We start from the raw sequence: 86498 nt of genomic DNA on the forward strand, positions 1-86498 counted from the left end.
CGATGCCGACGTAGAAGGAGGTCCGGGAGGAGCGGGGGCGCTGCCCGTCGGGCCCGCCGATGCCCATCGGCTCGGTGCGGGGTGTGCGGGGAGATGACTGGTCCATGGTGTGCCGGGCGTGCGCCGGGGTCCCCCTCCTCAGCGTGGCGTGCGGGGCGCGGCGATCCGCGCGTCCCGGGCAACGCTAGCGCACCGAGGTCACTGCGGGCCGAAGTAGAGGATCTCGCCGTTGTAGGTCTCCACGCCGAGCCGGAGGCCGTCCAGCTCTCCGTCGGGGACCAGGAGCAGGCTGCGGAACTCGGCGCTCTGCCCGTCGCCGAGCGGCCGCACCTCCTCCATCGGATCGGGGAGCAGACCCTGCGCGATGTCCTGGTAGTAAGCGCGGTGGGACTCGCCGGAGATCCACAGCTCCTCGACGGGGGCGAGCTGCCCCGGCCCCTCGTAGAGGACCTGATAGGTCACCTCGATCAGCCGGTAGCCGTCCTCGACCGCGTCCGCGCCCTGAGCGCCCGGAAGGCTTGCGTCCAGATCCACATCGAGGGCGCTCACGCTGATCGTGCCGGCGGTCCACGTGGTCCAGCTGAGGGTGTGCTCGCCGATGACGGCCGGGTCGTCGAAGCCGCCGGTGCCGTCCGCGAGCTCTTCGCCCTGGGCATCGGTGACGACCCCGGGGCTCTTGTCCGGCACGGCCTCCTCGGGAGGCCCGGAACGCGTGGCCGGAGCGGCGGCGGGCTCCGCATCCTGGTCGAGCAGCCGCAGCGCTCCGCCGACGATCAGGCCGACGGAGCCGACCAGGGCCACCACCTGCAGCGCGACGATCGCGACGATCGCCCACGGCGGGATCCCGCGAGAGGGGCGCTCGTCCTGCGGATCCAAGCCTCCAGCCCCCGTCGGCCCCGAGCTCCCCCGCAGGTCAGGGATGCCGTACGGACCGGCGGCGCCCGGGAGCGGACGCTCGGCAGTGCCTGGATGGCCGGCAGTGCCCGGATGGTCGGCCATGCGGGGATGATCGACAGCACCTGCAGGCCCTGACGGACCAGCATTCGACGGGAGGGCCCCGCGCTCCCAGTCGTAGCCGGGCGAGTCCCCCTTCTGCTGTGCCATGGGTCGAGCATAGGCGCGGACCCACCCCGGCACGCCGGGGCGGCCAGGACGGATCCACCGCAGGATCGCCGGTGCGCACAGCACGATGCGCCGCGCCTCCCCCTCCCCGGGAAGCGCGGCGCATCGGCGTCGCAGAGCAGGGCCCCCACCCTGCCCTGCCCCGGTCAGGCCGGGAGCTGGGAGAACAGGTACGAGACCCCGGGGCGGTACCCCGGCTGCGCCGTGGCGTACCAGGTGCCGTCGCCTCCGCCGTCGGACGTGCCGGCCACCTCGCAGGTGGCATGGGTGCCGCCGTCGAGCACGGTGCAGTCGATGGTGATCTCCGGCGGAACGTCGCCGTCAGGCCGATCGGCCATCAGCACCGCGTTGAAGGCGGCACTCTCGACGTCCTCTGCGGTGACGTCCCCGAGCTCCGCCACCTCCGCACCCCAGAACGCGACCGGTGTGCCGTGCGGGATCGAGAGATCGGTGAGCCCGTCCTCGTCGGCGCTGAGCAGGAGCGCCGAGTGCCCGAAGGCGGTCGGCACCAGTCGCGCCTCGAGCGGGATCTCCTGCGATCCGTCGGCGAGCAGGCAGCTCGCTGATGCCCCTGCCAGCGAGGCGACCCCCTCGCACTCGACCTGCTTGCCGGCGAAGAACTCCTGGCCCGCGACCTCGTCACCGGTCAGCGATGTGCTCGTCTGCTGGTCCCCGTAGAGGTAGTTCATCAGGAGGTACTGCGTCCCGCCGGAGGCCGGGAGCGTCTGCGCCGAGATGGTCCCTGCCCAATCGGCAGGACGATCGACGGGGGCAGGATCACCCGAGCCGTCGGCTCGCTGACCGCCGTTCCCCCGGTCCGCGTCGTGGCGATGCTCGGCGCTCTCCCCCTGAGACCCCTGATCACCGGCCTGCCCCGTCTCCTCCGCGGCGGCGTCGGCCCCCGCGCCCGCTGCCGCACCGGCATCCGCCGCCACCGCACCCTGCCCCTGAGCTCCTCTGTCCTGCGCCCCCTCAGCGCCGTCGGGAGCCGGAGCTCCCCCGCAGGCGCTCAGGAGTGCTCCTGTCGCCATCACGGCCATCATCATCGATCCTCTGCGCACTCGGCGCCCACCATCCGTCCGTGCAGACATCTCGTCCACTCCCCCGTGAACTCGGCCCGGCCCGAGGCGGATCGCCTCGTCGGCTCCGGCAGGGAACGACGTCGCCCCCGGAAGCGACTTTACGATTTCTTTGCCTTACTGCCAAGAACCCTTTAATGAAGATCGTGTGAAGGATGCTTTGCAATCCACAACCACAAGGTTGTAGGTTCGTGGCGTGCATCAGATCGACGACGACCGGGCCGACGCCTGGTTCCACGCCCTCTCGGACAGGACCCGACGCGACATCCTGCGGCGCGTCCTGGTCACCGAACAATCGGTATCGTCCCTGGCCAGGAACTACTCGATGAGTCTCACCGCCGTGCAGAAGCACGTCGGCGTGCTCGAACGAGCAGGCCTGCTCACCCGCCGGCGCACCGGCCGGGAGACCCTGACCCGGGGCGATGCCAGCACCGTGCGCTCCGCCGCGCAGCTGCTCACCGAGCTGGAGGCCGTCTGGCGCGAGCGCATCGCCCGCATCGACGACCTCCTCGACGCCGAGGCCGGTCCGGCCCCGGCCCCGCCCTCCCCTCCGAAGGACTGACCATGCCTGTCACCGACATCAGCCACGACCTCGACGCCCTCACCCTGACCATCACCGCGCAGTTCGCGGCGCCCCTGCAGCGCATCTGGGACATCTACGCGGACCCGCGGCAGCTGGAGAGGGTATGGGGCCCGCCGGAGTACCCGGCGACGGTGGTCGACCACGACCTCGCACCGGGCGGTCGCGTCACCTACTACATGACCGGGCCGGAGGGAGAACGCTTCTACGGGTACTGGAACGTGCTCACGACGGAGGAGCCCTCCTCGTTCAGCTACGAGGACGGCTTCGCGGACGAGAGCTTCACCCCGAACCCGGATCTGCCCGTCTCGACCTGCGTGAGCACCTTCACCGAGCAGGACGGGGCGACCCAGGCGATCTACGTGACCAGCTTCGCGTCACGCGAGGGACTCCAGACCGTGCTCGCCATGGGCGTCGAGGAAGGTTCGCGCACCTCGATCAACCAGATCGATGACCTCGTCGCCTGATCGCCTGATCGCCTCATCTCCCGGGGCGGCCGCCTCGCGGCGCAGGCCGGCTCGGGACGCGAACGTCTGCTCTGCGACACATTTCTGGGCACCACGGGCCATCGGGAGTAGCGTCGCTGCGTCGGCTCCACCAGCCGACGGAGCGACACTCCTCTCCGATCCCAGCCGCCCCTCGAGGAGCCCCATGACCCTGCAGGACCAGAGCGCCCGCGATCCCCGTTTAGACGGCTCCGACCGTCCGGACGACTCCGCGCTGGACCACACCGCGCCGGACGACACCGTGCTGGATGACACCGTGCTGGACAACCCCGTCTGGTCCTCGCTGACCGGCCACCATGCGCAGCTGGCGATCGGGAACGACCTCGTCAAGCACTTCCCGGACGACGTCTCCCCCTTCGTCGGTGTGAGGGACTGGGAGCATCCCGAGGTGTGGGAGGCGGTCCTGGATGTGTTCGGTCACGGCGCCACCGTCGGCGTCTCGCATGCTGACCCGGTGCTGCCCGAGGGCTGGGTGCAGGTGTTCTCGATCCCCTGCGTCCAGCTGACACAGACGGATCGTCTGCGCGCCCGCCCCGACGCCGAGGTCCTCGAGCTCGGCGCCGCGGACTCGGCCGACATGCTCGCCCTCGTCGAACGCACCAAGCCGGGCCCGTTCCTGCCCCGCACCCATGAGCTGGGGCGGTACATCGGGATCCGCCGCGAGGGGCGCCTGATCGCGATGGCCGGCGAACGCCTCCACCCCGACGGCTGGACCGAGATCAGCGCGGTCGCGGTCGACCCCGACCACCGCCGCCAGGGTCTCGCTTCCCGCCTCGTGCTCGACGTCGCCTTCCACATCCAGCAGCGCGGCGATCGCGCCCTGCTGCACGCGTCGGCCGCCAACACGGGCGCGATCAGCGGCTACGAGAAGCTCGGCTTCGCACTGCGGCGCCGGGTGACGTTCGGCGCCGTCCGCACGCCCTGAGCAGTCTCAGCTTCGACCCCTGCCGGAGGGGCATGCCCTAACGTGGAACTTGCAAGGAGGCCTGAGATGACGACGTCGACCGCCGCCCCCACCACACCCCGCCGAGTCCCTCGAACGGTGCACGCGGCGGAAGCGATCCTCTATGCGGCCATGGCGGCGCTCCTCTTCGAGGTGCTCCCCGTACCGATCGTCGCCCGACTTCTGCTCCTCTTCGTCCTCCTGGGACTGTTCGCCACGCTCGGGATCACGGCACAGATCCGGTGCTGGGGAACTTTCATCGCTCCCGCGATCACGCCGGCCCGGGTAACGAGTTCGCTGTTCATAGCCGCGAGCGTCCTGCTGGCCACCTGGCTCCCGAAGGATGCGCCGCTCGTGTGGCGCGCAGCGGTCACGATTGCGCTGCCGCTCGCCTTCTACCTGCTCTCGCGCTGGGATGACGCCCGCACGGTGGAGCTCCTGCGCAACCGCGCCGCGGCCCACCGCGCTCGTGACGCAGGCCTCGCTACCTGCCCACAATCCCCGCCTGAACAGCAGATCGTCGACAGCGGCAACAAACCCCGCCACGCCAGGTAGAGCCCGGCACCCGGTACGGTCGTTCCATGCATGAGGAGACGCACCGCGCCGCACAGGACCCGTCCGCCCTCGGGCCATTGGCACAGCTCGAGGACGTGGACCGCAGCGACGAGTCCCTGCGGGCCTGGGTGGCGGAGCGGGTCCGTCGGCTGGAGGCCGACGGGCGCCGCAGCGCCGACACCCATCTGGTGAGCGTGGACCTGCCCGCGAGCTGGGACATCCAGCTCTATCTCAAGGACGAGTCGACGCATGCCTCGGGCAGTCTGAAGCATCGGCTGGCCCGCTCGCTGTTCCTGTTCGCCCTGGTCAACGGCCAGCTGCGGCCGGGGATGCCGGTGATCGAGGCGTCCTCGGGGTCCACCGCCGTGAGCGAGGCGCACGTCGCCAAGATGCTGGAGATCCCCTTCGTGGCGGTGGTGCCGCGGTCCACCAGCACCAGCAAGATCGCGCTCATCGAATCGGCCGGCGGCCGCTGCCACTACGTGGACCACGCCGAGCAGATGGCCGCCGAGTCGCAGCGGCTGGCCGACGAGCAGGGCGGACTGTTCATGGACCAGTTCACGCATGCCGAACGGGCCACCGACTGGCGCGGGAACAACTCGATCGCCGTCAGCGCGTTCGAGCAGCTGGAGCTCGAACCGCATCCGGTGCCGCGCTGGATCGTCGTCGGCGCCGGCACGGGCGGCACCAGCGCGACCTTCGGCCGTCTGCTGAGGTATCGCAGCCTGCCCACCGCGCTGTGCGTCGCCGATGTCGAGAACTCCGCCTTCTTCGAGGGCTGGGTGCGGCAGGACCCCACGGTCACCACGGAGCACAGCTCCCGGATCGAGGGGATCGGCCGCCCACAGGTCGAGCCGAGCTTCATGCCCGGAGTGGTGGATCGGATGATCCGGGTGCCCGATGCCGCGTCGGTCGCCGCCGCCCGCTACCTGTCGGAGCACCTGGGGCGGCGTGTCGGCGCCTCGACCGGCACCAACCTGGTGGCGGCCGCGCAGCTGATCACCCAGATGCGCGACCGTGGACAGAGCGGCTCGGTGCTCACGCTGCTGTGCGACAGCGGCGACCGCTACGGGGACACCTACTTCGACGACGACTGGGTCGCGGCGCAGGGCTGGGACCTGGGCCCCTGGCGGGCCGAGCTCGAGCGCAAGCTGCCGCTCGGGGGCGCCTGAGTCGAGTACCGAGCGTGGGGATTCCTCCCCATCGTCGTGGCGCGGCACCCCCCAGTACGCTGACCGCACACGGCTCGGGGGAGCCCGGACGAGGGGGAACCATGACGACTGCACGACGACCCGGCGCGCTGGCCCTGCTCGGCGCACTCACGCTCGCGCTGAGCTCCTGCTCGCTGCTGCCCGCCGGGGACGGTCCTGAGCTCGCCGACGACGACGTCATCACCATCGGCAACTCCGCCGCGGGGATGTTCGGGTACTTCGGGCACGGCTCCACGACCGTCGCGGCCGACACGATCAGCCAGCGCTATGAGCTCCCGAACGGGGCGGAGATCTACGAGACCACGGACGAGCTCGACCCCGAGGCACGCGACCTCATCGAGGTGCGGGCCGGGAAGTACGTGGCCTGGGAGGGGAAGCTCTCGGAGAAGCGGCGCGCTCCCTGCACCGACATCGCGGCCACGAGCGTCTCGATCTCCGGATCGATCACCCATGACTCCGACGTGCAGGACTGCGCGGACGACACACCCCTGCACACGCTGAAGCAGTCCGTCCGCGATGCGGAGCCCGAGCTGTTCGGGCAGCTCGCCCACCCGATCGACGACTGGACGATCGAGATCCGTCCCTGGACCGAGGAGGGCCCCGCCGGGGGCGGCCCGGACGAGTCCGCCCCGATCGAGCGCTACGAGCTCTCTGCAGCACAGCACGAGATCGGCATGGGGATCACCGCGCAGAACGCTCCGGCCGACTGGGGCGCCGATCTGGCTCCCGAGGAGGGGAACGGGGCACCTCTGGGCTGGGACAACACCGGACTCGTGCTCACCGACCTCAACGCCTTCCTGCTGAACCAGAAGACGCTCGGCTGCGGCGACCAGACCGGGGAGATCCGGATGACCAAGCACGGGAAGCCCGCCCAGACCTGGACGTACCGGCTCTGCCCCGGTCAGCACAGCGAGGCCCTCGCGCAGACCCTGCGCGGGCTGTGAGGCCGGGCGCGATGAGCTGCATCCCCTGGGGCCCGATGATCACGACACGAGCCGTCCGGGCCATCGCGCTGCTCGCCGGGAGCACGTTGATGCTGGGCGCCTGCGCGATGCCAAGTCTGTCGGGGCTGGGCGGCGGACCCGATCTCGCCGCGACCGACGTCATCACCCTCACCCACCCGCAGACCATGCCCGACGGATACTACGGCGAGACGACGATCGAGATCGGGGAGCACACCCTCACCGAGCGGTACGTGCTGCCAGACGGCACGGAGATCTATTCCGTCGAGCAGGAGCTGAGCGCGGAGGATCGCGACCACCTCGAGCAGGCCACCGAGACCTACCTGGACTGGGAGCCGTCGGTCCCTGCCGACGAGAGGATCGACTGCATGGACGCCGGCCTGCAGACCGTCGAGGTCTCCGGATCGATCACCCATGCATCGTCCATGCAGGACTGCGACCCGGAATCCCCCTTGCGCGAGCTCAACGTCCTGGTCCGCGACTCCCAGGGAGAGAGAGTCGAACAGCTCGCTCGGCCCGCCGCCGACTGGACGGTCGAGTTCCGCCCCTGGGCCGGGGACGGTCCGGACGAATCCGCCCCGGTCGAGACCTACGCGCTGGACGGCGACGGCTTCGCCGAGGGCACGTACATCACCGCCGGCAACGTCCCGGACGGCTGGGGCGGATCCCTCACCGAGCAGGAGGACCCCTACGCGACCACCGGCACCGCACGCTTCCTGGCACCCTGGTCGCTCATCGGTCCCGTCCTGGCCGATCTCAACACGCTCCTCCTCGAGCACGACCCCTCGACCTGCGAGGACCCGAGCGGCGAGGTGCGCGTTCGCTACGAGGGCACCCAGGAGCGGACCTGGACCTCTCAGCTGTGCCCCGGCGAGCCGTCCGAGGCCCTCGTCGAGGAGCTGCGCGGGCTGTGACCCGGTGAGGACCCTCGGTGCGGGCGCTGCCGCCCGCACCTGAGCCGGCATCGCCCGGCGCCGGACCGGGCCGGCGCGGGGCTCACACGAAGGCGCTGGTCCCCGTGATCGAGCGACCCACGATGAGCGACTGCATGGTGTCGGTGCCCTCGTAGGTGTGCAGGGCCTCGATGTCGCTGCGGTGGCGCACCACCCGGTTCTCCAGCAGGATGCCGGAGCCGCCGAGCAGATCCCGGGCGTCGGAGGCGATCTCGCGGGCCGCGCGGGTGTTGTGCACCTTGGCCAGCGAGGCCTGCTCAGGGCGGATCGTGCCGGCGGCCTCGAGCTCGGCGAGGCGCACGCAGTAGAGCTGCATCGAGGTGAGGGTCTGCAGCATGGAAGCCAGACGCACCTGGACGCTCTGCGCCTTCGCGAGCGGGCGCCCGAACTGGATGCGTGTGGTGGCGTGCTCGAGTGCGGCCTCGTAGCAGGCGGTCGCATGCCCGAGGGCGCCCCAGGCCACGCCCGCACGCGTCGCGAACAGGACCGTCGAGGTGTCCTTGAAGGAGCGGGCGCCGGGCAGGCGGGCGTCCAGCGGGACCGTGACGTCGGTCAGCGTGATGTGCGCCTGGTGGATGGCGCGCAGGGCGACCTTGCCGCGGATCACCTCGGCCTCGTAGCCGGGCAGCGACTGGTCGACGAGGAAGCCGCTGACCTGGCCGTTCAGAGCCTCATCGCTCGGATCCTCGACCCGGGCCCACACCACGGAGACGTGGCAGCCGGCGCCGTTGCCGATCCAGCGCTTCTCGCCGCTGAGCACCCAGCTGTCCCCGTCCCGGCGGGCGACGGTCTCCAGGGAGACGGAGTCGGAGCCGTGATCGGGCTCGGTGAGGGCGAAGGCGGCGTACTCGGTGCCGGTCGCGAGCGGCTCGGCCCAGCGCTGCTTCTGCTCCTCCGAGCCCAGCAGCATGATCGAGCGCAGCGCGAGGCCGCCCTGCACGCCGACCATGGTGCCGACGGATCCGTCGATCCGCGAGAGCTCCATGTTCACCAGGCCCGTCGCGAGCGGGGTGAGCGAGCGATGTCCGGGGACGTCGAGCCCGTCGGTGAGCAGGTCGAGGTCGCCGAGACGACCGATCAGCTCGATCGGGTACTCGCCGCGGTCCCACCAGTCGTTGATCTGCGGGAGCACCTCGGCGGCCAGCGAGCGCGCGTCGCGCCAGGCCGCGAGGTCCTCGCCGGCCACGTCCTGGAACAGAGAGAAGTGGTCTGCGGTGACAGGGAGCAGCTCGGCAGGCGTCGCGGCGGACGCATCGGGCGCGGAGACCACGGCGCGGTCGGTCACCACGGAGTCCCGCACGGCGTCATCGGCACTGCCGGGATTGCCGCCGAGGGAGATGTGCCCGGGGGCGGGGGCGTTCCAGGGGGTGCTGGTCATGTCACGCGTGCTGTTCGTACTGGTCATCAGGAGATCCTCTCGATGATGAGGGCCATGCCCTGCCCGCCGCCGACGCACAGGGTGGCCAGGCCGAAGCGGCCGTCGCGCTCGCGCAGGCCGTTCAGCAGGGTGGTGGTCATCCGGGCACCGGTGGAGCCCCAGGGGTGGCCGAGCGCGATCGCGCCGCCGTGGACGTTGAGCTTGTCGTGGTCGATGCCGAGGTCCTCGGCCGACGGGAGGACCTGCGCGGCGAAGGCCTCGTTGAACTCGACCAGGTCGATGTCCTCGATGCTCATCCCGGCGAGCGCGAGGGCCCGTCGGGTGGCCTCGACGGGACCGAGGCCCATGATCTCGGGGCTCAGGCCGGTCACTCCGGTGGAGATCACGCGGGCCAGCGGGGTGATGCCGAGCTCCTCGGCGTACTCGGCCTCCATGATCACGAGCGCGGCGGCGCCGTCGTTGAGCGGGCAGCAGTTGCCGGCGGTGACGGTGCCGTCGGGGCGGAAGACGGGATCCAGGCCGCCGACGGACTCGAGGGTGACGCCGGCACGCGGGGAGTCGTCGGACGCGACGACAGTGCCGTCGGGCAGGGTGACGGGGGTGATGTCGCGCTCGAAGAACCCGGAGGCCTTCGCGGCCTCGGCGCGGTTCTGCGAGCGCACCGCGTACTCGTCCTGGGCTGCGCGGGAGATGCCGCGCAGCTCCGCGACGTTCTCGGCGGTCTGACCCATCTGGATGTAGGCGTCGGGCAGCTCGCCGTCCTCGCGCGGATCGTGCCAGGGGGCGGGGATCTCCCGGCTGGCGCGCTTCTCGGTGCGCTCCCAGGCCTCGCGGAACTGCGGGTCGCGGGCGTCCTCCTCCATGAGCTTGCCGGTGCTGGAGGAGATCGACTCGACGCCCGCGGAGATCACGGCCTTCGCCTCGCCCGAGACGATGGCGTGGAAGGCGGCGCGCGTGGTCTGGATCGAGGAGGCGCAGAAGCGGGTGACGGTCGCGCCGGGCACGGCGTCCAGGCCGAGACGGATCGCGACGGTGCGGGCGAGGTTGCCGCCCTGCTGCCCTTCGGGGATCGCGCAGCCCAGCTGCAGGTCGTCGATGGTGCTGGGGTCCAGCTGCGGCACCTGGTCGAGGGCCGCACGGATCATCTGGGCGGCGAGGTCGTCCGGGCGGACGTCCTTGAGCGAGCCCTTGCGGGCGCGGCCGATGGGTGAGCGGGCTGTGGCGACGATGACGGCCTCGGGCACGAGGGATCTCCTTCGACGGCGGTGTCTGGGGGCAGGCGAGCGTGCCGCAGCACCCTCACGTTAGTGATACTACGGGTTGCAGGTACCTGATGTGAAGTCCGGCGGGCTCAGCCTCCCGATCAACCACCGGATCAACCGTGCGGTTCAGCCGCCCGGATCAGCCGCGTCGAGGGGTCAGGAGCAGGCGGGCCAGGGCATCGATCGCGGCACCGAGAGCACCGATCACGAGGATCACCACGAGCATCTCGTCGTAGGCGAGACGATCACGGGCGTTGAGGATCTCGTAGCCGAGCCCGCTGGTGACCCCGAGCATCTCCGCAGGGACCAGCACCACCCAGGCGATGCCGAGCGCCAGGCGCACCGATTGGAGCACCGCCGGCCGCACCGAGGGCACGACCACGGTGCGCAGGATCTCCCGACGTCGGGCTCCCAGGGTGTGGGCGACGGCGACATAGCGCTGGTCGATCGAGCCCACCGCGGACGCGGTCCCCAGCAGGATCGGCCAGATCGCGGCGGCCGCAACCAGGAACACGACGGGGGCGGAGCCCACGCCCAGCAGGGCGACGGCCACCGGAGCCCAGGACAGCGGCGAGATCATCCGCACGAACTGCACCGGTCCGGCAGCGGCCCAGCGGGTGGGGCGATGCAGGCCGATCAGCGCCCCGGCGGGGATCCCCAGCAGCGCCGCGATCGCGAGCCCCGCCAGCAGCCTCACCGTGCTGGTCACAAGATCTTGCAGCAGGACGCCCGTGGACAGCAGCGAGGCCAGGGCGCCGGGGACGCGCCACGGGGAGAGGGCGGCGAGCATCGGGCTGCCGGGTCCTCCGACAGCGGTGAACGCCCACCAGGCGAGCACGGTCGCGACCGCGCCGCACGCTCCCCAGGCCAGCGCAGCGCGAGGGGATCGCGGGGCACGCTGCCGAGCGGTGCGGGATCGCCCGGAATCCGGCGTCCGGGCGGGACCGTCGGCGGAGTCCAGATCGGTGGGGGCGATGCTCACGGCTTGATCTCCTCGGTGTCGTCCAGTCCTGCCAGCGCCGACGGATCGAGACGGCGGGCGGCGTTTCGCAGTGCGGCATCGTCGACGACGAGGCCGTGCGCCGCGGCGGGGTCGATCCGGTCGAGCTCACCCAGGGGCGCGTCCAGGAGCGTGCCGCGCATCTCCTCGACGAGGCGGGCGGTGAACCCGGGGCGCAGGACAGGGGTGAAGTCGATGGTCTCGCCGTGCCAGTCGGGATGCTCGACCTGGGCATGACCGGCATCGGGACGGTGCAGTGCGGCGCGGATCGCCGGCAGGGGCTGCGGCAGGTAGGTGCCGGCGAGCTCCGCGGCGACCCCCTCGCGATCCTCGCGGCAGGTGCGCTGCGCCCGCACCAGGGCCTCGGCGACGGCGTCTATCTGTGCCGCAGGTCGTCGCAGCAGGCCCCCGGAGGCGACGGTCACGCAGCAGGGATGGGAGCGCCAGACGTCCCCCAGGAACCGGCCGATGGTACCCACGCCCTTCGCCTCCCCCATCGCATTGAAGGGGTCGGCGACGGTGTAGCCGCCGATGGAGCCGGCGTCGAGGGCGGGGATCATGTCCGCCGGGGCCATGGGGACCAGCGCGACCTCTCCGCGCGTCGCCGAGGGGGTGCGGCGCACGACGGGGGTGAGCCCTTCGGCACGGAGCATCTGCTGGACGATGACGTTGTGGATCGAGTACCAGGCGGGGATCGCGAGGGTGCGTCCGGCGAGCGCGGCGGTCTCCGGGACGTCCCGGCCGAGCGTGAGGGCCGAGCCGTCGACGTGGTTCGCCCCCAGCACACGGATGTCCGCCCCGAGGTCGACCCGCATCTGCAGCGCCATCGGGAACAGCAGATGGACGAGGTCGACGCTGCCCGCGAGCAGCGCCTCACCCATCGAGGCCCAGGAGCGCAGACGCACCGGCTCGGCGACCTCGATCCCGGCCTCCTCGAAATAGCCGCGGGCGTGCGCGATGAGCAGCGGGGCGGCATCGGTGATCGGGAGGTAGGCGATCCGCAACGGGCCGGACGGGTCCGGTGGTGCGGCGCGACCACGGCGCACCCCGAGACCGAGACCTGCGCCCGTGGCCCCGGCCAGCAGGGTCGCCGAGCCACCTCCCAGCAGTGCCCGACGGGTCGGGCGGGCGATCATGCGATGGCCCCGAGCGATCCCGCCCGGTAGTGGGCGAGCACCTCGTCGCGGCCGGTGCCGTCCTCGCGAGGCCGCCACTGGGCGGTGAGGCCGCGCGGCCCGTCGAGGTAGACGATGCGGTCGGCGACCGTGAGCGCCTCGTCGACGTCGTGGGTGACCAGCACCGCGGAGATCCGCACCCGGGTGAGAACCTCCCGCAGCCACACCTGGAGGTCGGCGCGGATCGCCGGATCGAGCGCCGAGAACGGCTCGTCCAGGAGCACCACCGACGGATCCACGGCGAGCGCCCGACCGAGGGCGACGCGCTGGGCCTGCCCGCCGGAGAGCTCGGCGGGCAGCGCCTCGGCCAGGTCCGCGATGCCGAGCTCGGCGAGGAGCTCCGGGACCCGCTCGGGGCGGAAGTGCCCGTCGTTCGCGGTGTAGCGACCACCGATGCCCACGTTCTCGGCGACCGTGAGCCAGGGGAACAGGTCCGGGGACTGCGGCACCAGCGCGGGCCGTCGGGGGTCGTCCCCGCGGTCGATGGTGCCGCCCTGCGGCTCGTCGAGACCGGCGAGCAGCCGCACCAGGGTGGACTTGCCGGCGCCGGAGCTGCCGAGCACGCACAGGGTCTCGAGCTCCTCGACCTCCAGGTCCAGCCCCTGCAGCACCGGGTGCGCCGTGCCGGGGAACCAGCGGGTCACGCCCCGCAGGGCGAGGGTCGTCATGCCGGGTCCCCGGTACCGCTCGCGCCCGGCTCCGCCGCGCGGAGATCCGGTGCCGCCGCCGAGAGATCCGGTGGCGCCGTCGGGAGCTCCGGCTCTGCCGCGAGGAGATGACGCAGGTGCGTCTCCGTCGGCGACTGCACGGGGAGGAAGGCCGCCTCCCGGGCCCGACGCGAGGTGTCCGAGCCGAGGGCATAGCCCCGGCCGCCGACGACCTTCTGCTCGAGACGGGTGGCGCGGCCGGCGAGCAGGGCGGATTCCAGCCGTACCGAGACCAGGTCACGGGGAGGGACTCGCTCTGCTTCGCCGACGGAGGCGGCCGTCGCCTGCTCCACGGTGCGCACCAGCTCCGCGCGGAGAGTCGCCCACCCCGCGGTCGCCTGACGGAACTCCTCGGCGAGGACGTGCCAGGAGGCCTCGTCGGCGGCGGATTCCGCGGCGTCGAGCGCCGCGCCCGCCAGACCCAGGCACATCCCGGTCTGGATCAGCAGGAACGGGGCCCGGACCCGGTCGCGGAACGCGGGGAGGTCTTCGGTCAGGACATCACCGGCCGGGATCCTCACGTCGTCCAGGAGAACCACACCCGAGGACGTGCCGTCGAGTGCCGTGAGGCCGGTCAGCGGCTTCACGGTCACCCCGTCGGCGTCCCGGGCGAACCGGATGATGGCGCGCCGGTCGCCCGCCCCACGGACCGGGGCCACGATCCAGGCCCCGGGTCGGAGGTTCGAGCACCACGGCAGCACGCCCGTCACGGACAGCGACCCGTCCGCCCCGTCAGTGAGCTCGAGCGGGATCTCGCCGAGTCCGGCCTCCTCCTTGAAGGCGGGGGCCATGCCGGAGGCGAGGGCGACGGTCCCGACGTCGGCCCCGGCAGGGAGCGGAACGCCCGTGGCCTCGTGGTACTCCACAGCAGACCGGTGGCCCCACAGCGAGAAGGAGGTGGCGGTGCAGCGGCGGGCGAGGGAATGCGCCAGCTCGACCACGAGGGGCAGCGGCGCGGTGAGCAGACCCTGCTCGCCGAGGTCCCGCAGACCGTCCCAGAGGTCGGCGTCGCCCCGGTCGACGGCGCCGGCCTGCGCACCCACGTCGTCGACCACGGCCCCGACCGAGGGCGGGAGCGCGGCCAGCCCGAGACCGCTGCGCTCCTCGGTGACGACGGCGGAGGTCACGAGCTCTTCGCGCCCAGGTCGATCGCGCCGAGCGCCCAGATCCGATCGATCGGCGTCTCGACGGCCTCGCGGGCCCGCACGACGGCGTCCTCATCGGGTGCGTCGTAGAAGCACAGGCACTTGGCGGTGTCCTCGCGCACGTAGGTGCGCAGGAAGGAGGTCTCGGGGACCTGCGCGTACTTGGGGGCGTTGGCCTTCTTGCGCGCCAGGTACTTCTCCATGGTGATCTCGGCGGGGATGTCCCATTCGACGAGATACCCGGCGCCGCGACGCAGCGCCTTGATGTCGTCGAGCTCCGCGCCGACCAGGCGGACCTCGTCGGGACCCTGCACCGTGCCGGCGGCGTCGCCGAGGGAGGAGACGAGCCGCCCGGCCTCCTCGGCGGAGCCGGCTTCGACGATCGTGAACAGGCGCGAATGGTCGGCCGTCACCTGCGACTCGATGAGCTCGGCGACGGACCCCTCGCCGGTCGGAGCCAGCAGTGCGTCGATCACGGCCTGGCCGCCCTCGCGGGTGGCTGCGACAGGTTCGATCTCGAGGAGGTACAGCGACATGTCAGTCCTTTCGTCCGCGGTGCCCGCTGGACATTATGCCGAAGCGGAGCTTATGCACGGCATTAGCGTGGCACACCTAGCATGCCATGGCGAACTGCCCGAGGTGCCCGTCGATGAACGGAGGTGACCGGAGATGTGCCCGAGAGGCGCCGGGCGGGGCGAGACCCGGGACAAGCACGTGACGGAGAGCCCCGCTCCGGTCGGCCCGAGCGCATATCCTCTCGGGCGTGACCTCCACCGGCTCGGCCTTCACGATCGACACCCCCACGCTCGAGGACGTCCCGGCGCTGGCCCGGATCCATGTGCGCGGCTGGGAGCTCGCCTATGCGCATCTGCTCAGCGGCGACGAGTGGTTCGGGCAGGCGGCGATCGAGCGCCGGCTCGAGCACTGGACCCGCTGGCTCACGCCCGGGACCCGAGCGGCCGACGAGGGCACGTACCGGGTGGGACGCGACGCGGAGGGCGAGGTGATCGGCCTGGCCGCGTCCTGGCCACCGCGCGACACCGTGCCGGTGCGACCCCGCGAGCTGTCCGTGCTCTACCTCGACGAGGCCTGGCTCGGCACCGGCGTCGCCCGCGAGCTCACCGAGGCGATCCTCGAGGGCGGACCGGCGAGCGTCTGGGTCGCCGAGGACAACCCGCGCGCCCGACGCTTCTACGAGAAGCTCGGCTTCGCGCCCGACGGGGCGACTCAGGTCGAGGAGCAGCTCGGCGGCATCCGCGACCTCCGCATGGTGCGGTGAGGACTCTGCACAGTGCGGTGAGGGTTCAGAGCTCCAAGGTCACGACGACCATGTCCCCGGACGCTCCGTCGGGCGAGGTCCTGGCGGTCTCCTCGAACCCCAGCTTCTCCAGCACTCGCAGCGAGGGCGAGTTCCAGGACCAGACCGTCGCATGGAGCCGCTCGAGACCTTCCCGCCGCGACCACTCCACCACGGCTCGCGCGGCCTCGGTCGCATATCCCTGACCCTGAGCCCGAGACAGCAGCTCGAACGCGATCTCCGGCCCGGGCGGCTGCCCGTCGAGGGCGGCGGAGCCCGGACCGCCCTCGACCAGTCCGCAGTACCCGACCGTCCGCCCGTCGTCCCGCAGTTCCACGGCGAGCAGCCCGAGGCCCGATGCCTGCGGACCCGACCGCAGCGAGTCCTCGAGATCACGGAGGGTCGGGCGTCCGTCGGCATCGATCCGCCGATGCGGGGGCACTCGGGGATCCCGCTCGGCCCACAGCTCGCGGTGCACCACCGCATCGCCGACGCGCCCCGGCCGCAGACGGAGCCGATCAGTCGCCAGGCGGACGCCGGCAGACTCGGAGCGCGAATTCACGCGACCCCCTGACCCCGGACCCTTGCTTCCTCGTTCCATCAGCCCAGTGAAACCGATGACCACGCCGCTGGCCAGCACGTCGACGAGCGGAGGAAAAGGACATCACCGGGACACCCTGGCGGCGGCGAGGATCGAGCTCCACGCAGGCACCCGTCCCCTGTGGGTGGAGCGGCGTCAGCCCCAGGATCCACCTGCAGGATGACGGCCTCGCGCTCCCCGTCGGACGCGCAGACCCCCAGCTCGCACGGATAGTCGAGGCATGAGAAACGCAACCATCGCCACCAGCCGCACCCGAGCCGCCGCCGACCACCTCATCGACTACCGCCCGCTCCCCGCCGCCTGGGGCGACGTCGAGGCCCTCCACGAGCTGCGAGCCGCCAAGGCACAGGCCGCCGAGCACGGCCTCGACCCCAGCACCCTCGAGATCGCGGCGAGCGACGGCGGCCCGCGCCGCAGCCGTCGGCCGCTCGCACTGCTCCGCCGCGAGCGGGGTGCCCGCGCCGATCGGAGCCACGCCGCCGGACAGCTCGCCTCCGCCTGAGCACCCAGGCCAGGCGCGTGCTGTCGGCGAGCGGCGCGACGAGCTGACGGACGGCGCGACATGCCGTCGGGGATACGCCGTCGGACGATGCGACGCGCTGCGGCTCGACACTCACGACTTTCCTTCTTGGAAAATGATATGTAGACTTGCCGACATGGAAAGCAACGTTGATCCCGACGAGGCCCGGGCAGCTCTGGCCTTCCTCGACGACGACGGCGCACGGCTGGCAGAGCGGGTCGTCACGCCCTGGTGGTACCACCCGATCGTCGCAGCCATCGTCATCAGCCAGGCATTGCCGGGGACCTGGGGTGTCGCACTCCTCCCCCTGGCCATCGTCGCGATCCCGCTCCTCATGCTGGCCTACAAGAAGCACTCCGGAGTGGCCACCACCCAGCCTGCCGGACCGCGCAGCCGGCGGCTCATGCTCATGCTGCTGGTCATCGTGGTCCTGGCTCTGGTCAGCACTCTCGTCGTCAAGCTCACCGACAGCTCCCCGTGGTGGGCGCTGATCCCCGCGGCGATCGCCGCCGTAGCGACCGTGCTGCTGGGGCGCCGCTATGACGCCGTTCTGCGCCAGGAGCTCGCGCTGCCCGTGAGCGCACGGCGATGAGCCGGTCCGACGACGCGTCCGCGCGCACTCGCCCACAGCCCGCACCTCCCGCCGAGTTCCACGAGGTCATCCATGCTCCGGTGCGGCTGCGGATCTGCGGCCTGCTGCGACAGGTCGACGCCCTCGAGTTCTCGGTGATCCGTGATGCGCTCGAGCTGAAGGACGCGAACCTGTCGAAGAACCTCAAGGTGCTCGGCGACGCCGAGCTGGTGACGGTGACCAAGGAGTCCTCGCCCGACCGCGGCGACTCCCGCCGCCTCACCTGGGTCGCGCTGACCGCCGACGGGCACTCAGCCCTGGAGTCGCACCTGGCCGCCCTGCGCGCCATCGCCGAGGGCGGCGCCGCGCTCTCCCGCTGACCGCGGCCGCGGTCCCGCCGGCCACCCGCGCTTGTCGGCCGCCGCGCCCCCATCGGACGCCCGCGTCTGTCGACTGCTCCGCCCTCGTCAGCGCTCCCGGGCCACCGCGCCGCGACCTGCGCCGAGCTCTAGAATCACCGGTATGACCGACAGTCCCGCCGACCACCGCCTCGCCGAGGAGCGCCTCGACTACCTCTCCGGGTCGCTTGCCGACGACGCCCCGGCGGACCCGCTGGCCCTGTTCGACGTGTGGATGGGCGAGGCCTTCGCCCGGCGCGAGGAGCACGGCGACCTCTCGGATCCGTCGGCCGTGGTCCTGTCCACCGTGGCGATCGATCCTGACGGGAGCCCGCGGCCGCGCTCGCGCACCGTGCTGCTGAAAGGGCACGACGAGGGCGGATTCGTCGTCTACACGAACCTCGCTTCGTCGAAAGCCGCCGAGCTCGACGCCACCCCGCGCGCGGCGCTCCTGCTGCCCTGGTATCCGCTGCAGCGGCAGGTGCGGGTCGAGGGCCGCGTCGAGCATCTGCCCGGGTCCGAGTCCGACGCCTACTGGGCGCAGCGGCCGCGCGGCTCGCAGCTGGGCGCCTGGGCCTCCCACCAGTCCCGCGAGATCGGATCGCGGGCCGAGCTCGATGCGCAGTACGCGGAGGTGGAGGCCCGGTTCGACGGGCAGGAGATCCCGCGTCCGGACTTCTGGGGCGGCCTGCGGATCCACCCCGAACGGATCGAGTTCTGGCAGGGCCGACAGAACCGCTTCCACGACCGCATCGCCTATTCGCTCGGGGCCGACGGCGCCTGGGAGCGGCACCGGCTGCAGCCGTGATCGCTCCGCTCTGACGGTTTACTCGGGCCGTTCAGCCCAGACCACTCGGTGCGGATAGCTCAGACCGGATGACTCAGCCCGGACCACTCAGCCCAGATGGCGGAGGAACCGCTGTGGGGCGTCGAGGAAGCTCCGCCAGGTGCGCACCAGGTCGAGGTCGTCGTAGGCGACGCTGCGCAGACCCCATGGGCCCACCTCGAGGAGATCAGCGCCGGGCAGCGCGGCGAGCACCGGGGAATGCGTGGACAGGATGATCTGCGAGCCGTTCGCCACCAGCTCGCGCAGCAGGCCGAGCAGGGCGAGGCATCCGCTGATCGACAGCGCGGACTCGGGCTCGTCCAGGAGCCACAGCCCACGGATCCGTGAGCGCTCGGCGACCAGCTCGAGGAACGATTCGCCGTGGCTGCGCTCATGCATCATGCCGCCCACGCCGATCTCCTCGTAGTACGTGAACAGCGAGTGCATGGTCTCGGCGCGCAGGAAGAAGCCGGACTTCGCGGCGCCGGCGCCACGCACCAGCTGGAGGTGGTCGACGAGCGGCGACTCCGTGGTGCGGGTGGAGTGCATGGCGCCGGTCCCCCCACCCTCGGGGTTGAGGCCGTAGGCGCCCGCGATCGCCTCGACGAGAGTCGACTTCCCGGCACCGTTGTCCCCGGTCAGCACGGTGATCTGGCCGAGCTCGAGACCCTCCTCGAGCAGCTGGCGCACCGGCGGCAGGGTCGCGGGCCAGGTGGACCTGTCCGCCGGGGCCAGCGGGTGGTCGCGCACGGCGCGCAGCGGGAGCAGGGACAGGGGCTCGTGCGGGGGTCGGGGCTCGTGCTGGGGTCGGGATGCGGGCGGGAGCAGCGGCTCGCTCATATCCCGAAGGCGCGTGCGTAGAGGACCTCGCCGCGCGGGACCGGCCGGCCCGGGTCGAGGGCGAGCACCAGGAAGGCGTCGTCGGGCGCCTCGAAGGGCGCCGTGATCCCGAACCGGGAGGCGGGCTCGAACCCGAAGCGTGGGTAGTACGCGGGATGGCCGAGCACGACGACGACGTTCTCGCCGCGATCGCGGGCGGCCGCGAGCCCCGCCCGGATCGCCGCCGATCCGGCACCGCCGCGCTGCACCTCGGGACGCGTCGCGCACGGCGCGAGCGCGAGGACCTCCTCGCCGCCGACGTGCGCTCGGGTGAGCAGGGCATGCGCGGCCGGGTGGCCCTCGTCGTCGAGGGCCACGACGGAGAGTCCCTCGACCCAGGCCGACGGGTCCGCGCGCAGGGCATCGACCAGATCCGCCTCCTCCGTGGTGGGGAAGGCCGCGGTCAGGATCTCGCGCACGGCCGCCTCATCGCCGGGCCGCTCCGGGCAGGTGCTCCACGTCGTCATCGCCCCAGGATGCCCCATGCCCCCGACACCCCTCCTCCCCGACGCAACGGGCAAGGGCGACGGGCGACGGGCGACGGGCGACGGGATGCCTCGGGCACCCTGGGTAGGATTCGCGGCATGACCGGTTCTTCGACCCAGCCCCGCTCCCGCACTCCGCTCGTCGTCGGGATCATCGCCGCGATCGCGTGCCTGGGCCTCGCGCTGCTCGTCGTGGTCGGACTGGTCGTCGGCGGGGTGCTGTACACCAGCGGCCACACGGATCAGGAGGTCCCCGCGGGTTCGGGCACGAGCACCGGCGATCTGGTCCTGCCCCCAGAGGTCGGGCAGGACGAGCCGTACCTCGAGCTGAGCACGGCCGCGGACGGCCCCGTCGTCGACGTCTATATCGACTTCCTATGCCCCCATTGCGCCACCTTCCACGACGCCCAGGGAGCGGACCTCCAGCAGCTGGCCGAGGACGGCGAGATCACGCTGCGCGTGCACCCCCGCCCCATGCTCGATCCGAACTCCTCCCCGGCCGGCTACTCGAGTCGCGCCGCGAACGCCGCGATCTGCGCCTATGCCGGGAATGCGGACCCGGCGGCGTGGTTCGCGGCGGAGACGGCGCTGTTCGACTCCCAGCCCGGGGAGTCCGGCCTCACCGATGAGGAGCTGACCGACCTGGTGGGCGAGGCGACCGGAGCCGACGTCAGCTCCTGCGTCACCGAGGGCATCTACATCCCCTGGGTCCAGGATGTCGTCGAGCCCGAGGCCCGCCAGAGCACCGAGGGCACGCCGACTGTGCTGATCGACGGCGAGACGTTCACCGGCGACGTCTCCGAGGCCGGGTCGCTGAAGACTGCTGTGGAAGCGGGGTGAACCGGCCCGGTTGACCGCCCGGCCGGGGAGTTGGGCCCGAACCCTGGCGGCAGACCGGATGAGCCCCCTGGCTGCGCGCCGGATGACGTCGCGGCGACCGGGTGGCGAACACCTGAGGACGCCTCGGGAACGTCGCACGAACGTCTCGGGAACCCGGGGTCAGGGACCCGATCGGGCGCTCTACGGTGGCTCCATGCACCCTCCTCGGACCAGGCATGATCCCGTCGGACTCACCCGTGACGCCGGGTGGGCACTCACCGTCGAACGCACCGTGGCCGCCTCCGTCCCGGAGGTGTGGCACCGACTGCTGACCGAGTGGCTCCCGCCGTGGCTGGGCGTCGACTCCATCCCGCAGATGGTGGGTGCCCCGCTGCGCCATCACGGCAGGACCCGCGGCCGGGTCATCGGCTGCCATGTGGGCCGACGGGTGCGGATGCGGTGGACCCCGGAGTCCCTCGACCATGAGACGGAGTTCGAGGTGACGCTGCAGGCGTCCGCACTCGGGACGCCTGCCGGCACCACGATCACGATCCACCAGGAGCGGCTGCTGGGCGTGGCCGAACGGCAGGGCCAGCTCGAGCACTGGGTCGCGGTCCTGGATGACGCGGCGGAGGTCCTCGCGCAGGAGAGCGTGGTCACGCACGACCTGCCCAGCTGAGGCTGGTGTCTCCCTGCCGGGAGCTGACGCCGCCCGTCAGGTGCTGCTCCTGCCAGGTGCTGGTTCTGCCCGGTGCTGGTCCTGCCTGGTGCTACCTCCCCTCGGCGTGCGAGATCGCGCCGTCGCCCTCGGCGATCTCGGCATCGCGGCGCACCTGCTCGGCGCGCACGACGTCGATGTCCACCCCACCGGAGATGCCGGAGACCGCGCCGTCGAAGCGGACCTGCCACACGGCCCAGTCGGCCTGCACGGGCCGGGCGCGCTCGGAGTACAGCCAGTCGGGGCGGGGGCCGGTGACCGGAAGTCCGTAGTGCTGGCGCCAGTCCGAGGACGAGTAGATGACCAGACGGCGGCCCCAGGCCTTCTCCACGGCAGCGGTGAAGGCGTCGATCTCCGTCTGCGCGTCAGCACCGTCAGGGCGGTCCTCGCAGGCACCGTCGAACTCGAGATCGAGCGCCGGAGGGAGGGCGGAATCGTCCGGCGGGGCCGCCGCGAGGAAGTCCTCGGCCTGCTCGGCGCCCGAGGAGCACAGGGTGAAGTAGTGGTAGGCACCGGTGGTGAGGCCAGCGGCCCGGGCCCCGTCCCAGTTCTGCTGGAACGCGGCATCGGTGTATCCCGTGCCCTCGGTGGCCTTGATGTACGCGACGGTGAATCCGTCGGCGGAGACCTTCGCCCAGTCGATCTCCCCCTGGTGGGCGGACACGTCCACGCCCATGGTCTCGTCGGCCCCGAGAGCGATGTCGCCGGGGAGGTTCTCGAGCGCAGCCGCGTCGGTGGGGGTGGTGGCGACGGTCAGGGCGTCGTCGTCGGCCTGGAAGGGCTCTCGCTGAGCGGCACCGCCCCCCGCGTCGTCGCCCCGGATCGCTCCGATCAGTGCGGCGGTGCAGCCGCCGAGGACCAGCAGCAGGGTCAGCGCGAGGACGCCAGCGACGAGCTGTCGGCGTCGGACCTGCTCAGGAGTGAATCGGGGCACGGGCGCGACGCTACCGGAGTGAGTGCTCCAGCACGGGGAGGACGTGCCGCGAGGAAGCGATTTCCCGGCTGCGGCGGGGCTGGCCGATCAGCGGAACTGCCCGATCAGCAGACCCGCCAAACCAGCAGACGCGCCCGACCAGCAGACGCGCCCGCTCCGCGCGGCTACCTGATCAGACCGTCTACGTGATCAGCGGGCGAAGAGGGTGGCGAAGGCGCGCAGCAGCTTCGGCGGCTCGTCGGCCCGCTCGCTCTGGAGGTCGGTGAAGATGTCCTCCATCTCGTCGGGCGAGAAGTAGCCGTGGTCGCGGTAGGCGCGGGCCCGTTCGATGATCGAGGGGATGTCCAGCTCGGGGTGGAACTGGGTGGCGTACTGGCGGGTGCCGACGCGGAACATCTGCACCGGTGCGGTGCGCCCGGACGCGAGCGCCGTGGCGTGGTCGGGAAGGGTGTGCACCGCTTCCTTGTGGCCGACGAGTCCGGTGAACACACCCGGCAGGCCCGCTTCGCGGATCAGGGGATCCTCGCGGCCGGCATCGGTGAGGGTGACTTCGACGGCGCCGAGCGGCTCACCGTAGGTGCGATCGATGACGGCGCCCTGGTGGGTGCCGAGCGTCCCGATGCCGTAGCAGGCACCGAGGAACGGGATGTCCTCGGCGACCACCTGGTCGAGGACCCGGAAGATCTCGCGCTCAGCGAGCTTCTCGGCGTCGGACTTGGCGTCCTCGGGCTCCGAGACCGTGAAGGGACTTCCGCAGAGGATGATGCCGGAGATATCGTCCGCGGAGAATTCCGGGAACGGCTCACGGTCCAGGCGCGCCCAGATCAGATCGTCCTCACGCAGGCCGGTGAAGTCGAGCACGGCGGCCCTCTCGGTGAGGGCGACGTCGTCTTCGGGGCGGGTGGCGATCTGTACGAACGGTTTCACGCAAGAATGCTAACCGTCCGGGCTGGGCCGCCCTGCCAGACCGATTCTGCTGCCGGCCCAGTCAGTCCTGCTCGTGCCTCCCATGCCGGCTGTCCCCTTCGTCCCAGCCGTCCCAGCCGTCCCAGCCGTCTTACCCGCCCTACCCGCCTTGCTCGTCCCACCCGCGTGATGCACCGCTGAAGGAGACCTCCATGATCGAGTCCGACGCCGAAACCGGCGATGACGCCGGAACGACGGAAACGCTGGTCGCCGGGCACGCACTGCCTCCACTTCTCGCGTCGACCGACGATCCCGGAGTGATCGCATGGTGTGCCGAGCTGCCGCAGATCGTCGCGACGGTGCTGACGCGATGGTCCCTGAAAGCGTCGGCCCCGTTCTCCCCCGGAGGGTCAGCGGCATGGGTCGCACCGGTGCAGGACCGCGACGGCGCAGAGCTGGTCCTGAAGGTCGCCTGGGCGCACGAGGAGTCGCGGGACGAGGCGGCCGGTATGGCGGCATGGCAGGGACTCGGCGCCGCCCGGGTGCTGCGCAGCGAGCTGCAGGGGCAGACGTCGTTGCTGCTGATGGAGCAGGTGCTCCCCGGCACACCCCTTGCCGACCTGCTGACCTGGCCGGAGAGGGACGAGGTGGCTGCGGGGCTGCTGCGTCGGATGTGGGTGCGGCCCGAGACTGTGCTGCCGTCCGCAGAGGCTGCGCAGTTCCGCCCGCTGTCACAGATGTGCGCCTGGTGGGCCGACGAGGCGCAGGCCCGAGCGGACGCCGGAGACTCCCCCCTCCCTCGGGACATCGTGGACCGAGGGCTGGCTCTGTTCCGTTCCCTGCCGCGGGAGTGGGATGGGGATCAGGTGCTGCTGGCGACCGACTTCCATCCGTCCAACGTGCTGGCACGGGGCGACGCGGCGGCACGGGAATGGGTGCTGATCGATCCGAAGCCGTATGTGGGCGATCCGCATTACGACCTGCTGCAGCACATGCTCAACGATCCCGAGCGGGTGACCTCGCAACCGGGCGCTTTCGCGGAGCGGATGGCGGGCCTGACGGGTCTGGATCCTGTGCGGGCCAAGCAGTGGCTGTTCGCTCGCTGCGTGCAGGAGGTCGGGGTCATGGACGGTGCCGCACGGGCCGCTCTGAAACTGGTGGCCGACGGCGTGGGGTGAGGGGCCGGGTTCAACGATCCCGATCGGAGCCGGTCACCCGGTCACCTCGTCACCCGGTCACCTGGTCACCTGGTCACCTGGTCATTCACTCCCGGCATCCGGTGCCGATGCGGTTGTTCCCCGCCGGCGGTTGCGGCTCGTCAACAGACGCCAGGCTCTCTCACGCTGCGCCCTGCGTCGCCTTCCTTCGCTCCGTCCGGCACCGTGCGCCGGAGAGATTCCCTGGTCGAGAGCCTCCGGTGCCGCTTCCGGCCGCTCGTGTTCAGTCTCCGCAGGTGGCTCCACGGCCGACGTATCCGGGGAGGGTGGGTCCCGGTACGCCGCTTCCATGCCAGGTTCGTCTGAGTCGGTTTCGTCCGGGTCATTTTCGTCCGGGTCAGTTTCGCTCGAGTCAGTTTCGCTCGAGTCAGTTCCGTTGAGGTCAGTTGCATCCAGGTCGATCGGGTCCGGAGACTGAGCGTCGGCGGGTGATGGACGTGGTGGACGGCTCAACGGAGTCGGCGCGGTCACGCGGGTGACGCCGGAATAACCGGTCCACGCGACCTGATGACCCGGATGGTCCGCATCGTCGACGCGCTCGACAGACAGAGCGTCGTTCTCCTTCTGGTTGCAGTGCGCGCAGCCGTCCTGACCGTTGTCGAGGCTCGTGGGACCTCCCCGCGCGTAGGGCTTGATGTGGTCGTTCTGGCGCGACTGCGCATTGCAGAACGGACCACGACACGACGTATCGCGCCAGGTCAGGAACTTCGCCAGGGCAGACGGAAAGGCGCGGCCGCGGGATTCCACAGCGACCAGCTCCCCCGAGGTGGGGTGCGTGAACAGCCGACGGATGGTGGCACGAGTGACTGGGCCGTCTTTCCCGAAAGGATCAGCATCGGCGGCCCGGGGCGGCGCAACTGCTGCCCGGAGCTGCTCCCTCACCGCCTCGGGCGGGACAGGGCCGTACCCCTCGATGTGCGCAGGGTCGCCGGCATCGGGCCGGAATAGGGCACGGTCGGTGATGATCACGCCGAGGTCCAGCTCCACCTCGTCCATCGCTCCATCTCGGCCCAGGACGGTGTCGACCAGAGCGTCCGCCATCAGCGCGCCGTGACCGGCATCCCCGCCCTCGGCCCGGCGACGTTCCGCCTCGAGCGACAGACGTTTCTGCAGCAGGCGGGCATCGATCGCCGGAAGATGAGCACGCAGATCCGCCATGCCGTGATCGCCCGGCGTGATCGTCACGCCACGACCTCTCCGCGCGCGGCGATGCCGCAGAACCGACCCTTCGGCGTCCAGATCCATCATCGCGGAAGTGGCCTCATCTCGCCATCTCCTCACCCCGGCCCCGTCCAGGGACGGCAGCCGCTCGCCGAGGATCGCGTCGACCTCGCGGAGCTGTGCGCCGTCGAGCACCGACACCGAGCCCGCAACGGCGTAGGCGGCCCGCGAGGAGACCTTCCGCTCGGCCATCGCGGTCAGCATGTTCGGCATCGAGGCGACCAGTCGTCGGGCCGACGCCAGCGAACTGCCAGCGGCCGACGGCGAGCACCGCGCGATCAGGGACAGGTCCCGACGGGTGCGCCCGTCGGCCTGCTTGTCCAGGATCGTCGATGAACGCACTGCGGAATCCTCCTGGGCCGCCTCATCCCGTGCCTCCGCCAGACGATCCCGGCGGGTCACCTCGGCGAGCGCCACCACCGTGCGGGCCTCGAGGGCATCCTGCGCGCCCCTGATCACCTGCTCGGAGACCATGAGGTGAGTGATGCTGCTGCGCGCCATCCCCCGCGTCTCGAACAGAGTGCCCGGATCCCTCGCGAGCGCTTCGAGGAGGAAGCCGACGTCGCCGAGCAGCCGCGCCAGACCCTCCACGCCGCCCTCCCGCACAGCATCGAGCGACCACGGAGAGTTCGAGGAACCTTCCGCATCACCGATATTGTTGCGCGTCGTCGACATGCCCCTAGTATCCCGCGCACGACCGACAAACGAAACACGTCGGCGAAAATGTGGATAAAGCTCAAGGCGACCAAGTGACCTCTCGTGGAGCTGTCGCCATTGATGCGCATCGAGCCTCTGCGACCTGCATGGATAGCCTTACTACGCACGTCGAAGTCAGCCTAAGAGACAACCCCGGAGACAACCCGACGAGGTTTTCCACAATTCCATTGTGGATATTGTGGAAAACTACCCTGTGTGGAGGAAAGATCACGACAGCGACTCCGGCGGAGCGATCATTATTCTGCAATATTTGCGTGGATCTCCGCTGATTCCGCGGCGCACTGTGGACAACGGCGGGCGGGGAGGAACGGCGGCCCGCAGACCGGGGGCCGCGTCCGGAGCTGCGTCCGGAGCTGCGTCCGGAGCTGCGTCCGTAGCCGTGACCGGAGTCGTGACCGTAGCCGTGACCGTAGCCGTGACCGTAGTCGAGTCCAGCGCGGACCCCGGGGTCGAGTTCAGCGCCACGCCCGGGGTAGAGCCCGGGTCCCGACCGGAACCTGCGACTGGAACCTGCGACCAACCCCTCCTCCCCAGCATCGAGGGCCACAATGAGACCCATGACGACACTCGCCGATTTCACCGCGACCACGATCACCGGTACTGAGAAGGACCTCGCCGACTACGCGGGCTCCCCCGTCCTGGTGGTCAACACCGCCAGCAAGTGCGGGTTCACCCCGCAGTACGCAGGCCTGCAGGACCTCTACGCGCGCTTCCACGAGAAGGGCCTGATGGTGCTCGGCTTCCCCTGCGACCAGTTCATGCACCAGGAGCCCGGCACCGAGTCCGAGATCGCCGAGTTCTGCTCGGTGAACTTCGGGGTCGAGTTCCCGATGTTCGCGAAGATCGAGGTCAACGGAGACGGGGCGCACCCGCTGTACCAGTGGCTCACCGGCTCGCACGGCGACATCCCCGCCGGGGACATCGGCTGGAACTTCACGAAGTTCCTGATCGGTCGCGACGGGACGGTGCTGGGCCGCTACGCCTCGGACGTCGAGCCCGCAGATATCGCCGACGACATCGAGAAGGCCGTGGCCGCGTCGTCCTGACCAGGGCAGACCCCACACGGCACGACACGAGCCAGCACGACACGACGTCGCACGACGGCCCCGCACCACCTGCGCGCGGGGCCGTCGATCAGGAGGCGGTGCTCTCCATAGAACGACCAGGCGGCGGCGCCCTCCATAGAACGACCAGGCGGCGGTGCCCTCCATAGAACGATCAGGCAGCGGTGCCCGCCATGGAACGGTCAGCCAGCGTCGACCCACCCGTCGGCCACGATCTGCTCGCGGTCGGCGGCCCGGTCGGTGTCCAGGAGCGTGTCGCGCCCGTCGGCCACCTGGATCCGTCCCACCCAGGCACCCAGCCCGCGGGTCGCGGTGTCCGTCGTCATCGCCAGACGGATCTGGACCTCGCCCGAGAGCACCGGCGAACCACCGGATTCAGGCCCGTCAGATCCCGAACCCGCAGATCCCGAGCTGTCGACCAGGGGGAACACCCCGTTCCACAGCTGTCGCCGGCCCCAGCCGGTGATCTGGCCGTCCGGCACCGCGACGCTCTCCTGATGCTTCGCCTCGAGGGTGCCGGCCAGCGGGATCCAGGTCGAGCCCTGGTCCTGCGAGGCCTCGACGGCGAGCATGTCGTACGCGGTCTCGAGGTGGGAGAAGAGATCCAGTCGCAGCTCCGGCGCCCCGCCCGCCGTGGGCAGGTCGACCGCGGCGGTCAGCGTCGCGGTCGTGCCGTCCTCCTGGCCAGCACGCCACCCGGAACGCACCCCCTCGGGCACCAGCCCCAGCGCATGGGCCACGCAGGTGGAGACCTCGCGGCGAGTGGCCGACGTGCTCGACCATTCGCGCGTGGGGTGCACCGAGTTGGCGAGCATGATGACGATCGTGTCGGTGAGCGGGTCGATAACCAGCGAGGTACCGGTGAATCCGGTGTGGGCCCCGCTGTACGGGCTGGTGAGGCCCGCGTGATAGAACCAGGCCTCCAGCTCCGGGCCGAGGCCGCGCCGTGCGCCGCCCACCCCGGTGATCTCCGCGATGCGGTCCGTGTACATGTCCTGCACGGTCTCCGCCTTGAGGATCCGGGCGTTCCCGTAGCGTCCGCCGCCCAGGAACATCTGCCCCAGCACCGCGAGGTCGCGCGCGGTGGAGAAGACGCCTGCGTGCCCGGCGACGCCGCCGAGGGAGTACGCGTTCTCGTCGTGGACATGCCCGTGCACGAGATACCCGTAGTACTCGACGTACTCCGTCGCGGCGATGCGGTCGCGCAGCTCAGCGGGCGGGTTGTACATCGTCTCGTGCATCCCGAGAGGCTCGGTGATGTGCTCGCGGACGTACGCGTCGAGCGTCTGACCGGAGAGCTTCTCCACGACCAGGCCGAGCGTGATCAGACCCAGATCGCTGTAGACGTACTCGGTGCCCGCGGGGGTCTTCGGCGCGACGGTGAGCACCGCATCCAGGCGCGAGGGCACATCCGGGTACGCGGAGTAGAGGTTGATGAAGGCCGGCAGGCCGCCGACGTGCGTGAGCAGCTGCTGCACGGTGACCCGCCCCTTCCCGTTCTCCGCGAAGCGCGGCAGGTAGGAGGAGACGGTGTCGTCGAGGGCGAGCTCGCCCTGCTCGACCAGCTGCATGACAGCGGTCGCCGTGAAGATCTTCGAGATCGAGGCGAGATCGTAGATCGTGTCGGTGCGCGCAGGGATCCGCTGGTCCTCGGGCAGCTCCTCGCTCGCATCCTTCCAGCGCAGCGCGTAGCCGTCGGCGTGCTCGAGGGCGATCCCTGCCTGCGAGGCGATCAGCACGGAGGCCCCGGCGAAGCGCGGCGGATCGAACTCGAGCCCGGCGCGGATGATGCCGGGCAGCTCCTCGAGCGTCTCGGCGTCCAGGCTCACGGCACCCGGCTGGGCCTCGCGCAGGGTCTTCCCGGATCCACGACGGTCCCAGGGGTGGCGATGCGGCTCGCCGCGGCGCCAGCTCGGGGCGGAGCGGGCGGATTCCGCGGCGGGACTCCTCTTGTACGGGGCGGGGTCGCCGGCGGCGAAGGCCGCGGCGGGGAGGCCGACGGCGGCGGTCGTCGCGGCCAGGGCAGTGGCCGTCAGTCCGGTCCGACGGGTGATCCGGTGGTCCATGAAGCTCCTTCGCATCAGGGTCACCCGCAGCCGACGAGGTGCGGCGCGGGCCGTCGGCCACGCTATCGACAGGCGCCACGATGTGGCAAGCGTCACGCCCGGTCAGCGGGTCGGAAGTCCCGCCCTCCCCCGGCGCAGGGCGGAGAGGCCGTACGCCAGGATCCCCGCCCCCACCAGCAGGAGCACGGCTCGGAGCAGCCCCATGACGATCCCCAGGATGGTGACCACCTGCATCAGGCCTGCCATGCCGTCCGACATCGCAGCCGGGTCGCCGCCCCCGGTGACGTTGACGGTGACACCGAGCGCCCACGCCACGATCAGCACGATCCCGCCGCGACGCAGGAGCCCTCGCCCGCGGACCACCACCAGGATGGACAGGATCAGCAGCGCGAGGCTGAGACCCAGGGAGATCAAGCCGCCGGCGAGCAGGAGCCCACCGAGGACCATCGAGGCCGCGGGCTCAGGGTCCTCGAAGGAGGCCAGGGGCAGCACGACGGCGGCGAGCTGCACCAGCAGGCCGCCGATCCCCAGCACCACGGCGATCACGGCCAGTGCGATCGCCGGGGTCACGGGGGGCTGGACCTGGACGCCCTGCTGCGGGAACGTGGCCATCTCAGCCACGCTCCAGCTCGAGCACCGGCACGCAGGGCGGGCTGAAGCCCAGCACCTGCCCGTAGAACGACAGGGTCGCCTCCGCCGCGCGGATGATCGAGGAGGCCTTGCGGAACCCGTGCTGCTCGCCCTCGAACAGGAGATAGGCGTGCGGGATGCCCTTGGCGGCGAGCGCATCGCGGAACAGCTCGGACTGGCTGGGCGGCACGATGCGGTCCTCGTCGCCCTGGAGCAGCAGCACCGGCACCTCGAGCTCCTCGACGTGGTGGAGCGGGGCGCGCTCGACGTAGAGGTCCTTCCGCTCCGGGTACGGGCCGACGAGACCGTCGATGTAGCGCGATTCGAAGTCGTGGGTGTCCAGGCGGAACTTCTCGAGCTCGGCGACACCGAAGCTCGAGGCGCCCGCGGCGAAGGTGTCGGTGCGGGTGAGGCAGGCCAGCGTGGTCCACCCGCCGGCGCTGCCGCCTTCGATCGCCAACCGCCCTGGATCGGCGATACCGGCCGTGACCAGGTGTTCCATGACGGCCACGGTGTCCTCCACGTCGACCACGCCCCACTGCCCGCGCAGACGGTTGCGGTAGGCGCGGCCGTAGCCGGTCGAGCCGCCGTAGTTCACGTCGACCACCCCGAGCCCGCGGGAGGTGTAGTACGCGGTGGGCAGATGCAGCACCGGGGGGACGTGCCCGGTGGGGCCGCCGTGCACCCGCGCGATGAAGGGCGGCAGATCGCCTTCGCGGCCGGCCAGGCCCTCCTGGTGGGGGCGGTGGACGATCGCGTGGACCACGCCGCCGTCAGGGTCGTTCCGCAGCGGCACCTCGATGCTCTCGCTCGTGGGCAGAACAGCCGGGTCGGGGGCGTCGGAGCGGGAGGAGCGCAGCAGCGTGAGCGGGGAGAGCGCAGGCGCGGGGCCGGTCGACGTGGCATCCGACCGATCGCCCGGCGGAACAGCGGGCAGAGCCGTCTCCGCACCTGGCGACAGCTCCAGGCGGGCGACGTTGATCGCGGCGAACTGGGTCAGCGAGGAGCCGGCGAGCACCAGCAGGCCGTCCTCGCGCAGCTGCATGCCGGCGATCGAGGTGAGCGGGCAGTCCAGGGGCTGCAGGTCGCCGGTGCCGATCCGCAGGATCCCGAGGCCGTCCGCGGCGCGTCCGTAACGCACCAGAACCGTGTCGGCATCGAGCACCTGGAACCAGGTCGTGCCGAGCGACCACATCGACCCGGCGAACTCCTGGTCGAGCTCGAGGACCTGCTGGGCGCCGTCGTCGGTCGTCCACACCCAGGGATTCCACCAGCCCGACGCGTCGGAGATCGCGAGCAGGCGCTGGTCGTCGAGCCATTCGGGCTGCAGCACGGAGGTCTCGGCGTCGCCGAGGACGATCCGGCCCTCCCCGGCGCTGCCGCCCAGCAGCGGGGCGACGTGGAGCTCGGTGCCGTCCCACGGCATCCTCGGGTGCTCCCAGCTGATCCACGCGATCTGGGAGGCGTCGGGGCTGACCCGCGGATGGGCGACGAAGCGGGACGCCGGCGTCACCCGGCGAATCGCCGACGGGTCCTCGGCGGCCGAGCCGTCCAGGGGGACGGCGGCGATATAGCGCTCGATGTGCGGTGCACCGTCGGCCCCGGACCGCGGGCCCTGCTCCCCACCGGTGTGGTCCTCGCAGACCCACCAGACCTCGTCGGTGCCGTCGGCGAGGCGGACCGGCGTGGGATCTGCCCAGCGCAGGGAGGGTCCCTGCGCGCTGGCGACCTCGGGGCCGACTGGCGAGAGCGGGCGCGGCTGCTCCCCCTCGTGGAACGCATGGACCCGCTGGTCCTCGAAGTTCACGAAGACGACCAGGGGTGGATCCCCGGCGCCGCCCGGAGAGGCAGTGTCCCCCGCACCGCCGGGAGAGGCAGAGGCCTCGGCGCCGGGTACGGCCGTCCAGCTCGTGCCGCCGTACTCGTGCACCCGGGACCGCGCGTTGAACGGCGCGGGCAGCACGGTCACGGGATCGGTCGATGGACCGTCCATCGGGGCCGGCCCGTCGTCGACGGAGGGCAGGGCGACGGGGCCCGCGGAGCGCACGATCGCGAGGCGACCGCCCTCCGTCGCGATGCCCTCGGTCCACCACACGGCATCGCCCACCAGCTGCGGAGCGCCGAGCCGGGTGCCGCCGGTGGCGAGCAGCTCGGCGGAGATGGGCGAGGGCCAGGACCCGTACGGAAGCGTCGTCACCATGAGGACAGGGTAGACATGCGAGCGCTCCGACATCTGCGGATGTGGACGGCCGACGCCCACCGGGCCGCACCCGTTCGCGGACAGGCCCTGTCCGCACGGCCGGAGATGCTCGAGCCATGACGTCACAGAACTCCTCCCTGATCACTCCGATCTCACGTCTGACCGGCGGCTACGGCAGCCTCAACGCCTTCGCCGCCGTGACCGGTCCCGGCGGGGCCCGCGGTTTCCTCGAGTTCCTCGGCGCGGTGCTCGACGCCGTCGAGACGCCCGAGGCCCACGCTGTGGATACCGATGGCCTCCTGATCCACTCCGAGGCGCGGATCGGCGATTCGTGCCTCATGGTCGTCGACTCCAAGCCCGGCTGGCCCTTCACCCCGGCGCTCCTCCAGGTCAACGTCGAGGATCCTCACGAGGTGCTGCGACGCGCCCTCGCCGCGGGCTCACGGATCATCACGGAGGTCTCCCCGTTCTACGGCTCGACGATCGCGCGGTTCCAGGACCCGTGGCACAACGTGTGGTGGCTGTACGGGCCGGAGGATGCCGATGCCCCGCCCCTGGAGTGGGACCCCGAGACCGCCGCGCAGGAGGGCGAGAGCGAGGTGCACGCGACGATCTGCCGGGCGATGGAGCAGCTGGCCCCGCCGAGCGGTCCCTGAGCTCCGCGGCGGCTCAGACCAGGATCGATCCCTCCACGGTGAGCACGGTGGCGCCACCGATCCAGATCGGCCCATCCGCCTCGACCTGCACATCGATGCGTCCTTCGCGCTCCAGCACGGTGCCCTGCGCCGCGGTCCACCGTGCAGGCATCGGCTCGCGGCCCACCAGCCACTGGGCGATGCCCGCGTTCAGGCTGCCGGTGACGGGGTCCTCGATGCCGCCGAGCGTGAAGGCGCGGACCTCGTAGAGCGGATCGGCACGGGCGGGATCTGTGCCGGCGGCATGCGTGTCGGCGGGATCAGTGCCGGCGGGATCGTGGCGCCCCACGACCCCGAGCTTCGCGTCCGCCATCCCTGCCAGGTCCGGGGCCAGCGACAGGACCTGCTGGGCCGATTCCAGCTCGAGCACCCTCCAACCCGGCCCGTTGTCGGCCCAGGCGTGTGCGAGCACCGAGGAGCGGGGCACCCCGAGCGCCGACGCGAGTCCGATGACGTCGGCCTCCTCGAGAGGACCGCTGCGGCGCAGCGGCGGAGCGGCGAAGGCGAGCCGGTCCCCGTCACGGCGCACCGTGATGAGCCCGGCCGCGCATTCCTGGATGATCTGCTCACCGGTTGGCTCGCCGCCTGCCCACAGCCAGGCTCGCGCGGTGCCGAGCGTGGGATGCCCGGCGAAGGGGAGCTCGCCCGACGGGGTGAAGATCCGCACCCGGTAGTCGGCCTCCTGCGTGGTCGGCGCCAGCAGGAAGGTGGTCTCCGACAGGTTGGTCCAGCGCGCCACGCGCTGCATGTCTGCGTCGCTCAGGTCGTCGGCATCGAGCACGACGGCCAGCGGATTGCCGCGCTGGGGACGATCGGCGAAGACGTCGAGCTGGAGGAAGCGACGCAGAACGGGCGCGGTGGGAGACATGACGACCAGTCTCGCACCGCGCCCGTCAGCAGGCTCAGCAGGTCATGCGGGTCGGCAGTCCAGCCGGTCCAGCTGGTCCAGCCGGTTCAGCCAGTTCACGTGGATCTGCAGACCTGCCGGCTCAGCGACCGGCGTCGTCGAGGGCCTTGTCCTCCGCCAGCATGACGTCGATGCCGTAGTCCTCGGGCTCGGACTCGGGGATGTCGGTGCCGCTCAGCGATGCCCCGGCGGTCTCCTTGAGGAACAGCAGGGCGATCATGCCGACCACGCAGCCGATCATCACGTACACCGCGGGGAACTCGAGGAACCCCGTGGACTCCACGACCGCCTCGTTCAGCGGCGCGGCCGTGCCACCGAAGATCGAGGTGAACACGTTGTACGTGACGGCGAAGCCCGCGAAGCGCACATGGGCCGGGAACATCGCCGGGAAGGTCGCCGAGATCGTGGACAGCTGCGGGATGTACAGCAGACCGAGCACCGCGAAGCCCACGATCGCGAGGCCGAAGCTCTGCCCCATCAGCATGTACATCGGCAGAGCCATGACGAACAGGCCGATCATCGAGAACCACCACATCTTCTTGCGGCCGATCCGATCCGACAGGGATCCGCAGAACGGGATCACCGCCATCATCGCGACCTCGCCGACCAGGATCACCATCAGCGACTCGTTCGAGGTGAGGTGGATCTTGGTCTCGAGATAGCCGGGCATGTAGGTCAGCAGCGTGTAGTTCGCGATGTTCAGCGGGATCACGAGGCCGGCCATGACCAGGATCGGGCGCCAGTACTTCACGATCAGGTCGCGCAGACCGCCGGTCGCGCTCTCCTCGGACTCGCCGGCATCCTCGAGGTCCTGGAACACCGGGGTCTCGTCGAGCTTGGACCGCAGGTAGAGGCCGATCAGGCCCAACGGGGCGGCGATGAAGAAGGGCACGCGCCAGCCCCACGCCGCCATGGCGTCCTCACCGATGGCCAGCTGCAGGATCAGCACCACCACGGTGCCCAGGGCGAAGCCGCCCAGGGTGCCGAACTCGAGGAAGCTGCCGTAGAGGCCGCGGCGCTTGTCCGGGGCGTACTCGGCCATGAAGGTCGCCGCGCCGCCGTACTCGCCGCCGGTGGAGAAGCCCTGGACCAGGCGCAGCACCGCGAGCAGGATCGGGGAGAGGATGCCCACCTGCTCGTAGGTGGGCAGCACGCCGATGAGGAAGGTCGCCGCAGACATCAGGATGATCGTCAGCGCGAGCACGTGCTTGCGGCCCAGACGGTCGCCGAGCGGCCCCCAGATGAACCCGCCGAAGGGACGGGCGATGAAGGAGATCGCCAGGAAGGCGTAGGTCCAGAAGAGGCCCTCGGAGCCCGAGGGGAAGAAGTGCGCCGCGATGTAGGTGGCGACCACGGCGTAGGCGCCGTAGTCGTACCACTCGGTGGCATTGCCCATCGCGGAGGCCGCGACGGCCTGGCGGATGGTGCGGCGGGGAGGGAGGTCCTCGAAGGCGGTGCCCTCGGAGCCAGAGACCTCGGGGACAGTGCCCTCGGAGGGCGTGGGATCAGGGGTGGTCGATGTCGTCACAGGGGACTTCCCGTTCTTCGCGCACGTGCCGGGGGTACGTCGTGGCGGCGCTCCCGATGACGCGGCGAGAGCACCCACGAGGTCAGGAGCGGCCGACGGCAGGAGACCATCGGACTGCGAGCGTGCACGACGGATCCGTCCTTCGACCCAGCGGCGCACGCCGTCGTAAACGCGGTCACGCTATGCAGTTTCTCGACGCGTCGCCACCGGACGCCCCCTCGAGCGCTCCGTCGAGCGCCTCATCGACGCAGGTCAGCACGTCACGAGTGGAGAGGAATCTGTTGTAACCGATTGGTAAGTACCGCGCGGCGGACGCCCCGCACACCGTGAGGATCCTCAGCGATCGTCGCTGTGCGGCACCTGCTCGCCCTCCCCCGGAGCCCGCGCGAGGTCCTGAGGCGCTGTCCGCGGATCCACCGGGGACCCGGAGAGATACGCAGCCCGCGCGAGCACGTTCGAGGCGACCGACGACACGATGATCAGCGCGAGCACCGTGACGACGGACTTGAGCAGCAGCGCTGGATCGAATCCGTCGACCCGGGCATGCTCCAGGAAGGCCCCCATGACGATCATCGGCAGTCCCAGGCCGGTGGCCGGCGAGAGCACGTTGATGCGGCTCAAGGAGTCGCGCGCATGGAACATCGACAGCGCGGCGGTGAGCATCCAGAACGCGCCGCCCAGCAGGAGCACGGCGATGAGGATGCTCACCGCGATATCGAGCACGGCGATCATCGGCGCCCCCTGGTGAGAATCCGTGCCAGGGCCACGGTGGCCAGGATGCCCAGCACGGAGGCGATCAGTGCGGCGTCGACCGCGGCGGCGGAGGCCTTCAGAAGGCCCACCAGGACGATCAGTCCGACACCGGAGAAGAACACGAGGTCGCCGACGACGGCCCGGCTGGCGGCGTCCGGTGCAGTGGCCACCCGGAAGAGACCCACCAGGATCGCCGCGCCGAGCAGAGCGACGGTCACCCACAGGATCACGCTCATGACTCCTCCTCCTCAGCGGTGGTGGGGCCGGGCCGATGACCGTCCCGGCCGTGCTCATGCAGGGACCGAGCGACGCGGCCGTCCACGAACCGCTCGTCGCCGAGCCCGCCCCGGCGCGTATTCAGGGCGGCGTCCGCCCCGTCTGCTCCCCGCGTCGCCCTCAGCAGCCGCTCCTCCATCTCGCCCAGATCGGCGAGGACCTGCTCCCGCGACTCGGCGAACAGGGCGTGGACGAACAGGCTCGAACGCTCCTCGCGGGTGCCGTGGGCGATCCCGACGACCAAGGTGCCCGGCGTGATCGTGATCGAGGAGGACATCGTGATGATCTCGATGTCCGTGGTGGCCCGCAGCGGATACTCGACGATCGCCGGGGAGCTCAGGGTCCGCCTGCTGTAGACGCCCTTGGCCATCTGGAGAGATCCCTTGAGGATCTCCCCGAAGATCCACAGGGCATAGGAGGCCATGTACCCGAGGCGCCTCATCGTCCGATCACCGCCTCCACATAGGCATCGACGTCCAGCAGGTCGGTCGCGGCGGTGTCGATCGTCGGCAGCACCAGGCCGATGCCCACGAACATCGCGAGCGACAGCGCCATCATCGCCGCACCCGGCATCGCCAGACGCCACGGCACCCGGACCTCGTCCGGGAGCGGGAGGGGATCGCCGCGCCCGACGCGCGGGTCGTCAGGGCGATAGGTGGTCATGTCCTCGCCCCATGCGATACCTCGCCACATGCGCTGCAGGCCGAGCAGCGACCCCACCGACGCGACGATCACCGCGAGGATCGCCGCCCACCCGAGCATCGACCCCCCGATCGTCACCTGCTCGGCGGAGGCCCGCAGCAGCCCCACCTTGCCCCATAGACCGGAGGTGGGCGGCAGGCCGACGAGGCTGAACAGCCCGAGCGCGAGGACCCCGACCACCCAGGGATCCCGGCGCGCGAGCCCTGAGATCCGGTCCAGGCGACCGGATCCGTAGGTGTGCTCGATCGCGCCGGTGGTCAGCAGCAGAGCCGACATCGTGATCACGTGGTGGACGAGATAGAGGATTCCGGCCGTGACGGAGAGCTGGGTGAACAGCACCAGGCCGAGGAGGATGTGTCCCACGCCGGAGACCATCTGGTGGCCCATCGCCGTCCGCACCCGCCGGGCGCTCGCCGTCGAGAAGGCGCCCACCAGGATCGTCACGAGCACCAGCACCGCGAGCACCGCCAAGAACGGCAGCCCGTCCGAGAAGGTCACCGCGACGATGCGGTACATCGCGTACAGCGCGACCTTGGTGTGCAGGGCGGAGAACAGCGCCATGATCCCGGCAGAGGTGCCGGGGTACGCCCGCGGCAGCCACGAATGCACGGGCACCATGCCCGCCTTCACGGCGAGGGAGAGGAGCACGACGGCCAGGGCCGCCGCGGTCGCCGGGTCCTCGCTCCCGGCGCCGGCGAGCGAGGCCAGGTTCACCGTGCCCGCGGTGCCGTAGACGAAACCGACGCCGATCAGCAGCACCGTCGAGGTGAGCAGGTTGACCAGCACGAAGAGTCGGCCGATGCCGAGGCGTCGCCAGCTGCCGGTCACGGCGATCAGCGCATAGGAAGGCATCAGCATGACCTCGACCCAGACGAACAGGTTGAAGAGGTCGCCGGTGAGGAGTGCGCCGTTGACCCCGGCGCTCAGCAGCAGCACCAAGGGCGGCAGGAAGCGATACCGCGACTCCCCGGTCAGCACCAGGAAGATGCTCGCGGCGAGCGTCGCGACCGCGGTGACCAGCAGCATCACCGCACTGAGCGTGTCGGACACGAAGGGGATGGCGAGCACGTCGGAGAATCCGCCGACGGCGTGGGAGATCACCGGTTCGGTGCGATGCCAGGCCAGCAGCCAGAGCGCGCCGAGGCCGACGGCGATCGGCACGCCGATCAGCACCGCGGTGTCGACCGCCCGGCGGCGCACGAGCAGCAGGACAGCCGCCCCGAGCAGCGGGGCCACGACGAAGATCGGCAGGAGGGAGGGGGGAACGGTGGGAATCATGAGTCAGGGTTCTCCCCGGTCGCCGGGTGCTGGGACATATCGTCGTCCCTGCCGATCACGGCGAGAGTCAGCATGAAGATGGTGACCGCCATGGTGATGACGATCGCGGTCAGCACGAAAGCCTGCGGGAGCGGGTCCGCCATGTCGGCGCGCGAGGAGACGTCGGTGAGCGGCTCGGCACGCCATCCCGGCACTCCGGTCGCCAGGAGCACGAAGTTCGCGGCGTGGCTGATCAGCGTCATCCCGAACACTGCGCGCACCATGCTCCGCTGGAGCAGCAGGTACACGCCGCCGGCGACGAGGACGGCAACAGTCAGGCTGAGGATCATCGGCGACCGCCCTCCTTCGGCTTCGTTCCGGTCGTCAGGTGCGAGGTGCCGACACCGACTCGGCGCCGACGGACGACCTCTTCTCCGCGAGTGGTGTCCAACGGCCCGGGCAGCTCGCCCTCGACCGCCTCATCGGTCCGCTCACGAGTGCTCTCGCCCGGCGTGGCGGACCCGGTGGAGGCGCCGGCCCCCAGCAGGTTCACCGCGACCATGACCAGGCCCAGCACCGCGAGGTACACGCCCAGGTCGAAGATCATCGAGGTGGACACGTGGGCACCCAGCAGGTGTCCGTGCAACGGCTCGAGGAAGCCACCCTTCAGGAACCCGAGGGCGCCGGCGCCGAGAGCCACCGCAATGCCCCCTCCGATGAGGAACAGGGGGAGCCTGAGCGGGCCGATCTGTCGATCCGTCGACGTGGACAGATACATCAGCGCGACGATCGCGGACCCGACGAGCGCGGCGATGAATCCGCCGCCCGGCTCATTGTGCCCGCGCAGGAAGAGCATGATCGAGAGGAGCGCGAGGATCGGGGCGGTCACCCGCACCATCAGCTGCAGCGCGGCGGAATTGCCCCAGGCGCTGTTGATCGCCCGATCGGCCGCGGTCCCCTCGCTGCGCAGTGCCGGCGCCCTGTCGGCGTCGGTGCCGTCCTCGCTGCCGGTCCCGCCGTCGGGATCGATGAACATGTGTCGCACGCTGGAGAGCACGGCGACGATCGCGACGCCAGCCATGCCGAGCACGGACAGCTCGCCGAGCGTGTCCAGGGCACGGAACTCCACCAGGATGACGTTGACGATGTTGTGGCCGCCGGTGATCTCCTCGGCGTGCGCGATGTAGTACTCGGCGACGTCGCTGCGCTCGCGTCGGCCCATGAACAGGTACATGCCGGCACCGGCGGCGAGCCCGACGCCCACGGCCAGGAACAGTGCTCCGCGGCGCGGGGCACGCCCGGGGGGATCGAAACGCCGCGGGAGCCTCTGCAGCACGAGCATGATGATGATGATCGTCAGCGACTCCACGAGCAGCTGGGTCAGGGCGACGTCGGGCGCTCCCAGGACGAGGATCTGCACCGTCGCGAGAATGCCCACCGCGGAGAGGGCGACCGCCGCGCCGAGGCGGTCGCGCCGCGTGCAGACCACCACGACCGCCCCGAGGATGAGCACGAAGAGCACGACGTCGAAGGGGACGGTGAGCCCTGGCGTCAGCGCGGGGAGATCCCCGACGAGGGCGACGAAGGCCGCCAGCATCACGACGCAGAATGCTGCCAGGATCGCGGCGAGATGCCGCATCGGGTCGTCACTCGCGATAGGCCTGACGAGCAGCAGGGCGAAGCGCCTGGCCAGGCGGTCCACCGCTCCCAGGATCCGCGCCCCGTCGACGGGGAACGGGTTCGCCTCCAGGGGAGGGAGCAGCCGGCGGCGTCCGAGCGCGAACAGGGTGCCGAGGACGATCACGCCGACCGTGATCGCCAGTTCCGGCGTGACGCCGTGCCAGAGCGCGAGATGCGGATGGTGCTCCCCGCCGAGCGCCGCGTCCATCGCCCGGGCGACCGGGGTGTCCAGCACGCCCACGACGAGAGCCAGAGGGAGCCCCGCGAGGATCGGCAGGGCGGCCGGCCAGAGCAGCAGCGGAGCAGGCCGGTGGGCGTTGCGCGCCTCGCGGACGGCGCCGGTCGGGTCCGTCGAGCTGGTCATGGCCTCTGCTGCGGCACGGTCTCCTGATGTCGCCTCGGCGTCGAGTCGCGCCAGCGCGGCCTCGTCCCGGCCGTCGATGAAGACGCCGAGCACGATCTTCGCGCAGTACGCGAAGGTGAGCACGCTGGCGCCCGCGATACCGAGTGCGACCACCCAGCCCATCGCCGGAGCCCCACCGAGGTCCAATGCCCCGGTCAGGAGCGCCTCCTTGGAGACGAAGCCGAGCATCGGGGGCAGCCCTGCCATGGACATGCAGCCCAGCAGCGTCACCACGAAGCTGCCGGGCAGCGCCCGTGCGAGAGCCGGCATGCGCCGCAGCTCGCGCGTATGGACAGCATGGTCGATCACTCCGACCATCATGAACAGGCCGGACTTGAACAGCGCGTGGGCGATGGTGTGCAGCACCGCAGCCAGGATCGCCGCCTCCGTGCCCACGCCGATGAGGGTGACGATCAGTCCCAGCTGGCTGACCGTCGAGTAGGCCATGAGCTTCTTGAGGTCGCGCTGCTGGAGCGCGAGGAAGCCGCCCACGAAGGCGGTGACCAGGCCGGCCGTGATGAGCAGGACGTTCCAGGCGATGACGTCATGGAAGGCCGGGCTGAATCGGAGCAGCAGGAAGATGCCTGCCTTCACGACAGCGGCCGCATGGAGGTACGCCGAGACCGGCGTCGCCGCGGCCATCGCATCGGGCAGCCACACGTGGAACGGGAACTGGGCGGACTTCGTGCAGGCGGCAACGGCGATCAGCAGCCCGACGAGCGTGGCGAACGCGGGGTCCTCGGACCAGACGTCCGCGGCGAGCACCTCGGTCACCGAGGAGGTGCCCAGGCGCAGGATCATCAGCGAGACCGCGATCAGCAGGGAGAGGCCGCCCAGGAACGTGATCAGCAAGGTGCGCATCGAGGCGGCCTGTCCTCCGCGCCCGGAGCGGGCGATGAGGAGGAAGGAGGCGATCGAGGTCAGCTCCCAGGTCACGAAGAGCAGCACGAGGTCATCGGCGAGCACCAGCGCGACCATCGACAGGGTGAACAGCGCCATCACCAGGGAGAAGCTCAGCTGCCTGCCCGGCTCCAGGTAGCGGGCCGAGTACGCGAGCACCACGGCACCGATGACCAGGGCGATCATCGCGAACACGATCCCGATTCCATCTGCGCGCAGTGCAAGATCGATATCCCACTGCGCAGCCCACGGGATCGAGAACGTGGTGACTGCCGGCCGGGTCTCTCCGGCGAGGACGGCCTGGGACGCCGGGACGAGAGCTGCGGCCGCGAGCAGATACAGGCCGGCGAGGATCCAGCAGGCGGAGCGGCCGAGAGCACGGTCGAGGACCGGAGTGATCGCCACCGTCGCGACCAGTATCAGCACCGTCCACAGCACCGACATCGTCAGCGCCCCGACGTGGAAGGGGCGGTGGCGTCATGGCGGGGCATATACGGATTCTAGCGACGATCCGCGAGCGGCCAAACCCCGTCTGCTGCGCAGGTGTCCCTGCGACCTCGCGCGCACGCGCGACAAGAAATAAGACTCCCTCCGACCCCGCGCCCTCCGCGCTGTGCGGAAGGTCACGGGGGCGGAGGGAGTCGGTCGGTGCTCGCGGTGATGCCTGCAGGCACCGGGCTCCCGCGTCATCGCCTGAGGCATCAGGCGTACGCGGCCGGTGTCAGCCCTTGCTGTTGCCCCGGCCGCGCTCGAGCAGCACCTGGACCACGGAGGGCTTGGGTCCCACCTCGTCGTAGTCGGGGAAGTAGGAGAGCTGGGCTCCCCATGCGCCGTCCTCGCCCGGGTGCTGCACGGAGACGAAGGCGCTGCGGTCCTCGTCGCGGATGATCGGGCCGCAGGTCTCGCCGTCACGAGGCACGGAGAGGAACTGCTCGACCCGGCCGTGGGAGTCGCCATCCAGCGTGACCCGGAACAGGCCGTCGTTGTAGCCGATGCCCGAGGGAGCGCCGTCGGTGGAGATCCAGAGGTTGCCCACCGCGTCGAACGCCAGGTTGTCGGGGCAGGAGATCGGCGAGACCTGCTCCACCGGGAAGCCGGAGAAGTCGGTGGTGTCGCCCTGCGCCGGGTCGCCGCACACCATCAGCAGGTTCCACGCGAAGGTGGTCGAGGTCTGGTCGCCCTGCTCGTCGATCTCCACGATGTGGCCGTCACGGTTCTCGGCGCGCGGGTTCGCCTCGTCGGCCGAAGCCTTCCCCGCCGTGCCGCGGCCGGAGTTGTTGGTGCAGGCGACGTACACGCGACGGGTGGCCAGCGACGGCTCGACGTCCTCGCAGCGGTCCATCTTGGTGGGGCCCACGGCGTCGGCCGCGAGGCGGGTGTGCACCAGGACCTCCTCGGCGCTGAAGCCGGGGACCGTCGACTCGCCGTCCACCAACAGCGGCAGCCACTCGCCGGTGCCGTCGAAGGAGCCGTCGGCCGGGACCGCGCCCGAACCGTCGATCTCCGCGGCCGGCGAATTGCCGGAGAACTTCGCGACATACAGGTCGCCGCTGGTCAGCAGCGTCATGTTGTGCGCCTTGTCGCCCTCGACATAGGTGCCGTGGGAGACGAACTTGTAGAGGTAGTCGAAGACCTCGTCGTCGCCGGTGTAGGCCACGACGTGACCGTCCTCGGCGAGGATGACGTTCGCGCCCTCGTGCTTGAAGCGGCCCAGCGCGGTGTGCTTGCGCGGGGTGGAGGTCGGGTCGAAGGGGTCCACCTCGACGATGTAGCCGAAGCGGTTCGGCTCGTTCTCGTAGCCCTCGTTGCGTGAGTCGAAGCGGTCGTGCTTCGACTCCCAGTTCCGGGCGGTGGCCTTGTCGGCGAGACCGTAGCGCTTCTCCGCGTCGGAGGTGCCCGGCGTGCGGAAGTAGCCGTGGAAGTTCTCCTCGCCCGAGAGCAGCGTGCCCCACGGGGTGAGCCCGCCGGAGCAGTTGCCGAAGGTGCCCAGCACCGTGGTGCCCTCGGGGTCCTCGACGGTTGTGACCAGGTCGCTGCCGGCGGCGGGGCCGGTGAGCTCGAACTCGGTGTCCAGCAGGATGCGGCGGTTCAGCTCGGCGCCCTGCACGTAGGAGTACGGGAAGTTTGTGTTCTTCCGCTCCAGCTCGACCACGGTGAGGCCGTGGGCGGCCATGCCGATCTCGATCAGCTCGCCCTCGTCGGTCTCCGGCGGGAGCATGATGTTCTCGTTCGTGTACTCGTGGTTCACGAACATCACGGCGCGCTTGCCGTTGCTGCCCGGGATCTCCTGGATCTCCGTGTAGTCGTTGTTATAGCCGAACTGGCGCTTCTGCGCCTCGGCGCTCTGGGCGTTCCAGTCGAAGTCGGGGGCGTCATCGAACAGCGGGTCGCCCCAGCGGATGACCGGGTGCCAGGCGTAGCCCTCGGGCACGGTGAACTCGTCGACCTCGAAGTCGACCGGGGCGATGGCCTCGAAGAGCAGCTTGGTGCCGTTCGGGGCCGGGACCCGCGAGCCGCCCTTGCCGTTGCCCTTGCCGTTCCCGATGCCCTGACCCTTGCCGTTCCCGTTGCCGGGATCGGCGAGGGCGCCCTGGGTGCCGCCCAGCGCGATCGCGAGCGCGCCACCGGTGCCCCCGAGGACCGCACGACGGGTCAGCGCCGAGGAGGCGATGTCGCGGAACGTCGGGTTGTCCGAGTGGTTGCACGGCCCTGCTGCGCACTGGTTCGCGCACTTGAGGGCGCAGGTCACGGCCGAGCGCTTGCCGCGTGCCGCATCCTTCATGAGCAGGGGGATGTCGATCAGGGCCATGGGGTGATCCTTCGCAGTCGATCCGTCGCTCGGCCGGGGCACGAGCAGGGGCACGACGACAGTGCCCCTGCGAGGTGATCACGAGCCCACCCGAGGGCGACACCCCGGTGAACTCTGGGGTGCGAACACGTGACGGACCGGGTCGGTGCACGCGGGTCCGTCACCGCGCAGAGGTCCTCCACGACGGCCGACGGCCCCTGGGACTGTTCCGCAGAACAGGTCCAGGGGCCGTCGTGAGGGCTCAGCACCCGGGGGGCCCGGTGGGTCCGGTGGGGCCGGGGGCCCGAATGCCGGCGGCCCGGGGGTCCGGTGGCCCGTGGGCCGGGGCCTCGAGGGTCAGAATCTCGTCGGCGGCACGAAGGTGTCCGGCTTGACCAGCACCACCGGGACCGGAGATTCGATCGCGATCCGCTGCGAGGTGGACCCCAGCAGGATCTTGCCGATCGGGGTGCGGCGACGGATGCCGAGCACCACCAGGTCGACGGGGTCGGACTCGACGGCATCGAGGATGTCGTCGGCCGGGTCGTCGCGCGTGGGCACGGTGCGCAGCTCGTGCTCGAGGCCGGTCTCCGCCAGACGCTCGGGCAGCGAGCGCTGGTCCGTCACGCCGCGGGCCTTGCGCGGATCCGGCGGGCGCTCGGAGGCGAGCACGAGGAGCTTCGCATCGCGGCGCCTCGCCTCCTCGATCGCGTACGTCAGAGCGGCCTCGCTGGTGGCGCTGGGGACGTAGGCCAGCAGGATGGTGGTCATGGCATCTCCCGGGAGTGTGGCGTCGTGGGACGGGTCGGTGTCTGGCGTGCCGTGCGTGTCTGGCGTGTCTGGCGTCGCAGCCGAGGCCGCGAGGTCACGGCTTGCCGAGGTCGTCGGGATGACGGAACCGTGTGCGTCGGGCCTTGACCGCGCTGTTGTAGAACCAGGTGATCGCGTAGAGCACGAGGCCCACGGCGAGCAGGCCGCCGGCGATGACGTAGTTCTGCGCAGGTTGGGCGAGCGGGGTGATCAGGGCGAACGAGGTGATCGCTCCGATCACGGGCAGCACCGTCGGAGTGCGGAAGTGGTCCGCATCGACCTTGTCCTTGCGCAGCACGAGCACCGAGATGTTGACCATCCCGAACACGGCCAGCAGCAGCAGGGCGGTGGTGCCGCCGAGCGCCTGGATGGTCTCCTCGGCGAGCACGAACTTCACCGTGAGCACGAGCACGAAGGCCAGTCCGGTGGAGAACACGATCCCGGCCCACGGGGTGCGGGCCGTGGCCAGGACGCCCTTGAGGAAGCCCGGCAGCACGCCCTGCTTGGACATGCCGTAGAGCAGACGCGAGGCCATCATCATGTTGATCAGCACCGTGTTGGCGACGGCGAAGATCGAGATGAACGCGAAGATCGTGTCGATCGGGATGCCGGGGGCACCGACCTTCACGACCTCGAGCAGCGGGGTGGTCGACTCGGTGAGCCGGCCGATCGGCACCACGGCGACCGCGAGGATCGAGATCAGCACGTAGACCACGCCGGTGATCGACAGGCCCGCGATGAGCGCCTTCGGGAAGTTCTTGACCGGGTCCACGGTCTCCTCGGCCATGTTGACCGAATCCTCGAAGCCGACCATCGAGAAGAACGCCAGGGCGGTCGCCCCGATGATCGCCATGAACATGCCCTTCTCGTCCTGCGTCTCGAAGAGGATCACGCGCGAGAAGTCGGCCTCGCCGCGGGCGACGGTGAAGAAGCCGACGAGGATCACCAGCATCAGGCCGGTGAGCTCGATGCAGGTGAGCACGACGTTCGCCTTGACGGACTCGGCGACGCCGCGCAGGTTGACCAGGGCGACGAGCACCAGGAAGACCAGGGCGATCCCGGTCGCGACCCCGCCGGCGGAGGCGCCGAGGGACTCCTCGAGACCGAAGGCCTTCAGCACGTTCTCCGCGAGGAAGATCGCGCTGGTCGAGGCCGAGGTGATGCCGGAGGACAGCACCGCGAAGGTCACCATGAAGGTGAGGAAGTGGATGCCGAAGGCCTTGTGCACGTACAGCGCCGCACCGGCGGCCTGCGGATACTTGGTCACCATCTCCACATAGGAGAGCGCGGAGACCATGGCCACGGCGAAGGCGATGATGATCGGCACCCAGCCAGCGCCGCCGACCTCGCCGGCGACCTTGCCGGTCAGCGAGTAGACGCCGGTTCCGAGGATGTCACCGACGATGAACAGCAGCAGGAGCTTGGGCGTGATCGCCTTCTTCAGCTCCGGCTGCTCCGAGGGGGCGCTGCCCCCGGAGGCGATGGGGGCGGCCTCGCGTGGCTCGCTCATGGGAATCCTCCCGGAATGGGGACACGATCTAACCGCTCAGGGCGGCAACGGGCTCGGGCAGAGCACCGTTGCCCAGGGAACCGCGGGCGGTTGTGCGGGAACTCTACTCTGCCGGCTCCTCTGCCTGCGCCGACTCCTCCGCGTCGGCGTCCCTCACCGACAGGCGCAGCGTCTGGACCCATTGGCGCGAGGCGTCCGAGCTGATCGCCAGCACCCCGAGCGCCGAGGCTCCCGCACCCACCAGGAGCGAGTGCGCGACATCGCCGGCCATCGACGTGGCCAGCGTGAGGCGCGTGATCGCGTCGGCTGCGAACAGCGCCATCAGGACGATCCGTGACCACCTGCTGCGACGCAGCACCCCGACCAGCAGCAGCACGAGCGCCACCGCGAAGGCGGAGGCGAGATAGACCCCGTCGGCCTCCGGGAAGATCGAGGACGCCTCGGCGAACAGGTTCTGGAAGTCCACGCCCAGCAGGCGGCCCACCCACTGGGTGATGACCACGCAGGACTGCAGCAGCACCAGCGCCCCGGTGAAGACGACGGTGGGCGGAGGGAGGTGGTGGTCCGTCGCGCGGGTCACGATCTCGTGGAGGTCGTCGACCGTCCCCTGCCACTGCGCCGAGAGCTCGCCCCCGAGGTCCGCGCGGCCGGATTCGCTGCTGCGCAGACGGGCCGCGACCAGGGCCGACTGGGTGGCCGCGCGGGCTCGGGCCTTCATCACCGTGGTGCCCGTGGGTCGATGGCGCGGCAGCATCATCGCGCTGGCGCCGTCGGAGCGGGAGGCGGCGTCGGCGACATCGATGACGGGGAGATGGCCGTCGGTGCGGAAGCGATCGCCCTGGCCGTTGCGGTCGTGGTAGGCGGTCGAGAACTCGGCGATCACCTCGACCGGGATCTCGGGATCCGCGAAGCGCACCGTGTCGATGAGATAGTCGCGCTCGACGTCGATGTTCTCGTCGATGCGGTGCGTGATCTGCAGGGTGAAGAAGGAGAAGCCGACGGCACGATCGTAGGTGCCGGCCGCGAGCCAGTCGGCGCGGTAGCCGCCGGGCAGTACGAAGCCCGGGGGCATCCGCCAGAAGCGCACGTGGTGGCGCTTCGCGGTGGTGCCGCCCACCTCCTGCTGGTACGTGAAGTCGTGACGTCGACCCATCAGGTACAGGTTCGAGACCGGAGCGGCCGGGAAGGAGCGCTTCAGCAGCGTGGACCGCACCATCGACCAGGCCGAGGCCAGCGTGCGCTCCTCGGCGAGCACCCAGCCGGCGCGGCGCATCGCCACGTGCAGATCCCGCTCGGGCCCGTCGAAGGCGAGATTGATCGGATCCGACAGCACCCCCTCGGTGGTGCGGGTGCGGCCGAAGAAGTAGTCCGGCAGGTAGATCCAGGTCATCAGCTGATGCAGGCGCGGGAGCGTGATGTAGGTGAGCAGCAGCCAGAAGCCGACCAGGTACAGCAGCCGCACCGGCGTGAGCGAGAAGCCCTCGAACAGGTACAGCAGCGCCAGCCAGATCGACACCACGACACCGATGACGATGAACAGGGTGTCCAGCAGGGCATACACCTCGAACCGCTGCCTGAGCGGCGAATGGCCCCGGGAGTGGTCGTAGACGGGCGGCTCCGTGGGAAGGGGTCGCTCCAGCGGGGCGACCGTCGCGTCGCGCGCCGGAGTCACCGGCCAGGCCCAGCGTTCCGCGATCTCATGGGGCCATCGTAGAGGCGCACCCTGCGGGACCGAGCACCGGGGTGCACAGGGGCACCGGGGCACAGGGGCATAGGGGCACAGGGGCACAGGGGGATCCGCCCGACGGCCAAGCTCGACGCGCCCGGTGCGAGCCGGCGCCTCGAGGCGCGCCGCATCCGCCGTGCGCGAACGGCTGCGGTGGATCCGCGCGGTCGGGCCTACTCTGGCGCAGTCCCCTTCGAAGGAGTACCACCTGATGACCAGCATCCCCGCTATCCGTTTCCATGACGGCCACGAGATCCCCCAGCTCGGCTACGGCGTGTGGCAGGTCGAGAACGACGTCGCGGCCGACGTCGTCGAGCAGGCCCTGCGCGCCGGCTACCGACACCTCGACACCGCCGCGGTCTACGGCAACGAGGAGGGCGTGGGTCGTGGCATCCGCGCCTCCGGCGTGCCGCGCGAGGAGATCTTCGTGACCACCAAGCTGTGGAACGACTCCCACGGCCGTGACGACGCCCTCGCCGCGATCGACACCTCCCTGGAGAAGCTCGGCCTGGACCACGTGGACCTGTACCTGATCCACTGGGCCAAGCCCATCCAGGGCCAGTACGTCGAGGCCTGGAAGGCGCTCATCGAGATCCAGAAGAGCGGCAAGGCCACCTCGATCGGCGTCTCGAACTTCCCCCGGGCAGAGCTCGAGGAGATCATCGAGGCCACGGGCGTGACCCCGGTGATCCACCAGGTCGAGACCCACCCGACCTTCCAGCAGACCGAACTGCGCGAGGTCGAGGGCGCCCACGAGATCCTCCACCAGTCCTGGTCCCCGCTCGGCCAGGGCAGCGACAGCAACGACCTCGGCGACCCGGTCATCACCGACATCGCCGAGGCGCACGGCGTGACCCCCGCGCAGGTCGTCCTCGCGTGGCACCTCGCCAAGGGCTTCGTCGTGATCCCCAAGTCGGTCACGCCCGAGCGGATCATCTCGAACTTCGCCTCCGCCGATGTCACCCTCAACGAGGGCGAGATCGCGCGGATCGACGCGCTGGACCAGGCCGATGGCCGCATCGGCGGCGACCCGCAGACCTGCAACTTCTGATCTGCGCATGATGCGCAGGTGATGGATGCCTGATGCACAGCTCGGCCCGGCCCCTGAGGGGTCGGGCCGAGCTGTGTTCGGGGTCGGGTTCGCGAGCACGGATTGTCGGTGAGGGCCGACGGCGAGGTCAGTCCCGGCGTGCTGCCCGGGCCACGGCCAGCGCACCGATCAGGCCCAGCAGCAGGAATCCTGCCGACCCTGCCATCGCGATCCGAGAGCCGTCGGTGAAGACCGTGCCCAGCTGGTCGAGCGTCCCGGCGCCGGCACCCTGGGCCCGCAGCTGGGAAAGGATCGACCCGGCCGAGTCGGTCATGGCCTGCCCGTAGCGGGCGGCCTCCCCCGTCAGCGACCCGGCGCCGGCGGACAGCCCGGCCGCGAGGAACGCGCCGGAGACGGCCGTTCCCAGCGCGGTGCCGAGCTGACGGACGGTGGACTGCGTGGCCGAGCCCTGCCCGGACTGCTCCGGCGGCACGGGGGCGAGCACGGTGGAGGTCAGCTGCGCGGAGGCGAGCCCCAGGCCCAGCCCGTAGACGACGAGGGTCACGACGAGCAGCGCGATCGGGGTGGCCGGTCCGAGGAGCAGTGCGAGCACGCCGACGCCGAGCACCTCGAGCCCGAGGCCGACCAGCACGGTGCCGGGCGCCCCGATCGCCGCGGCGAGATGCCGGGCCAGGGTTCCCGAGAGGAACGCGCCGCCGGCCATCGCGGCGAGCACCAGGCCGGCCTGGAGCGTGCCCAGGGCCAGCACGTTCACCAGGTACAGGGGCAGCACGAACAGCAGGCCGAACTCGCCGATCGCCACGGTCCCGGCGGTGAGGTTGCCCCAGGCGAACGCCCGCAGACGGAACAGCGACAGGTCCAGCAGGACCTCGCGTCCGGCGGCGCCGCGGCGGCGCTCCAGGCGCAGGAAGGCGATCAGAGCCAGGAGGCCGACGAGCAGCAGCACCGGGGTCAGAGAGAGGCCGACGGGCCCGTGGATCGTGAGGCCGCCGATCTCCAGCGGTGCCTTCTGCGTCCACCAGCCCAGGGTCGTGGACTCGACGATCGCGAACACGAGGGATCCGAGCGCGAGGGCGCTGAGCAGCGCACCCATCACATCGAGGTCCCGCCGCCCGCCCTGGGGGCGCGGCGCCTCCCGGGTCTCCCCCACCCAGGCGATGGTGCCGGCGATGACCAGCAGACCGATCGGCACATTGACCAGGAAGATCCACGGCCAGGAGAACGAGCTGGTCAGCCAGCCGCCGAGCAGCGGGCCCAGGGCTGCGGCGCCGGCCATCACGGCGCCCCACACCCCGAACGCCGCAGCACGCTCGGAGCCGCGGAAGGTGGCATTCACGGTCGAGAGCGTCGAGGGCAGGATCAGCGCTCCGCCGACGCCCTGCAGCAGTCGGGCGGCGATCAGCGCGGCCGCTCCCCCAGCCATCGCCGCGAGCACGGAGGCGATCACGAACAGGGCCACTCCGGCGAGGAACAGCCGGCGCCGGCCCAGGCGATCGCCCATGCGCCCGGTGATCAGCAGCAGCGCGGAGAGGACCACGGCGTAGCTGGTGGAGACCCACTGCGCGTCGGTGAGGTCCAGGCCGAGGTCACCGATGATCGTGGGCAGCGAGACGGCGACGATCGACCCGTCGATGACGATCAGGGCGAGGCCGGCCGCCAGGACGCCCAGTGCCTTCCAGCGGCGCGGGTCGGTCGAGGGATCGGCGGGGGCGCCGGCGGGCCGGCGGCCAGCGGGCTCGGGGTCAGCTGGCGTGGCGTCAGCGGTCGATGCGTGGGGCGCGGTGGCGGCCGATGCGGTCGCCCCGGAACGGTGGGGGCGTGAGTTCGTCATGTCCCTAGATTATGACTCTGTGTCAGATCCGTCGATACATCGAACAGTTGATCCTCGCGCCATCCGCCGACGGCGCCCTATACCTCCATCGGCCCCGCCCGCTGAACCCTGCCGCAACGGTCGCGCCCGACGGGCCGCTCGCATCCGGCTCGCCGGCCGGCCCAGGGGTCCTCGGTCGGCCGTGCCCCGTAGCCTGGAGCGGAACCCCCGAGAAGAGGAATCCCATGCCTGCAGCACATCCCGTCGTCCCGTCCCTCGAGCTGGCCGGCGGCCGCTCGATCCCCCAGCTCGGCTACGGCGTCTTCAAGGTCGAGGACGACGTCGCGGCCGACGTCACCCTCCAGGCGCTCGAGGCCGGATACCGCCACCTCGACACCGCGAAGGTCTACGGGAACGAGGAGGGCGTGGGCCGCGCGATCCGCGAGGCCGGCGTGCCGCGCGAGGAGCTGTTCGTGACCACGAAGCTCTGGAACGACGCCCAGGGCTTCGACGACGCGATCGCCGCCTGCGAGGCCTCGCTCGAGCGCCTCGGCCTGGACTACGTGGACCTCTACCTCGTGCACTGGGCCGTGCCCTCGCAGGGGCAGTACGTCGAGGCGTGGAAGGCTCTGATCGAGCTGCAGAAGCGCGGGCTGGTGCGCACGATCGGCGTCTCGAACTACCCCGCACCGCAGCTCACGGAGATCATCGAGGCCACCGGTGTCGTGCCCGCGATCCACCAGATCGAGCTGCACCCCTACTTCCAGCAGCGCGAGCTGCGCGAGATCCATGCGCAGCACGGGATCCTCACCGAGTCGTGGGGACCGCTGGGCCAGGGCAAGTCGGATCTGCTGGAGAACGCCGTGATCACCGGCATCGCCACGGCGCACGCGGCGACCCCGGCCCAGGTGGTGCTGGCCTGGCACCTCGCGCACGGCATCGTGACGATCCCGAAGTCGGTCACTCCCTCACGCATCGTGGAGAACCTCGCCGCCGCCGAGCTCGAGCTCACGGCCGACGACGTCGCAGCGATCGACGAGCTGGACCGTTCTGACGGCCGCGGCGGCGCGGACCCGGCGACGAAGACTGCCTGACCTACCTGAAAGGGGAACGCCGTGCCACAGCAGGACCTCGCCATTCTTCGCACCAGGAACGCGTGACAACGAATTCACAATTGACTCGAGCGGCGAGTTCGTTTGTGCTCGAAGACCTCGGTGAAGTACGTCCGGGAATATCGCGGAGTGAACTGGTGGAACTCGTTGCGCACCACCTCGACCGCGGTCAACACAGCGAGGCAAGAACTCTTTCTCTGGCGGCTTACAGTGAGAATCCAAAGGACAATGATGTGCGCGCAATATACGCCTTCTCCTGGCTCCCCCTCGAACCGCGACGAAGTCGCGAGATAATTTCTGAAACCGGAAACACGAAAAACATGTCATCGGCCGTGCGAGATATCAACCTCGCAACGAGCTTCCTCATCGAGGGAAATCTCGATGGCGCTCGCTCGACGATCGCGGGAATATCGACAATTGCGGACGGCTCCGATGTGCCAGCTTGGCTCTGGGATCCCAAATCACTCACTTCGCATCCCCAGGTGGCCTTCATGAGCCCCACGACATGGATTGAATCTTCCCCGGTTAGCTCTGCAGCTGGTCAGCAATCGCTCGCATCGGAACTATGAGGTGCAGATCATCGACCGGGGATGGAAACGCATCCACAAGCCCAAGGTAGAAGCTGCGGGCGCTCTCATCGCGACAATGGATGAGCAAGGCTGCAGCTCCCATACCTTCGCTGACCGCCAGTGAACGCTGGATCGCATCCCTAAATAGGTTCGCCCCGACGCCACGTCCTTGGGCGCGCTCATCTACGGCGAGTCTTGCCAGGAGGACACAAGGAATGGGGTCCGGACGACGCTTAGAAAAGTCCGCACCGACACTCTCATGGCTCACCCCGGCCGCAGCGATCGCATAGAAGCCAACCACTTCCCCGTCAAGCACAGACACGTAGGTCACAGCATTGTTGGCACGCTGGTTCTGCCATGCATATTCCTTGAGCCACGTATCCAGCTCGCCAGCTCCGCTCGCAAACGCCTTCTTGCCGTCCCGCTTCTCTAGCTTTCGTGGAGCTTCAAGAATCCCCGAAGCCATCAGTCCTCCAGAGTGAACGGCGCGTCGAACACCGACGGCCTGGCGAACAGTGCGGCCAGCTTCTCCGTCTTGACCGGCTGATCGAGGAGCTGGACAAATTCCTCAAACTGCTCCGGCGTGACCTCGAACCATCGGCGATCTGCGAGAACCTTCTCGGCTTGCTCTACGGCGCTGCCAAGGATGAACGTCGAGACAGTTACATCCTCAGCTTCCGCTGCACGTCGGAGCACGTGCTCCTGCTTCTCGGTCGCACGTAGATTGATACGTTCACTCTTCGTAGCACTCATGGCACTGCTCCCTACTCGAGGCATCACGCCTCTCTGGACGAGGCGTCTCGGCTCGTAGCATCAAGCACCTCGGCACTGATCGAGGCGTACAGACAATGTACACACACACCGCTACCGCAAGCAACACCGCTCCCGGCGACGATCCTCACGCTCTGACCCTCGGGACCCACGCCTCGATGTCCGAACCCTCACGCGCGCCTCCGCTTGTCACCGCGCGGCTCAGAAGTAGACGGCGAGCGGTCCCGTCGGCCCGTCGATGACCTGCACCGGGGTGTCGAACACACGGCTGAGGATCTCGCCGTCCATGATCTCGGCGACGGGCCCGGCCTCGACCACGCCACCGTTCTTCATGGCGACGATGTGGTCCGCGTAGTGGGCAGCGAAGTTGATGTCGTGCAGCACCACCACGATGGTGCGGCCCAGCTCGCGGGCGGCGTCGCGCAGGCGCCCCATCATCTGCACGCTGTGGCGCATGTCGAGGTTGTTCAACGGCTCGTCCAGCAGCACGTACTCCGTGTCCTGGGCCAGCACCATGGCCACATAGGCCCGCTGGCGCTGGCCGCCGGAGAGCTCGTCGAGGTAGCGGGACTCGAGCTCGTCGAGGTGCAGGAAGTCGATCGCCTCGGAGATCTTCTGCTCATCCAGCGCAGTGAGCCGCCCCTTGGAGTACGGGAAACGACCGAAGCCCACGAGCTGGCGCACCGTGAGGCGGGTGACGAAGTGGTTCTCCTGGCGCAGCACCGAGAGGATCTTCGCGAGGTCCTTCGAGGCGGTCGAGGAGATGTCGTAACCGGCCACCTCGATCGCGCCCTCGTCGATCCCCAGCAGGCGCCCCGCCATGGTCAGCATCGTCGACTTGCCGGCCCCGTTGGGCCCCACCAGGGCGGTCACGCCGCCGGCGGGGATCTCCAGGGTGACCGGACCGATCTCGACGGTCCCTGACGAGGAGGTGTACGTCTTGCGCACCGCATCGATGCTGATCACAGGCGTCCCTTTCGCATGATGACGACGAGGAACACGGTCCCGCCGACGAGTTCGATGATGATGGAGACCACGCCCTGCGCGTAGAACACGTGGTTCATCAGGAAGTAGGCGCCGGCGAGCACGACGAAGCCCACCAGCACCCCCACCGGGAGCAGACGCCGGTGGTCGTGGGTGCCGGCGAGCTGGTAGGTGAGCGTCGCGACGAGGAAGCCGAAGAAGGTCATCGGGCCGATGAGGGCTGTGGAGACCGCCATCAGCACCGAGACCAGCACGAGCGTGTAGATCGTCTGACGGCCGTGATCGATGCCGACGTTGATGCACACGTCCCGGCCCAGCGAGATCACGTTGAGGGTGCGGGCGTTGAGCCAGATCAGCACGCCGGCCACGAGGCACAGCGGGATCGCATAGGGCAGGTATTCGACGCTCGCATTGGTGACCGAGCCGAAGAGGCGGGCGGTGAGCACGTCGAACTCGCTCGGGGTGAGCAGGCGCTGCATGAAGCTCGAGACGGACCCCAGCCCGCCACCGAGCACGATGCCGATCAGCAGCATCACCTGCAGGTTCGCGTACTTTCCACGCAGCAGCCAGCCGTAGAGCAGCACGGACATCGCCACCATCAGCGCCACCTGGATCAGGAACTGCCCGGTGCCCTGCAGGGCCACCACCCCGGCCACGCCGAGGGTGTAGACGGCGGTGGTCTGAATCGCGGTGTACAGCGACTCGAAGCCCATGATCGACGGCGTGATGATGCGGTTCCCGGTGACCGTCTGGAAGGCGATCGTGGCCGTGGCCTGGCAAAACGCGGCCACCCCCATCACCACGAGCGAGGTCGCGCGCAGCTCGGCGATCAGCCAGAAGCCCCGGGAGCCGATCGGCATGGGGTTGCCGATCGCGAGCAGGCCCAGGGCGAAGGCCACGGCGAGCACCGCGAGCGTGACCAGCACGATCCAGTAACGCCGTCGGGACCGGCCGTCGGCGAAGGCTCCGGAGCTGCTGCGGGCGGAGCTGCTGCGAGGCGGCCGCGGCACGCTCAACGGCGCGATCTCCTCGGCGGTGTCGGTGGGAGCCGTGGAGATGTCGAGGTGATCGCTCCCGGTCGGGGTCCCCAGGCGGCGGGACGGGCTGGTCACGACCGTGCGGCGCCCATCCGCGCGGCGCTCATCCATGGCGGCGCTGCTTCAGCAGGAGGGCGATGAACACGATCGCGCCGAGGATGCCGAGGATCAGGGAGACCGGCACCTCGAAGGGCATGATGATCGTGCGGCTGACCAGGTCGCACACGGTGACGATGGCGATGCCGAGCAGGCACACCCAGGGCAGGTTGCTGCGCAGGTCGTCGCCGCGCATCATCGACACCACGTTGGGGACGATGAGCCCGAGGAAGGGCAGGTTGCCGACCACCACGGTGACCACGCCGGTGGCGATCGCGACCAGGCCCGTGCCCAGCAGCAGCACCCGCTGGTAGTTCACGCCGACGTTGGTGGCGATGTCCTCGCCGAGCCCGGCCACCGTGAGCCGATCCGCCACGAAAAAGACCGCGATGCCCACCAGGAGCACGATCCACAGCACCTCGTACTGGCCGCGCAGCACCGAGGTGAAGGACCCGGCGAACCACACACCGAGGTTCTGCAGGGCGTCGAACTGCAGGGCCACGAAGGTGGAGATCGCGCCGACGACGGAGCCGAGCATGATGCCGATGATCGGCACGATCAGCGAGCTGCGCAGGGTCACTCGGCGCAGGAAGGCGAAGAACACCATCGTGCCCACGAACGAGAACACGATCGCCACGGTCATACGGGTCATGAGATCCGCCTGGGGGCTGACCACCATCACCAGGACCAGGCCCAGGCCCGCCCACTCGGTGGTGCCCGTGGTGGAGGGCTCCACGAAGCGGTTCTGGGTCATGAGCTGCATGATCAGCCCCGACATCGCCATCGCCGCGCCGGCCAGGACCAGCGCGATCGTGCGCGGCACACGGGTGATCGCGAACATCTCGGCGCCGTCGTCGGCCCCGAGGACGTCGTAGACGCCCGTGCCGAGCGAGGCGACCAGCAGCAGCGCCACGATCACGATGCCGATCACGAGCTTGCCGTCGAGGAGTCGCTCGCGTCCGCGGCGCGGCGCCGGCGGCGCCCCGAGGGAACGGGCCGCGGGAGCGGGTGGAGCGGGCATCAGGTCACCTGGTCCTGGGAGGGGTGGCGGTCACGGGGCGGGCCGGCTGGTGCGGCGCGTGCGGCTGGCGCGGCGGGTGCGGTGCGCCGGCGGCTGGTGGCCGGCGCGGCGGGTGCGGCAGGTGCGGTGGGCTCTGAGCCGATGACCGGGCCGACGCACGACGCGGCGACCGGTCCCCGCAGGGTCCCGGCCGCCGCCTCTCGGTCACCAGCTGTGCACGAGGCTCAGGCCGTGCCCTCGAGGGCGTCGGCGAGGGTCTCGAAGTACTCCGTGTAGGTCTGGATCGACTCGTTGGTGTACGTATCCGCGGGCATGTACACGAGGTTGCCCTCGGCGATCGCGGTGACCCCGGCGAGCGCCTCCGAGGCCTCGAGCACGGTCGCGGCCGGCTGGTACGAGGGATCGTCGGCGCTGATCGCGGCGTCCCGATCCATGACCAGGATCCAGTCGGGGTTCGAGCTCGCGATGGCCTCGACGGAGATGTCGTCACCCTGGTGGTCGTCGCTCGCGCCTTCGACCTCGAGCGCGGGGACGAAGCCGAAGGCGTCGAAGGTCCAGCCCAGCGTGCGGCCCGCCCCGGGGGCGATGTAGCCGATCGCGCCGCCGGAGACGTTCACGGCCATGACGGTGGCGGAGCCGTCGTAGGCGGCGGTGACGCGCTCCATGGCGGCATCCAGCGCAGCGCCGAGCTCCGTCGCCTCGGTGTCCTTGGAGAAGATCTGGCCGAGGGCGGTGATCTGGCGCTTCAGCTCGTCGGCGAAGGGCTTGTCGTCGCGGGGGTCCAGCTCGAGGATCGTCGCGTCCGGCGCGTACTTCGTGAAGTCGTCGTGGTACTGCGCGAAACGCTGGCCGTTGATGATGAGGGTGGGCTCGGCGGCGACGACGGCCTCGAGATCGGGCTCGCGATGGTTGCCGAGGTCGATGATCGACTCGTCGTCACGGTAGGAGTTCGTGGTCGGCATGAGCGCGCGGGCCGCGGCGGTCAGCGTGACGTCCCAGCTCTCGAGCGTCTCGAAGGTGCGGTTGTCGGTCGCGACGACGGACTTCGGCGGGGTCTGCACGGCCTGGGTGCCGTTGTTGTCCTCGATCTCCACGGTGTCCGCGGGGTTCTCGCCGGCGGCGTCGGCCGCACCGCCGTCACCGGCTCCGGCAGAACCGCCGCAGGCGGTGAGGACCAGACCGAGAGCGCCGGCTGCGGACGCGGCGCCGAAGTGGCGGCGGGAGAACGAAGTCATGAGGGAAGGGCCTTCTGTCAGTGGTCGGGCGCTCGGGGCGCCGCAGGACACTACTGAGTGTAGCCTCACCTCCGCGCTTTACGCCACTCGGATCTTGCGATATTCCGGAATGCTTCTGTGATCGTGGGCACTCCGGCCTTCCGTAAGCTGGCCCTCTTCACGGATCCGGGTGGATCCAGGGGGCCGACGGGGTGAGGCATGGCGGGACAGATCGAGGGTGGGCGTTCGACCGACGGGTCGGGACCAGGCGCAGCAGGACCGAGCACTCCTGAGCCAGGAGCAGCGGGACGGAGCACTCCTGAATCGGGCGCAACCGGACCGGGCCAGGCGCTACCTGATTTCCGAGGCGGCACGGAGGGCGCGGGAGGCCAGGCAGGTGAGCGCGCGAGGGGCGGCCTCGCGGGAGGGTCCGCGCCGAGCCGTCCCGACGGAGGCCACCCTCCCCGCGAGCTTCTCCTCGCCGGGCTCGGCGGCTGCGGCCTGCTGCTGATCCTGCTCGTCGTGGTCGCACTGGTGCTGTGGAACACGGTCCTGTCCCCCAGCCCGGAGCAGACTCCCACCACGGCCCCCACGACGGAGGAGTCCTCCTCCCCGTCAGAGCACCCCGGGGAGTATGTCCCCGGCGAGGACGACGAGCCCCTCACCGGAGGCTCGCCCACGCTCACCTCGGCCCCGACCCGGCCCTGCACCATCCACGACGGCACGACCCGGTCCATGGCGTCCGCGGGGACGGTGCGCGGCGGCGGGATCGAGTACGACCTGCAGGAGGGCTGGTCGACCGGGATCGACTGGGGCACACAGGAGTCGTACATGGTCGACCTCGCCTCCTCCGAGCAGGCCGTCGAGGACGGCTGGTACTCGGTGGCGACCGTCGGCGGCGTCGAGTTCCCCGACGAGGAAGGTGGATACCCGGGCGCCCAGGAGGCGGCCCGCACGATCTTCCAGTGCGATGTCACCCGGGACGTGGTCCGGGATCTCTACGTCGACCCGCTCGAGGTGCAGGATCTGCGCGATGAGGCGATCACCATCGACGGGCAGGACGCCTGGATCGTCGCGGGAACGGTCCCTCTGGCCGCGGATCAGGATTTCGGGACCACGGACTCCTGGGACCTGGTGGTCATCGTGATCGATGCACCACAGGGGCCGGCCGCGCTCGTGGCCGGTGCCGCGACCGGGATCGACCAGCAGGTCGCCGACCTCGAGGCGATCGTCGCCAGCCTCGCGGTCGTGGACTGACCCGCGCCCTCGGCTGCGATCGAGGGCCCACCCTCACCCCTGCGACGTCGGGGCGCCCAGGGTCGGAGCGGGTCCGGCGGGAGCAGGCCCGGCGGAAGCAGGCCCGGCGCGAGCTGGTCCGGCGGGAGCAGGCCCGGCGGGAGCTGGTCCTGCGGGAGCAGGCCTGGCGGGAGCAGGTCCGGCGGATGCAGGCCCAGATCGGCGCGGGTCCAGCAGACCAGCGAGCAGGAGGCCGAGCGTCGGCACCAGCAGCACCGAAGCCAGCACGTCCGTGGGATGGTGCAGTCCGAGGGCGACGCGGGACCAGGCCGTCGCACCGACCACGAGCACCGCGAGCACGATGCCCACCGTCCTGCGCGCGTCGACCCGGCGATCCGCCGGATTGCGCCTGCCCTGCTGGTCCCTGCTGTCCTGACCGCCGGGCCTGCCACGAACGCCACGACCCCCGGGCAGCGAGCAGAGGATCCCGACGCAGAGCGCGGCCGCGACGGCGGTGTGGCCGCTGGGATAGCTGAACGACTCCGGCGACAGCACGAGGGGATGGAGCAGGAGATCCGCGTCCGGACGCGGCCTGCGCACCACGAGCTTGATCCCCTCGACGGCGACCCAGGGGACGAGGGCCACGAGTCCCGTGCGCAGGCCGTCCCATGCGCTGCGACGCAGCACTCCGACGACCACGACCATCACGCCCATCAGCAGCGCTGCCGACAGCGGACCGAGGGCGAGGTCGATCCCGGTCGCGAGCCCGGCTGCAGCCCCGTCCAGGCCGGTGCTCGCCGCCCTGACAACGGCCCGGTCCAGCTCGCCCACCGCCGGCAGCCCGCGGATGGCGTACCCGGCCACTACCGTCAGGAACAGGGCGGCGACCAGGAGGGCCACGAGGAGGCCTCGACGGCCCCGCGGTGCCGGGCCAGGACGCCGCACCCGGACGGAACGCCGTGCCGGAGCAGGATTCCGCGCCGGACAGGGCTCGTGGGGGTCGGTCGGGAGGGTGCGCACGCGGTCCAGTGTCCGCCGTCCGACATCGATTCCGGGAATCTGTCGATCTCGGCGTCGCCCGTTCGTCATAGTGGTGACCGAGCCGCCCGGACCGGTCACCGCACCGATGGAGGAGTGACGATGAAGTACGTACTGCTGCTGATGGGGAACCTCGCCGACGATCGCTGCGGCGAGACCGACGACGCACCCGGCCCGGAGGAGTTCATGGCCTTCGACGCCGCGCTCGAGAAGGCCGGCGTCCTGGCCGGGGGCTTCGCCCTCACCGACCCCGAGGAGGGCACAAGCCTCACCAAGGCCGACCGCGACGCGGAGCCCGTGATCACCGCCGGCCCCTACGCCGAGAGCCGCGAGTTCGTGGGCGGCACGATCGTGCTCGAGGTCGACACCCTCGACGAGGCCCTCGTCTGGGCCGCGAAGTGCCCGGGGGCGATCGGAGGACGCATCGAGGTGCGCCCCCTGCTCGACCTCTGAGAGCCATGACCCACCGCGCGGCGCACGAGGACCTGCCCGCGGACGACGTCCTCGCCCGGGTGCACCGGGAGGAGCACAGCCGTCTGCTCGCCACCCTCGTGCGCCGCTTCGGAGATCTCGACCTCGCGGAGGACGCCGCCCAGGAGGCCATGGAGTCCGCACTGCGGACCTGGCCGCAGCAGGGTGTTCCGCAACGGCCGCTGGCCTGGCTGACGACCGTCGCGAAGCGGTCCGCTCTGGATCGGGTGCGTCGCGATGCGACCGCCGCCCGTCGCCTTGCCGAGCTGCACCTGAGGGAGGGCGCGACGGTCGCCCCGTCAGCCGATGCCGAGGCCCTCGTGGCCGGGGACCTGCCCGACGATCGCCTGGCCATGCTCCTGGGCTGCTGCCATCCGGCGATCGCACCGGTGGACCGCATCACCCTGATGCTGCGCTTCGTGGCCTCGCTGAGCACGGCGGAGATCGCGCAGTCGCTGCTGGTCCCGGTGCCGACGCTGCAGGCGCGGATCACCCGCGCGAAGAAGCGGATCGCAACGAACCGCATCCCGCTCACGGTGCCGACGGACCCGGCCGAGCGTGCCCGACGCCTGCCGCTCGTGCTCACGGCGATCTCGCTGATCTTCACCGAGGGATACGCCGCGACCAGCGGCGACACTGCGATCCGACGCGAGCTCACCGACGAGGCGATCCGGCTGGCGCGGATCACCCACCGCCTGGCGCCGGGGCCCGCCGAGCCCGGCGGACTGCTCTCCCTGCTGCTGCTCACCGACGCCCGTTCCCCCGCTCGCGAGGACGCCGAGGGGATTCCCGTCCCGCTCGAGGAGCAGGACCGCTCCCGCTGGGATGCGACCCTGATCGAGGAGGGGCTCGAGCTCGTCCGGGAGGCGGCCGGGAGGCCGGACGCCGATCGCTTCACCATCCAGGCGTCGATCGCAGCCCTGCATGCCGAAGCTCCGCGTTTCGCGGACACCGACTGGGCGCAGATCGTGGTGCTCTACGACCTGCTGCTGAGCCGCGGCGAGGACCCGGTGGTGCGGATGAACCGCGCGATCGCCGTGGGCAGGGCGCAGCATCCGGCCGACGGGCTGGCGCTGCTCGAGGCCTTGGCCGGGGATCCGGAGCTGATGCACCATCACCCGTTCCACATCGCCCTGGCCCTGTTCCAGGACGAGACGGGAAATCCCGAGGAGGCCGCGGCTTCCTGGCGCCGCGCGCTGGAGCTGGCCGGGGGCGCCGCCGAACGGCAGTTCATCGAGCGTCGGCTGCGCTCGCTCGGCGAGGCCCCGACCGCGTGAGCTCGGGAACCCCGCCGGGGAGCGTCCACCGGGCGTGTCCGCCAGGGAGCGCCCGCCCGGGCCGACCGGGCGCTCAGCCCTTGACGGCCTTCTTGCCCTGGGAGAGCACGAGGGCGGCGGCGATCGCGAGCAGCCAGCTGTCCTTGGCCACGGCGGTGCCGTCCTGGCTGGGGCGCACACCGTCGGCCTCCGTCATCCCGGGGGTGCGCAGGTACATCGACACCATGGAGCCGGAGAAGCCGGCGAGGGCGAGGCCCGCGACCTTGGTGGGCACGAAGGGCAGCAGCAGGGTGGCGCCCACGGCGATCTCGCCGTAGCTGAGGAACTTCGCGAACTGCTCGGGGCTGAGCTTGGCCAGCGGCGGCACGCCCTGGGCGGCCATACCCTGCAGGCTGGCGGCCATCTCGGCGGGCATGCCGAGCTTGCCGATGCCGGAGTTGAGGATGAAAGCGCCGGGGACGGCGCGAAGGATCGCGGTGCTGAGTGCCATGGGTGAACTCCTCCAGAGATGTGGTTACGTTTTCAACTATAAGTCACTGCAGTCCCGCTGTCGACCTCCCCGGGCAGATCCGCTCCCGCAGGAACCGATCTCCACGGGATACTGGGGTGATGGCCTCCAGCATCGCACCCCACCGCGTCCGCGCCGGGGACCGATGAGCTCACTCGCCCTGACCATGGTGCTCGTGGCGGCCCTCTGCCACGCGGTGTGGAACCTCGCGGCGAAGCGGGTCCAGGCCGACGGCTACGCCTTCGTCTGGCTCTACGACCTGGGATCCGTCGTGCTGTGGGCTCCGCTCGCGATCATCACCCTGGTGCTCTCCGGGGTGGGGCTCTCCCCCGCCCTGCTGCTCGCGACCCTCGTCTCCGGGGTGCTCCACATCGCCTATCAGCTCACGCTCCAGACGGGCTATGCCCGCGCCGACCTGGGCGTGGTCTACCCGGTGGCCCGCGGGGTCGGGCCGGTGCTGAGCATGGGCGTCGCGATCCTCGTGCTCGGCGAACGTCCCGGCTGGATCGCCGCCGTCGGCGCGCTCGTGGTGGTGGGCGGCATCGTCGTGGTCGCCACCGGACGCTCGGCCGCCGGCCGGCACGGGATGCGTGCCGGGATCGTCTGGGGCGCCGCCACCGGCCTCGCCATCTCGGCGTACACGCTGTGGGACAGCTACTCGGTGACGACGCTGGGCCTGCCCCCTGTCGCCTACTTCGTCATCAGCTGCCTGTGGCAGGTGGTGCTCATGACGCCGCAGCTGCTGCGACGGCATCGGGCGAGCGTGCGGCCGGTCCTGGTACGGCACTGGCGGGATATCGTCCTGGTCGCAGTGCTCTCGCCCCTGGCCTATGTGCTCGTGCTGAGCGCGATGCAGACCGCTCCGGTCTCTCTCGTGGCTCCCGCGAGGGAGTCGAGCATCGTGGTGGGGTCGCTGCTCGCCTGGTGGCTGTTCAAGGAGCCTGACCTGCTGCGGCGGATGCTCGGCGCGGGGATCGTGCTGACCGGGATCGTGCTCATCGCGGTGTGAGCGCGGCGCCCCTGAGCACTGTTCTCGGACGCTTGCCTCGGCCCCTGCTCCCGCGCGGCGCCCTCAGCGACGGCCGCGCAGGCGGTCCATCTCCTTGGCCACCTTGTCCTCGCTCTCGCCCGGGCCGAACAGCGACCAGCCCTGCCAGAACAGGCCGAGCCCCCAGAACACGAGAACGAACAGCGGCCACGGGAAGCCGAACCCGCCGCTCGCCCAGGACCAGAGCAGGAAGGCATTGATCAGCACGTACACGACCACCTGGACCGCGAAGTTGCGGCGGGCATGGAGCTTCCCGACCGCCCGGCGGCGCAGGTCGGTCTCGTCCTCGAAGGAGCTCGCCATCGGGGCTGCGTTCTCCTGCGGAACCTCTGTGTTCTCGAATGACGGCTGCATCGCGGATCCTCCGGTCAGTGCGGTCCCGCCGGCGGCGGTTCCTGGTCGACTTCGACAGTAGGTGCGGCGTGATCAGCGCACCCGTGACGCCTGTCATCGATCCGACGGACGCGCGTCACCGCCGCGGACCGGGGCCGGCGCCTACGCCTCAGGCGCGGGCGATGATCTCGCCGTGCAGCAGGGAGAACCAGCCGTCGGCGTCCTCGGCCCAGCGCGTGAAGTCCTGTGCGTACGCCTCCCTGTCCTCGGCGCTCGCCCAGCCCTCGCGCTCCAGCTGCTGTGCGAGCGGGCCCACGGTGAGGCGGCCGGCGCAGGTCGCGGCCCAGCCGCGGCGAGCCTCCGGGGTCGCGTACAGCCAGGTGGATGCTCCCGCGGTGACGTCCTCGAACCCTGCTTCGTGGGCCCAGGCCAGCAGGCGTCGGCCGGCGTCGGGCGTGCCGCCGTTCGCGCGGGCGGCCTGCAGGTACAGCTCGAGCCAGCGCTCGATGCCCGGCACCTCGGGGAACCAGCGGAAGCCCTCGTAGTCGCTGTCGCGCACGGCGACGATCCCGCCCGGGCGGACGACCCGGCGGAACTCGGCGAGCGCGGCCACGGGCTCGGGCAGGTGCTGGAGCACCTGGTGGGCGTGGAGAACGTCGACGGACCCGTCGGCCAGCTCCAGCGCCTGGGCGTCGCCGACCAGCACCTGCGTGCCCTCGATCCCCTGTCGCGCCAGCTCGGCGCGGGTGAGCTCGGCGGCGTCCTCGTTCACCTCGAGGGCGACCAGGTTCTGCGGGCCGACGATCCGCGCGAGGTCCGCGGTGATCGTGCCGGCACCGCTGCCGACGTCGAGCAGCCGCTGCCCGGGCTCCAGGTGCGGGAGGAGGTGCGCGGCAGAGTTCTCGGCGGTGCGGGTGCGGTGGCTGCCCAGCACCGCAGCGCCGTAACCATGGGTGTAGGCGGGCGATGCGGGGGTTGCTGGGGATGCGGAGAGGTCTGCCATGACCGCACGCTAGGCGACGCCTCCGTGCCCGGCCATCGAGGCTCAGCTGCCGGACGGCTCCGTGGGTACCTCCGGGTATGCGGCTGTGGACTCTGCCGTCGCGTGCTTCGCCGCCCGGCGGTCCCAGAGGGCGGCGACCACCACGACCGCGATGCCGATGACCGCGCCGATGGCGGTCTCCAGCACGCGGGCCTGGAGCGTCGGCCCGACCGGCTGGGGATGGGCGAGCTGCACCATGAGCAGGGCGAGCGGGGTGATGAACAACAGCGCGAAGGCGTAGTTGCGCATCACGTACATCTCAGCGAGGAACTGCAGCACCACGATCCACACCACCAGCTGCCAGGGCTCGGCGGGGAAGGAGAGCAGGAACGCCGTGGTGACGACGCCCAGGGTGGTGCCGAGGATGCGGTGCAGCCCGCGCTCGAGCTGCAGGGTGCGGCCCGGCGCGCTCAGGAGTGCGATCGCGGCGATCTGCGCCCAGTAGGGGAAGGGCAGCCCCGAGGCGAGGCCCAGGGTGCCCGCGATCGCGGCGGCGATCGCGAAGCGGCTGAACTCGGCGCCCAGCTGGGCACGGGACCACGTCTCTGTGCTGGGCCGGACGTCGGCCCCCGGATGGCGCTCCCCCGCCCAGTGGCCGAGCAGGCCCAGCGCCACGCACAGGCTCGCACTCGCCCCGGCCACCAGGAAGGCGACCCAGATCGGTGCGGCCGGCGGCGCGGCCCCCACCGCGGCCACCGCGAACAGCGGGAAGATCGCGCCTCCCGGCTTCAGCCCGCGGGCGAGGACCACGGTCGCGGCGACGCCGGCGACGACGGCGCCCACCAGGATCGTCGTCCAGGACTCCGCCGTCGGGCTCAGGGACTCGCCGAGCCGCGCGAGCGCGGCACCGAGGGTCACGCAGAGGGTGAGCATCGCGCCGGCGAGCGCCTGGCGGTGGAAGCGCATCCGCGTGGGCTCGTACCTCGAGTAGATGCCGGTGAACGCGCCGAAGCCCACGAACATCGCCCACGCCACGTGATCCGTCAGCAGCAGCACGACCATCGGGATCGCCAGACCGAGGGAGATGCGGAACGCCGGGATGTGGTCCACGCGGCTGGGGCCGAGACTCACCAGGCGGCCGACCGTGGATTTGATCTGCGAGGGTGCCGACGGCACGTGGCTCCTTCCGGGAGAACAGCGCGGCCGGGCCGCGGCCGACCCTGCTGTGGTGACGGTGGGAGAGGGACGGGCGGGCGGAGGGATCGCGAGGACGTCAGCGATGCGGGCCACCAGGGCATCCGGAGGGGGACGCGCACGAGACGCGGCCCCACTCTCTCCTCGCCACTCTATTCCTGTCGGCGCGGCCGGTCACCCCCTGGTCTGCTCACACCCGTGGGAGACTGCAGGTCATCCTGCTCCACCTCCGTCGGCCGGCGCTCGTCGGCCCTCCCCCTCCGGAGTCGACATGACATCCCCCGACAGCACTGCCTCCCCGGACGGCCCGGCCTCCTCAGACGGCTCGGGCTCCTCAGGCGACCCAGGCTCGCCCGCCTCCCCCGCCCCCGTCGGCGGCGCCGGCGTCATCGAGACCACCGGCATCGAGATCATCGCCGAGTCTGAACGGACGGCGAAGCCCCGGGACCTCGTGTGGCCCTGGTTCGCCGCGAACGTCTCCGTGTTCGGCATGAGCTACGGCTCCTACCTGCTGGGCTTCTCGATCAGCTTCGTGCAGGCCACGATCGTCGCGGTGATCGGCATCGTCATCAGCTTCGCGCTGTGCGGGCTGGTCGCGATCGCCGGCAAGCGCGGCAGCGCACCGACGATGGTGCTCTCCCGCGCGGCCTTCGGCGTGCACGGCCAGAAGGTGCCGGGCATCGTCTCGTGGCTGACCTCGATCGGCTGGGAGACCTCGCTCGCGATCTCCGCCGTGCTCGCCACCGCGACCGTGTTCGACGTGCTGGGCCTCGCCTCCGGACAGGCCGTCACCGTGATCGCCGCGATCCTCATCGCCGCGCTGATCGTCACCGCGAGCGTGCTGGGCTATCACACGATCATGAAGCTGCAGTCGATCCTGACCTGGGCGACCGGCGCCATGACCATCCTGTTCATGATCCTCACGATCCCCCACATCGACCTCGCCGCCGTGCTCTCCGCCCCGTCGGGCTCCCCGCAGGCGATGATCGGCGCCCTGGTGATGGTGATGACCGGCTTCGGGCTGGGCTGGATCAACATCGCCGCGGACTGGTCGCGCTACCAGAAGCGCACGACGTCCGACGGGTCGATCGTGCTGTGGAACACCGTGGGCGGCGCGGCCGCCCCGGTGGTGCTGGTGATCTTCGGCCTGCTGCTCGCAGGGTCCGACGAGGGCCTCGCCGGCGCGATCGAAGGCGACCCCATCGGCGCGCTCGTGACGATCCTGCCGCTGTGGGCGCTGATCCCCTTCTGGATCATCGCCGTGCTGACCCTGGTCTCCGGCGCCGTGCTGGGCATCTACTCCTCGGGTCTGACGCTGATCAGCCTGGGGATCCGCATCCCGCGCCCCGCCGCCGCCGCGGTGGACGGCGTGATCCTCACCGCCGGCACCATCTGGGTGGCGTTCTTCGCGACGAGCTTCATCGGCCCCTTCCAGAGCTTCCTCATCACCCTCGGCGTGCCCATCGCCGCCTGGGCCGGCATCCTCATTGCCGACATCCTCAGCCGCCGCGCGAACTACGACGAGAAGGCCCTGTTCGACCCCGCGGGCCGCTATGGCGCCGTGGACTGGACCTCCGTGATCACGATGGCGGTCGCGTCCGTGCTCGGCTGGGGCCTGGTCGTGAACTCCTTCGCCGAGGCCGCGCCGTGGAACAACTGGCAGGGCTACCTGCTCGAGCCGCTGGGCCTGGGAACCTTCGTCGATGACCCGGCCGGGGCCTACTGGGACGGCAACTGGGCGTACTCCAACATCGGGGTGCTGCTGGCCCTGGTGCTCGGCTTCGTGGTGACCTGGTTCGCGCGGCGCGGCAAGATCCGCCGCCAGGAGCAGCGCTGAGCTGAACGCCCGGCCGCCGACCGTGTCGTCCGCCTGCCCCGTCTCGCGGACAGATCCTGTCCTCTCCGGACTCTAGCGTGCAGGTATGACCTCAGAGAGCACTGACAGCACCCCTTCCCCGTCACCTCGTCCCGTCGTCCTGGTTCCCGGCTATTGGCTCGGCGGCTGGGCGTGGGAGGAGGTCGTCCAGCACCTCCACGACGCAAACGTCTCGGCGACCGCGGTGACCCTGCCCGGCATGGACCCGGGAGACCCGGAGCGCGCATCCCGTGGACTCGAGGAGCAGGCAGATCACCTCGAGCGGCTCGTGACCGAGCTGGTGGCCGAGTCCGGTCCGGTGGTCCTGGTCGCGCACAGCGGCGGGAACCTCCCGGTGATGCGGCTCCTCGGGCGCAGCCCGGAACTGGTGGCCCATGTGGTCTGGGTGGACAGCGGGCCGCAGCTCGACGGCACCATCGGCGCACCGGACCTGCCGTCCGACATCTCCGAGGTCGCCCTGCCACCGTACGAGGAGCTCGCCGAGACGGCGAGCCTCGAGGGCCTCACCGCGCGGCAGCTCGACTGCTTCCGGGAGCGCGCCGTGCCTCAGCCTGCAGCGGCCATGCGGGAGCCGCTCCACCTGGAGACGGAGGGCTGGCGAGACCTGCCCGCGACGATGGTCTGCTGTTCGCTGACCTCGCAGGATGTCCAGGGCATGGCGGGCCAGGGCCATCCGATGATGGCCCCGGTGACCGCCGTGCGGGATCTCGAGCTCGTGGATCTGCCGACGGGGCACTGGCCGCAATGGAGCCGACCCGATGACCTCGCGACGCTCCTCGCCGAGCGTGCACGACGCGTGGCGCCAGCGGCTCTGACGGACCCCCGCAGCGCCTGATGTCGGCCGGGCGCTCAACGCCCGTCTGCCGCGCGGCGCGGGAAGATCCGCCGCCAGGAGCAGGGTTGAGCTGACTGCCCGACGTGGTCAGAACTGTCGTGGCGGCCTCGCAAGGTCCAGGATGGACCGATGCGTCCTGCCCCTGCCCACCCGGCCCTGCCCTGGCTCGCCGCACTCGGGGTGATGCTGATGTGGGCCTCGTCCTTCCTGGTCATCCGGGTGGCGGGGAACCACTTCTCCCCTGGCGCGATGGCGCTGCTGCGGATGGCTTCCGCTGCGGTCGCTCTGCTGCCTCTGCTGTTCCTGGGCCGAGTGCATCGACCTCGCAGCGGGCGGCTGTGGGCGGCGGTGATCGGCTGGGGCGTGGCCTGGTTCGCGGCGTACATCGTGGTGCTCAATGCCGCGGAGCTGTTCCTGGACCCGGCCACCGCGGCGATGCTGGTCAACCTGGCTCCGCTTCTCGTGGCGGTGGCCTCCGGGCTGCTGCTCGGGGAGGGCCTCTCCGTGCGGCTGCTCGCCGGGGTGCTGGTCGCCTTCAGCGGGATCGTGCTGATCACGGTAGGCGCCTCCACCGGGGACCTCTCCGGCCTCGGGGTGGTGCTGGGACTGGCGGCCGCACTGCTCTATGCGGGCAGCGTGCTCGCGCAGAAGCTGCTGCTCGCCCACGTCGACTCCACCTCGATGACGGTGATCGGGGTGCTGAGCGGCGCCCTGGCCTGCCTGCCCTTCACCCCGGCGCTCGTGACGGAGGTCAGCGCGGCCCCGGCCGGTGCGGTGCTCGGAGTCGTCTACCTCGGCATGTTCCCCACCGCGCTCGCCTTCCTGCTGTGGGGCTACGCCCTGACCCATACCGGGGCCGGGCTGCTCAGCTCCTCCTCGCTGCTGGTCCCGGCCCTCACCCTGGTGCTCGCCGGACTGCTGCTGGGAGAGGTGCCCCCTCCACTCGCGGCAGTGGGCGGCGTGCTGTGCCTGGCCGGAGCCTCCTTCGCGGTGGCGCCGGCGGTGCTCGCCGCCCTGCGTCGGCAGTAGCTCGCCACCTGCCCTGACCTCACACCGAGCACGGATGGCACCGGGCGCCGATCCACGTTCCACAGAGGATCCCCGCCTACGGCCCCTGTGCCCGACTCGCGCCCACCGGCAAGGTCTCACGGGCCCGACGGCGATGACTCGCGAGCCCCGTCGGCGATGACTCATGGACCCCGTCGGCGATGACTCATGGACCCGTCGGCGATGATCTGTCGGCTCGACCCTGCACTGGGTGTCGGTGAGGCGGCTCTCAACGACACCCCATGCGGGTTCGACCGCGCTGACAGCACTGTCCGTGATGCACACAAGGTTCCGAGAGCCGGGCGCCAGGGGCCAGGAGTTGGAAGTTGCAGCCGGAAGGCGGGTGCCGGGGGCCCGGGGGCCCGGGGGCCCGGGGGCCCGGGGGCCCGGGGGCCCGGAGGCATCGTGGACGGCGGGCGATGTGGACGGCGGACGCCACGTCCCCCGTTCTCGTAGAGTCCCCCTATGGACAGCGCTCCCCTCCGCTCCGACCCCACTCCCTCGCCGGCTCCCGCGCCCGCGCCCGTGCCCGTGCCCGTGCCCGTGCCCGTGCCTGAGCCGTGGCTCCTGATCATCGATCCGCAACGGATCTTCGCCGACCCCGCCTCCGAGTGGTGCTCGCCATTCTTCCCCACCGCGATGGAGAACATCGCGCGCCTGGCGGAGTCCGTCGGCCCCGAGCGCACGCTGATCACCCGTTGGCTGCCCACCGCGGACCGGGCCACAGCCTGGGGCGACTATTTCCATGCCTGGCCCTTCGCCGACGTCCCGGCGGAGGATCCCCGGTACGAGCTGGTCGCGCCCGCCCAGGGGCTGAGCGCCCATCCGACGATCGACGAGCCGACGTTCGGGAAATGGGGGCAGCAGCTGGCCGAGCGCGTGGGCTGGGCCACGAACCCAGCCACACATCTGCTGGTCACGGGCGTGACCACCGACTGCTGCGTCATCTCGACCGTGCTCCCCGCGGCCGATGCCGGGGTGCGGCTCAGCGTGGTCACCGACGCCGTCGCGCACTCCGCCGCCGAGAACGGCCCACCGGCCCTGCACACGATGAGCCTGTTCCCGCCGCAGGTCGACCTGCGCACCACCGCCGACATCCTGGCGGACGGGACGATCCAGCTCGACCAGGGAAACCCGAACGCTCAGGCTCGGACGGAGCCTGACGACGACCCACGAAAGGGACGCTGATGGCCGCCAAGGAACAGGTCACCGCGACCGCGGCAGGGAAGTACGTGATGTGCGGGCACTGCGGCGGCGGCTGGTACTGGTGGCGGAAGATCGTGCTGAGCTCCGGGTCGGCGTCGTTCTTCGACGTCGAGGTGTTCAGTCCCGAGGCGATCGTGCTGTCCTGCTCGGGCTGCGGCAAGATCCAGCTCTTCGAGAGCGGGACGCTGGAGCTTCGCACCCAGCAGGAGCAGCAGCAGCGCTGAAGGCCTTCCGCACGTGAGGGCGACAGGTGCCATCCTGGAGGCATGGCCCCTTCACTGCTCACCGTCGGTCACGGCACCCTCTCGCGCCAGGAGCTCGCCGATCTGCTGCGCGGAGCAGGGATCGAGCAGCTCGTGGACGTGCGCCGCTTCCCCGGCTCCCGGGCGAACGACGCCGCCGCCCGCGGCGTCGCCGAGGAGATCTGCGCGGAGGCCGGCATCTCCTACCGCTGGGACGAGCGTCTGGGCGGACGGCGCCGGCTCACGAAGGACGAGGATGCGCAGTCGCCGGACACCTGGTGGCGCGTGAAGCAGTTCCGCGCCTACGCCAGCTGGACCCGCAGCGAGGACTTCCGCGCCGGTATCGCCGACCTGCTGGACGACGTGGCCCGCACCCGCACCGCGGTGATGTGCTCCGAGGCCGTGTGGTGGCGGTGCCACCGTCGTCTCATCGCCGACGTGATGCTGCTGGAGCACGAGGTCGACGTCGCAGACCTCATGCACCCGGGGAAGGAGCGCCCCCATGAGCCGAGCGAGGGGGCACGGCTCGACGAGGACGGCCACGTGGTCTGGGATCTGCCGGACCGCGAGGAGTCCTGACAGCACGCGCCACGGGCCGGCAAGGCTGCTGACGGCACAGGCTCCCCTACTGCTCCGACCGGTCACCGCCCCGAAAAACAGTGGTCGCCGCGGAGTTCAGGCCTTAGCGTCGGCCCCATGGACTCCCCCACCTCGCACACCACCCCGCCGCTCCCCCGCACCGCGCTGATCACGGGCGTGGGCCGTCGGCGCGGGATCGGCGCCGCGATCGCCCGCGGTCTCGCGGCCGACGGCTATGACCTGGCCCTGAACTACCACGATCCCTATGACCGCCGGGTCCTCGGGGAACCGGCCGACGTGGACCTGCTGGCCGAGGAGCTACGAGCCGACGGGCGCCGCGTCGAACTGATCCCCGGCGACCTCGAGGACCCCGCGGTCCCGCCGGCGCTCGTGACCACGGCCCGGGAGGCCCTCGGCCCGCTCGGCGTGCTCGTGACCTGCCACTGCGAGTCGGTGGACTCCTCGATCCTGGACACCACGGTGGAGAGCTTCGACCGCCACTACGCGGTCAATGTGCGCGCCACGTGGCTGCTGCTGAAGGCCTTCGCAGAACAGGTGGAGCTGGGCCGGGACACTCCCGGTGGTGCGATGATCGCCCTGACCAGCGACCACACGGTGCACAACCTGCCCTACGGCGCCACGAAGGGGGCGCTGGACCGGCTCGTGCTGGCCGGCACCCACGAGCTCGCCGACCGGGACGTGCGCACCAACGTCATCAACCCGGGCCCGATCGACACCGGCTGGATGGACGACGCGATCCGCGCGTCCGGGGCGGCCGCGACGCCCGCAGGGCATCTCGGCGAGCCCGGGACCGTGTCCGACCTGGTGCGCTTCCTGGTCTCCGAGCAGGGCGCCTGGATGCGCGGTCAGCTGCTCTACTCCAATGGAGGGTTCGCCTCGCCGGCCCTGTGAAGGCTGCGGGAACCACGTAGCGGGAACCGGTCAGCAGGAGGCAGGCAGCAGGCGGGACGACTCAGGCGTCGTCGGGATCCGTCGGTCGCACCTGAGGGTCTGCCTGCTGTGCGTCGGGGTCTGCCTGCCGCTCGTCCGGGCCCGTCGGCCGCACGTCGGGGTCCGTCGGCCGCACGTCGGGGTCCGTCGGCCGCACCGCTCCGCAGCGCCAGCAGGGCACGCTCGGATCGCGGGTGCCCTCCCCCTCGGGCATGGCGCCGCACTCCGGACACAGCAGACCGATCCAGCACACCGCCTCCCCGGCAGAGTCGGTCGGGTCGACCTCGTCGTCCACGATTGGCTCCTCGTCCCAGTTCCGCCTGATCCCGCGCTCACGACTCTACGCCGCAGCGGAGAACCACTTCTGGCCTGGGACGATCGCCGGTCCCCGAGCAGCGCCCGCGGAACTGACACCGGCAGCTCCGCGCCGACGGGAGCCTCGCGACCCCCGCCGGGCTCTCAGATACCGCGGCGCAGCGCGAAGACCCCGCCGTGGTCGAGCACGGCCCAGGCCTTCTTGGTGCGGGGATCCACGCCGTAGGTGCCGACGTCGTAGCCCTCGCGGTAGGCACCCTTGACGAACTGCGTGGTGCCGGTGTGATTCCCGGTCACGGCGTTGGACCATCGGCCGCTGTCGGTGCGCTGGGCCACCCCATAGCTGCCGTCGGCGCGGAAGGGACGGGCGTCGCCGGTGAGCTCGAGGACGAAACGGTCGCCCTGCCCGGTCTCGTCCTGGTCGGGGAGCTGCCCGGTGAGATCCTCGTCGTGCAGCGCGATGTTGTGGTGCATCCCGTGGAGGTGGAGACGGTGGGAGGCGTCCCCTGCCTGCGCGGGCTCCCAGCCGGTGACGATGCGCCGGGACATGGTGCGCCCTGCATAGTCGGTCCGCTCGGACGTGTTCGTGCCCTCGATGATCGCGGCGGTGGTGCCCTCGAACTCGTCGGTCACCACGGTGTACCGCTCTCCGGGGGCGACGACGAAGCTGGCACCGTTCAGCGAGCTGCCCCATCCTTCGCGCCAGGACCACCCGGTCTCCGGCGGGGTCGCGGTGAGGGACGCCGGGCCGTAGTCGACGCCCGTGCTCATGGAGAAGAAGTCGACGCTCAGGTTCGGGCCGTCGACGGTGATGACGTAGTGGGTCAGCGTCCACAGCTCCTCGGCGAGGACCGTCTCGGACGGCCCGCCGTAGGTGTCGGCGATCGCCGGCCGATCGGGCGTGTAGAACTTCGAGCTGTCCGAGCCCGCGATCAGCTGTTCGACGCTGTGCCGACCGTCGGTGCTGGTGATGATGGAGCGCTTGTGGTGGTGGTCGTGACCGCCCCAGACGAAGGCGACACCACCTTCGTCGCAGATCCGCAGGAAGCGGTCGACGCCGTCCGGGTTGTCGGAGGGGTCCGCCCCGAACAGGCAGTCGACGTGGTTGCCGCCGATGAGGTTCTTGTGGGCGGCGATGATGCAGTGCATGTCCTCGCTGCGGCTCATCACCCGCTCCTCGATCCAGTCGAGCTGGTCCAGGATGTTGTCCCCCGTCGAGCCCGTGCCGTCGGGGCGGGTGAACTGGTCCAGCATGATGATCCGGACGTTCTTCACATCGAAGGAGTAGGACAGCCCTGCGAGCAGTTCGGACGGGGAGGAGAAGTTCGTGGCGCCGCCCAGCGGATGGTCGCCCTCACCGAGATGCTGGGGGAAGACCTCCGGCAGCTCCTGAGCGGCGGTCTGCGAGGACTCGTGGTTGCCGCGCAGGGTGTAGAAGCCGATCCCGGCGTCGTACAGGGGCTGGACGAGCTCGCCCTTGATCGGCAGGGTGCGCACCTCGGGGCGGCCGTTGTAGCGGTCGTCCTCCACGTCGACGTTGTCCCCGACCTGGATCAGGAAGGCTGCGCCCAGCTCGATCATGCGCTCGTCGATCAGCCGCTGGAGGCCACCGGCAATGGCGCCGGGGTTCTCCCCGTCGGCGTCGGCGCCCCATTGGGTGTCGCACATCAGGCCGAAGGTCCAGGCATCGCCCGACGCCGGAGCCGTCGGAGCCATCGGAGCGGTGGGCGCGGTGGGCGCGGTGGCGGCAGCGGAGGCGGCAGATGCACCCGCACCGGTGCCGAGCGCACCGACTCCGATCGGCAGGCGAAGAACGGTGCGACGGTCCGGACGGGACAGAGCGGACATGAGGTCTCCATATCGGGTCAGCTGGACGTGAACGATCACGCCCGAGGCTAGGCACCTGCCCTCTCGAACAGCTGGCCTCTGACCCAACACCGGATGGCCATCACGCGTACCGGCGACGACCTGACGTCACTCCTACGAGGAGGACCCGCTCTCGACCCGGTTCCTGGAGCTCTTCGGGGGGATCAGCAGGGAGGCGGCGACGGCGGCGCCCATGGCGACCACGATGACGGTCAGCGAGAGCCAGATCGGCACCTCGGGGATCTTCTCCAGCGCGGAGAAGCCGGGGATGAAGTCCAGCGGGGCCTCGTGGATCGCGTGGATCATCAGCTTGATGCCGATGAAGCCGAGGATCGCGGCGATGCCGTAGTGCAGGTAGGCCAGGCGCTCCAGGAGGCCACCGAGCAGGAAGTACAGCTGGCGCAGCCCCATCAGGGCGAAGAGGTTGGCCGTGAACACCAGGAACGGGCTCTGGGTGACCGCGAAGATCGCCGGGATCGAGTCCAGCGCGAACATGACGTCGGTGAGGCCGATCGTGATGAACACCAGCAGCATCGGGGTGAACAGCTTCTTGCCGTTCACGATGGTGCGCAGGTTGTTGCCGTCGTAATGGTCGGAGACGGGGAACAGCTTCCGGACCCCGCGCATGATGAACGAGTCGCCGCTGTCCTCGTCCTCCTCCTGGGTCTGCTTCCAGGCGGTCCACAGCAGGAAGAGGCCGAAGATGTAGAAGATCCACGCGAAGTTGTTGATGAGCACCGCGCCGGCCACGATGAACAGCGCGCGGGCGATCAGCGCGATGATGATGCCCACCATCAGCACTTCCTGCTGGTACTTCTTCGGGACCGCGAACTTCCCCATGATCACGATGAACACGAAAAGGTTGTCGACGCTCAGCGAGTACTCCAGCAGCCAGCCGGTGACGAACTCGGAGGCCGGAGCGATGCCGCCCACGAAGAACAGCACCACGGCGAAGATGAGCGCGAGGCTGACGTAGAACCCGATCCACGCCGCGCACTCCTTCATGGAGGGCAGATGGGGGCGCTTGACGACCAGCAGGAGGTCGACGAGCAGGATGGCCACGAGGACGACCAGTGCCGCGATCTCGAAGCCGAGGTGGAGCTCTCCCATGTGCATTCCTTCGGGTGGTGCGGGCGATCTTCCCGAGGGGACGGGACGGGAGTGCTCGAGCAATCCCGGAGTCAGAGTACTAGGGAGCTCGCCCGGGATCCCCCGGAGTGAGGACCCTCTCCCTCAGCTCTCTCCCGCAGCCCGACGCCTCTCGGTCCGCACCGACGGCAGCACGTGTCCGCGACGGGTCGCGAGCACCAGCATCACGATGCCCACGGCGAAGCCCAGGAGCACTGTGACGAGGGACCCCTCGATCCCCATCGACCCGCCGGTCAGCCAGTCCGGTCCGTTCGTCTCGGCGAGGAGCAGTCCCCTCTGCTCGCCCGTCCCGGACACGGAGGAGGAGAACACGCCGCCCTGCACGGTGTTCCACGCGATGTGGATACCGATCACCAGCCACAGCCGCCGGGTCAGGAGGTAGGCGGCGCCCAGCAGCACTCCCGCCTCGACGACGAGGCCGAGCGCGGTCAGGACCGACGCCCCGGGGTTCGTCATGTGGATCAGCCCGAACAGCAGCGAGGTGATCGCGAGAGCCGCCCAGCTTCCCACCCAGGAGTCGAGCACGCGCAGCAGGACCCCACGGAACAGGATCTCCTCGAGGAATCCGGCACCGATGCCGATCGCGAGCGGCGCCAGCAGCTGCGGCGACGCCGAGAAGCCGGTGACGCGGTAGCCGCCCAGCAGGGCGATCAGGCCGACGGCGAGGGCCATCAGGGCGGTGCCGAGCACCAGCCCCACGGCCAGCTCGGCGAGCTTGCCGCGGCCACGCAGGCCGAGCCCGGGGCTGCCGCCAATCGGGCCGACGATCAGGAGGTAGCCCCCGATGCCGAGGGCGGCGCCCACGCACGCTCCGAGCAGGAGCGCCCACGGACCGCCGAGAAGCGCGGCGAGCCCCGTCATCACCACCTCGGCGACGACGAACAGGACGATGCCGAGCGGCAGCTGGAGTCCGCGGCGGCGATCGCTACGGTCCACGGGAGAAGCGCTCCGGGCGGTGAGAGAGGCGAGGCGAGACGTCGAGGTCGAAGAGTTCACGGAGGTCATGGCGTTGAGCATGCGCCGTGACGGGCGCGCTGTCACTGCCTGCGACACGATCGTCGGGGCAGCCCGACATCGCCCGTCCGGCCACCAGGTCCCAGCGCCATCGATCGCGGACGAATGCGGGCGGACGCGGGCGAGCCCGGTCGGGCCGGCATGGAGCACGGAGACCCGCAGCCACGACGCCGCCAGGTGTCAGCGGGCGTCGTCTCCCGCAGCGGCGAAGACCTCGCCGAGAGTGCGGATGCCGGTCTCGATCTGCTCGTCGGTGGAGCTCGTGAAGCTCAGGCGGAGGGTGCTGCGGCCGTCGCCGTGGGCGAAGAAGGGCTGCCCGGGGACGTAGGCGACCCCGGCCCGGACCGCCGTGTCCAGCAGGGCGCCGGTGTCGATCGCCCTGCCGGCCGTCGTACGCGGCTCCTCGGCCCCGGATCCCAGCTCGATCCAGCAGAACATGCCACCGTCGGGCTCGCTCGCCTGCGCATCCGCCGGGAAGTGCCGGCGCAGGGCGCTCGCCATGACGCCGGCCCGGTGCCCGTAGGTCTCCCGCAGGCGCTCGAGCTGCTGCGGGAGCACGTCCTCCACGAGTGCGTGGACGATCATCTGGTTGAGGGTCGGCGAGTGCAGATCGGCCCCCTGCTTGGCGAGCACGAGCCGGTCGATGACGTGCCGGGGCGCCTGCACCCAGGCGTCGCGCAGGCCGGGCGCGAGAACCTTCGAGAAGCTGCCGAGGTGGACGACGTGCACGTCATCGAGCGAATCTGCCTGCTCGCGAGCGAGCTCGAAGAGGGTGGGCAGGTGCTCACCGCGGAAGCGCAGTTCGTTGTACGGGCCGTCCTCGAGCACCGTGACGCCATGGCGACGGGTCACCTCGAGCAGAGCCCGACGCCGTTCCAGGGGCAGGGTGCGGCCGGTCGGGTTCTGGAACGACGGGATCGTGTAGAGGAGCGTCGCGGGCGTCCGCTCGAGCTGCTCGGCGAGGGCCTCGGGGATGATCCCGTCCGCATCGCTCGCGATCTCGACGAACTGCGCGCCGTAGGGGCTCATGGCCTGGAGCGCACCGAGGTAGGTGGGCTGCTCGACGAGGACCACGTCGCCCGGATCCAGCAGCACACGGGAGACGAGGTCCAGGCCCTGCTGGCTCCCCGACGTGATCTGCACGCGATCCGCGGTGGTCCCGGCGCGGTCGGCGATCCACTCGCGCAGCGGCAAGTGGCCCTCGGTGGTCGAGTACTGCAGCGCCTCGCGACCCTGCGTGCTGAGGATGCTGTCGGTCGCGGCCTGGATCTCCTGCAGCGGGAACAGCTCCGGGGCGGGAAGGCCACCGGCGAAGGAGATGACGTGCGGCTGCTGGGTGACCTTGAGGATCTCTCGGATGGCGCTCGAGGTCATCCGCCGGGAGGCGGAGCTGAGGGGGATCATCCGTCGCACCCTACTCAGCGTTCCACCGGCGCGGCGGGTCGTCTCAGTGCCGTCCCGAAGCCGACTCAGCGCCGTCCCGAAGCCGGCTCAGTGCCTGCTCAGCGTCGGTTCAGCGCCGCTCAGCGCCGCTCAGGGCACCACGGTCACCGCAGCTCCCCGGCGACCTCCTGCACCGCTGCCAGCACCGTCCCGTCCAGCAGGCGGGCCTCGGCCTCGGCGATGTCCGGGGCGAGGAAGCGGTCCGGGCCGGGGCCCTGGACGGTGCGGCGCAGCACGGCGACCGCAGCGGCGCTCGCGGCCGACGGGGCCAGCGGCGCGCGCAGGTCGATCGCGCGGGAGGCGGTGAGCAGCTCGATGGCGAGCACGCGGCGCAGGTTCTCCACGCTCGTGCGCAGCTTGCGGGCGGCGTGCCAGCCCATCGACACGTGGTCCTCCTGCATCGCGGAGGACGGGATCGAGTCCACGCTGGCCGGCACCGCGAGCCGCTTCATCTCCGAGACCAGGGCGGCCTGGGTGTACTGGGCGATCATGAAGCCGGAGTCCACGCCCGGGTCGTCTGCCAGAAACGGCGGCAGCCCGTGGGAGCGGGACTTATCCAGCATGCGGTCGGTGCGACGCTCGGCGATCGAGGCGAGATCCGCGGAGACGACCGCGAGGAAGTCGAGCACGTAGGCGACCGGTGCCCCGTGGAAGTTGCCGTTGGAGGTGACGGTGCCGTCCTCGAGCACGACGGGGTTGTCGATCGCGCTGGCGAGCTCGCGCTCGGCGACCGTGCGGGCATGGTCGATGGTGTCGCGCACGCCGCCGGCGACCTGCGGGGCGCAGCGCAGCGAGTAGGCATCCTGCACGCGCGAGCCCTCCGCGGCGACGTCGGCGATGATCGGCGAGCCCTCGAGCAGGGCGAAGATGTTGGCGGCCGACGCCTCCTGGCCCGGATGCGGGCGCAGCGGCGCATGCAGCTCGGGGCGGAACACGGAGTCCCGACCCCGCAGGCCCTGCACGGTCAGCGCCGTGGTGAGATCCGCGGTGCGCACCAGCTCGTCGAGGTCGGCGATGGCCATGAGCAGCATGCCGAGCATGCCGTCGGTGCCGTTGATCAGTGCGAGGCCCTCCTTCTCCTCGAGGAGCACGGGCTCGATCCCGGCCTCGGCGAGCAGCTCGGGCACGGGGCGCTCCACGCCGTCGCGGTCGCGGGCGCGCCCCTCCCCCATCAGCACGATCGCGCAGTGGGAGAGGGGGGCGAGGTCGCCGGAGCAGCCCAGGGACCCGTACTCGTGGACGATCGGGGTGATCTGCGCGTTCAGCAGCGCGAGGATCGTCTCGACCACGACGGGGCGCACGCCGGTGCGGCCGGAGGCGAGGGTGCGGGCGCGCAGCAGCATCAGGGCGCGCACCACCTCGGTCTCCACCTCGGGCCCGGCGCCGGCGGCGTGGGAGCGGATCAGGGAGCGCTGCAGGGCGTGGCGCATGGACGGCTCGATCGCCGTGTCCGCGAGGGCGCCGAACCCGGTGGAGACCCCGTAGACCGGTGCGTGGCCGGGGGCGGCGAGGGCGTCGATGTGCTCGCGCACCGCGGCGACCTGCTCACGGGCCGCGGGATCCAGCTCGACGGGGGCGAGACGGCGGGCGACCGCGAGGACGTCGGCCGCAGTGAGGCCGGAGCTGGCGAGAGCGACCGTGCGGTCGTCGGTGGAGCGGGCGGTGGTGCTGGTCATGGGGTGCCTTTCGGTCGGCGGAGGGGCTGACTGGGGTGCTGACTGGTGCGGGCGGAGAGGGGGTGCCGGCGTGATCGCGCGCCGGTCAGAGCAGCAGGTGTGCGAGGGGTGCGGTGAGGAGGATCGTGAGGATCACGCGCTCGAGCCACAGGATCACCAGGCGCCCCACGTTCACGGGGATCGAGGTGGCCAGGATCGAGGGGACCAGCGCGGAGAAGAACACGATCTGCGAGACGGCGGTGACGCCCACGGTGAAGCGGAGCACCTCGGACTCGTGGCCCGCCACCACCGTGGCCGGCAGGAACATCTCGGCGATGCCCACCGCGACGGCCTTCCCGGCGAGCGCCGGGTCCGGCAGGCCCACGAGCGCCGCGACAGGCACGAAGATCCAGCCGATCAGGTCGAACACCGGGGTGTAGGTGGCCAGCAGCAGGCCCGCGAGGCCGATCGACAGAATCGAGGGGACGATGGCGGAGCTCATGAGCACGCCGTCCTTGAAGGTCGACCAGGTCCCGCGCACGAGGCCCGGGGCACCGGCGAGGGCGCGCATCGCCTCGTCCCAGGCATGGGCGAAGCGGTTGCCGGTGGGGACGGGTTCTGGTGCGTGGTCGACGCCTTCGAAGGGTTCGTCGGGCACCCCGCGCAGCGGCGGGATCCGCACCGTGATCGCCGTGACCGCGAAGGTCACCACCAGGGTGAGGAAGAAGTAGAGGGTCCAGTGGTGCATGAGGTCCAGCGTGCTGGCCACGATCACCATGAACGTCGCCGAGACCGTCGAGAAGCCCGTGGCGATGATCGCCGCCTCGCGGCCGGTGTAACGGCCTTCGCGGTACACCTTGTCGGTGATCAGCAGCGCGAGGGAGTAGGAGCCGACGAAGGAGGCGACGGCGTCCACCGCGGCGCGGCCGGGGACCTTCCAGAGGGGTCGCATGATCGGCTGGACCAGCACGCCCACGAACTCCATCAGCCCGTAGTTGATCAGCAGGGCGAGGAATACGGCGCCGACGGGCACGATCAGGCCCACCGGGATCGCGAGCTTCTCCCACAGGAACGGCCCGATGTCGGGGTTCGCGAGCGGGCCCGGGTAGTAGCCGGCCGCAGCGCAGACCGCGACGACCAGGCCCACGACGTTGGCGAGGGCGAAGACGGTGCGCAGGGCGCCCTTGCGCCAGGAGCCGGTGACGAAGGGGCGGATCGTGCCGAACGCGACGAGAGCCACGACCACCCACGGCACAGCGGCGCCGAGCACCCACTGCACGAGGGTCAGCACATGGTCGACGAGGATGGTGGACTTCCCGCCGATCTCGATCGACACGAAGAACATCGCCAGGCCGATCGCGCTGTAGAGCAGGAAGCGCCAGCGGTGAGGAGGGATCGCCCGCTCGGTGCCGTCGGCCCCGATCACGGAACCGGCGCGGGCGGTGGCGGAACCGGTGAAGTACTCATCGCCCGAGGAGGCGCGGGCGTCCTCGGGTCCAGGTGCGGCGAGAGCGTCAGGCGTCGTCATCGACGGCCTCCTCAGGGGGTCGGGGCCCCGTGCCGCCACACCTGATGGGTGAGCGGCATACCGGGACGATAGGCGAGATGGATGGCGGCGGGGGCGTCGAGCACGTGCAGGTCGGCGCGGGCGCCGACGGCGAGGTGGCCGACGTCGCTCCGGCGAAGGGCGAGGGCCCCGCCGCGGGTGGCGGCGCGGATCGCCTCGGCGAGCGAGAGGTGCATCTGCAGCACGGCGGTGGCCACGCAGAAGCCCATGGCGCTCGTGTAGCTGGTGCCGGGGTTGCAGTTGCTCGCGATCGCGACGGCCGCTCCGGCGTCGAGCAGGTCGCGGGCCGGGGCGAGCGGGGCGCGGGTGGAGAGGTCGCAGGCCGGGAGCACGGTCGCGACCGTCGGCCCGGCGTCGACCGCGAGGCGGCCCGGCACGTCGGTCGCGCGGGTGGCGTGCGAGGCGGTCGCCGCGAGCGCGTCGACGTCGTCGGTCGAGAGGTGGTTGACGTGGTCCACGCTCGCGGCGCCCAGCTCGGCGGCGAGCGCGACGCCGCCGGAGCGGCCCAGCTGGTTGCCGTGCACGCGCAGTCCCAGCCCCGCCGCGGCACCGGCGCGCAGCACGCGCTCGGACTGCTCGGGGTCGAAGGCGCCGGCCTCGCAGAACACGTCGATCCAGCGCACGTGCGGGGCGACGGCGGCGAGCATCTCCCCGCTGACCAGCTCGACGTACCCCTCGGCGCCGGGCCGGCCGTCGCGGCCGTCGAACTCCGCGGGCACCAGGTGGGCGCCGAGGAAGGTGGCCTCGTCGAGCTCGCCGGACTCCACGAGGGAGGAGGCCAGGCGCGCGGAGCGCAGCTCGTGCTCGAGGGTGAGGCCGTAGCCGGTCTTGGTCTCCATCGTCGTGGTGCCGCCGGCGACCGCCTCCGCGATCCGACCCCGGACGAGCTCGCGCAGGCGCTCGTCGGTGGCGGAGCGGGTGGCGCCGGTGGTCACGCCGATGCCGCCCGCGGCATAGGCCTCCCCGGCCATGCGGGCCTCGAACTCGGCGGCACGGTCGCCGTCGAAGATCAGGTGGGAGTGCGAATCGACCCAGCCGGGGAGCACCGCGCGACCGTTCACGTCGACCCGGCGATCGGCCGACGGGGCGTCGGCCGCGCAGCCGGTCCAGGCGATCACGCCGTCCTCGATGACGAGGGCGGCGTCGTGCAGCACCTGGGAGTCGGCGACGCCGTGCGGGGTCGAAGGATCGTCGAGTGCGGGATCGAGGGTCCACAGCTCGCTGATGCCGGTGATCAGGGTGCTGGCCATGACGGTGCCTCCTGCAGGTGAGGGTGGGGAGAGTATGCCCCGGGGGCCGGTCCGACCTCCCGCGAGCTGTCGGAACGCTCGGACGAGGTCGGGCCGGCCCCCGGGCAGGACGGGGCGTGGTCAGTCGCGGCGGGTGGGGGTCATCGGGACCCGCACCCCGCGCTCGTGGGCGACGTCGTCGGCCCGGGAGTATCCCGCGTCGACGTGGCGGATCACGCCCATCGCCGGGTCGTTGGTGAGCAGGCGCTCGAGCTTGCGCCGCGCCAGCTCGGTGCCGTCGGCGACGCCCACCTGCCCGGCGTGGATCGAGCGGCCGATGCCGACGCCGCCGCCGTGGTGGATGGACACCCAGGTCGCGCCGGACGACGCCGCGGTCAGGGCGTTCAGCAGCGGCCAGTCGGCGATCGCGTCGGACCCGTCGAGCATCGACTCGGTTTCCCGGTACGGGGAGGCGACGGAACCGGCGTCGAGGTGATCGCGGCCGATGACGAGGGGGGCCTTGACCTTGCCGTCGCGCACGAGGTCGTTGAAGAGCATCCCGGCGCGGTGGCGGTCGCCGTAGCCGAGCCAGCAGATGCGGGCGGGCAGGCCCTCGAACTCGACGAACTCGTTCGCCGCGTCGAGCCAGCGGTGCAGGTGCTCGTTCTCGGGGAAGAGCTCCTTGAGCGCGGCGTCGGTGACCGCGATGTCCTCGGGGTCACCGGAGAGGGCGACCCAGCGGAACGGGCCGAGGCCCTCGCAGAACAGGGGACGGATGTAGGCGGGGACGAAGCCGGGGAACTCGAAGGCGCGGTCGTAGCCCGCGTGGCGGGCCTCGTCGCGGATCGAGTTGCCGTAGTCGAACACCTCGGCGCCGGCGTCCTGGAACTCGACCATCGCGTGCACCTGGCGGGCCATCGACTCGCGGGACTTCTTGGTGAAGCCCTCCTCGTCGGCCTCGGACTCGCGCTGCCAGTCCTCGACGGAGACCTCGAGGGGCAGGTAGCTCAGCGGGTCGTGGGCGCTGGTCTGGTCGGTGACGATGTCGATCTCGATGTCGCCCGCCTGATGGCGCTCGAGCAGGGCCGGGAAGATCTCCGCGGCGTTGCCGACGATGCCGATCGAGAGGCCGCGCTTCTCGGCCTTCGCGGCGTTGGCGCGGGCGATCGCGTCGTCGAGGTCGTCGGCGATCTCGTGGCAGTAGCGCTTGGCGACGCGGCGCTCGAGGCGGGTGCGGTCCACGTCGGCGATCAGGCACACGCCGTCGTTCAGGGTAACGGCCAGCGGCTGCGCGCCACCCATGCCGCCGCAGCCGCCGGTCAGCGTGATCGTGCCGGCGAGCGTGCCGCCGAAGCGCTTCTGCCCGATCGCGGCGAAGGTCTCGTAGGTGCCCTGGAGGATGCCCTGGGTGGCGATGTAGATCCAGGAGCCGGCGGTCATCTGGCCGTACATGGTCAGGCCCTCGGCCTCGAGCCGGCGGAACTCGGGCCAGGTCGCCCAGTCGCCCACGAGGTTGGAGTTGGCGAGCAGCACGCGCGGGGCCCATTCGTTGGTGCGCAGCACGCCGACGGGCTTGCCGGACTGCACCAGCAACGTCTCGTCGTCCTCGAGGTCCTCGAGGGTGCGGACGATCGCGTCGAACGCCTCCCAGGAGCGGGCCGCGCGGCCGGTGCCGCCGTAGACGACGAGGTCATCCGGGCGCTCGGCGACCTCGGGGTCGAGGTTGTTCATGAGCATCCGCAGCGGGGCCTCCGTCTGCCAGGACTTCGCGCTGAGGGTGGTGCCGCGGGCTGCGCGGACGGGGCGGGCTCCGGGGAGGGTCATCATCGGCTCCTGGTGTCGGGGACTGCTCGGGAGGTTCCGAGGGGTCGGCGTGTTCCCACCAGGACACCACCGCCGACGGGGCGGGTCGAGACCGCGGAGAGCGGTTGTGTCCGGGATACCGGACAGTGTCGTCCGGGTGGATCAGCCGTCGTGACGCAGAGGCACCGTGGCGACGGGCCGTCCCGGGGCAGAACGCACCATCGCGCGGGCCTCCGCAGAGTCAGGCGCTCAGCCCACCCCGGAGAGTCGTCACACGCAATGACAACAGCTGCTCCGCCGTGCCGGCTCCGCCACGTCAGCCGCCCTCGCCGGCCAAGCCTTCGAGGGCGTCGTGAGCGGCGTGCTCTCGCAGGTGGTCCGCGGTATAGGGGATGGTGAAGCGGACCTTTCCGTGGCCGGCCGACTCGATGATGCCGTCACGGATCAGTCGTCGGCGGTACTCGCCGGCGTATTGGGCAGTCACGTCCATGCGCTCGGCGATCTTCCCGGTGCGGGAGGGCCCGTCATCCTGAGCCATGGCGAGCAGGTAGGTGCGGTCGACGCTCGACAGAGGCCGCAGCGCTGGAGTGTGGACATGTCGGCCGAGGCGACGGCGCGCGGCCGCGATCCCGGCATTGACCTCGTCCGTGGTGATCGGACCAGTGGCCTTGTGAGCCTTGAGAGAGTGGTAGCCCACGAGCTGGAGCATAAAGGGGTACCCGTCGACAGCATCGGCCGCGAGGTCGAGGGCTTGGACGTCGATCTCACGGCCGCTGTCGGCGATCGTTCCGGCGAGGGCCGCTCGGACATCTGCACGGCTCACGCGACCGACGGGATAGTGCTCGGCGCGGCGCAGGAACGTCGCTCCGGGATGGTCGAGGAGCTCTTCGATGGGAGTCGAGAGCCCCGCGCCCATGAAGGCAAGGAGTCGCTCCTCCCGGCGGCCGTACTGGATGATCTCGCCGACCTTGCGAAGGTCTTCGATATCGGCAGCCTGAACCTCATCGATGGTGATGACGAGGCCTCGGCCGGAGGGCCGGAGAGCATCGGTGAGCTCGGTGATCTGCGATCGGAGTGTGGACTCGGCGGGATAGCGCTCGGTCCAGGAGACACCACCTCCGAGAGGGCCGACGGTGCCGCTCGCGGACTCGAGCCGTGTCCGCGGTTCGTCGGAGTGGTCACGGAGCAGGCGGGGCAGATGATCTCGCGTGAGTCGCTCCAGGAGTCCGGCGCTGGAGCTCTCGGTGATGACCAGCCATCCAGCGCTTTCAGCGGCCCGCCTGTAGGAGTCGAGCAGCACCGTCTTGCCCATCCCCCGCTGGCCGGACAAAAGGGGCTCTTCCCGGTTCGTGGTGATGGGGAGCGTCGCGTCGTTGACGTAGAACGG

General features: G+C 70.7%; 85 protein-coding genes (1 of these 85 only partly in view). 32 read left to right on the top strand and 53 right to left on the bottom strand.

Translation table 11 applies throughout. From position 1 onward, the window contains the following. From ABD093_RS12545 to ABD093_RS12555, 3 genes are all read right to left on the bottom strand, one after another. On the bottom strand, positions 1 to 106 hold the 5' end (the start) of the coding sequence (locus ABD093_RS12545) for a hypothetical protein (protein WP_343924862.1). The gene continues 587 nt to the left of window position 1, outside the view; the window shows 106 of its 693 coding nt (coding positions 1–106); the start codon lies at positions 104 to 106; its stop codon lies off the left edge, out of view. Between the two features lie 92 nt (positions 107 to 198). After that, positions 199 to 1104, bottom strand: coding sequence for a hypothetical protein (locus tag ABD093_RS12550; RefSeq protein WP_343924864.1), 906 nt, complete (start codon positions 1102 to 1104; stop codon positions 199 to 201). A 164-nt stretch (positions 1105 to 1268) separates the two neighbouring features. Beyond that, entirely contained in the window at positions 1269 to 2168 is a 900-nt protein-coding gene (locus tag ABD093_RS12555) for a hypothetical protein (RefSeq protein WP_343924866.1), read from the bottom strand. A 229-nt stretch (positions 2169 to 2397) separates the two neighbouring features. Between ABD093_RS12555 and ABD093_RS12560 the strand changes: the two genes are divergently transcribed. The 7 genes from ABD093_RS12560 (at position 2398) to ABD093_RS12590 (ending at position 7872) form a co-directional block, all read left to right on the top strand. Beyond that, positions 2398 to 2763: an ArsR/SmtB family transcription factor gene (locus ABD093_RS12560; protein ID WP_343924868.1), complete on the top strand. Its 366-nt coding sequence runs from the start codon at positions 2398 to 2400 to the stop codon at positions 2761 to 2763. A gap of 2 nt (positions 2764 to 2765) precedes the next feature. Continuing rightward, on the top strand, positions 2766 to 3248 hold the full coding sequence (locus ABD093_RS12565) for an SRPBCC family protein (RefSeq protein ID WP_343924870.1): 483 nt from the start codon (positions 2766 to 2768) through the stop codon (positions 3246 to 3248). Positions 3249 to 3432: 184 nt separating this feature from the next. Beyond that, entirely contained in the window at positions 3433 to 4212 is a 780-nt protein-coding gene (locus ABD093_RS12570; protein WP_343924872.1) for a GNAT family N-acetyltransferase, read from the top strand. Positions 4213 to 4278: 66 nt separating this feature from the next. Continuing rightward, positions 4279 to 4785, top strand: a complete 507-nt coding sequence (locus ABD093_RS12575; RefSeq protein ID WP_343924874.1) for a hypothetical protein — start codon at positions 4279 to 4281, stop codon at positions 4783 to 4785. A gap of 26 nt (positions 4786 to 4811) precedes the next feature. Continuing rightward, the gene (locus tag ABD093_RS12580) at positions 4812 to 5957 is read left to right on the top strand and encodes a PLP-dependent cysteine synthase family protein (protein ID WP_343924876.1); all 1146 of its coding nucleotides are present in this window, start codon (positions 4812 to 4814) and stop codon (positions 5955 to 5957) included. A 101-nt stretch (positions 5958 to 6058) separates the two neighbouring features. Further along, complete coding sequence (locus ABD093_RS12585; RefSeq protein WP_343924878.1) at positions 6059 to 6940, top strand: hypothetical protein; 882 nt, start codon at positions 6059 to 6061, stop codon at positions 6938 to 6940. Between the two features lie 35 nt (positions 6941 to 6975). Next, positions 6976 to 7872 (top strand): hypothetical protein, encoded by an 897-nt coding sequence (locus ABD093_RS12590; protein ID WP_343924880.1) that lies wholly within the window; start codon positions 6976 to 6978, stop codon positions 7870 to 7872. Positions 7873 to 7954: 82 nt separating this feature from the next. Here ABD093_RS12590 and ABD093_RS12595 read toward each other — a convergent pair whose 3' ends face one another. The 7 genes from ABD093_RS12595 to ABD093_RS12625 form a co-directional block, all read right to left on the bottom strand. Continuing rightward, positions 7955 to 9316: an acyl-CoA dehydrogenase family protein gene (locus ABD093_RS12595; RefSeq protein WP_343924882.1), complete on the bottom strand. Its 1362-nt coding sequence runs from the start codon at positions 9314 to 9316 to the stop codon at positions 7955 to 7957. Further along, entirely contained in the window at positions 9316 to 10533 is a 1218-nt protein-coding gene (locus ABD093_RS12600; RefSeq protein WP_193116920.1) for an acetyl-CoA C-acetyltransferase, read from the bottom strand. The genes ABD093_RS12595 and ABD093_RS12600 overlap by 1 nt, the downstream gene beginning before the upstream one ends. A gap of 157 nt (positions 10534 to 10690) precedes the next feature. Next, positions 10691 to 11533, bottom strand: coding sequence for an ABC transporter permease (locus ABD093_RS12605; protein WP_343924884.1), 843 nt, complete (start codon positions 11531 to 11533; stop codon positions 10691 to 10693). Continuing rightward, the gene (locus ABD093_RS12610; protein WP_343924885.1) at positions 11530 to 12687 is read right to left on the bottom strand and encodes an ABC transporter substrate-binding protein; all 1158 of its coding nucleotides are present in this window, start codon (positions 12685 to 12687) and stop codon (positions 11530 to 11532) included. Before ABD093_RS12610 ends, ABD093_RS12605 begins: the two co-directional genes overlap by 4 nt. Further along, entirely contained in the window at positions 12684 to 13394 is a 711-nt protein-coding gene (locus tag ABD093_RS12615) for an ABC transporter ATP-binding protein (RefSeq protein WP_343924887.1), read from the bottom strand. The genes ABD093_RS12610 and ABD093_RS12615 overlap by 4 nt, the downstream gene beginning before the upstream one ends. After that, positions 13391 to 14560 (bottom strand): acyl-CoA dehydrogenase family protein, encoded by a 1170-nt coding sequence (locus ABD093_RS12620; RefSeq protein WP_343924889.1) that lies wholly within the window; start codon positions 14558 to 14560, stop codon positions 13391 to 13393. The genes ABD093_RS12615 and ABD093_RS12620 overlap by 4 nt, the downstream gene beginning before the upstream one ends. After that, on the bottom strand, positions 14557 to 15114 hold the full coding sequence (locus ABD093_RS12625; RefSeq protein ID WP_343924891.1) for a DUF4242 domain-containing protein: 558 nt from the start codon (positions 15112 to 15114) through the stop codon (positions 14557 to 14559). Before ABD093_RS12625 ends, ABD093_RS12620 begins: the two co-directional genes overlap by 4 nt. Positions 15115 to 15341: 227 nt before the next feature. On the opposite strand from ABD093_RS12625, the gene ABD093_RS12630 reads away from it, so the two are divergent. Next, a complete protein-coding gene (locus ABD093_RS12630) occupies positions 15342 to 15857 on the top strand; it encodes a GNAT family N-acetyltransferase (RefSeq protein ID WP_343924893.1) in 516 nt (171 codons plus the stop codon). Positions 15858 to 15882: 25 nt separating this feature from the next. Here the strand turns inward: ABD093_RS12630 and ABD093_RS12635 are convergent, their stop codons facing one another. Beyond that, entirely contained in the window at positions 15883 to 16437 is a 555-nt protein-coding gene (locus ABD093_RS12635; RefSeq protein WP_343924895.1) for a GNAT family N-acetyltransferase, read from the bottom strand. A 259-nt stretch (positions 16438 to 16696) separates the two neighbouring features. Here ABD093_RS12635 and ABD093_RS12640 point away from each other — a divergent pair, with 259 nt between their 5' ends. From ABD093_RS12640 to pdxH, 4 genes are all read left to right on the top strand, one after another. After that, positions 16697 to 16978 carry a hypothetical protein gene (locus ABD093_RS12640; RefSeq protein ID WP_343924897.1) on the top strand — a complete coding sequence of 94 codons (282 nt, stop codon included), beginning with the start codon at positions 16697 to 16699 and terminating at the stop codon, positions 16976 to 16978. 154 nt (positions 16979 to 17132) lie between these two features. Beyond that, entirely contained in the window at positions 17133 to 17588 is a 456-nt protein-coding gene (locus tag ABD093_RS12645; protein ID WP_343924899.1) for a hypothetical protein, read from the top strand. Then, complete coding sequence (locus ABD093_RS12650) at positions 17585 to 17947, top strand: transcriptional regulator (protein ID WP_343924901.1); 363 nt, start codon at positions 17585 to 17587, stop codon at positions 17945 to 17947. Before ABD093_RS12645 ends, ABD093_RS12650 begins: the two co-directional genes overlap by 4 nt. 142 nt (positions 17948 to 18089) lie before the next feature. Further along, the gene (gene pdxH, locus ABD093_RS12655; RefSeq protein WP_343924903.1) at positions 18090 to 18773 is read left to right on the top strand and encodes a pyridoxamine 5'-phosphate oxidase; all 684 of its coding nucleotides are present in this window, start codon (positions 18090 to 18092) and stop codon (positions 18771 to 18773) included. Between the two features lie 87 nt (positions 18774 to 18860). Here the strand turns inward: pdxH and ABD093_RS12660 are convergent, their stop codons facing one another. Both ABD093_RS12660 and ABD093_RS12665 read right to left on the bottom strand, forming a co-directional pair. Further along, on the bottom strand, positions 18861 to 19631 hold the full coding sequence (locus tag ABD093_RS12660; RefSeq protein ID WP_343924905.1) for an AAA family ATPase: 771 nt from the start codon (positions 19629 to 19631) through the stop codon (positions 18861 to 18863). Further along, a complete protein-coding gene (locus ABD093_RS12665; protein WP_343924907.1) occupies positions 19628 to 20137 on the bottom strand; it encodes a GNAT family N-acetyltransferase in 510 nt (169 codons plus the stop codon). The genes ABD093_RS12660 and ABD093_RS12665 overlap by 4 nt, the downstream gene beginning before the upstream one ends. Before the next feature lie 117 nt (positions 20138 to 20254). Here ABD093_RS12665 and ABD093_RS12670 point away from each other — a divergent pair, with 117 nt between their 5' ends. Continuing rightward, positions 20255 to 20995, top strand: coding sequence for a DsbA family protein (locus ABD093_RS12670; RefSeq protein ID WP_343924909.1), 741 nt, complete (start codon positions 20255 to 20257; stop codon positions 20993 to 20995). 193 nt (positions 20996 to 21188) lie between these two features. Then, positions 21189 to 21653, top strand: a complete 465-nt coding sequence (locus ABD093_RS12675) for an SRPBCC family protein (protein WP_343924911.1) — start codon at positions 21189 to 21191, stop codon at positions 21651 to 21653. A gap of 91 nt (positions 21654 to 21744) precedes the next feature. Here the strand turns inward: ABD093_RS12675 and ABD093_RS12680 are convergent, their stop codons facing one another. Next, positions 21745 to 22626 carry a glycoside hydrolase family 25 protein gene (locus ABD093_RS12680; RefSeq protein ID WP_343924913.1) on the bottom strand — a complete coding sequence of 294 codons (882 nt, stop codon included), beginning with the start codon at positions 22624 to 22626 and terminating at the stop codon, positions 21745 to 21747. Between the two features lie 189 nt (positions 22627 to 22815). After that, positions 22816 to 23553, bottom strand: coding sequence for a glutamine amidotransferase (locus ABD093_RS12685; RefSeq protein ID WP_343924915.1), 738 nt, complete (start codon positions 23551 to 23553; stop codon positions 22816 to 22818). 191 nt (positions 23554 to 23744) lie between these two features. Here ABD093_RS12685 and ABD093_RS12690 point away from each other — a divergent pair, with 191 nt between their 5' ends. Next, positions 23745 to 24710 carry an aminoglycoside phosphotransferase family protein gene (locus ABD093_RS12690; RefSeq protein WP_343924917.1) on the top strand — a complete coding sequence of 322 codons (966 nt, stop codon included), beginning with the start codon at positions 23745 to 23747 and terminating at the stop codon, positions 24708 to 24710. Between the two features lie 81 nt (positions 24711 to 24791). On the opposite strand, the gene ABD093_RS12695 is transcribed toward ABD093_RS12690, so the two are convergent. Further along, the gene (locus tag ABD093_RS12695; protein WP_377802410.1) at positions 24792 to 26183 is read right to left on the bottom strand and encodes an HNH endonuclease signature motif containing protein; all 1392 of its coding nucleotides are present in this window, start codon (positions 26181 to 26183) and stop codon (positions 24792 to 24794) included. 264 nt (positions 26184 to 26447) lie between these two features. On the opposite strand from ABD093_RS12695, the gene ABD093_RS12700 reads away from it, so the two are divergent. Further along, positions 26448 to 26723 carry a hypothetical protein gene (locus ABD093_RS12700; RefSeq protein ID WP_343925002.1) on the top strand — a complete coding sequence of 92 codons (276 nt, stop codon included), beginning with the start codon at positions 26448 to 26450 and terminating at the stop codon, positions 26721 to 26723. Between the two features lie 521 nt (positions 26724 to 27244). After that, positions 27245 to 27733 (top strand): glutathione peroxidase, encoded by a 489-nt coding sequence (locus ABD093_RS12705; RefSeq protein ID WP_343924919.1) that lies wholly within the window; start codon positions 27245 to 27247, stop codon positions 27731 to 27733. Between the two features lie 200 nt (positions 27734 to 27933). Here ABD093_RS12705 and ABD093_RS12710 read toward each other — a convergent pair whose 3' ends face one another. The 3 genes from ABD093_RS12710 to ABD093_RS12720 form a co-directional block, all read right to left on the bottom strand. Next, on the bottom strand, positions 27934 to 29817 hold the full coding sequence (locus tag ABD093_RS12710; protein ID WP_343924921.1) for a serine hydrolase domain-containing protein: 1884 nt from the start codon (positions 29815 to 29817) through the stop codon (positions 27934 to 27936). A gap of 102 nt (positions 29818 to 29919) precedes the next feature. Beyond that, positions 29920 to 30429, bottom strand: coding sequence for a hypothetical protein (locus ABD093_RS12715; protein ID WP_343924923.1), 510 nt, complete (start codon positions 30427 to 30429; stop codon positions 29920 to 29922). 1 nt (position 30430) lies between these two features. Further along, positions 30431 to 32647, bottom strand: a complete 2217-nt coding sequence (locus tag ABD093_RS12720; protein WP_343924925.1) for a prolyl oligopeptidase family serine peptidase — start codon at positions 32645 to 32647, stop codon at positions 30431 to 30433. A 116-nt stretch (positions 32648 to 32763) separates the two neighbouring features. On the opposite strand from ABD093_RS12720, the gene ABD093_RS12725 reads away from it, so the two are divergent. Continuing rightward, positions 32764 to 33303 (top strand): VOC family protein, encoded by a 540-nt coding sequence (locus ABD093_RS12725; protein ID WP_193116904.1) that lies wholly within the window; start codon positions 32764 to 32766, stop codon positions 33301 to 33303. 13 nt (positions 33304 to 33316) lie between these two features. On the opposite strand, the gene ABD093_RS12730 is transcribed toward ABD093_RS12725, so the two are convergent. From ABD093_RS12730 to ABD093_RS12785, 12 genes are all read right to left on the bottom strand, one after another. Further along, entirely contained in the window at positions 33317 to 34210 is an 894-nt protein-coding gene (locus ABD093_RS12730; protein ID WP_193116903.1) for a PhzF family phenazine biosynthesis protein, read from the bottom strand. A 121-nt stretch (positions 34211 to 34331) separates the two neighbouring features. Then, positions 34332 to 35777 (bottom strand): MFS transporter, encoded by a 1446-nt coding sequence (locus ABD093_RS12735; RefSeq protein WP_343924928.1) that lies wholly within the window; start codon positions 35775 to 35777, stop codon positions 34332 to 34334. A 336-nt stretch (positions 35778 to 36113) separates the two neighbouring features. Beyond that, a complete protein-coding gene (locus ABD093_RS12740; RefSeq protein WP_193116902.1) occupies positions 36114 to 36509 on the bottom strand; it encodes a cation:proton antiporter in 396 nt (131 codons plus the stop codon). Continuing rightward, on the bottom strand, positions 36506 to 36766 hold the full coding sequence (locus ABD093_RS12745; RefSeq protein ID WP_193116901.1) for a monovalent cation/H+ antiporter complex subunit F: 261 nt from the start codon (positions 36764 to 36766) through the stop codon (positions 36506 to 36508). The genes ABD093_RS12740 and ABD093_RS12745 overlap by 4 nt, the downstream gene beginning before the upstream one ends. Then, a complete protein-coding gene (locus ABD093_RS12750) occupies positions 36763 to 37248 on the bottom strand; it encodes a Na+/H+ antiporter subunit E (protein WP_193116900.1) in 486 nt (161 codons plus the stop codon). The genes ABD093_RS12745 and ABD093_RS12750 overlap by 4 nt, the downstream gene beginning before the upstream one ends. Then, a complete protein-coding gene (locus ABD093_RS12755) occupies positions 37245 to 38786 on the bottom strand; it encodes a proton-conducting transporter transmembrane domain-containing protein (protein WP_193116899.1) in 1542 nt (513 codons plus the stop codon). The genes ABD093_RS12750 and ABD093_RS12755 overlap by 4 nt, the downstream gene beginning before the upstream one ends. Next, on the bottom strand, positions 38783 to 39115 hold the full coding sequence (locus ABD093_RS12760; RefSeq protein WP_193116898.1) for a sodium:proton antiporter: 333 nt from the start codon (positions 39113 to 39115) through the stop codon (positions 38783 to 38785). Before ABD093_RS12760 ends, ABD093_RS12755 begins: the two co-directional genes overlap by 4 nt. Continuing rightward, positions 39112 to 42192 (bottom strand): DUF4040 family protein, encoded by a 3081-nt coding sequence (locus tag ABD093_RS12765; RefSeq protein ID WP_343924932.1) that lies wholly within the window; start codon positions 42190 to 42192, stop codon positions 39112 to 39114. Before ABD093_RS12765 ends, ABD093_RS12760 begins: the two co-directional genes overlap by 4 nt. Positions 42193 to 42469: 277 nt before the next feature. Next, positions 42470 to 44557: a PhoX family protein gene (locus ABD093_RS12770; protein ID WP_343924934.1), complete on the bottom strand. Its 2088-nt coding sequence runs from the start codon at positions 44555 to 44557 to the stop codon at positions 42470 to 42472. A 336-nt stretch (positions 44558 to 44893) separates the two neighbouring features. Next, positions 44894 to 45307 carry a universal stress protein gene (locus tag ABD093_RS12775; protein ID WP_193116895.1) on the bottom strand — a complete coding sequence of 138 codons (414 nt, stop codon included), beginning with the start codon at positions 45305 to 45307 and terminating at the stop codon, positions 44894 to 44896. A gap of 94 nt (positions 45308 to 45401) precedes the next feature. Continuing rightward, positions 45402 to 46856, bottom strand: coding sequence for an APC family permease (locus ABD093_RS12780; protein WP_343924936.1), 1455 nt, complete (start codon positions 46854 to 46856; stop codon positions 45402 to 45404). Positions 46857 to 46959: 103 nt separating this feature from the next. Continuing rightward, positions 46960 to 48528, bottom strand: coding sequence for an LssY C-terminal domain-containing protein (locus ABD093_RS12785; protein WP_343924938.1), 1569 nt, complete (start codon positions 48526 to 48528; stop codon positions 46960 to 46962). 265 nt (positions 48529 to 48793) lie between these two features. Here ABD093_RS12785 and ABD093_RS12790 point away from each other — a divergent pair, with 265 nt between their 5' ends. Continuing rightward, on the top strand, positions 48794 to 49633 hold the full coding sequence (locus ABD093_RS12790; protein ID WP_343924940.1) for an aldo/keto reductase: 840 nt from the start codon (positions 48794 to 48796) through the stop codon (positions 49631 to 49633). Between the two features lie 127 nt (positions 49634 to 49760). On the opposite strand, the gene ABD093_RS12795 is transcribed toward ABD093_RS12790, so the two are convergent. Beyond that, positions 49761 to 51464 (bottom strand): DHA2 family efflux MFS transporter permease subunit, encoded by a 1704-nt coding sequence (locus ABD093_RS12795; RefSeq protein ID WP_343924942.1) that lies wholly within the window; start codon positions 51462 to 51464, stop codon positions 49761 to 49763. A 224-nt stretch (positions 51465 to 51688) separates the two neighbouring features. Between ABD093_RS12795 and ABD093_RS12800 the strand changes: the two genes are divergently transcribed. Together ABD093_RS12800 and ABD093_RS12805 are read left to right on the top strand one after the other, a co-directional pair. Next, positions 51689 to 52537: an aldo/keto reductase gene (locus tag ABD093_RS12800; RefSeq protein ID WP_343924944.1), complete on the top strand. Its 849-nt coding sequence runs from the start codon at positions 51689 to 51691 to the stop codon at positions 52535 to 52537. Positions 52538 to 52599: 62 nt separating this feature from the next. After that, positions 52600 to 53124: a hypothetical protein gene (locus tag ABD093_RS12805; protein WP_343924946.1), complete on the top strand. Its 525-nt coding sequence runs from the start codon at positions 52600 to 52602 to the stop codon at positions 53122 to 53124. On the opposite strand, the gene ABD093_RS12810 is transcribed toward ABD093_RS12805, so the two are convergent. From ABD093_RS12810 to ABD093_RS12835, 6 genes are all read right to left on the bottom strand, one after another. Next, on the bottom strand, positions 53081 to 53590 hold the full coding sequence (locus tag ABD093_RS12810; protein WP_343924948.1) for a GNAT family N-acetyltransferase: 510 nt from the start codon (positions 53588 to 53590) through the stop codon (positions 53081 to 53083). The two genes, ABD093_RS12805 and ABD093_RS12810, sit on opposite strands and share 44 nt — an antisense overlap. Beyond that, on the bottom strand, positions 53590 to 53877 hold the full coding sequence (locus ABD093_RS12815) for a type II toxin-antitoxin system TacA family antitoxin (RefSeq protein ID WP_343924950.1): 288 nt from the start codon (positions 53875 to 53877) through the stop codon (positions 53590 to 53592). The genes ABD093_RS12810 and ABD093_RS12815 overlap by 1 nt, the downstream gene beginning before the upstream one ends. A 219-nt stretch (positions 53878 to 54096) precedes the next feature. After that, positions 54097 to 54861: an iron ABC transporter ATP-binding protein gene (locus tag ABD093_RS12820; RefSeq protein ID WP_343924952.1), complete on the bottom strand. Its 765-nt coding sequence runs from the start codon at positions 54859 to 54861 to the stop codon at positions 54097 to 54099. Beyond that, complete coding sequence (locus ABD093_RS12825; protein WP_343924954.1) at positions 54858 to 56027, bottom strand: iron chelate uptake ABC transporter family permease subunit; 1170 nt, start codon at positions 56025 to 56027, stop codon at positions 54858 to 54860. Before ABD093_RS12825 ends, ABD093_RS12820 begins: the two co-directional genes overlap by 4 nt. After that, positions 56020 to 57033: an ABC transporter permease gene (locus ABD093_RS12830; protein ID WP_343924956.1), complete on the bottom strand. Its 1014-nt coding sequence runs from the start codon at positions 57031 to 57033 to the stop codon at positions 56020 to 56022. The genes ABD093_RS12825 and ABD093_RS12830 overlap by 8 nt, the downstream gene beginning before the upstream one ends. A gap of 224 nt (positions 57034 to 57257) precedes the next feature. Beyond that, positions 57258 to 58268: a siderophore ABC transporter substrate-binding protein gene (locus tag ABD093_RS12835; protein ID WP_193116886.1), complete on the bottom strand. Its 1011-nt coding sequence runs from the start codon at positions 58266 to 58268 to the stop codon at positions 57258 to 57260. 501 nt (positions 58269 to 58769) lie between these two features. On the opposite strand from ABD093_RS12835, the gene ABD093_RS12840 reads away from it, so the two are divergent. Next, complete coding sequence (locus ABD093_RS12840) at positions 58770 to 59504, top strand: hypothetical protein (RefSeq protein ID WP_193116885.1); 735 nt, start codon at positions 58770 to 58772, stop codon at positions 59502 to 59504. A 33-nt stretch (positions 59505 to 59537) separates the two neighbouring features. On the opposite strand, the gene ABD093_RS12845 is transcribed toward ABD093_RS12840, so the two are convergent. Next, positions 59538 to 60383 (bottom strand): phosphatase PAP2 family protein, encoded by an 846-nt coding sequence (locus tag ABD093_RS12845; RefSeq protein ID WP_343924959.1) that lies wholly within the window; start codon positions 60381 to 60383, stop codon positions 59538 to 59540. 240 nt (positions 60384 to 60623) lie between these two features. Between ABD093_RS12845 and ABD093_RS12850 the strand changes: the two genes are divergently transcribed. Together ABD093_RS12850 and ABD093_RS12855 are read left to right on the top strand one after the other, a co-directional pair. Beyond that, a complete protein-coding gene (locus ABD093_RS12850; protein ID WP_193116883.1) occupies positions 60624 to 60974 on the top strand; it encodes a YciI family protein in 351 nt (116 codons plus the stop codon). A 5-nt stretch (positions 60975 to 60979) separates the two neighbouring features. Continuing rightward, on the top strand, positions 60980 to 62269 hold the full coding sequence (locus ABD093_RS12855; RefSeq protein ID WP_193116882.1) for an RNA polymerase sigma factor: 1290 nt from the start codon (positions 60980 to 60982) through the stop codon (positions 62267 to 62269). Between the two features lie 73 nt (positions 62270 to 62342). On the opposite strand, the gene ABD093_RS12860 is transcribed toward ABD093_RS12855, so the two are convergent. Then, a complete protein-coding gene (locus tag ABD093_RS12860; RefSeq protein WP_193116881.1) occupies positions 62343 to 62759 on the bottom strand; it encodes a DoxX family membrane protein in 417 nt (138 codons plus the stop codon). A gap of 163 nt (positions 62760 to 62922) precedes the next feature. Between ABD093_RS12860 and ABD093_RS12865 the strand changes: the two genes are divergently transcribed. Further along, positions 62923 to 63786 (top strand): EamA family transporter, encoded by an 864-nt coding sequence (locus ABD093_RS12865; RefSeq protein WP_343924962.1) that lies wholly within the window; start codon positions 62923 to 62925, stop codon positions 63784 to 63786. A 63-nt stretch (positions 63787 to 63849) separates the two neighbouring features. On the opposite strand, the gene ABD093_RS12870 is transcribed toward ABD093_RS12865, so the two are convergent. The 3 genes from ABD093_RS12870 to ABD093_RS12880 form a co-directional block, all read right to left on the bottom strand. Beyond that, positions 63850 to 64179 carry a 2TM domain-containing protein gene (locus ABD093_RS12870; RefSeq protein WP_343924964.1) on the bottom strand — a complete coding sequence of 110 codons (330 nt, stop codon included), beginning with the start codon at positions 64177 to 64179 and terminating at the stop codon, positions 63850 to 63852. Positions 64180 to 64327: 148 nt separating this feature from the next. Continuing rightward, the gene (locus ABD093_RS12875; RefSeq protein ID WP_193116878.1) at positions 64328 to 65161 is read right to left on the bottom strand and encodes a methyltransferase domain-containing protein; all 834 of its coding nucleotides are present in this window, start codon (positions 65159 to 65161) and stop codon (positions 64328 to 64330) included. A 42-nt stretch (positions 65162 to 65203) separates the two neighbouring features. Further along, positions 65204 to 66316, bottom strand: a complete 1113-nt coding sequence (locus ABD093_RS12880; RefSeq protein ID WP_343924967.1) for an FUSC family protein — start codon at positions 66314 to 66316, stop codon at positions 65204 to 65206. A 289-nt stretch (positions 66317 to 66605) separates the two neighbouring features. Here ABD093_RS12880 and ABD093_RS12885 point away from each other — a divergent pair, with 289 nt between their 5' ends. The 7 genes from ABD093_RS12885 (at position 66606) to ABD093_RS12915 (ending at position 73031) form a co-directional block, all read left to right on the top strand. Further along, a complete protein-coding gene (locus tag ABD093_RS12885) occupies positions 66606 to 68171 on the top strand; it encodes a purine-cytosine permease family protein (RefSeq protein WP_343924969.1) in 1566 nt (521 codons plus the stop codon). Between the two features lie 85 nt (positions 68172 to 68256). Beyond that, complete coding sequence (locus ABD093_RS12890) at positions 68257 to 69045, top strand: alpha/beta fold hydrolase (protein WP_343924971.1); 789 nt, start codon at positions 68257 to 68259, stop codon at positions 69043 to 69045. A 129-nt stretch (positions 69046 to 69174) separates the two neighbouring features. Then, entirely contained in the window at positions 69175 to 70074 is a 900-nt protein-coding gene (locus ABD093_RS12895; RefSeq protein WP_343924973.1) for a DMT family transporter, read from the top strand. Positions 70075 to 70557: 483 nt separating this feature from the next. Further along, positions 70558 to 71280: a cysteine hydrolase family protein gene (locus ABD093_RS12900; protein ID WP_343924975.1), complete on the top strand. Its 723-nt coding sequence runs from the start codon at positions 70558 to 70560 to the stop codon at positions 71278 to 71280. Next, positions 71280 to 71522 (top strand): hypothetical protein, encoded by a 243-nt coding sequence (locus ABD093_RS12905; protein ID WP_193118507.1) that lies wholly within the window; start codon positions 71280 to 71282, stop codon positions 71520 to 71522. The genes ABD093_RS12900 and ABD093_RS12905 overlap by 1 nt, the downstream gene beginning before the upstream one ends. Before the next feature lie 42 nt (positions 71523 to 71564). Beyond that, positions 71565 to 72119 (top strand): DUF488 domain-containing protein, encoded by a 555-nt coding sequence (locus ABD093_RS12910; RefSeq protein WP_193118508.1) that lies wholly within the window; start codon positions 71565 to 71567, stop codon positions 72117 to 72119. Positions 72120 to 72236: 117 nt separating this feature from the next. Next, on the top strand, positions 72237 to 73031 hold the full coding sequence (locus ABD093_RS12915; RefSeq protein ID WP_193118509.1) for an SDR family oxidoreductase: 795 nt from the start codon (positions 72237 to 72239) through the stop codon (positions 73029 to 73031). Between the two features lie 61 nt (positions 73032 to 73092). Here ABD093_RS12915 and ABD093_RS12920 read toward each other — a convergent pair whose 3' ends face one another. From ABD093_RS12920 to ABD093_RS12965, 10 genes are all read right to left on the bottom strand, one after another. Next, positions 73093 to 73365 carry a hypothetical protein gene (locus ABD093_RS12920; RefSeq protein ID WP_343924978.1) on the bottom strand — a complete coding sequence of 91 codons (273 nt, stop codon included), beginning with the start codon at positions 73363 to 73365 and terminating at the stop codon, positions 73093 to 73095. 164 nt (positions 73366 to 73529) lie between these two features. After that, positions 73530 to 75233, bottom strand: coding sequence for a metallophosphoesterase family protein (locus ABD093_RS12925; protein ID WP_343924980.1), 1704 nt, complete (start codon positions 75231 to 75233; stop codon positions 73530 to 73532). Positions 75234 to 75365: 132 nt separating this feature from the next. Further along, positions 75366 to 76361 (bottom strand): TerC family protein, encoded by a 996-nt coding sequence (locus tag ABD093_RS12930; protein ID WP_343924982.1) that lies wholly within the window; start codon positions 76359 to 76361, stop codon positions 75366 to 75368. Positions 76362 to 76484: 123 nt separating this feature from the next. Further along, positions 76485 to 77336 (bottom strand): CPBP family intramembrane glutamic endopeptidase, encoded by an 852-nt coding sequence (locus tag ABD093_RS12935; RefSeq protein ID WP_193118513.1) that lies wholly within the window; start codon positions 77334 to 77336, stop codon positions 76485 to 76487. Between the two features lie 258 nt (positions 77337 to 77594). Next, positions 77595 to 78818: an aminotransferase-like domain-containing protein gene (locus ABD093_RS12940; protein ID WP_226850638.1), complete on the bottom strand. Its 1224-nt coding sequence runs from the start codon at positions 78816 to 78818 to the stop codon at positions 77595 to 77597. 143 nt (positions 78819 to 78961) lie between these two features. Beyond that, the gene (hutH, locus tag ABD093_RS12945) at positions 78962 to 80533 is read right to left on the bottom strand and encodes a histidine ammonia-lyase (RefSeq protein WP_193118514.1); all 1572 of its coding nucleotides are present in this window, start codon (positions 80531 to 80533) and stop codon (positions 78962 to 78964) included. Between the two features lie 85 nt (positions 80534 to 80618). Further along, entirely contained in the window at positions 80619 to 82040 is a 1422-nt protein-coding gene (locus ABD093_RS12950; protein WP_343924986.1) for a YjiH family protein, read from the bottom strand. An 11-nt stretch (positions 82041 to 82051) separates the two neighbouring features. Next, positions 82052 to 83329, bottom strand: coding sequence for an imidazolonepropionase (hutI, locus tag ABD093_RS12955; protein WP_343924988.1), 1278 nt, complete (start codon positions 83327 to 83329; stop codon positions 82052 to 82054). Positions 83330 to 83449: 120 nt separating this feature from the next. After that, the gene (hutU, locus tag ABD093_RS12960) at positions 83450 to 85132 is read right to left on the bottom strand and encodes a urocanate hydratase (RefSeq protein WP_343924990.1); all 1683 of its coding nucleotides are present in this window, start codon (positions 85130 to 85132) and stop codon (positions 83450 to 83452) included. A 295-nt stretch (positions 85133 to 85427) separates the two neighbouring features. Further along, a partial coding sequence (locus tag ABD093_RS12965) for an ATP-binding protein (RefSeq protein WP_343924992.1) occupies positions 85428 to 86498 on the bottom strand: 1071 nt, incomplete at its 5' end.

This window comes from Brachybacterium tyrofermentans (assembly GCF_039526165.1).
In the GTDB taxonomy this organism is placed as follows: domain Bacteria; phylum Actinomycetota; class Actinomycetes; order Actinomycetales; family Dermabacteraceae; genus Brachybacterium; species Brachybacterium tyrofermentans.

Bases quoted from the DNA above. Each gene is read 5' to 3' on its own strand.
- ABD093_RS12565 (WP_343924870.1), top strand. From the start codon at position 2,766: ATGCCTGTCACCGACATCAGCCACGACCTCGACGCCCTCACCCTGACC.
- ABD093_RS12650 (WP_343924901.1), top strand. From the start codon at position 17,585: ATGAGCCGGTCCGACGACGCGTCCGCGCGCACTCGCCCACAGCCCGCA.
- ABD093_RS12795 (WP_343924942.1), bottom strand. From the start codon at position 51,464: ATGACGAACTCACGCCCCCACCGTTCCGGGGCGACCGCATCGGCCGCC.
- ABD093_RS12625 (WP_343924891.1), bottom strand. From the start codon at position 15,114: ATGTCGCTGTACCTCCTCGAGATCGAACCTGTCGCAGCCACCCGCGAG.
- ABD093_RS12780 (WP_343924936.1), bottom strand. From the start codon at position 46,856: ATGAGCGAGCCACGCGAGGCCGCCCCCATCGCCTCCGGGGGCAGCGCC.
- ABD093_RS12800 (WP_343924944.1), top strand. From the start codon at position 51,689: ATGCCTGCAGCACATCCCGTCGTCCCGTCCCTCGAGCTGGCCGGCGGC.
- pdxH (WP_343924903.1), top strand. From the start codon at position 18,090: ATGACCGACAGTCCCGCCGACCACCGCCTCGCCGAGGAGCGCCTCGAC.
- ABD093_RS12910 (WP_193118508.1), top strand. From the start codon at position 71,565: ATGGCCCCTTCACTGCTCACCGTCGGTCACGGCACCCTCTCGCGCCAG.
- ABD093_RS12835 (WP_193116886.1), bottom strand. From the start codon at position 58,268: ATGACTTCGTTCTCCCGCCGCCACTTCGGCGCCGCGTCCGCAGCCGGC.
- ABD093_RS12775 (WP_193116895.1), bottom strand. From the start codon at position 45,307: ATGACCACCATCCTGCTGGCCTACGTCCCCAGCGCCACCAGCGAGGCC.
- ABD093_RS12940 (WP_226850638.1), bottom strand. From the start codon at position 78,818: ATGATCCCCCTCAGCTCCGCCTCCCGGCGGATGACCTCGAGCGCCATC.
- ABD093_RS12660 (WP_343924905.1), bottom strand. From the start codon at position 19,631: ATGAGCGAGCCGCTGCTCCCGCCCGCATCCCGACCCCAGCACGAGCCC.
- ABD093_RS12905 (WP_193118507.1), top strand. From the start codon at position 71,280: ATGGCCGCCAAGGAACAGGTCACCGCGACCGCGGCAGGGAAGTACGTG.
- ABD093_RS12615 (WP_343924887.1), bottom strand. From the start codon at position 13,394: ATGACGACCCTCGCCCTGCGGGGCGTGACCCGCTGGTTCCCCGGCACG.
- ABD093_RS12575 (WP_343924874.1), top strand. From the start codon at position 4,279: ATGACGACGTCGACCGCCGCCCCCACCACACCCCGCCGAGTCCCTCGA.
- ABD093_RS12815 (WP_343924950.1), bottom strand. From the start codon at position 53,877: ATGAGTGCTACGAAGAGTGAACGTATCAATCTACGTGCGACCGAGAAG.
- ABD093_RS12825 (WP_343924954.1), bottom strand. From the start codon at position 56,027: ATGGATGAGCGCCGCGCGGATGGGCGCCGCACGGTCGTGACCAGCCCG.
- ABD093_RS12875 (WP_193116878.1), bottom strand. From the start codon at position 65,161: ATGGCAGACCTCTCCGCATCCCCAGCAACCCCCGCATCGCCCGCCTAC.
- ABD093_RS12770 (WP_343924934.1), bottom strand. From the start codon at position 44,557: ATGGCCCTGATCGACATCCCCCTGCTCATGAAGGATGCGGCACGCGGC.
- ABD093_RS12750 (WP_193116900.1), bottom strand. From the start codon at position 37,248: ATGAGGCGCCTCGGGTACATGGCCTCCTATGCCCTGTGGATCTTCGGG.
- ABD093_RS12765 (WP_343924932.1), bottom strand. From the start codon at position 42,192: ATGTCGGTGCTGTGGACGGTGCTGATACTGGTCGCGACGGTGGCGATC.
- ABD093_RS12925 (WP_343924980.1), bottom strand. From the start codon at position 75,233: ATGTCCGCTCTGTCCCGTCCGGACCGTCGCACCGTTCTTCGCCTGCCG.
- hutI (WP_343924988.1), bottom strand. From the start codon at position 83,329: ATGGCCAGCACCCTGATCACCGGCATCAGCGAGCTGTGGACCCTCGAT.
- ABD093_RS12895 (WP_343924973.1), top strand. From the start codon at position 69,175: ATGCGTCCTGCCCCTGCCCACCCGGCCCTGCCCTGGCTCGCCGCACTC.
- ABD093_RS12590 (WP_343924880.1), top strand. From the start codon at position 6,976: ATGATCACGACACGAGCCGTCCGGGCCATCGCGCTGCTCGCCGGGAGC.
- ABD093_RS12760 (WP_193116898.1), bottom strand. From the start codon at position 39,115: ATGATCCTCAGCCTGACTGTTGCCGTCCTCGTCGCCGGCGGCGTGTAC.
- hutU (WP_343924990.1), bottom strand. From the start codon at position 85,132: ATGACCCTCCCCGGAGCCCGCCCCGTCCGCGCAGCCCGCGGCACCACC.
- ABD093_RS12710 (WP_343924921.1), bottom strand. From the start codon at position 29,817: ATGGACCACCGGATCACCCGTCGGACCGGACTGACGGCCACTGCCCTG.
- ABD093_RS12730 (WP_193116903.1), bottom strand. From the start codon at position 34,210: ATGTCTCCCACCGCGCCCGTTCTGCGTCGCTTCCTCCAGCTCGACGTC.
- ABD093_RS12720 (WP_343924925.1), bottom strand. From the start codon at position 32,647: ATGGTGACGACGCTTCCGTACGGGTCCTGGCCCTCGCCCATCTCCGCC.
- ABD093_RS12830 (WP_343924956.1), bottom strand. From the start codon at position 57,033: ATGCCCGCTCCACCCGCTCCCGCGGCCCGTTCCCTCGGGGCGCCGCCG.
- ABD093_RS12865 (WP_343924962.1), top strand. From the start codon at position 62,923: ATGAGCTCACTCGCCCTGACCATGGTGCTCGTGGCGGCCCTCTGCCAC.
- ABD093_RS12640 (WP_343924897.1), top strand. From the start codon at position 16,697: ATGAGAAACGCAACCATCGCCACCAGCCGCACCCGAGCCGCCGCCGAC.
- ABD093_RS12675 (WP_343924911.1), top strand. From the start codon at position 21,189: ATGCACCCTCCTCGGACCAGGCATGATCCCGTCGGACTCACCCGTGAC.
- ABD093_RS12610 (WP_343924885.1), bottom strand. From the start codon at position 12,687: ATGATCGCCCGCCCGACCCGTCGGGCACTGCTGGGAGGTGGCTCGGCG.
- ABD093_RS12755 (WP_193116899.1), bottom strand. From the start codon at position 38,786: ATGATTCCCACCGTTCCCCCCTCCCTCCTGCCGATCTTCGTCGTGGCC.
- ABD093_RS12595 (WP_343924882.1), bottom strand. From the start codon at position 9,316: ATGACCAGTACGAACAGCACGCGTGACATGACCAGCACCCCCTGGAAC.
- ABD093_RS12930 (WP_343924982.1), bottom strand. From the start codon at position 76,361: ATGGGAGAGCTCCACCTCGGCTTCGAGATCGCGGCACTGGTCGTCCTC.
- ABD093_RS12790 (WP_343924940.1), top strand. From the start codon at position 48,794: ATGACCAGCATCCCCGCTATCCGTTTCCATGACGGCCACGAGATCCCC.
- ABD093_RS12855 (WP_193116882.1), top strand. From the start codon at position 60,980: ATGACCCACCGCGCGGCGCACGAGGACCTGCCCGCGGACGACGTCCTC.
- ABD093_RS12550 (WP_343924864.1), bottom strand. From the start codon at position 1,104: ATGGCACAGCAGAAGGGGGACTCGCCCGGCTACGACTGGGAGCGCGGG.
- ABD093_RS12690 (WP_343924917.1), top strand. From the start codon at position 23,745: ATGATCGAGTCCGACGCCGAAACCGGCGATGACGCCGGAACGACGGAA.
- ABD093_RS12915 (WP_193118509.1), top strand. From the start codon at position 72,237: ATGGACTCCCCCACCTCGCACACCACCCCGCCGCTCCCCCGCACCGCG.
- ABD093_RS12810 (WP_343924948.1), bottom strand. From the start codon at position 53,590: ATGGCTTCGGGGATTCTTGAAGCTCCACGAAAGCTAGAGAAGCGGGAC.
- ABD093_RS12950 (WP_343924986.1), bottom strand. From the start codon at position 82,040: ATGACGACGCCTGACGCTCTCGCCGCACCTGGACCCGAGGACGCCCGC.
- ABD093_RS12890 (WP_343924971.1), top strand. From the start codon at position 68,257: ATGACCTCAGAGAGCACTGACAGCACCCCTTCCCCGTCACCTCGTCCC.
- ABD093_RS12670 (WP_343924909.1), top strand. From the start codon at position 20,255: ATGACCGGTTCTTCGACCCAGCCCCGCTCCCGCACTCCGCTCGTCGTC.
- ABD093_RS12725 (WP_193116904.1), top strand. From the start codon at position 32,764: ATGACGTCACAGAACTCCTCCCTGATCACTCCGATCTCACGTCTGACC.
- ABD093_RS12870 (WP_343924964.1), bottom strand. From the start codon at position 64,179: ATGCAGCCGTCATTCGAGAACACAGAGGTTCCGCAGGAGAACGCAGCC.
- ABD093_RS12885 (WP_343924969.1), top strand. From the start codon at position 66,606: ATGACATCCCCCGACAGCACTGCCTCCCCGGACGGCCCGGCCTCCTCA.
- ABD093_RS12585 (WP_343924878.1), top strand. From the start codon at position 6,059: ATGACGACTGCACGACGACCCGGCGCGCTGGCCCTGCTCGGCGCACTC.
- ABD093_RS12645 (WP_343924899.1), top strand. From the start codon at position 17,133: ATGGAAAGCAACGTTGATCCCGACGAGGCCCGGGCAGCTCTGGCCTTC.
- ABD093_RS12860 (WP_193116881.1), bottom strand. From the start codon at position 62,759: ATGGCACTCAGCACCGCGATCCTTCGCGCCGTCCCCGGCGCTTTCATC.
- ABD093_RS12850 (WP_193116883.1), top strand. From the start codon at position 60,624: ATGAAGTACGTACTGCTGCTGATGGGGAACCTCGCCGACGATCGCTGC.
- ABD093_RS12740 (WP_193116902.1), bottom strand. From the start codon at position 36,509: ATGATCGCCGTGCTCGATATCGCGGTGAGCATCCTCATCGCCGTGCTC.
- ABD093_RS12665 (WP_343924907.1), bottom strand. From the start codon at position 20,137: ATGACGACGTGGAGCACCTGCCCGGAGCGGCCCGGCGATGAGGCGGCC.
- ABD093_RS12555 (WP_343924866.1), bottom strand. From the start codon at position 2,168: ATGATGATGGCCGTGATGGCGACAGGAGCACTCCTGAGCGCCTGCGGG.
- ABD093_RS12900 (WP_343924975.1), top strand. From the start codon at position 70,558: ATGGACAGCGCTCCCCTCCGCTCCGACCCCACTCCCTCGCCGGCTCCC.
- ABD093_RS12745 (WP_193116901.1), bottom strand. From the start codon at position 36,766: ATGAGCGTGATCCTGTGGGTGACCGTCGCTCTGCTCGGCGCGGCGATC.
- ABD093_RS12580 (WP_343924876.1), top strand. From the start codon at position 4,812: ATGCATGAGGAGACGCACCGCGCCGCACAGGACCCGTCCGCCCTCGGG.
- ABD093_RS12570 (WP_343924872.1), top strand. From the start codon at position 3,433: ATGACCCTGCAGGACCAGAGCGCCCGCGATCCCCGTTTAGACGGCTCC.
- ABD093_RS12695 (WP_377802410.1), bottom strand. From the start codon at position 26,183: ATGCCGAACATGCTGACCGCGATGGCCGAGCGGAAGGTCTCCTCGCGG.
- hutH (WP_193118514.1), bottom strand. From the start codon at position 80,533: ATGACCAGCACCACCGCCCGCTCCACCGACGACCGCACGGTCGCTCTC.
- ABD093_RS12715 (WP_343924923.1), bottom strand. From the start codon at position 30,429: ATGGCCACGTTCCCGCAGCAGGGCGTCCAGGTCCAGCCCCCCGTGACC.
- ABD093_RS12705 (WP_343924919.1), top strand. From the start codon at position 27,245: ATGACGACACTCGCCGATTTCACCGCGACCACGATCACCGGTACTGAG.